Source organism: Mesorhizobium sp. WSM4847 (assembly GCF_055811335.1).
Genome location: NZ_JBVVPY010000004.1, coordinates 198,500 through 311,116, shown reverse-complemented (window position 1 = coordinate 311,116; position 112,617 = coordinate 198,500). Strand labels below are relative to the sequence as shown.

Here is a 112,617-nt window from a genome sequence, read left to right as displayed (position 1 = left end):
GACGAGGAGGCGAAAGACGATGGCATAAGGTTCCTCGCGCTCGACCCCGGCGATATGGACACCCCGCTGCACGCGCTGGCGCTTCCTGATGCCGATCCGGCCACCTTGAAGCACCCCGATCTGGCAGCTGCCGAGATCATTGAAAAGCTGCTTGACGCGTTGCCGGCTGGCGCAGCGCCCCGCGCCGTGGCACGTGGATGATTGCCGCCGACCATCCGGATCGGCGCTCCGCCAGGCTGTTGGTCGTCATGGCGGACGGCGCGATGACCGACCTGCCGCGCGCTGACCTCGCGAAGCTATTCGAGCCCGGCGACCTGGTCGTCGCCAATGACGCCGCGACCTTGCCTGCCAGCTTGCACGGCACGCATGTCCCCAGCAGTGAAGCGATCGAGATCCGCCTGGCGGGCTGGCTGTCACTTGCCGATCCAACGCGATTCGTGGCGATTGCCTTCGGTGCGGGCGATCACCGCACGCGCACCGAAGATCGGCTGCCTCCGCCTCCACTGTCACCGGGCAATCGCCTTCGGCTCGGCCCGCTTGAAGCCGTTGTGGAGCGCCTTCTCGACCATCCCCGCCTTCTCGAGCTGCGCTTCTTGGGCAACGACGCAGCTGTGCTTGCAGGACTGGCGCAGCACGGTCGGCCGATCCAATACGCGCATGTTCCAGAGCCGTTGGCACTTTGGGATGTTTGGACGAAGATTGCCGCCCGGCCGGTCGCGTTCGAGGCGCCATCGGCAGGCTTTGCGCTCGATTGGCGCACGCTTCAAAGCTGGCGGCGCCACGAAATCGGCTTCGCAACACTCACGCATGCCGCGGGCATTTCCTCCACCGGGGATCGCGCGCTCGACTCGCGCCTTCCCTTCGACGAGCCATACCGCATCCCCGAGCACACCGCGGCGCAGGTCGCGCGGGCGAAGCTGCGCGGCAGCCGCATCATCGCGGTCGGCACGAGCGTAGTGCGCGCGCTTGAGGCGGCCGCCAATCCCGATGGCAGCGTGCGTGCAAAAAATAGCATTGCGACGGGCCGCGTCGCGCGGGAGACGCCGCTTCGCGTCGTCGATGCAATTCTCACAGGCGTCCACCAGCCCGGCGAAAGCCATTTCGAGCTCCTGCGCGCCTTTGCCGACGATGCTCTGCTCGCCAACGCCTCCGCAGCCTTCGCCGCGCACCGATACCGCACGCATGAATTCGGCGATTCCATGCTGCTCAATCGGCAACTGCTGAATCGATCGCACGAACCGAACCGTGCGCGAGACGCAGTCTCTACTCTATAGGCGATCCGAGATCTTGGTTTTCCAAGGCTTCCGGAAAACAATGTTTTGACGAATCGGGGTCAGGAGTTCGAATCTCCTCGGGCGCGCCAATCGAATGTACATTCCAAAATCGTGTCGCAACGTTCAGTTCTGACCCAACGGCGACTTTTTTCTGGACCGCCGGTAGGTCTCGTCAGGGTGAAAACCGGAGTTCGACGCGAACCCAACAGAGAGCTGCTGCTCACGGCTGCTCTACGCGCTCAGTCCTCGGACAAGCCGGCCAGAGAACTGTCCTTCCAGAAGCGACGCGGGATCAAGGGACGTCGCCTGGCCGGACGTGACGCGCAGGAGAGGGCATCTTTGCAACCGCGACGATCACTCCGGCACGCCGGAGATGCCCAGCGCCTCGACGTAACTCTCGGCGAACACCTTGTCTCGCCACGGGTTGATCTGTCTCTGCAGGGTGAGCGTGTAGGTCGGGAACGCCTCCATCAGCCGCCGCGCCGCTGCCTGCGCCTCATCCAACCGGTTGAGTTTGACCAGCGCCATGATCACCACCCGGTGCGAGGAGCCGTAGTTCGGCATCTCGTGCAGCGCGCGCTCTCCCCATGCCAGCGCTTCTTCGTAGCGCTCGAGCATCAGGTAGCTCATCCCGATGCCGGAGAGCGCGATGCCCTTCTCGGGGTCGACCGGGCTCAGCCGCATTGCCCTGTGAAAGTGCTCGATCGCGACGAGCGGGCGGCTGGAATGTGCGTTCACCCAGCCGCTGCCCGTATGGCCTTGCGCCGAATTGGGGTTGAGTAGCAGGGATCGTTCGATCGTGCCCAGCGCCATCTCGTAGTCCTTCGCGCTGTAGGCGATCACCTGCGCGGCGAAGCGTAGGCTCGTGGGGTCGTCGCGCGCTTCAGCCAATACCTCGCGCGCCATGCGCGCGGCGACTCGGATATCGTCGGGCTCGTGCCAGCACTGGCTCACGGATAGGCTGCGGATATAGGCGCCGAGTGCCTTCGCCAAGTTGAAGCTGGGGTCGATGCTAAGCGCCTCGTTGGTGAGCCGGCGCACGTCGGCAAAGCCTTCGCGGGTCATGCTGTAGAAGCGCGGCAGCGCGCGAAGGTAGAGGTCGTAGGCGCTGATGTAGTCGGTCGGCTTCATGCGCGCCTGCTTGATCTCCTGCAGCCGGATGCTCGGCTCGACGGCGCCGACGACGCTCTCGGTCACCTTGTCCTGCAGGTCGAAGATGTCGCTCACGTCGCCCTCGAAGCGGTCGGCCCAGACATGGTGTCCGCTGATCGCGTCCACCAACTGCCCACTGATGCGCACCCGCGATCCTGCTCTTCGGATGCTGCCTTCGAGCACGTAGCGGACGCCCAGCTCGCGTCCGACCTGGCGCAGGTCCACCGCCCGGCCCTTGTAGGTGAAGGACGAATTGCGGGCGATCACGAAGAAGGAGTTCACCCGGCTCAATCCCGTGATGATGTCCTCTACCAGCCCGTCGGCGAAGTATTCCTGGTCGGGGTCGCCGCTCATGTTGGTGAAAGGCAGAACCGCGATCGAGGGTTTCTCGGGCAGGGGAGGCAGTGCAGCCACCGAGGCGCTGGCGTCGGTCTCGACGCGGTAGGCGCGCACAGGCCGCTCGATGTTCTTGAGGCGCAGGTCGCCGAGCGGCGTGAAGCCGCAGTCGAGCTTGCCCTGAAGGTGGTCGTAGGCGGTGCCCGAGACGACCACGGTGCCGGGATCGGCGATGCTTTCGAGGCGGGCGGCGATGTTGACCCCGTCGCCGTAGAGGTCGCCGTCCTCCTCGCAGACCACGTCGCCGAGATTGACGCCGATGCGGAAGCGAATCCGCTCTTCCTCGGGCGTCTCCGCCTCGTGTTCTGCCAGGGCCTGCTGGATCGCAATCGCCGAGGTCACCGCGTAAACGACGCTCGCGAACTCGCACAGCATGCCGTCGCCGGTGAGCTTGACGATCCGACCCTGGTGCTCGGAGACCAGCGGTTCGAGAAGGTCCTTGCGGTAGATCTTCAGCCGCTCGAGCGTGCCGCGCTCGTCGCGCTCCGTCAGCCGCGAATAGCCGACCACGTCGCAAGCCAGGATCGCTGCGAGGCGGCGCTGCGTGGTCATTGCACCGCTCAGCCAAGCGCCTGCACGCGGGCCGCCCCGCGTCCATGTCCTGCTAACTTCCGGACGCCCTGTGTGCATGGTATCCATCTCTCCCAGTCGCCGCCCGTCGCCGATACAGAACGGAGAACGCAGCTGATCTTGCCTTCACGAGACTTCGCTATCCCGCTTGCGAGGCGTGGAGCGTTCCAGTCGCCGCGCTAACAGCCAACCGACGACACGCCCACGCAGCCTCTGGGACGCTGACCACTCCCAGAAGGCCGGAGATATTTTCTGCTCTGTGTAACCGGTTGACGCCACCGTGGCGGTGCTTTGTCACCGCGATGTAACAGCGAGATGCCCTACGAACGCCCGCATCACACCAGACGTTCGCGCTTAGAGGTGCTGAGGTCGGCAAGTGGCGCAAAGCCGATCCTCCGCTCCGAGAAGTGATCTTAGATCAACGGGCGCAGCAATGACATAGCGGTGCCCAGTTTCATCCTCTCCGACGCGCCATTTGCAGCCGCGATAGTCGGTGACCGCAAACGGCAGCACATTTTTTTGTTTCTGGCAGATCAGCGGCGATCGGCGGATGGGAAAGCGCCAGCACATTTCCATGGCTGTCATAATCCTGCCGTCGCAACGCCTGGTGATGTCTGCTGGAATCCACCCTTTGCTCAACTCACCCGCAAGGCGAGCTTGCCGACGTAGTGGGTGGCAAGCGCTCGGTGCGCATCAACAACCCTGTCGAACGGGAATGTACGGGCGACATGGACGTCGAACGGGCCAGAGTCGATCAGGCGGTTAAGCTTGTCGGTCGCGTCCTGGCTGCGTGCGCCGTTGTAGCGAATGAGCTCCACGCCGGGCCGGACTTTTGGGTCGGGCATCGCGCCGTGCGGGCAGGCGACCCGACCGCCGTCGCGCACTGACGTCAGCGCGCGGTCGGCCGCCTCACTGCTTACGGTGACAAGGGCAGCGTCGAGGCCGCCGGCGGCGAATTCACGAGCGGCCGCCACCACGTCGTCCTTGCGCCCGTTGACGACGGCGTCGGCGCCCAGCCGCTGCGATAGCGCCACGCCGTCATCGCCCGAAGCCACCGCCAATACACGGGCGCCCAATCGTGTTGCGAGTTGGATGGCCATGTGCCCGATACCGCCGCTGGCGCGGAAGATCATTATTGTATCGCCCTGCTTTAGGCCGACCTCTTCCGCATCCCAGCCCATGACGCCGGCTTGCTCGATCGTGAGCTTGGCGGGGATGAGCGACACGTTGTCCGCATCCGTTACTGCGTAGGTGGCGTAGGTTCCACCCTTGGGAAGTGGCATGGATGCAGCGTACACCCGGTCGCCTTCCTTGAAGCGGCTAACCTGGCTGCCAACGGCGACGACTGCTCCCGCGCAGTCCCAGCCGAGCACATAGGGGAATGTCGACGGCATTCCGAAAGCCCCGTCGTAGAGACCCTCACGCTCGAGCGCGTCCCACGAGGCCACGCCCGCCACTTCGACCCGGATTAGGACATCGCTCGGCCCGACCTCGGGCACTGGCACGGCTCGCACAGTAACCAGCTCGGCTCCACCGAACCCGTCGATGGCGGCGGCCTGCATTGTATCCGGTTTTGCATTCGTCATGCTTTTTCTCCTGGGAACCTGTTGGTCATGAAACGGCCACCGCTTCCAGCGGTCGTCAATCGAGCCTCGCCGACGTGATTTGCTGTTTCGCGCCGGCGAAGCAGGAGTTCGCTTTTCGGAGGCGTTCCATGATTGGTTGATGATGAAGGCTTGGATCGCCTCCTGGCTCTTCTGCTGTCCTGTCCCGGATGGTCGTGCGATATCCCGCTCCAGGCAGCGCACGGGCGAGTTCCGATCCCATACGTCCAGTGTCCAGGGCACCGATTGCAGGCATCATTCCGACATCCATATTTTGATTGGCGCAACGCTCGGCTCGCTTGTCGTCCGAGGGAGAGCTATGATTTGGGAAGCGCGACACCAATACGCACGGATGCGTAAGTGGTTACCTGCCGGTAAGGAGGGCAAGGTGAACAAACCCACCGAGAATGGTTTTGCAACCGCGATAAAGATGGTCTCCGGCAAGTGGAAGCTGGACATCATCTGCGAACTCGGCGCGACACCACGCAGGTTCGGCCGGCTGCGGCAGTCAATTCCGGCGATCAGCGAAAAGATGCTGACGCAGCAGCTGCGAGAACTCGAGGCAGACGGGCTTGTGAACCGAAAAGTCCATCCCGGTTCTCCGGCGAAAGTCGTCTATTCGTTGACGGAAAACGGATCGACGCTCTGTGCTGGGGCAGAGGGCTTGTGCCGCTGGGGTGAACAGTTCCATTGCTCGGGTCAGCCGGAATGATTGCCGCGATGAAGCGACTGCGGTTCGCACTTTCACGTCGCTGACGATATACCCGACGAGACTTTCCAACGGCCGATGACGAGGATATCGTCGACGAACTGTCGAACCAGCGCCTTGTTGGCCGTCCTCCAGTTTGACAGTGGGGTGCCGGATGCGCGGGTTTTTGCTGTTCATTCTGTTGGTGCTTGCACCGATTGCATCGCATGCCGCCGCCATCCACGACGCCGCGAAAACGGGCGATGTCGCGGCGATTGCGGCAGCGCTCGACGCAGGCGCCGATGTCGATGAGAGCGATGGGCAAGCCACACCACTCTATCTGGCGGTCAGGGGCGGGCATTTTGTGGCGGCAAAACTGCTCATCGAACGCGGTGCCGACGTCAACGCCGCCCCGACGCCGGGTTTGGGTCCTGCCCTCATGCCGGCTCTGGCGAAACGCCGGATCGATTTGATCAATCTGTTGCTGGAGAGGGGCGCAAATCCAAATTCGCAGCGCAACCGCGAAAACGCCCTTCACATCGCCGCCAGATCCGGTTGCCTCGATTGCGTGAAGGCACTGGTCGAGGCCGGCGCGGATGTGAATGCGAAGACAAAGGACGGCAAGACACCGCTCCATCTGGCGAAATTCAAGGGGCAACGCGAAGTGGCTGATTATCTCATCGCGCACGGCGTCATCTTGCCAACGCCAGCCCCGATCTCGAAGAAGTTGGCTGCCGCCGACGTGGAGAAAGGCCGAGCCTCCTTCTCCCGCCTCTGTGCCTACTGCCACAATGCCGTGCCGGACGAAGGGGCCAATCAGGGACCGACTTTGTGGAACGTCGTCGGTCGCGACAAAGCATCTGTGGCCAAGAGGCGTTACTCCGACGCCTTGCTGGCATGGCAGGGTGTCTGGACATACGAGGACCTGAACAAATTTCTGCTTGAGCCCATGCTCACGACGCCGGGCGTTTACATGGAAGTGCCGGGTGCTCCGGACGAGACTGAAAGAACAAACATAATTGCCTATTTGCGCACACTCAGTGACAAGCCAATCCCGCTACCCTGAGCCCTCGCGCCCAGGAGTGGCGCGGCCGGGTTGCGCCGAAGCCAATGAGCACTCGAATTCTGCATGGAAGTCACTTCGCTTCCCCTTGACCAATGACCGGTCGGTCCGATCTTGGCTGGGGCGGCGAGGGCAGTTTATGGGGCGCAAGTCGGACCGCTCCGAGCGGTGATCTCAGAAAGGCGCAGCAACAATGTACGAGACCCCAGTTTCATCCTGTCCGGCGCGCCAAGCCACACTTTGGGCCAGACTGCAGTGCACACTCCGCATGCCCAGCCGTTGAGTTCACCTCGACTTGGCTTTGAGTTGCGCCATCTAGCCAAAAATGGAGGCAGCCATGCGTATGAAGTTCCTACTGGTGACATCAGCGACGATGATGGCGACAGTCGTTGCCCACGCGGACAGTCAGTCCTCGAACACAAGCTCGAATAGCTCGTCGAACAACGGCGTTGTGCGTGAGCGGATTGTCGAGACCTACTGTGAAGACGACTATTGTGAGACCTACGTCAAGCGCAGGGTTTACCAGGAGGACCGATCCTCCCGTCGTTACCAGGACTATGATCGTCGCCGCTATCGCGACCGCTACACGGATGATGACGACGACGACTAGGGGAAAATGGCCGCCCCGCTGACGCACGCGAACGCTCGATTTTGGGACCGGATCGGCGGCCCAGCTTCTCCCACCGTTCCGAAATGCTTTTGGCGCACCAGGGGCGAGGATGACGGTTATCAGCTTCGCGACCTTGCGGCGACGAGGATCATCGCCGCCAGAAGGGCTTGGCGATCTCTGCCTCGACCTGCCGTCTCGTCAGACCGATGTCGTCGATCAAATGGGGATTGTCCTTCGCCATTTGCTCAAGTTCCCAGCGAAAGCGTTTCCGCTCGTCCCACGCCGCGATAATGCTTCTCAGGGTCGCCAGGCTGTGTTGCCGACGCAATATTCCCGCCGGCTCCACCGGCGTTGCCCCTGCCTGATGCGGGGCCGATGCAAGAGTATCGTTCATAGCAACCTCCATAGGTTTGAGGTCCAGGGGATCCTCGACCTGAAAGAAGCTGAATTCTGCAGGATACGAACAGCGTCGTAATTAAGCTCTGCCAAATAGTTCTCAAAACTTCCAAACGGGCTATAGATATGCCGCATGCAGGGATCGCGCTTTGCCTTTGGTCCGTTCGTGCTTGATTCCGGTGCGGGAACGCTGCTTCGCAACGATGTCCCCGTTGCCTTAGGCTACCGCGGGCTAAAGCTGCTTGCGGCGCTCGTTGGACGAGCCGGCGAGATCCTCGAGAAGGCCGAGTTGATGGACGCGGCGTGGCCGGGCACGGCCGTCGAGGAAGGCAACCTCACCGTGCAGATCGCGCTGCTGCGAAAGCTGCTTGGCCCGGCTGCAGATGGCGGCGACTGGATCGCCACGGTTCCGCGCGTCGGCTACCGCTTCACGGGGGCCGTCGAACAGCTCGGCGCGAAGCGAAAACCTTTGCCGCTGCCCGGCAAGCCATCGATAGCGGTGCTGCCCTTTGTCAATGTCAGCAACGATCCCGAGCAGGAATCCTTCGCGGATGGCTTGACCGAAGACCTGATTACCGACCTGTCCAGGATCTCCGGGCTGTTCGTCATCGCACGCAACTCGGCCTTCGCCTACAAAGGAAAGGCGATGGACGTGCGCGATATCGCGCAGGATCTCGGCGTGCGCTACCTGCTGGAGGGGAGCGCACGGCGCGCTGCGGGGCGCGTGCGCATCAACGCCCAGCTGGTCGACGCAGTGAGTGGCGACCATTTGTGGGCAGAACGCTTCGATCGCAGCCTGGAAGACATTTTTGCCGTTCAGGACGAGGTCACCGGCAAGATCGTCGAGGCGTTGCTCGGCAGGCTGCGCGCACCGCCGCCGCGCAACCGGCCCAAAAGCCTTGAGGCTTACGATCTCTGCGTGCGGGCGCGCAAGCTGATGGATGACACGCCGCAGACGGCGCGCGAAGCGCATCTGATGCTTACCCGTGCGGTTTCGCTCGATCCGGAATATGCCGAGGCCTATCGCTGGCTTGCCATGAACCACTGGATGGGATGGGTGCATTCCGGCGGACCAACCGAAACGTCCCGTAGCGTTGCGTTGGAACTGGCGCGCAAAGCCGTGGCGATCGATCCGAACGATGCCGGCTGCCGCTGGGTTTTGGCTTACCTGCTTGCCTATGAGCGCAGCTTCGCCGAGGCGGATGCGGAATTCGCCAGGGCGATCGAGCTCGATCCGAACGAGGCCGATGCCTGGGCGGCATTGTCCGACATCGCGGTCCTGGCCGGACGGGTCAAGGAAGGCCTTGAGCACATTCGCAAGGCGTTCCGGCTGAACCCGTTTCCGGCAAGTTGGTACTATCTGACGCTTGGCCAGGCGCAATATGCGGTCGGCCAATACGAAGCCGCTGTCGAAACACTGCGCAGGGACGAGACTTATCGTACAAGCTCACGCCGCTTCCTGGCGGCAAGCCTTGCCCAACTGGGCCAGGTCGACGAGGCGCGCGCAGAGGCCGAACTGTTCCTCGTCGGCAACCCGCATTTCACCACCCGCCACTGGGCCGCAACGGAGCCATTCCGCGACGCTGTGACGCTCGAGCATTTCGTCGATGGCTTCCGCAAGGCCGGTCTTCCGGAGTGACGTGCCGGCCTCCCAAACGCTTTCGCACCGTTCGTGCGACTATTCCTCAAAGCGACTCGTGGCGTCACGATCGCGCTCGTACCGCCTCGTGAGCGGAAACGGCGGCAACCAGGCCTCGCGACGGATTATCCAGCTTTCGTAGGTTGGCATCAGTTGGTCAGGGGCATCCAGTGATCCCAGGTTCACTTCGATTTCGTCTGCGGTGCGTCCGAAAATTGTCGAGCCGCAGCGGGGGCAGAAAAACCGCCCGGCGTAGTCGCGCGTCTCGCCTTCGATCGTCACCGCATCCTGGGGGAACACCGCCGAAGCGTTAAAAAGGGCGCCATGGTGCTTGCGGCAGTCGAGACAATGACAGATGCCGACCCGGTATGGGAGCCCCGACGCCACAATCCGGACGCTGCCGCACAGGCAACTGCCAGTGAATCGGTCCATGCTGCGTCTCCTCCAAAATCAAGCGGTCGCAATGGCTACAACGAACGGCACCGTCATTGCAATTGCCCCGTGCGGGGCCGTCTGCGGGGCGCATCGACTTCCGCAGTGGGCGATAGCTGGCTCGCTTGCTGCAGCCGCAGCCAGCTGGAAAGTTCGGACGAAGCGGCCCTTTTGCTCTTGACAATTACACTCGTCAACGCGCATTGACAGGAATGATTGTCAATGTGAGGGCTGCATGCTCGATATCGAAGTCATAGATCGGCCGAGCGCGGCCGCCGCCGCGTTGGAGCCCGTTCGGAGTCAACTCCTTTCAGAACTGCGGGAGCCGGCCTCGGCCGCTACCCTCGCCACACGCCTCGGCCTCAAGCGGCAGAAGATCAATTACCACCTGCATGCTCTGGAGGAGCACGGGCTTGTCCAAGTTGCAGACACGCGCAAGTGGGGTGGCCTGACGGAGCGGCTCATGGTGGCGAGCGCCACAAGCTATGTCGTCTCGACGAGCGCACTGGGTCCGGTCGGCGCCGATCCGGACCGCACCCCGGACCACCTGTCGGCAAGCTACCTGATCGCGCTCGGCGCCCGGCTGGTGCGGGAGATCGGAGCTCTGCAGCGCGCCGCCACCGGTGCCGGCAAGCGCTTGGCGACCTTGGCGATCGACACCGAAATCCGCTTCCGCTCCGCCGCCGACCGCGCCTCGTTCACGCGTGAATTGACTGAGGCCATCACCACGCTGGCGGCACGCTATCACGACGAAACTGCGCCGCAGGGACGGTCGCATCGCCTTGTCGTGACGGCGCACCCCTCACCAGCCAATCCGCAAGAAAAGGAGGTTAAGTAGAAAGATGCTGCCGGCGATCGCTCGGTCGATGCAGCGAGCATCGCAAAACGGGAGGAGCCAAAATGGCGAACCTGGCTTGGAAAGCACTTCCCAACGCCCGCGGAGTAGCGCTGCAGGGGAAACGCAATTGTCAGTTTCATCCACGCTGGCGGCGCCGACGAAGCTTTCCGAGCTATGATTGCCGACTTCGTGCGGGCAAGCCGCTGGGGTGCTTCTGCGCAGTCTGCTCCGCAAGCAGATCGAAGAGCCATGCCACGCCCGCATTGGCTTCATCAAGATCAACATGCAATTCTGCCGGCTGAGCTGTACATCGCTCGGACGAACGCGAATGGCGGCTTGCGCATCGGCATGTAGACGCGCTCGTCCGGGGTGTCAGCCTGAAGCAGGGGGCCGCGCTGGCCCGCCGCTGACGCTTGTGCCGGCATTCACGACGAAATTGCCGCGCTCAGAGCCTCCCAAGGTTCAGCGCCGCCGCCGTCCTTGCCGGTCGCTAAGATGATAGACTGGCTGCACGGCAACGAGGCGATGCGAGAGACGGTCTAGCCAGTTGGCGCATGACCCCGAACATCGGAATCGATTTCGCAAGCGATCATGCGCCAGATCAAAAGCTACAGCGGACCCAAAGAGATGGCACCGCCCATTACAAGGCCTGTCGCGCCGGCGGTTCTTTCGCCACGGCGGCTTCCTCCTGGCTGAGGGCGCCCGGCCGGAGCTTGAACAGGATCAGCAGCGGCCCGGCGACGAAGATGGAGGAATAGGTCCCGGCGAGGATGCCGAAGATCATTGCGACCGTGAAGGACTGGATCACCTCGCCGCCCCAGATCGAAAGCGCCGCCAGCGCAAACAGCGTGGTCACGCCGGTCAGGACCGTTCGCGCCAGCGTCTGGTTCATCGACAGGTCCAGCAGCTCGGCAATCGGCATCCTTTTATAGCGGCGCAGATTCTCGCGGACCCGGTCATAGACGACAACCGTATCGTTGATGGAATAGCCGACAATAGTCAGGATCGCGGCAATCGAGGTCAAATTGAACTCTATGCCGGCGACGACGTAGAAGCCGACCATCAGGATCACGTCGTGGAACGTCGAAATGATGGCGCCGAGCCCGAACTGCCACTCGAACCTGATCCAGATGTAGACGAGCATCGCCAGCAGCGAGGCGAGCACGCCCATTGTGCCGTTGAACGCGAGTTCGGAGGACACTGTCGGACCGACGACCTCGATGCGGCGGAACTCGTAGTCGGTTTCGAGCGCGCTTCTTACCTTCTCGACGGCGGACTGTTCGGCAACGTCGCCGCCGCCCTGGGTGCCGATGCGGATTAGCACATCCCGGGCCGAGCCGAACTCCTGCACCTGCACCTCACCCAGTTCGAGACCCGTCAGCCGCTCACGGATGTCGCCGATGTCGGCCTGCTGGCCCTTTGCCTGCACCTCGATGCTCGAACCACCGCGAAAGTCGATGCCGTAGTTCATGCCGACAGTGAAGAACAGCACCGCCGAAGCGATCGACAACAGCACGGACAGCGTGAAGGCGTATCTTCTGAATGCCATGAACGGCACGCGCGTGTCGTCGGGCACCAGCCGCATGACACCGGCGGGCATGGTTTTCGGCCGCTGCCGGCGAAGCCAGAACGCGACCAGCCAGCGCGTCAGCGTGAACGCCGTGAACACGGTGGTGACGATACCGATGGCGAGGGTGACGGCAAACCCCTTGATCGGCCCCGAGCCGAGGAAGAACAGGATGACGGCGGCGATCAGCGTCGTCACATTGGCGTCGACGACAGTCGCCAGCGCCTGTTTGAACCCGGAATCCATCGACTGCACGATCGAGCGCCCTTGGCGGTTCTCTTCGCGGACGCGCTCGAAGATGATGACGTTGGAATCGACCGCCATGCCCATCGTCAGCACGATGCCGGCGATGCCAGGCAGCGTCAGCGTCGCCCCGAGCACGGACAGGACGGCGATGATCAGTGCGACGTTGGCCAGCAGCGCGATATTCGCGATCAGCCCCAGCCGCCCATAGGCGAACAGCATGAAGCCGACGACGAGGACCCCGGCGATGATTGCCGCGAACTGGCCCGCCTCGATCGAATCGCTGCCGAGGCTCGGACCGACGGTGCGCTCCTCGACGATGGTGAGGTCGGCAGGCAGTGCACCGGCGCGCAGCAGGACCGCAAGATCGTTCGCGCTCTCCACCGTGAAACTCCCGGATATCTGCCCGGTGCCGCCCAGGATCGGTTCGCGGATCTGAGGCGCGGAGATCACCTCGTTGTCGAGGATGATCGCGAACAGGCGCCCGACATTGGCCTGGGTAGCCTGACCGAAGCGGGTGGCGCCGCGGCTGTCGAAGCGAAACGAGACCACCGGCTCGTTGGTGCGCTGGTCGAAGGTTGCCTGCGCATCGACAAGGTTTTCGCCGGAAACGATGATCCGGTTCTCGATCAGATGCGGAACCCGCGGCTCTTCCGTCGAATACATAACCGTCGAGCCCGCCGGCGGGCGGCCGGAGATCGCCTCCTCGACCGGGATCGACTGGTCGACCATCTGGAAGGTCAGCTTAGCCGTCTGTCCGAGGATATCCTTCAGCCGCTGCGGATCCTGCAGGCCCGGCACCTGGACCATGATGCGGTCCGATCCCTGGCGCTGGATGATCGGCTCGGTCGTGCCGAGTTCGTTGACGCGCCGGCTCACCACCTCGATCGATTGGGTCAGCGCCGCAGCGATCCGGTAGTCGATCCCGGCTTCGGTCAGCGTGAAGCGCAGCAGGCCCGGTTCCGGCTCGGTCATCTCCATCTCGGTCACCGAGCCGCTCATGAACATGCCCGTCGAGATCGGCTGCGCCAATCTTTCGAGCGCGCTCTTCGCCGCTTCGATCTGGCCTTGGTCGCGAATGCGGACCTGGATGGAATTGGCGGTGCCGGCAAGCCCGGTATAGCCGATCTGGGCATCGCGCAGCGATGTGCGGACCTCGTCGCGTGCCGATTCGAGACGTTCGTTGGCAAGGTCCTGCCGATCGATCTGGAGCAGGATGTGCGAGCCGCCCTGCAGGTCGAGCCCCAGCGTCAGCTGCTGCTTTGGCAGCCAATTCGGCAGCGATGCCAGAGTGGAGGCGGGAACCAGATTGGGAGCTGCGTAAAGAATACCGGCCAGGACCGTCAGCCAGATGAGAATGGTCTTCCAGCGCGAAAAATGCAGCATGTTCTTGTCCGTTCAGCCCATATCGGGCGCAAACCGCCTCCGACAAGAGCTTTGGCGTTCCGATCGGCGAGCAACTCGACGAACGGAACGCGGTGTGAAAGTTTTGCGGGTCCAGGCCGCGGTCGCGGCCAGGTTCACGCCGTGAGAAGCGGAGGCGCGCGCGCATCAAAGGCGCGGATCGGCGACAGTTCCGGCCGGCCGTCAGACCATATGCCAAACGGCGCGGCCGACGCGGTTTCGAGCGGCAGCCGCAAATCCGCGATAATGCAAAACGGTTTGCCATCTCTCGCAATGACAGGTGTCTTGACACGGGAAGTCTCAGCACCGACGTGGCGCGCAATGCTGCGGGCAAGGGCAGTCGGGTGTGTGACCGGCTCGGTCGCGCCGATTTGGCCTTTGGCTAGGTCTTGCGCAACCTGGTCGGCTGTTGCCGCAGGAATGGTCCAGATCAGAAAGAGCAACGAAGCCAGCAGCCGCAGACCGGCACCCAGGCTGAGCACGACGCCGGGCCCGTCCCGTCCTCGGCCGCCTCGTCTCATCCCATCGCTACGGCTTTCATACACTGCGACCAATACGCTTTCGCTTTCGTTGCCTCGGTAAGCGGCGAGCCGCTTTCCTGGTCTAACTACAGCACTTGCGTTGCGAATTGAAGCGCAGCTTTCACGTACTCAAAGGGTAAGTCAGTTGGCCGATCGGTTGGCAGCCTACCGCTTCTCGATCAACCGGACATAGTTTTGCAGGATACCGCACCAGCCACGATCGGATTCGAAGATCTCACGCACCGCTTCACCGGCCGCGCCCATGTTCTCAAGCTGACGATGCTCGAGCTCGACGCGAGTCGCGTTCTCGCCGGCCTCGGAGAACTTGACCTCGACTTCGGTCAGCAGCGACGGATCATATTGCCAGTCGGCGCGAATCCGCCATGCCAGGACGATGCGGTTTGGCGGTTCCCAGGCCAGCACTTCGCCCCAGTCGCATTCCGTCCCATCCTCGCCACCGATATCAGCATGTATTCCAAGGCGATGGCGGCAAGCGGCGTCGCTATTGCGAGATTATCGATCGGCTGGTGGCGCACGGGCTGGCACGCGCTGGTCGATCAGCTTGACCGTGCCAACGGCCCAAAAAAGCCGATGATACGCGTTATTCGCTTATGACCAGGGTCGAGGAAGGCTATGTCCAAACCCTCAGGGAAGGACGATCGATCAGGCATCACAAACTTCCACGCAAAGCGTGCGATCCCATGATGAACATCCACGTCACTTGTCCGTAGGATGCGGGCACCGGGACGCTTGGCCAGAACTCTTGCGATGTGCGCGAGCAGTTCTTCCGCGCCAGTCGCATGGACTGTAGGGTCTGTGTATGTCGCGCCATCGCTCCAGATCGGTAACAGCAATGCCCGCCGCTGCTCGGCGTTCTGATCGGACCAAGCAGCACAATACGAATCGATGAGAAGCGTCAAAGGCATTCTATTCCCCCAAGTAGGTCACTGGTCTGACCGGCCCATGCTCGGACAACAAAGCCGGAACCCGCTGGCTGACGGCAAAGCGTGGTCCGCCTCAATAAGGCCGGAGACCAAATCCGCTCAGGGATCCGCCTCGCACTCCAGATCGGAGAGATCTCTTATCCGGAGTTCCCAGAAATTGCGACAACGCTGCGAAATCATCATGTAAGTGGCCAGCTGCAATCGCCCGTTGGAAGATCACGTCGTAACCGTCTGCCACAGAGCGGTCGATCTTGCGCGCCTCCATCAGCTCCAAAAGATGCTGGAATGCGCCGTAATGCGGGGAGATCGACGAGAGCGTCTCATCGTCGCTGGCAAAACGGCCAGCATCCGTTCGCTTGATCAGGTCGGCGACAAGCCCGTCAACAACAGGCGCTGTTGCGGTCCACTGCCGAGCCAACTCGCCGAGGTCGATCTCTTCGGCCTGACTAACGGCGATCGCATGCAGCGTGCCGAACAGCGCGCCCCACATGAGAGCAAGCAGCGCGCTATCAAGTGCGTTCGCACGTCCCGGCTCTTCCCCGATATGCTGGACATTCCCGCCCAAGGCACGAAACATCTCCTCGTTCGCGTCGAAAGCCTGCCTTGGCCCCGAGATCAGTATCGTCCCGGCATCTGTGCCGATGAAATCCGGCGTGGCCATGATTGCGCCATCGAGATAGCTGGCTCCGTGCTCGGCAAACCATTCAGCGGCTTCACGTGCGCCATGCGGCGTTCCCGAAGTGAGTTCCACGACCAGCTTGCCGCGAATAGCTGAAGCAACAGCATCGTCGTGCAGAACTGCAGCGGTTGCCTGGTAGTCGCTTACGTTCACAATGACAATTTCAGCCGCATTGACAGCTTCCAGGACGGACCCCGCGACAGTGGCGCCGAGCGTGGCCAGCGGTTCGGCCTTCTGTTTCGTCCTGTTCCAGACCGTCGTCCGATATCCCGACCGGAGCAGGGCGCGGGCGAGCGCCGATCCCATACGACCCGTCCCGACAACGCTGATTGAAAGCTTCATTGCAACACTCCATGCCAATAGACGCCAATAGGCGAGCGGCGCCATGGTTTTGCCGTCAAGGGCAGAGGTATGTCGGAGTGAATGGGGCGCACAATACGCACCTGGAGGTAAGTGGTTACCCAAGGGTAAGGAGAGCATCATGAATGAGCCGACGGGCGATTGCGGCTTCGCAACGGCGATCAAGGCGATCGAAGGGAAGTGGAAAGTGGATATTCTTTGTGAGCTTGGAACGGCGTCTCGCAGGGTCGGCCGATTGAGGCAGTCCATTCCGGCGATCAGTGAAAAGATGCTGACGCAGCAATTACGCGAACTGGAGGCTGACGGGCTTGTGAACCGAGAAGTCTATCCGGGATCGCCGACCAAGGTCGTCTATTCGTTGACAGAAAGCGGAGCGGCGCTCAATGCTGGAGCAGAGGCGTTATGCCGTTGGGGTGAGCAATTCCCTTCCCGCACCGATGCTTAAGGATGCCGTTCGCCATGCGAGTTGGAAGTTGGCTCATGGCGCTTCGCCCTCGGCCGGAAACAGCGACAGCCAATACCGGGCGATATCGTTGCGGCGCATGAAGACGGCGAAACTGTATGTCAATCCGCAGAACTCTGGACACAAGGATGCCGATCCACCACGCCAGGCGACAATTTCGGGGCCACCGCCCTTTGCGGGGCGCTTGTCTGGCTTGGAGCGGCATCAGTACGGCGTTGCATTGACGGAAGTCTGGAGGTGCTCAGCTGGCTGTCAGTCCGTGTGTGCGCCCAGGCGCCACGGCACTGACCGATTCCCGCTCGACCAGCGGGCATTCAAGCTTGGTAATGGGGTAGCGGCCGCGGCCGGGCGGTGCAGGGACTTCCAATTGCTCGATCGCCCATTGCCCCATCGCCATATGCGGCAGGATCGACGTCGTCAAAGGTGGGAACAGATGCCGGGCGATTTCCTCGTCGTCATAGCCGATCACGGAAATATCCCCAGGGATGTGCAGGCCGGCTTCCTTCAGCGCTTCGTAGCAGCCGATCGCGGTTCGGTCGTTCTGGCAGAAGATTGCGGTTGGGCGGTCCTTGAGCGCCAGAAGCTTGACGGTCGCGGCGTAGCCGGCGCTCGCTGACCAGTCGCCCTCGACGACCAGCTCCGCATCGAACGGGATGTCGGCCGTCGCCAGCGCCCGGCGGTAGCCCTTCAGCCGATCCTGCGCCGCCTGCATCCACGGCTCGCCGGTGATGGTGGCGATGCGGCGGTGGCCATGGCTGATCAGGTGGCGGGTGGAACTCTGCCCGCCGGCGATTTCGCTCGGCACCACGGCGGGGAAGGCGTAGTCGGCGGTATAGCAATTGAGCAGGATGACCGGGATATCGAGGTCGTAGAGATAGTCGGGCGCGGCGATCTCGCGCGTGAAGATGGTCATGTAGATCAGCGCCGAAATGCCTCGCTTGGTCAGTGCCGCAATCGCGCGCGGCTCCATGACGGAATCACCCAAAGTCTGAGCGACCAGCACGACGTTCCCGGCATTCCACGAGGCTTGGCGCGCTCCTTCTATGGCGACGACTGCCTCGGGACTGGTCGCCAGTTGATCGACTGCGAAGCCGATCACCCCGTCCAGCCCTTCGAACGAGGCGATAGGGCTGCGAAGAGCAGAGAAGGCTGGTGGCGCATAGCCGAGACCCCGCGCGGCCTCAATCACCCGATCGCGGGTCTGCTGCGAGAGCCTTATGCCCGGCGTGTTGTTGAGGACGAACGAAACCGTTGCCTGCGAGCAGCCGGCGGCCCTGGCGATATCGGTCATGGTGACGCGACTCTTGGGATTCTTGGCCGATGGCTTTCGGCGCCGGGAGGCTTCGAGGGCAGGATCGCGCAGATCCGTTGGTTCGCTCATGGCATTGTATTCCATATTCCCGGCTTGGCTAACCAGCGGTCGTCCTGGGACATCATTAAAGACGGCAGGACGGCCGACGGCGCTTCGCATTTATAAAACAGGCACTCGATTAATCATTATTATCATCCTGGCAGCCGAATGGCTAGCAGCGCGGAGACAGCGATACGCGGTTCTGGAAGATCGATTGCTGGGAACGTGATCCAATTTCAAGGTTCCCTTTCTCACCACACGGCAGGCAGCCATTCGCCAGCGACAACCAGGTTTCCAACCAGAGACTAATACTATTTACTAATAGCAGTAAGCGTTCTATTCTCAATTCGTCATGCCCGGCTCGGGACCGAACGGGCCAAGACGGGAAGCAGGGGTGTGGCGCGGCATCCGGGCTCTTGGGTCGGCAAAGCAACGCCACGCAATTCTGAAATGTCAGACAAATCCGACTATACGAGCTGCCAATGAGTCTCTAAAGTCCAAAATCGCGGCTGGGATGGCGCCGTTCTTTCGCTGCCAGCACCCTTGAGGAGGAGGGCGTCCAAGCCGCATTCGACAAAGTTCAGATCAGCGAAAATGACTGAATCAAATGGGAGGTTGAACATGAAATCTGCGATACGAAATGTGTCCGTCGCCGCAGCGGCCCTGGCTCTCGGTCTGTCCTTCACGGCGATCGCCGGTGCCCAGGACAAACCGACGCTGGCCTTCGTCGTCAACGGCGCTTCCGATTTCTGGAAAGCGGCCGAAGCCGGCGTCAAGAAGGCCCAGGCCGAATTGCCCAACTACAATCTCGAGCTCAAATATCCGGAACAGTCGTCGGTCGCCATCCAGCAGCGGCTGATGGATGATCTGGTGACGGCCGGCGTCAAGGCGATCATGGTTTCGGCCGTCGATCCCAAGACCTCGACCGACGGGCTCAACAAGATCGCCTCGGAGACGGCGCTGTTCACCACCGACAGCGACGCGCCGCAGACCAAGCGTATCGCCTATATCGGCTCGTCCAACATCGATGCCGGCAAGCAGGCGGCCGAGATCGCCAAGAAGGCGATGCCCGACGGCGGCAAATGCCTCGGCTTCGTCGGCCTGCTCGGCGCCGACAATGCCAAGGAGCGCATCGAAGGCATGAAGGAAGGGCTCGCCGGCACCAAGATCGAGCTGATCGACGTGCGTGGCGACGACATCGACCAGGCCCGCGCCAAGAAGAACGTCGAGGACGCGCTGGTCGCCAGCCCAGACGTCACCTGCATGGTCGGCTTCTATTCCTACAACACCCCGCGCATCTATGAAGCGCTGCGCGACGCCGGCAAGCTCGGCCAGATCACGGTCGTCGGCTTCGACGACGATCCGATCACGCTCGGCGGCGTCAAGGAAGGCACCGTTGCCGCCACCGTCGTGCAGCAGCCGTTCGAGTGGGCCTACCAGGGCATGAAGCTGATGGCTGCCTATCTCGAGGGCGACAAGTCGGGTATTCCGGAGAACGGCCTGATCATCATCCCGACCAAGATCATCGGCAAGGACGACGTCGACGCCTATGCCGCCAATCTGAAAGCGATGTCCGGAAACTGAGCGTCGTCGGCGCTGGCCCTCATCCCCTTCTTCCCGTGCAGAACGGGGAGAAGGGCAGTGGTTGCAACGCTGGCGAATCCTCCGTTTTTTACGGGGAGAGGGTTAGGGGTGAGGGGCAGCGCGACGCTGGCGTGACTGGCTCCGCTTGTTATTGACGGGCCTGATCAGGCTCGTCAATCTGCGGGGAGGCTGGCCCGCCAACTGCTGTCAGGCATGATGAACTATTCCGACGCATCCATCGGCGCATCTACGATTGCCCCGTTCCTCAGTCTCGAGGCCGTGCGCAAGACCTATCCCGGCGTGGTCGCGCTGGACGGGTTTTCGCTGGAGGTCAGGCCTGGCGAGGTTATCGGCCTCGTCGGCGAAAACGGTGCGGGCAAGTCGACGCTGATGAAGATCCTCGGCGGCGTGACCACACCCGACACCGGCACGATCACCGTCGACGGCGTCGCCCATGACGGGCTGACGGTCGAGGCCAGCATCGGTTCCGGCATCGCCTTCGTCCACCAGGAACTCAACCTGTTCGAAAACCTCGACGTTGCCGCCAACATCTTTTTCGGCCGCGAGCCGTTGCGCGCCGGTCCGCTCAGGCTTGTCGACCGCACCAGGCTGCGCATGCTGGCGGCGCCGCTGCTCAAACGTGTGGGCGCCAATTTCTCGGCCGACACCCCGGTATCGGCGCTGTCGCTTGCCCAGCAGCAGATGGTCGAAATCGCCAAGGCGCTGTCGATCGAGGCGCGGCTGGTCATCCTCGACGAGCCGACGTCGAGCCTGCCCCTTGCCGAAACCGACAAGCTGCTCGATGTCATCAAGGCGTTGAAGGCCGACGGCATCAGCGTCATCTTCATCTCGCATCGCCTTCACGAGGTCGAGCGGGTTGCCGACCGCGTCGTCGTGCTGAGGGACGGCATGCTTGCCGGCACGCTGCCGAAGAACGCCATCAACCACGACCAGATGGTCAAGCTGATGATCGGCCGCATGCTGAAGGAGCGGGAGAAGGCCGCAGAATCGGCCCGCCCGCCCGGCGCCGTCGCACTGTCGGCCAAGGCCGTTCGCACCAGCGCCTTTCCAGACCGACCGGTCGATCTCGGCGTCAGGCGCGGCGAAATCCTTGGCCTGGCGGGTCTTGTCGGCTCCGGCCGCACGGAACTGGCGCGCGTGCTTTTCGGCATCGAGAAGAGCCTTGGCGGCGCGCTCCAGCTTGATGGAAAAGATCTGGCTCTTGGTTCGGCGGCCGACGCTGTGGCCAACGGGATCTTCCTCGTCCCCGAGGATCGCAAGCTGACCGGCATCCTGCTCGACCTGTCGATTGCCCAGAACATTTCGCTTCCCAATCTGCCGGCCCATGCCCGGCGATCCCTGGTCTCTGCCCGTGCCGAAGCCGTCACCGCCGAGAAGCAGAAACGCAATCTCGGCATCAAGGCGCCCTCGGTGGCGACGCGCACCGGCACGCTGTCGGGCGGCAACCAGCAGAAGGTGGTGCTGGCCAAGTGGCTGGCCATGAGCCCCAAGGTGATGATCCTCGACGAGCCTACGCGCGGCATCGACATCGGCGCCAAGGCGGAGATCTACGGGCTGATGCGGGCGCTGGCCGATGCCGGCGTCGCCGTGCTGATGATATCGAGCGACATGGAGGAGGTGATCGGCGTCTCCGACCGCATCGCCGTCATGCATGAGGGCCAGATCTCAGGCATTCTCGACAAGGAACAGTTCAGCCAGGAAAACGTGCTGCTGCTGGCCGTCGGCAAGCAGCCGAAATAGCTTTTGTTTGGCGCAGGTTCCGGTCGCAAAACCGCGCAACACTTTTGCGGAACCTGCTTAGGCAGGCATTGGGGAGAAGACGATGAGCAAGAAAGATCTCGGCCTGCTGATCCTGATCCTTGTGGTCGGAGCGGTGGTGGCGATCATCAACCCGCGTTTCCTGCTGCCGATCAACCTCGCCAACACATCGAACCTGATCGGGCTGTTCGGCATCCTGGCGATCGGCCAGGCCTTCGTCATCATCACCGGCGGCATCGAATTGTCGGTCGGCTCGGTGGTTGCGCTACTCGGCGTCCTGTTCGTCGATTTCATCGCCACGCGCGGCATGGCATGGCCGGTGGCACTGCCGCTGATCCTGGTGCTTGGCGGCATCATCGGGCTGGCACATGGCTGGCTGATCACGCGGCTCAAATTGCAGCCTTTCGTGGTGACGCTGTGCGGCCTGTTGATCTATCGCGGCGTGGCGCGGTTCTACACAGCCGACGGCACGGCGGGCTTTGCCTTCGGACAGAACTTTCCGGAGCTCGAATTCCTGACCGCCGGGCGATCCTATGGCGTGCCGAACAGCTTTATCGCGCTGATCGTCATCGCCATCGTGATGTGGGTGGTGCTGCACCGTTCGGTGTTCGGCCGCTACCTCTACGCCATCGGCAAGAACGAGGAGGCGGCGAAATATTCGGGCATCCGCACCGGCCGCGTCGTCATGGCGGCCTATGTCATCTGCGGTGTGCTGACGGCGCTGTCGGCGATCTATTTCGCCATGTACACGCGCTCGATCTCGCCGGCCAGCCACGGCCAGTTCTACGAACTCTACGCCATTGCCGCAGCCGTGCTCGGCGGCTTCTCGCTGCGCGGCGGCGAAGGCTCGCTGATCGGCGTGATCCTAGGCACGGTTCTGCTGCAGGAACTGCAAAACCTCGTCAACCTGCTCGGCATCCCGTCCTCGCTCAATTTCGCGGTAATGGGCGGGGTGATCCTCATCGGCGTGCTGGTCGACCAGCAATGGGGCGTGTACCGGGAGCGGCGGTTGATGCTGGAGGCAACCCGCAAAGGCGTGGCCGGCGCGGCGGCGGAGTAGCGGCTCCGCCTCTCCCTTCTCCCACAGAGGGAGAAGGTGGCCGAGCGAAGCTCGGTCGGATGAGGGGTGTTCCAGGGAGCGCCGACGTCTCACTCCGTCCAACACCCCTCTTCCGTCTCGGCGCTGCGGGCCGATCCACCTTCTCCTACAAGGGGAGAAGGTAAGGTGCGGTCGGAGAACGCCATTGCCTTGCGCAGCACTTCGACAAAAAGCTCGCCGGCCGCCTCGCGTGGGCCGCTATTGTCGATCGAGGTGACGCCTGGCCCGGACAACGCCACATTGGCGCTGCGCGCCAGCCGCGCCAGCACTTCGCCGCGCGACTCGCGGCCGCGCATCGCCAGTCGTTCGGCCAGGATCTGCGGCGATGCGGTGATCTCGACGACAGCCAGATTGGCATAGCGATCACGCAGCGCCGGGATGATGGCGCGGGAGACATTGGCGATGGCGACGCGGCCATTGGCCACCGACCGGTCGACTTCAGCCGGGATGCCGTAGCGCAAGCCATGCGCCTCCCAGGAGATGGCGAAGGCGCCGTCCGCCTCAGCCTCGACGAAGGCCGCATCGGCCAGCGTGTCGTGATCCTCGCTTGCCGTGTCGCTCGGCCGGGTGATGACCCGGCGCACGAACTCCAGCCGGGTCTCGTCGGCAAACAGCGACCGGGCATAGCCGATCACCGTGTCCTTGCCGGCGCCGCTCGGCCCGACGACGGCGACGAACACCCCGTCGAGGATCGGAAACGCCGCGGCCGACAATTCACGATCGATCGACGCCGACACCATCACGCGACCCGACGTCCCTGCCGCCAGACCGTGCGGACAACCGGGACATGATCGTCAAGACGGACGCGAACCAGATCGGCGCGCCGGCCTTGCTCGATGACACCACGGTCGGCAAGGCCGACTGCCTCGGCCGGGTTCCTCGAAACCATCGCCACCGCCTGCGGCAGGGAGATGCCGTCGACAACGTCGCCGAGGAAAAACGCCGACTGGATCAGGCTGAAGGGGATGTAGTCGGACGACAATATGTCGAGCAGGCCTTCGCCGGCGAGTGTCCGGGCCGAAACATTGCCCGAATGCGAGGCGCCGCGCATGACGTTCGGGGCGCCCATCAGCACCCCGAGCCCGGCCGCCTTCGAAGCTTTTGCGGCCTCCTTGGTGGTCGGGAATTCGGCGACGCGGACGCCTTGTTCGATCGCCTCGTCGACATGGCCGGTCGTGGCGTCGTCATGGCTGGCCAGCACGATGCCGCGCTGATGGCAGGCGGCAGCGATGAAGGCGCGGTTCGGCCCCGAATTCGTCGCCGACTCCGCCATCCGCTTCTCGCAGAATTGCTGGAATTCGCGGTCCGTCAGCTTCAGCTTGCGCTGGTAGTAATAGGCATAGGTTTCCAAATCGACGAACTGGCGCTGTCCCGGCGCATGGTCCATCAGCGACGCCAGCTTGATCCTGTCATCGCCGTCAAAATGCGCGAAGGCTGCGAGGCAATCCGGCGCCGAAACCTCGCAGCGCAGATGGATGAAATGGTCGGCCCGCAGCCGGTCCTGCTGGACGCTGTCCTCGATCGCATCGGCCAGCTTGCGCATGTCGGCCGAATTCATGTCGGCATCGTCGTCCATGCCGACGCGCAAGGCATCGAGTACGGTGGTGATGCCGGCGGTCGCCACCTGCGCGTCGTGGGCGAGAACGGCGGCGATCGGGTTCCAGCGCACCTTCGGCCGCGGCGCGTAATGGCCTTCGAGGTGGTCGGTGTGAAGCTCGACCAGCCCGGGAATGATGAAATCGCCGCCCATGTCCTCGCCGCTTCGGCCGGCGCCGGCATCGATCCCGGCGATCAAGCCGTCGCGCAGCACGATCGAGCCTTCGACGATCTCGTCGGCAAGCACGATGCGGGCATTGTTGAGAACGGTCTCGACGGTCATTTCAGGCAGTCCTTGGAGCATTTTTTCAGCCAATTGAATCACCGATTGGGATGAGTTGGCGTCGCACAAAAGCGGTTGAATAAATTGTATTTCAGGCGGTTTTTCTCGCCGGGCGGCGCCCGAGCGCGTGATGGGAGAGCACCATGAACGGGGCGCCAGGTTCGGTTTCGACAAACAGGGTCAGTGCGTCCACCGGCACCGGCCGTTGCAGGACTCCCGCAAACAGGCTGTCGATTGCTGCGCGAAGACGAGGGCTTTCCTGTGACGAGGCCCGGCCGGACAGCGTCATATGAAAACGGAAGGTCTCGAAGACATAGGGGTAACCCCACTGGCAGAGATTGCGGAATTCAGCCGGCTTCAGCGAGTCAGGGCTGCGCCGTTCGATCTCAGCCTCGCTCAGCGGCGCGCGAAAACGGTCGAAGTCGCGCACGACGTCGTCGGCGAAGCGGTTGAGCGCCGGCAACGGACCTTCCGGCACCAGCGCGAAGAAGCCGTCGATCTGGCTGACGACCAGCCGTGGGATCGTCACCACCGGCGTCGTTTCGGCGAAGTCGTCCAGTGCCGCGCGAAGCGCGGCTTCCGTTTCGTTCGAAGCCAGCCGGAAGGGCGCCTTCAGCGTCGCATGAAAACCGTAGCGGCGCGCTGAAGCGGTATGGAAGGCGACTTCCGCCGCCGACAGTTCGCGCACGGCCTCGACCGGCCTCGTGGCGGCGCCGAACGGGTCACGGCCGAGCCAATTGGCAGCGATCCGCGCCAGCGGTTCGTCCTGCCGGGGGGTGAAATAGATAGCGTAGCGCATCGAAAGTCCTCGTCAACTCCCGCTGCCATAGGCGATTTGCATGACGAAATGACGAAGCTGATGATCGCTCCTGATAACAAACTTGTTCAGGCGGGTCATTAGCCGACGATTTTTTTCGCCTTGGGCCAGTTTGCCGACCCGGACGGGCAGCGCCTCAGGCCTTCATCAGCCATTCGTGCTCGGGCGCGTTGTGGAATTTCCACGTCCGCTTCGGCCCGGCCATGACGTTGAGGTAGTAGAGATCGTAGCCATGGCAGGCGGCGCAAGGGTGATAGCCCTTGGGCACCAGCACAACGTCGCCGTCCTCGATCGCCATCGCCTCGTCGAGCGAACGAGCGCCGTTCCGGTCGGCATCGGTGTAGACGCGCTGGAAGGCAAAGCCCTGCGGCGGATTGAGGCGGTGGTAATAGGTCTCCTCGAGATAGGATTCGGCCGGCAGATTATCCTGGTCATGCTTGTGCGGCGGATAGCTCGACGTGTGGCCGCCGGGCGTGATGACCTCGACCACCAGCAATGAATCGGCCGGCTCGCCTTCCGGCAGGATGTTGGTGACATAGCGCGTGTTGGTGCCCTTGCCGCGAACCTCCTGGCCGAGATCTTTTGGCGCAATGACGCGGACCGGCAGGCCGCCGCCAAGCCCCGGCGCCGAGCAGACCGCGAGTTCGAGACGGGTGTCGGCGGTCACCGACCAGTCAGAGCCCTGCGGCACATAGACCGACCACGGCTTGCCTTCGAAGGGCGACATGCGTTCGCCGAGCAGGCCGAGATCCTTGCCGCCGGCCTTGGCCTTGCCCTTGCCGGTGACGAACACCAGGCAGACTTCACGGCTCGCGGTTTGTCCGGAGACGGTCTCGCCGGGCCGCAATCGATGCAGATCGAAACCGACATAGGTCCAGCCGGCGTTTTGCGGCGTCACATGTGCGACGCGGCCATGGCCCTTATCGGCTTTGACGAGCAGTTTCGACATCGCACTTCACTCCTTTGGTTCGGCGTCGGCCGAACCCTTGCCGCTGTCGGCCGGCTTGTAGAGATAGAAGAACTGCCAGACGGCATAGCCGGCGAAGCCGAGCGCGATCGTGCCCCAGAACGGCGCGCCGGTGGCAAACTCGACCACGGCCCAGCCCAGGCAGACCGCGACGATGGCAACACGCCGCCACAGCGGCCGGAAGAACGGATGCTCTGAATCCTTCATCGGATCAGCCCCCGCATCGGATGACCCCGTCGACGGGAATAGACTCGCTCAAGCATTGGGGAAGCCCTGCGTTTCAACCGTGTAGCCGGCGGCCGTCATCACCCGCATCAATTCCTTGTAGCCGACTTGCGCCATCCTGAGCGGCGGATTCTTCTTGGGGTCCTGCTCGGCTTCGACCACGAACCAGCCTTCATAGCCGTAGCTCGCCAGCCTTTCCACAATGGCACCAAAATCCAGCGAGCCATCCCCCGGCACCGTGAAGGCGCCGAGCGCCACGGCATCGAGGAAGGATTGCTTCTGGCGATCGAGTTTTTCGATCACCTCCATGCGCACGTCCTTGACATGGACATGATTGATGCGTTGGTGATGGTTGTCGATGGCGCGCAGAACATCGCCGCCGGCAAAGGCCAGATGGCCGGCGTCGAGCAGCAGTGGAATGCCTTCTCCCGAATAGCGCATGAACGCATCGAGCTCCGGCTCGGTCTCGACGACCGCCGCCATATGATGGTGGTAGGAGAGCGGCATGCCCTGCTCGGCGCACCATTCGCCGAACTGCGTGAGACGCCTCGCATAGGCTTTCATCTCGTCGTCCGAAAGCCTCGGCTTGGTGGCGAGCGGCTTTGAGCGGTCACCCTGGATGGAGCGCCCGACCTCGCCATAGACGATGCAGGGCGCGTTCACCGCCTTGAACAGATCGATCATCGGCTGGATGCGATCCTTATTGCTGGCGATGTCTTCGTCGACCAGCGTACCGGAGAACCAGCCGCCGCAGAGCGTCACGTCGGCCTCCTTCAGGATCGGCAGCATGATTTTCGGATCACTGGGAAAACGGCGGCCCATTTCCATGCCGGTGAAGCCCGCCGAGCGCGACTGCGCCAAGCATTCCTCCAGCGACACGTCATCGCTGAGTTCCGCAAGATCGTCGTTCCACCATGCAATGGGGGACATGCCCAGTTTGGCTTTCAAGTCGTCACTCCAATGTTAGTTCGGGTCCACCCTCCCCCTTGTGGGGAGGGTGGCTGCGAAGCAGGGGGGTGGGGGTGCGGCGCCGGACCCCACCCGGACCTTCGGTCCGACCTCTCCACAAGAGGGAGGTAGGGGCTTGGCAGCGCCGAAATCAATCACCAACACTCTGCATCCGCCGCTTTTCTTCATAGGCTTTGCGTGCGGCGTTGACCTGCGGCCGCGAAGAAACTTCCGGTACGGCGACGTCCCACCAATGGCCGCCGACATCGGTCGACACCAGTGGATCGGTGTCGATGACCAGTACCGTCGTCTTGCTATTCCCTTTCGCCTTTGCCAGCGCCGTTTCCAGCCCGGCGATCGACGAAACCTTCTCGGCGATGGCGCCGAGGCTTGCCGCATGCGCGGCGAAGTCGATGTCGGGCAAAATCTCGTGGCGGGCGTCCTTCAGCAGATTGTTGAAATTGGCGCCGCCGGTTGCCATCTGCAGCCGGTTGATGCAGCCATAGCCGCTGTTGTCGAGCAGCACGATGGTCAGCTTGAGGCCGAGCATGACCGACGTTGCGATCTCGGAATTGAGCATCAGATAGGAGCCGTCGCCGATCATGACGACGACCTCCTCGTCGGGCTTGGCCATCTTGACGCCGAGCCCGCCTGCGATCTCGTAGCCCATGGTCGAGAAGCCGTATTCGGCGTGGTAGGAGCCGGGCGCGCCCGCCTGCCAGAGCTTGTGCAATTCGCCGGGCAGGCCGCCGGCGGCATGAAGCAATATCACGTCGGAGCCCATGGCGCGTTGCACGGCGCCGATCACCTGCGCGTCCGACGGGTAGGCGGCATTGGTCGAGGCCGTCACCTTGCCGGCTTCGGCCTGCCATTCTTTCTTGCCCGTGGCCGCATTATCGGTCCAGGCTGCCGGCGCCTGCCAGCCGTTCAGCGCCGCGCCGAGTTCGGCCAGCCCTTCGGCCGCATCGGCTACCAGCGGCAACGCCTGGTGCTTGCCCGCGTCGAAAGGCTGGACGTTCAGCCCGATGATGGTCTTGCCGGAATTCTTGAACAGCGCCCACGAGCCGGTGGTGAAATCCTGCAGCCTGGTGCCGACGGCAAGCACGACATCGGCTTCTTCAGCCAGCCGGTTGGCCGCCAAAGTGCCGGTGACGCCGACCGCCGCCATGTTGAGGAGATGATCGTCCGGCAGCGAGGATTTGCCGCCCTGCGTCTCGCAGACCGGGATGCCGGCGCCTTGCGCCAGCTGCGCCAGTTCGCCGGAAGCCTGCGAATAAAGCACGCCGCCGCCGGCAATCACCAAGGGCTTTGTTGCCGCCTTCAGCGCCGCCACCGCGGCCGCCAATTCCCCACGGTCCGGACGCGGCCGGCGCTGATGCCAGACCCGTTCGGCAAAGAAGCTCTCGGGGTAATCAAAGGCCTCGGCCTGCACGTCCTGGCAGAGCGCCAAGGTCACCGGTCCGCATTCGGCCGGATCGGTCAGCACCTGCATGGTACGGTTGAGCGCCGGGATGATCTGCTCGGGCCGGGTGATGCGGTCGAAATAGCGCGACACCGGCCGGAAGCAGTCGTTGACCGTCGCGGTACCGTCGGAGAAATCCTCTGCCTGCTGCAGCACGGGATCGGGGATACGATTGGCGAAGACGTCGCCGGGGAGAAACAGGACGGGCAACCTGTTTACATGCGCAAGTGCCGCCGCCGTCACCATGTTGAGCGCGCCGGGGCCGATCGAACTGGTTGCCGCCATGAACCGGCGACGGAAATTGGCCTTGGCGTAGGCGATCGCCGCATGCGCCATGGCCTGTTCGTTGTGGGCGCGAAAGGTCGGCAATTCGTCGCGCACCTGATAAAGCGCCTCGCCGATGCCGGCGACATTGCCGTGGCCGAAAATCGCCCAGACGCCGCCGAAGATCGGCATTTTCCTGCCGTCGATCTCGGTCATCTGGCAGCCGAGAAAGCGGGTCAGCGCCTGCGCCATCGTCAGGCGGATTGTCTTGGTCATGTTGTTTTCCTCCGCAGTCCTTATGCCGCGCCTTCTTATGCTGCTTTGCGGCCGCGCGCGGCAAGCCATGCCTCGGTCAGCCTCTCGAAGCGCGACGCCATGTCGGCCACCGCCTCCTCGTCCGACATCTTGCCGGCAAGCCATTGTTCGGCCGCGTTGATGAAGATGGTGCGACCGACGGCGAAGCCCTTGACGATGGGCGCCTTGGCGGTGGCGGCAAAGGCCGCTTCCAGTTCTTCCTGTGGCGCTTCGAGGCCGAGCAGCACAACCCCGCGACACCACGGATCGTTCTTCAGGATCACCGCTTCGATCTTCGCCCAGGCCCCGGCTGAGGCCTGCGGTTCAAGCTTCCACCAGTCGGGCTTGATATCAAGCGCATAGAGTTCCTCCAGCGCCCGCGGAATCGTCGTGTCGTCGAGCTCGCCGTGCTTGCCGGCGATGATCTCGATGAGAAGTTCTCTCCCCACTTTCCGCGCGGCTTCGAACAGGCTTTTGAGCTTCTGCTGCTGCTCGGTCTTCAGCGCCTCCGGGTCGTCGGGGTGATAGAAGCACAGGCACTTGATGCAATGGTCGACCGGCCACTCGATCAGTTGCGAGCCGATATCCTGCGAGAATTCGAAACGAAGCGGCCGCGATCCAGGCAATTCGACTGGCCGGCCAAGCCAGGCGAAAGGATGGCGGGCGAATTCGAACATCGCCTCGCGGCCGTATTTTTCGTCGAGCAGCATGCCGTAGCCGGCGCGGCCGGCGGCAACCTTTGCCGCCGCCTTGACCGTCAGCACCTTGAAATCATGGATGCGCGACGGGTCGGCGCCTGCCTTCGCGGCGACATCGTCAAGCTGGATACGGTGATCGCAGGCCAGCGCCATCAGCGAGGGAATGTCTCGCCGGCGCGTCGTCGCCCAATGGATATGGTTGATCGCCTCGTCCTTGCGCAGCGCCAGGTGCCTGCTGCCGTTCTTCAGGAAGAACTGCAATTCCTCGAAGGTCGGGTATTCCGGCGCGCAGAGCAGCCGCGACACGGCGAAAGCGCCGCAGGCATTGGCCCAGGTTGCCGCCGTCTCCAGGCTCTCGCCGCCGAGCCAGCCGCGCAAAAAACCCGACATGAAGGCATCGCCGGCGCCGAGCACATTGTAGACCTCGATCGGAAAACCCTTGCCAACGATCCCGTCCTCGAGGTCGTCGCTGATCGGCCCGTCATAGACGATGCAGCCCATGGCGCCGCGCTTCAAGACGATCGTGGCCTTGGATAGCGAGCGGATCGTCTTCAACGCGCTCAGGCAATCATCGGCACCGGAGGCGATCATGATCTCTTCTTCGGTGCCGACGATCAGGTCGCAGTCGGGCAGCACTGTCTTCAGCTGGGCGGAGACCCGGTCGGATTTCACATAGCGCTCGAAGCCTTCGGCATGGCCGGCAAGGCCCCACAGATTAGGGCGGTAGTCGATGTCGAACACCATTTTGCCGCCCGTGGCCTTGATGGCACGGATCGCCTTGCGCTGCGCGGCGTCGCTGTTGGGCCGCGAAAAATGCGTGCCGGTGACGACGATCGCGCGTGCCGAAGCGATGAACGTCTCATCGATGTCGTCTTCCGAAAGCGCCATGTCGGCGCAGTCGGTGCGATAGAAGATCATCGGCGACACGCCCTCGTCCTCGACCGACAGCAGCACCAGCGCGGTCAGCCGGTCCGGATCGGTCCTGAGGCCGTCAACCGAAACCCCTTCGCGCGTCAACTGCTCGCGGATGAAGCGGCCCATCTGCTCGTCGCCGACGCGGGTGAGCAGCGCCGAGCGCAGGCCGAGCCTCGCCGTGCCGACCGAAATGTTGGCCGGACAGCCACCGACCGACTTGGCAAAGGAGCTGATGTCCTCCAGGCGCGAGCCGATCTGCTGGCCATAAAGATCGACCGAGGCGCGGCCGATGGTGATGACGTCGAGCGGCGCATGTTTCGCGTCCACGGCTTCGCTCATTCGAACCTCCCATCAGCCTTGTTGTCTTGGTAACACATCGTTTGGGTAACACGCGCGAGCGGCAGCGTGGCGCCGGCAATATGAAATAATAATTCCAATCGATAGTCAATATGGAACGCGCGTTCCTTTGCCGAAAAGTAGCCTGTCAGGCCTTGCGCTTCCCGCCGGTGTCGCGCCGCTTTTCGCCGACCGCAACGGTCAGCGCCATGGCCAGCGCCATCGTCGCCGACAGCGAGCGGAAGCCGGCGAAATCGGCCTCGGCGACCTCGAACCAGACTCTGGCGAACTGGGCGAGCGGGGAAAAGGAACTGTCGGTGATCGCTACGATCGGAACGCCTTGCTCCGAGATGACGCGCGCCTCCTCAATGGTCGCCGGGGCATAAGGCGAGAAACTGATGGCGATGACGGCATCCCTGGGCGAGGCAAAGCTGATCATCTCGGCGTTGAGGCCGGCGGCTGATTCGATCAGCTGGTTGCGGATCTTGAGCTTGCCCAGCGCATAGGCGATGTAGGAGGCGACCGGATAGGAGCGGCGCTTGGCCAGCACATAAATCGTCTCCGCCTTCGCCAGCAAGGCGATGGCAGCTTCGAAATGGTCTTCGTTCAACCTGCCTGAAATATCGTTGAGCGAGGTGCTCGCCGCGGCGACGAAGCCGTCGAAAATCGCCCGGTGACCGGCGCCTTCCTCGGCCTTGGCGCGCAATGCCGCCAGCCTTTCATCATAAGACGAATTGCGCTCGCGCAGGCGCTCACGAAACACCAGTTGCAGGCTGGTGAAGCCGTCGAAGCCGAGCTGCTGGGCGAAGCGGATCAAGGTCGAAGGCTGGACGCCGGCGGAGGCGGCGATGCTGGCGGCGGTGCCGAAGGCAATATCGTCGGGATTGTCGAGCGCATAGGCGGCGATCTGCGCGATGCGCTTGGGCAGGCTCTGGCGCCGTTCCAGGATCGTCGTACGCAGCGTCTCGAAATCGCGGGGCACCCGTTCGTCCATAGTCGCTCCGCCCAGGTCCATCAGTCGATGCCGTGTGATGCCCCATCATAGCGAGCCTGTGCAAGAAGGACCATAAAAAATGAGCCATGCGTTCCATTTCTGGAAAAATGGACTAATTCATCCACACAACCTTTCTGGCAGCGGAGACAAGGAAATGGTCGGAGTCGGTCTTATCGGCACGGGGTTCATGGGCAAGTGCCATTCCATCGCCTGGAACGCGGTCGGCACCGTCTTTCCCGACGTGGCCAAGCCAAGGCTGGTCCATCTCGGCGAGGTCGATGACGACCTTGCCAAGCGCCGGGCGGCCGAGTTCGGCTTCGCCAAGGGCTCCGGCGACTGGCGCGCCGTCGTCGATGACCCGGACGTCGATATCGTCTCGCTGACCACGCCGAACCAGTTCCACCCGGAGATGGCCATCGCCATCCTCGAAGCCGGCAAGCATCTGTGGTGCGAAAAACCGATGGCGCCGAGTTTTTCCGAGGCGCAAGCCATGGCGGCCGCGGCCAAAAAGTCCGGCAAGGTGGCCGCGCTCGGCTACAACTACATCCAGAATCCGGTCATCCGCCATATCGGTGCGCTGCTCGACGAAAAGATCATCGGTGAAATCAATCATCTGCGCATCGAGATGGACGAGGATTTCATGGCCGACCCGGAGGCGCTGTTCTTCTGGAAGCACGAGGCGGCGTCCGGTTACGGCGCGCTCGACGATTTCGCCGTGCATCCGCTTTCGCTGGTCTCGGTGCTGTTCGGCCGCGTCGCCCGCGTCATGTGCGACATGGCAAAACCCTATGCCGATCGCCGCGTCGCATCAGGCGGGCGTCGCGCGGTCGAGACCTACGACATCGCCAGCGTGCTGATGCATCTCGAAAACGGCATTGCCGGCACACTGCTGGTCAACCGTTCGGCCTGGGGCCGCAAGGGCCGGATCGCCATTCAGATCTTCGGCTCGAGGGGCTCGATCCTGTACGACCAGGAGCAGATGAACGAGTTCCAGCTTTACCTGACAGCCGACCGCCCGACCGAGCAAGGCTATCGCACCATCCTGGTGGCGCCGCACCACAAGCCCTACGACGCCTTCCTGCCGGCGCCCGGCCACGGCCTCGGCTTCAACGACCTCAAGATCATCGAATGCCGCGAGCTTTTGACGCGGCTGGCCGGCAAGCCGGCGCGGATCATCGATTTTGACGAAGGCCTTGAGATCGAGCGCACGGTGCATGCCATGGCGTGCTCGTTCGAGGAACAGCGCTGGATCGCGGTGCGCTAGCGACCCGCAATCCGAGCCTCGACGCCACCCATGCCAGAGCAAGGGAGAGCTTGTGTTGGAGAGGGCCAATTGTCGATATTGACGCAGCCCCTCATTGCCCATGAGGGGCGGCGCCGGCCTTTCAAAGCCAAGCAGCACGGTAGCAACCGCCCGCAAAATTCCGTGCCAACCGCTTCAGGCGGCGCCTGGACGGCTGGCGATCAGGGCGCGTCGCGCTGACCGGCGCCGCTCGATGGCGTCGGCAAGGCCGTGCAGCACCGTCTCGGTGGTTGTCCAGTCGATGCAGCCATCGGTGATGCTCTGGCCATAGACGAGCGGCTTGCCGGGCATGACCTCCTGCCGTCCGGCGACGAGGTTGCTCTCGATCATGACGCCGATGATGCGTTCGTCGCCTGCCGCGACCTGGCCCGCGACGTCGGCCGCCACCGTCGGCTGGTTCTCCGGCTTCTTGTTGCTGTTGGCGTGGCTGACGTCGATCATCAGCCGTGGTGCTACGCCGATCCGGCCGAGTGCCGCGCAGGCTGCAGCTATGCTCGTTGCGTCATAGTTCGGCGCAATGCCGCCGCGCAGGATGACGTGGCAGTCCTCGTTGCCGGTGGTCGCAGCGATGGCGCTGCGTCCGCCCTTCGTCACCGCCATGAAATGATGCGGCTGGGCGGCGGACTTCACCGCCTCGGCGGCGATCCGCAAATTGCCGTCGGTGCCGTTCTTGAAGCCGACCGGGCAGGACAGGCCGGATGCGAGTTCGCGATGGATCTGGCTCTCTGTCGTGCGCGCGCCAATCGCGCCCCAGGCGACGAGGTCGGCAATGTATTGCGGGGTGGCCATGTCGAGGAATTCCGTCGCCGCCGGAAGGCCAAGATTGTTGACCGCAGAGAGCACGTTGCGGGCCATCCGCAGGCCCTTGTCGATGTTGAAGCTGCCGTCCAGGTCGGGATCGTTGATCAGGCCCTTCCAGCCAACCGTCGTGCGCGGCTTCTCGAAATACACGCGCATCACGATCTCCAGCCGGTCCGACAGGCTCTCGCGCAGCGCCACCAGCCGGCTGGCATAGTCGACGGCAGCGATCGGGTCGTGGATCGAACAGGGGCCGACGACGACGACCAGCCGATCGTCGGCTCCGGTCAGCACGGCGTGGATGGCGTTGCGTGACGCGGCAACGGTGCGCGTCGCCGTCAGCGTGCGCGGTATCTCCCGCATCACGTCGTCCGGCGTACTCAGCTCTCGGATTTCCTTGACCCGAAGATCATCTGTGGTGGTCAACACGGCTTTCTGCTCCTGGTTGGGAGACCTGCCGGCTGAAACAAAAAAGCCGCCAGGTCTGGCGGCTGTTCGGATATTGTTGCTGCAATCTTCAGATCGAGCGCAATCCTCCCGCCGCCAGCGAGCTACCGTAGCTAAAGTACCAGAACGAGGCGGTCAGGTGGATCATTCCAGCCCTATAGCCGAAGCCGGGGCGCTTGTCACGTTCAGATGACGCTACTCCGGCGAAGACCCTGCAATGGTTTGGTCGTAGTCGACCAGCGAGCCGGTCATGACGCCGGACTGCGGGCTGATCATATAGCTGATCAGCCGGGCAAGCTGCGCCGGCTTCACCAACTGGCCCATCGGCTGCGCTGCCTCGGCCTTTTCCAGCCAGTCGTCCGGCGCGTCGTGCCATTTCTTCTGCACGATCGCCTCGCCCTCGGTATCCATCCAGCCGGGCAGCACGGCGTTGCAGCGGATGCGATTGCTGCGATAGGCATTGGCGACATTCTTGGTCAGCGTCGCCAGTGCGCCCTTGCTCGACGAGTAGGGCGCCAGGAACGACTGGCCGCAATGCGCCGACATCGACAGCACATTGACGATCGAGCCGGGCGCCTTGCGGTCGAGCAGATGCGCCACCACACCCTGCATCAGGAAGAAGGGGCCGCGCACATTGGTCTGGAAGATCTGGTCAAAAAGATCCTCGGAGGTCTCGACCAGTGAGCCGCGGGCCGAGGTGGCGGCGGCGTTGACCAGCGCATTGACGGTGCCGAAATGAGCGATCGCCGTTTCCACGACCCGCTTGCAGTCGGCCACCACTGAGACGTCGGCGCCGATGAAGATGGCGTCGACGCCGTCTTTCGCAAGTGCGGCGACCGCCTTGTCGCCCTTCTCCCTGGAACGGCCGACCAACGCCAGGGCGCGGCAGCCCTCGTCGGCCAGCACCTCGGCGACGGCGAAGCCGATGCCTTGCGCGCCGCCGGTGACGATGGCGCGTGTTTGTGAATTGCGACCGGCGGAACCGTTCATCGCCTTGCTCCTGTGGTTGATGGTCAGACTGTCTTGTCGAGGCGGACGGTCTTGCCTTCCCTCGCCGATTTCAGCGCTGCGTCCGCCAGCCGCAGCGCGACCAGCCCGTCCGCACCGCTTGGCGCCGCCTTGTTGCCTGACGTCGCCGCCGCGATGAAGGCGGCGATCTCGTTGGCATAGGCGTCGAGGTAGCGGGTCATGAAGAAGTCGTGCAGCGGCGGGCGCGTATAGCCCTTTTCATTGGCCAGCTCGATCGACACCGGCCGCTGGTTCTCGGCCGCCACCATGCCTTTCGAGCCATGCACCTCGATGCGCTGGTCGTAGCCATAAGTGGCGCGTCGCGAATTGGAGATGATGCACTGCTTGCCGGAGGCGGTTTCGAGGATGATGCTGACGCTGTCGAAGTCGCCGGCCTCGCCGATCTTCTTGTCGACCAGCACCGAGGCATGGGCGCTGACCGCCACCGGCTCCTCGCCGAGCAGGAAGCGCGCCATATCGAAATCATGGATGGTCATGTCGCGGAAGATGCCGCCCGAGCGGCCGATATAGTCGAGCGGCGGCGGGCCGGGATCGCGCGACGTGATGGTCACCATCTCGACCGTGCCGATGGCGCCGTCGTCGATCGCCTTGCGCACGGCGGCGAAATGCGGATCGAAGCGGCGGTTGAACCCGACCATCAAAGTGGCGCCGGCCTTGTCGACCACGGCCAGGCATTCTTCCACTCGGCCGGCGTCAAGGTCGATCGGCTTCTCGCAGAAGATCGCCTTGCCGGCCTTGGCGAACCGCTCGATCAGATCGGCATGGGTGTCGGTCGGCGTGCAGATAATGACCGCATCGATATCCCCGGCTTTTTCGGTGGCGTCGATGCTGCGCACTTCCGCGCCATAGGCCGACGCCAGATCGGTCGCCGCCTTCTCGAATGCATCGGCAACTGCGACCAGCCTGGCCTGCGGATTGGAACCCACGGCGCGGGCGTGGACCTTGCCGATGCGGCCGGCGCCGAGAAGAGCGAAGCGGAGAGACATGGAAATTTCCTTTGGGATGGTTCGAAATGGAAGTGCGTCTTTACTGCACCGTTCAGGGCAAGGCGCAGTAGATTTTCTTATTTCGGCTGATTGGCGACGGGCCGATGACCCGCCGCGCCGGCATCCGCCCTAAGCCGCAAGTTCCGCCTCTCCGGTCTTGGCGCCGGTGATGTATGAGACGATGTCGTTGCCGTCGGTGTCCTGCTTGCGCAGGTTGGCGACGATGCGGCCGCGCCTGAACACGACGATGCGGTCGACGAGGTCGAACACCTGGCGCATGTTGTGGCTGATCAGGATCAGCGGCTCGCCATTGGCTTTCAGCGTGCGGATGATGTTTTCGACCTGCGTCGTCTCCTGCACACCAAGTGCAGCCGTCGGCTCATCCATGATGATGAGCTTGGATGCGAAAGTCGCGGTTCTGGCGATTGCCACGCACTGGCGCTGGCCGCCCGACATGTGGCGGATGGTGTTGGAAAGATTGGGAATCTTCACCGCCGTGCGGATCAGCGCTGCCTCGGTCGCCTTGCGCATGAACTTGCGATCGAGGATCGAGAAAGGCCCGAGATTGAACAGCACCTTTTCGCGGCCGAGAAACAGGTTCGACGGCACGTCGAGATCGTCGGCAAGCGCCAGGTTCTGGAACACGGTCTCGATGCCCGCCTCGCGCGCCGCGATCGGGCCGGCGAAGTTGACTTCCTTGCCGTCGAACCAGATCTTGCCGCTGGTGCGCTGCTCGACGGCGGTGATCTGGCGCACGAAGGTCGATTTTCCGGCGCCATTGTCACCCATGATGGCGACATGCTCGCCCTTGCGCAGTTCGAAATTCGCGCTTTCGAGCGCATGCACGCCGCCATAGTATTTGGTCAGGTTTTCGGTCTTCAGGACGATGTCTGACATGGTCAAGCCCTCATTGCCCGCAGGCGCTGGCGCCACTGGTCGAGAACGACTGCGCCGATGATGATCACGCCCTTGACCATCTCCTGGTAGTAGGCGTCGAGGCGCAGGAAGGTGAAGCCGGAGATGATGACGCCGAAGATCAGCGCACCGATCACCGTGCCGATGATCGAACCGCGGCCGCCCGACAGCGAGACGCCGCCGATGACCGCCATGGCGATCGCGTCCAGTTCGTACATCACGCCCATGCCAGCCTGAGCAGTGAGGTTCTTGGAGCTCAGCACCACGGCGGCTAGCGCGGCGAGGATACCGGCAATGACGAAGACGAGGATCTTGTGGTTCTTGACATTTATGCCGGACATGCGCGCGGCGTCCTCGTTGGAGCCGATGGCATAACAGTGCTTGCCGTATCTGGTGTATGACAGGATCAGCTGGAACAAAATCGCCAGCGATATGAAGATGATGACCGGCATCAGCCCCTTGCCGATGGCGGCGAAACTCTCGGTGGGAAACGAGATCGGCTGCCCCTTGGACCACCATTTGGCGACACCGCGCGCGGTGACCATCATGCCGAGCGTGGCGATGAACGGCGGAATGCGGGTATAGGCGACCAGCGTGCCGTTGATCAGGCCAGCCAGCAGGCCGCAGCCGATCGCGACAAGCACCGGCACGATCACCGGCAGGTCGGTCCAGCCCTGCTCGATGAACATCGCCTTGGGGTTCGGGTTGCCGTTGACCGTCGCCACCTGGGCGAAGCTCATGGCGATCATCGCCGTGGCGCCGACGATCGAACCAGAGGAGAGGTCGATGCCGCCGGAAATGATCACCTGCGTCACGCCGATGGCGATGATGCCGACGATCGACACCTGCAGGATGATGATCTGCAGGCGCGCCTCGTTGAAGATCGTATCGACGTTGGCGCGGGTGTTGAACAGGAAGCTGTCGCCAAGAAAGACGCGGCCTATCAGCTCGAAGGCGCCGACCAGGATGATGAGCGCCAGGAAAACGTTGAATTCGGCAGGCCATGTCCGCTTTTTCGCATCATAGCTCAGTCCACCGACGCCATGGGTTGTCTGTGTCAACTTTTGCTTCCTCCATCAGCTGCAGTCGCCCTCCCGCCGCTTGTTTCGGCGATGAGGGAAAAGAGGGAGCGGCGCTGCTTTTTGTTCTTAAAGCGTCGGATTTCCAAAAACCGGTCCGATCCTCTGCCGCGCCGCTCCTATCGAGAACGCTCCTCTGCTCAATTCTTCTGCAGGAACTTGTCGATGTTTGCCGGCGTGACCAGCTGGAAGGGGATGTAGACCTTCTGCTCAACCGCCTCGCCCTTGGAAAGCTTGAGCGCCGCGTCCAGCGCCCCGGCGCCTTGGCCGGCCGCGTCCTGGAACACGGTGACGTCGAGATCGCCCGCCTGCATCGCGGCAAGCGCGTCCTGGGTGGCGTCCACGCCGCCGACAACAACCGACTTCATGTCGATGTTGGCAGCTTTCATGGCCTGGATGGCGCCGATGGCGCTCTCGTCATTGTTGGCGATCACGCCATCGAACGGCGCGCCGGTCGACAGCCAGTTGGTCATCAGGTTCTGTGCTTCCTCGCGTTTCCAGTTCGACGTCTGCTTGTCGATGATCTTGATGAAGCTGCATTCGGGAGTGGCGATCACATCGTCAATGTCCTTGGTGCGCTGCACCGCGGCCTGGTTCGACAGTTCGCCCATGATCACATAGACATTGGCCTCGGTCTTGCCGGCTTCCTTGAACAGCCGGCAGACTTCCTGGGTCTCGAGAGTGCCTGACTCAACCTCGTTCGAGGCAACGAAAGCCTGGTTGTCCGGCAGCGTGTCGACATTGACCGGCTCGCGGTTGACATAGACCAGCGGAACGTTGGCCGCAGCGGCGGCATCCGACATTGCCTGGGTGGCCGAGGTGTCGACTGGATTGACGACAATCGCGTCGACGCCCGAGGCGACGAAGTTCTTGATCTGGTCGAGTTGCTTGGCGACGTCGTTCTGCGCGTCCTCGACCTGCAGTTCGACGCCTTCCATGCCTTTGGCCTGCTCAATCATGCCGTTGCGCAGCACGGTGAGAAAATTGTCGTCGAACAGCGCCATCGACACGCCGATTTTGGCAGCGAGGGCGGACGAGCTCATCAGCGCCAGGAATGCGGCGCCCAACAGCAGCTTTTTCATTCTATCTCTCCTCCACAGAATTGGTGTCCGGCTGCACCGATCTACCCGGAATCCCCGATCTCCCAGGGAATCTCTCCCGATTGCTTCTCCGTTTCCGATGGCGATTTCCGCGTTGGCTGGAACGCCAAGCCCTCCGTTGAAACAGATGTTCCGGAACGAAAGAACCAAAATACCTAGTTGGTGAAATATTTATTCCATTCTACTGGCGTGCGTCAAGGAGATTCCGAAAGCGGCTGCCGGTTTTTTCGGACAACGCGGCTGAGGGCCGGCAAACCTTCTGCAAGAATCCATCAGGCTGATGGTTCACATCACTGCCGACGCCCCGATCTAAACAGGATGTCTTGGCTGAGCCCAGATGTTCTGCCCGAGCCTAGATGTTTTCCGGCAGATAGATGTCGAAGGGCAGGAAGGTCTGGCCCGGCGCATTGGCGGCGCCTGCCTCGATGGCATGCACCATCAGTCCGACAAGCTCGCGGCATAGTGCTGCCAGCGGCGTCGAAATCACCATGGTCAGGATGTTGTCGGCGAGCGCCGCGCGCGATTCGGCGTTGATCTCGTTGCAGACGACCACTGGCATGTTTGCCGGCCTGGCCGCCCGTAGCGCGGAAACCGCGCCTTCCATGCCGCCGCCAGCGACATAGCAGCCGGCCAGATCCGGGTACCGCGCCAGAAGATCGATCATTGCATCATGGGTCACCTGGTTGGCTTCCAGGTTGACCAGCGTCTCCATCACCGTAAATTCCGGCGCATGCTCGCGGAAAAACGATCTGAAGCCGATCTCGCGCAGCTCATGGCCATGGAAGCGATGGCTGCCGACGAAAAGGGCGACCTTGCCGGGCTTTCTCGCCGCTCTGGCGATCATCCAGGCCGCGGTACGACCGACCTTGCGGTTGTCGAGGCCGACATAGCCCTCGCGGATGCCGGCTGCAAAGTCGGATAGCAGGGAGAAGACGGGTTGCCCCCTCGCCTTCAGGGTCTCGACGGCTGCCGTCAGCGTCGGATGGTCCGGACCGACAAGGGCGACTGCCCTGGATTTCGCCGCCAGCTTGCGCATCTGCGCGGCGATCTCGTCGGGGGCCAGCGAACTGGCGAAATCGATGGTTGCGACGCCGCGGAAGCGCTGCGATTGCGAAACTGCCAGTTCGATCTCGCGGGCGAAATCGCTGTAGAAAACATCATTGCCCCTCAGCAGCAGAAAGCCGAGCCGGTATTCCGGCAGTTCCTGGCGCATCCGCTGCTTGATCAGCCCGGCGGCGTGGTAGCCGATGCTGGTGGCGGCCTCATAGACGCGGCGCGCGGTTTCCTCGCGCACCGGCAGGCGATTGTTCAGCACCCGATCGACGGTGGCGACGCTGACCCCCGAAATACGCGCCAGATCGGTGATGGTCGGCCGTTTTGCCATACGCTTCCTGCCTGATTGCCTGGCATAGGTTATACATCATTCTGATGGGAAATGATAGAAACTATCTTCATGATGTTGAGCCTATCACGGCTTGGCGTTATTTTAGGGCATAAGCACCTGTGGCAGAGGCACCCGTTCCGACGGATGCCGACGGAGGCAGCCTCAATGGAAGCGACACTATCCGCAATGCCGTCCCGGCGAGACTACAGCCTGCTCGGCCGCGACGCGAAACGCGCCGTCGAGACCGGCCTGGCGGCGGCCGAATGGTATCATACCGACGTGCCCCGCAAGCAGATGAAGGAGCTGATGCAGCGCTCCGATGGGCCGGCGATCCGCGACACCATCATCTGGCTCTCCGCCCTGGTCGTGAGCGGCGCCGGCGGCGCCTGGTTCTGGGGCACATTGTGGTGCGTGCCGTTTTTCTTCGTCTATGGCGTGCTCTACGGCTCTTCCACTGATTCACGCTGGCACGAATGCGGCCACGGCACCGCCTTCAGGACGCAGTGGATGAATGATGCGGTCTATCAGATCGCCTGCTTCATGATCATGCGCAACCCGGTGACCTGGCGCTGGAGCCATACACGGCATCACACTGACACGGTCATCGTTGGCCGCGATCCGGAGATCGCGGTGATGCGCCCGCCGGACCTGTTGCGCGTCGTGCTCAATTTCTTCGGCATTGTCGATGCCTGGCATGCCATGGCCGACATGGTGCGCAACGCGGCCGGTATCATCAGCCCGGCGGAAAAGACCTTCATTCCCGAGCAGGAGCAGCCAAAGGCGATCCGCATTGCCCGCATCTGGACCGCGATCTATGCCGCGACAATCGCGCTGGCGCTTTATGGCGGCTCGTTCCTGCCCTTGATGCTGGTCGGTCTGCCCAGGCTTTACGGCGCCTGGCATCATGTCATGACCGGCCTGCTGCAGCACGGCGGCCTCGCCGAAAATGTCATCGACCATCGCCTCAACAGCCGCACGGTCCACATGAACCCGATCAGCCGCTTCATCTACTGGAACATGAACTACCACGTCGAGCACCACATGTTCCCGATGGTGCCCTACCACGCGCTGCCGAGGCTGCATGAGCTGATCAAGCACGACCTGCCGGCGCCGACGCCATCGATCCTGGCCGGCTATCGCGAGATGGTGCCTGCCTTCCTGCGCCAGCTGCGCAATGAAGACTATTTCCTCAAGCGCGAACTGCCGCCGACCGCCAAGCCTTATCGCGAGGAATTCCACAACGATAACGACGCCGTCGCGGCAGCAGCCGAATGATTTGCGCGCCTGTGCCGGGGCATGTTGACCAAGAAAAATTCTGCCGGGAGGACCAATGAGCGACTGGGTCGAGGCCTGTGGTGCCGATGACATCGACGAAGAGGACGTGATGCGGTTCGACCATGACGGCCGCACCTTCGCCATCTATCGCAGTCCCGACGACGAATATTTCGCGACGGACGGCCTTTGCACGCATGAGAAGGTGCATCTGGCCGACGGGCTGGTGATGGACGACATCATCGAATGCCCGAAGCACAATGGCCGCTTCAACTACAAGACTGGTGCAGCCAGGGGCGCGCCGGTCTGCGTCAATCTCAGGACCTATCCGGTCAAGCTCGACGCCGGCAAAATCCTCATTCAGATCGGGTGACGGTGATGGCGAAAGGAATGCTCATCATCGGCGCCGGCGAATGCGGCGGGCGGGCTGCCCTGGCGCTGCGCGATCTCGGCTATGATGGCCCGGTGACGCTGGTAGGCGACGAGCCGCATCTGCCCTATGAGCGGCCGCCGCTGTCGAAGGACGCGATGGCCGGCGATGCGCCGGTGATCAAGGCGATCGCCAGCGATGAGATCCTGGCCGAGAGATCGATAAGGCATATCCATTCGGTTCAGGCGGTGGCGATCGACCGCGCTGCTCATGTCGTGCGCCTGTCGGACGGCTCGGCGCTGCCATACGACAAATTGCTGCTGGCGACCGGTTCCCTGCCGCGCAGACTGCCAATGCCGGGCCTCGGGCCGCGTTGTGCCTATCTCCGGACCTTCAACGACGCGCTGGCAATTCGAGCCCATCTCCGCGCCGGAAACCGCATCGCCATCGTTGGCGGCGGCTTCATCGGTCTTGAGCTCGCCGCCGCAGCACGCAGACTGGGCGCAGTTGTCACCGTCATCGAGGCGCAGCCGCGCATCCTGATGCGCGGCGTGCCGGCCGAGATCGCCAAGATCGTCCACGAGGCGCATGAAGCCGAAGGCGTCAAAATCCTGTGCGGCGACGCAATCGCCGCGATTGCCGATGACGGCGCCGAGGTGAGCATCGCGCTTGCCGGCGGGCAGGACATCGTCGCCGACCTGGCGGTGATCGGCATCGGCGCTGTGCCGGTGACCGGACTTGCCGCAGAAGCGGGCCTGACGATCGACAACGGCATAGCCGTCGATGCCGAGCTTCGCACCAGCGATCCGGATATCTTTGCCGCCGGCGATTGCTGCTCGTTTCCGCTTGCCGTCTATGGCGGCCGGCGCGTGCGGCTGGAGGCCTGGCGCAACGCGCAGGAGCAGGGCGCGATTGCGGCCAGCAACATGCTTGGCGCCGGTGAGGCCCACTCGGCTGTGCCATGGTTCTGGTCGGATCAGTACGGCCTGACCTTGCAGATATCTGGGCTGTCGGACGAGGGCAGCAAGGTCGTGCGCCGCGACCTCGACGACGGCGCCTTCATCCTGTTTCACCTGGCGCAAGACGGCACGCTGGTCGCGGCGAGCGGAATCGGTCCGGGCAATTCTGTCGCCCGCGACATCAGGCTGGCCGAGATGCTGATCGCAAAAAGGGCAAAGCCGGCGCCTGAGGCGCTCGGTTCGCAAACGATCAAGCTGAAGTCGCTGCTGGCGGCGTGAGCCCGGTGCGTGCCGATTGTCGAAAGCAGGCGCCGCCCCTCATTGCCCTGCCGGGCATTTCTCCCCGTAAACGGGGAGAAAGAAGCTGGCCGCGACCCTGGCGTTCTTTCTGCAACCCTGGGCGATTGGCGAAATCCTTTGCGAAGGCGTCCTTCTCCCCGTCGCTATACGGGGAGACGTGCCCGGCAGGGCGATGAGGGGCAGCGCAAACGCCGAAGAGGCGACTTCGATTTCAGCTCGAAGGCCAGATCTCAACACCCACTAAAACAGCGCGTTGAGCTCCGGCAGTTTGTCGTTGACCAGCCAGCCATAGTAATTTTCCTCAGGCAGCTTCTCCGGTTCGCCCGCGGCGCGGCGCCTGTCGTTTTCGGCCTTCAGCGCATGGGCGCGCTGCTCAGGATTGCCGACATTGTAGAGCGTCGATGTGATGCCGGGATTGCCCGATATGTCGAAGCCGGCAATGCTCTGATAGGCATCGATCGATTTCCGGATCGTCGCCGCGACATAGTCCAAGGTCAGGTCCGGATCCATGATGGTCTTGTAGACCGCGTTCGGATCGCCGACGTCGAGCTTCGGCAGGCCGGACACCTGGTGCACGAGATCGCTCATCTGCAAGGCGGTCAGCGGATTGAGCTGGCCCAGGCCAAAAGTCTGGCCGGCATAATAGGGCTGGAAGAAAGTCGCGCCGAAGCGGTCGTCGGGGAAGCTCTCACCGCCGACAGTCTTGCCGCGAAAGGAAAGGTTCCACACCTGCTCGCGGCATTCCCAGAGCTCGTAACTATCCGATTTGCCGACGCATTCCTGGAATTGCGGCCGTTGCACGAAATCGGTGATGTCCTCGCCTTCGTAGGCGAAGGACAGCTTGCTCGACAGATAGGAGATCGCCTTGACGTAGTAGGTCTGCAGCCGGTCGTAGGCGTCGACATTGTAGGTGTGCTCGCCGACGATGGCGCCGACGATATGCATAGGATCGATGCCATAGGTCGCTGCTGCCTGCTCGATCTTGCCGCGAAGACCGGCGTCGTGCTGCAGCAGCGCATAGACCTTGCGGTATTTCGACTGGAAGGTGGTGTTGGTGGCCTGGGTGCGCCGGCTTGAGGCGCCCGGTATGTTGGGCTGCTCGACATGACTGTTGCCCGGCGGCACCATGGTCGCCGCTTCGGCGGCGAACATGGCTGTCGCCAGCGTCAGCCCGAGAGTGACGAGGATCGTTTTTTTCATGCGCCGCCGCCTGCAACAACGCATGACCCTCGGAACCGATTTTCGGGGGTCATGCGCAGAACCAACTGTACAGCGTCCTTTGCGCATCCAAAAAGCTGCGCGGCGCTGGTGTTGCCGGCAAACTAGGTAAAGCTGCAACGGGAGTCGAGAGCCCCGTCGCCCGGCAAGACAAAAGCTGGCCAGATGCTTCCATTTGGCCACACGTGCCGGCTCCGCCGGTCCGACTCTTGCGGATGGATCGCCTGCTACAGGATGAATCGCGACAGATCCGTGTTTCTCGACAGATCGCCGACATGCTTCTCCACATAGGCGGCGTCGACTGTCACCGACGTGCCGTGGCGGTCCGGCGCGTCATAGGAGATCTCGTCCAGCACCCGCTCCATCACCGTCTGCAGCCGCCTGGCGCCGATGTTCTCGACGCTGGCGTTGAGATCGACGGCGATGCCGGCCAGTGAATCGATGGCGTCGTCGGTGAAGACGAGATCGACGCCCTCGGTCTTCATCAGCGCGATGTACTGCTTGATCAGGCTGGCCTCGGTCTCGGTCAGGATGCGCACGAAATCGTCCTTCTCCAGCGCACGCAGCTCGACGCGGATCGGCAGACGGCCCTGCAGTTCGGGCAGCAGGTCGGATGGCTTGGCAACGTGGAACGCGCCCGATGCGATGAACAGGATGTGATCCGTCTTCACCGGTCCGTATTTGGTCGCGACCGTGGTGCCTTCGACAAGCGGCAGCAGGTCGCGCTGCACGCCTTCGCGGGAAACACCGGCGCCCATGCCGCCTTCGCGCGAGGCGATCTTGTCGATCTCGTCGAGGAAGACGATGCCGTCGTTTTCGGTCGATTCGAGCGCCCTGCGCACCACCTCGTCCTGGTCGAGCAGCTTGTCGGACTCGTCGCCGACCAGCACCGCGTAGGATTCCTTCACTGTCGTCTTGCGGGTCTTGGTCTTCTGGCCGCCCATCGCTTTCGACAGCATGTCGTTGATGTTCAACACGCCGATATTGGCGCCCGGCATGCCGGGTATCTCGAAGCCGGGCATGCCGCCAGTGCCGGTATCGCTCACTTCGATCTCGATCTCCTTGTCGTCGAGCTCGCCGTCGCGCAGCTTTTTGCGGAAACTGTCGCGCGTCGCCGGGCTCGCCGTCTTGCCGACGAGCGCTTCGAGCACGCGTTCCTCGGCATTGATATGGGCGCGCGCCTTGACGTCCTCGCGCATCTTCTCGCGCACCAGGCCGATGGCGATCTCGACCAGGTCGCGGATGATCTGCTCGACGTCGCGGCCGACATAGCCGACCTCGGTGAACTTGGTCGCCTCGACCTTGACGAACGGCGCACCGGCAAGGCGCGCCAGGCGGCGCGATATCTCGGTCTTGCCGACGCCGGTTGGGCCGATCATCAGGATGTTCTTCGGCATCACCTCTTCACGCATCTGGCCTTCGAGCTGCTGGCGGCGCCAGCGGTTGCGCAAGGCGATGGCCACGGCGCGCTTGGCGTCCTTCTGGCCGATGATGAAGCGATCGAGTTCCGAAACGATTTCGCGGGGCGAGAATGTGGTCATATCGCTAAATTCCACTTTGCCACTGCCGGATGGACTCGAACGGATGCAGCAGCATGATCACGTTGAGTGTCAGATTGTCCCTGATGATGTAGCCGACACCGAATTCGAAGATGAGAGCGAGGGTCACGATCACCCATATAGGAAGCCTGCGCGCCATCACAAATCCCAGCACCATCGCCAGCGTGTCCGCCACCGAATTGATGATGCTGTCGCCGTAATAGTCGAGCGAGATCGTGCCGGCGCGGTAGCGCTCGATGATCAACGGGCTGTTCTCGAGAAGCTCCCAGCCGCCCTCGATGACGACCGCAAATGCCAGCCTGAGCCCGATCGGCGAGCGCGGGAACAGAGCCCACGCCAGCGCGTAGAACAGGAAGCCGTGGATGAGGTGCGAGAATGTGTACCAGTCGGAAATATGCTGGGAATTCTCCGAACTCTGCACGATGCCGTGCCACAGCTTGACATAGCCGCATTCACAGATCGGCGTTCGGCCCATGCCGTAAAGGGCTCCAGCCTGGAATATAATCAGGCCGAGGACGAGCAGAAGTCCCATCCGCCAGCTGTCTTCATAGGCCGAGACGGTCTTGTCGGCGCCGCTTGTACTCATGCTGTTACTGCCCCTCTTCGGCGCCTTATTCGGCGTCACCCTATTCGATATTGCCCTCTTGGGCGTCGCCCTCTTCCGCGTCGCCCGCTTCGGCGTCAATTGCCATCAGCACGGCGTCGCCAAATTCCGATTGCCTGCGATCGATAGCTCTGAACCCGGCCTTTTGATAGGCACGGATCGCTCGTCCGTTGGATGGATCCGGGTCGATGATGACACGCGGTGCCCCTTCCTCGAACAGCTGTTCCACGAACTGCCGGACAATTGCCGAGCCGTGGCCGCGTCCGACAAGCTCGGGCCTGCCGATCGACAGATCGATGCCGAGCGTGCCGAAAGGCTGGTCGCTGTAGGGGTGGCCGTCCTCCAGATGCGGATCGTAGCTCTGCATGTAGCCGATCGGCTCGCCGTCGAGCTCGATGATCAGCGGCTCGACGGAAATGCTGTCGATGTGCTCACGGATCTGGGCGATCTCCGTCTCGGGATCGTCCCACCACTCGGCGACATGCGGCTCGGCCAGCCATGCCGCGATCATCGGCAGGTCCGCCTCGGTCACCGGTCGAAAATCATATCTATTTTCTCGTTTGGCCATGATCTCCTGCGAACCGAAGGTCAGCGAAGCAAAAACCGGTTTCCACTTTTCGGGATCATGGCCAGCGGCCGGCTCAGCCGGCATCGAGGATTTCGATGACAAAATTGTTGTTGGTGTAGACGCAAATGTCGGATGCGATCTGCATCGCCTTGCGGGCGATTTCTTCGGCATCCTTGTCGGTGTCCATCAGCGCGCGCGCCGCGGCCAGCGCATAATTGCCGCCCGAGCCGATCGCCATGACGCCATGTTCGGGTTCGAGCACGTCGCCGGTGCCGGTCAGCGCCAGAGAGACCGACTTGTCGGCAACCAGCATCATCGCTTCCAGCCGGCGCAGATAGCGGTCGGTGCGCCAGTCCTTGGCGAGTTCGACGCAGGCCCGCGTCAATTGCTCAGGATATTGTTCGAGCTTGGCCTCCAGCCGCTCCAGAAGCGTGAAGGCGTCAGCGGTGGCGCCGGCGAAACCGGCAATGACATTGCCGCTTTTGCCGATTCGGCGCACCTTCTTGGCGTTGCCTTTCATGATCGTCTGGCCAAGGCTGACCTGGCCATCACCGGCGATCACCACCTTGCCGCCCCTGCGCACGGTCAGGATCGTCGTGGCGTGCATGGTCAGTTCGTTCGACATCTCTGCTCCGATCAGCACCGGTCCCGACAAGGCGATTGGCGCATTACGAGTGACTTGATCGACCCTATGTATGCATAGGTCCGACGATTGCCAACCGGTCATCGGCCTGGCTCGATACTGCTTGGCACGGCAACTGGCAATCACCGGATCATGCTGCTAGAAGGCTCTCGTTTTCAAGCATGTGGACGCTTTCAAGCATGTGGACGCTTGGAACGCCTGAACTCTGGACAAGGATGAACATGCCGCCCCGTTCCGCCAACGCAAGCCGCAAGACCAGGGAAACCGACATCTCCGTATCGGTCCAGGTCGACGGCTCGGGAAAATCCGATATTTCGACGGGCGTCGGCTTCTTCGATCACATGCTGGACCAGCTGTCGCGCCATTCGCTGATCGACATGACGGTCAAGGCCAAGGGCGACCTCCACATAGACGATCACCACACGGTCGAGGACACCGGCATCGCGCTCGGTCAGGCGCTGGCCAAGGCACTAGGCGAGCGGCGCGGCATCATGCGCTATGCCTCGATCGATCTCGCCATGGACGAGACGCTGACGCGCGCGGCGATCGACGTTTCCGGCCGTCCTTTCCTTGTCTGGAACGTTGTGTTCTCGTCGCCGAAGATCGGCACGTTCGACACCGAACTGGTGCGCGAATTCTTCCAGGCCCTGGCGCAAAATGCCGGCATCACGCTGCATGTCACCAACCACTACGGCGCCAACAATCACCACATCGCCGAGACCTGTTTCAAGGCGGTGGCGCGTGCGCTGCGTTTCGCGCTTGAAAGCGACCCGCGCCAGCCTGACGCGGTTCCTTCCACCAAGGGATCTCTGAAGGGATAGGCCATGGCCGTCTATGTCGTGATGGAACCGCCGGGCCGCGGCGAAAAGCCTGACACAACGGCCTTTGTCCGTGATGGGTTTTCCTGGCTTGGCTTCCTCGTGCCGCCGCTATGGCTGCTCTGGCACCGGTTGTGGATCGAGGCAGCACTGGCGTTTGTCGCCATGGCTCTGCTTTCGATGCTTGCCGAAGGGCTGAGCCTTGGGCTGGCCGGCCCGCTGCTGTCGCTGCTGGTATCGCTCTATGTCGGGCTGGAAGGGCAGGCCTTGCGGATCGCCGCACTGCGCCGTCGTGGCTGGCACGAATGGGGCGTCGTCGAGGCCGACAGGCTCGACGATGCCGATACGCGCTATGTGCTGGAAGCCGAAGCGCATGCGGATGAGCCAGCGCCAGTGCCGCGCATCGTTCCGGACGCTGCCCATGCCCGGCCGGCACAGACGGGAATGGTGCTCGGACTGACGCACACGCCGGGAAGACCCTGACATGCGGGTCGCGATCATCGATTACGGCTCGGGCAACCTGCGCTCGGCCACCAAGGCCTTCGAGCGCGCCGCGCATGAGGCCGGCATCGCCGCCGCCATCGACCTGACCGCCGATGCCGAGCGTGTCAGAACCGCCGACCGCATCGTCCTGCCCGGCGTCGGCGCCTATGCCGATTGCGCGGCCGGGCTGCGCGCTGTGGCCGGCATGTGGGAAGCGGTCGAGGAGGTCGCGGTCGTCAAGGCGCGGCCGTTCCTCGGCATCTGCGTCGGCATGCAGCTGATGTCGGAGCGGGGCCTGGAAAAGACTGTCACGACAGGCTTTGGCTGGATCGCCGGCGACGTCAAGGAGATCACTCCGGCCGATCCTGCGCTAAAAATCCCGCAGATCGGCTGGAACACGATCGAGCTCACGCGCAAGCATCCGCTGTTTTCCGGCATTCCGACAGGCAGCAAGGGGCTGCACGCCTATTTCGTTCATTCCTACCATCTCGACGCGCAGAAGCCGGACGAGGTGCTGGCGATTGCCGACTATGGTGGTCCGGTTACAGCTGCTGTTATCAGCGACAATCTCGCCGGCACGCAGTTTCATCCCGAAAAGAGCCAGGCGCTTGGCCTGGCGCTGATCACCAATTTCCTGCGCTGGAGGCCCTAAGAAAATGAGCAAGAAAGGCTACTGGATGGCGATGGTCGATGTCCGCGATCCCGAGGGCTACAAGCAGTATATCGAGGCGAACGCGGCGGCTTTTGCGAAATATGGCGCGAAGTTTCCCGTGCGGGCGGGGCGTTATGCGAACCCGGAAGGGCCGACAGGCAACCGCCACGTCCTGGTCGAGTTCGAGTCCTACGACAAGGCGATAGAATGCTACGAATCGCCTGAATACCGGGAGGCATTGAAGTACAGGCTTGCCGCCTCGACCGGTCACTTCGTCATTGTTGAAGGCGCCTGAACGGTGATCCTGTTCCCGGCCATCGACCTCAAGGACGGCAAGTGCGTGCGCCTGAAGCACGGCGATATGGCGACCGCGACGATTTACAATGACGACCCGGCCGCGCAGGCCAGGGCTTTCGAGCAACAGGGCTTTGAATGGCTGCATGTCGTCGACCTCAACGGCGCCTTCAAGGGCCAGAGCGTCAACGGCGCGGCGGTCGGCGCCATTCTCAAGGCATCGAAAAACCCGGTGCAGCTCGGCGGCGGCATCCGCACCCTGGCGCAGGTCGAGGACTGGCTCGATCGCGGCCTGGCCCGCATCATTCTCGGCACGGTGGCGGTGCGCGATCCGGATCTGGTCAGGCAGGCCTGCAAGGCATTCCCCGGCAAGATCGCCGTCGGCATCGACGCCAAGGGCGGCAAGGTGGCGGTCGAGGGCTGGGCCGAGGCCTCTAGTCTCGGCGTCATCGAACTGGCGAAGAAGTTCGAGGGCGCCGGCGTTGCCGCCATCATCTACACCGACATCGACCGCGACGGTGTGCTGACCGGCATCAACTGGGACGCCACCATCGATCTTGCCGACGCCGTGTCCATCCCGGTCATCGCCTCCGGCGGGCTCGCCTCGATCGCCGACATCGTGCGCATGACGATGCCCGATGCGCAAAAGCTCGAAGGCGCCATCTCAGGGCGTGCACTTTATGACGGACGTATCGATCCGGCCGAGGCATTGGCGATCCTGGCGGCCGGACCGGAGAAGGCGAGGGCGCGATGAAACTCTCGATCATCCTCGCACCCTATGACAGCGGCCTTTACCATGCCGGCTTTGGCCAGGGCCCCGACGCCATCATTGCCGGCGGCCTTGTCGATGAACTTGCCTTGCGCGGCCATGATGTCATCGTCGAGGACATCGGCGAGGTCGGCGATGCCCAGAGACGCGAAATCGCGACAGGTTTCGCGGTTTGTCGGGCAGTCGCCACCAAGGTCGACATGGCGCGCGACGATGAGCGTTTTCCCATCGTGCTCGCCGGAAATTGCCTGACCGCCGCCGGTGCGGTGGCTGGCGACGCCGCTGATTCGATCATCTGGATCGATCAGCATGGCGATCTCAACACGCCCGAGACGTCGGCCTACGGCTTTCTCGACGGCATGGCACTGGCGACGACGCTGGGGCTCTGCTGGCGGCCGATGACGTCAGCGATTCCCGGCTTCCAGGCGATCGACCCGTCGCGCTGCATGCTGGTCGACGCGCGCGACCTCGATCCAGATGAAAGGCGGCTTCTCGAGACATTGCCGATCATTCGCGCCCAGTGGACCGATGCACTCGACAATGTCGGAAAGCTCAAGGCGGCCGGCGCGGCCCAAGCGCATTTGCATCTTGATCTGGATGTTCACGATCCGGATGTGCTGCAAGTGAACCGCTATGCGCTGCCGGGAGGTCCAAATCCGGAGCAGCTGCGGCAACTGGTTTGCGGGCTGGCCAAGTCGATCCCGATCGTCGGCATCACCCTGTCCGCCTACGATCCTGCCTTTGACGCCAAAGGCGAGGTTCCGCCTGTCGTTGGGCAATTGCTTGGCGATTTTCTTGCCGCGCATGCGAGGATCTGATGCTGAAAGCCCGCGTCATCCCCTGTCTCGACGTCAAGAACGGCCGCGTCGTCAAAGGCGTCAATTTCGTCGACCTGATCGATGCCGGCGATCCGGTCGAAGCGGCCAAGGCCTATGATGCCGCCGGCGCCGACGAGCTCTGCTTCCTCGACATCACCGCCTCGTCCGAAAATCGCGAGACCATCTTCGACATCGTCGCCCGCACCGCCGAGCAATGCTTCATGCCGCTGACCGTCGGCGGCGGCGTGCGCCAGGTCGCCGACATAAGAAAGCTGCTTTTGGCCGGCGCCGACAAAGTGTCGATCAACACGGCGGCGGTGAGGGATCCCGATTTCATCGCCGAGGCGGCCGACAAGTTCGGCAACCAGTGCATCGTCGTCGCCATCGATGCCAAGATAGTGTCAGGCGAAGGCGAGGCCGACCGCTGGGAGATTTTCACCCATGGCGGCCGCGAGAAGACCGGCATCGACGCGGTCGAATTCGCTCGGCAGATGGTCGATCGCGGCGCCGGCGAGATTCTGCTGACGTCGATGGACCGCGACGGCACCAAGGCCGGCTACGACATCGCGCTCACCCTCGCGGTCGCCGACGCGGTGCGTGCGCCGGTCATCGCCTCCGGCGGCGTCGGCACGCTCGATCACCTGGTCGAGGGCATTCGCGACGGCCATGCCGGCGCGGTGCTGGCGGCATCGATTTTCCATTTCGGCACGTACAGCATTGCTGAAGCCAAGTCGCACATGGCCCGAGCCGGCCTCCCGATGCGACTGGACTCGTCAGGGGATCGGCTCTAAAGCATGATCCCGAACCGAAGGTCCGTGCGCCAGCCAAAAGGGGGAACCGGTTTCGGAAAAGATCATGCTTAAACAAGCAGATAGATGGCGCCATGGCTGAGTTTTCGCTCTCCGATCTGGAGACAATCATCAGGGAACGCGCGCATTCCGGCGATCCGGATTCGTGGACGGCAAAGCTGTTCGCGCGCGGCATCGACAAGGCGGCGCAGAAGCTCGGCGAAGAGGCGGTCGAAACGGTGATCGCGGCCGTTGGCGGTGACAGACAAGCCCTCGTTTCGGAAAGCGCCGATCTCATCTATCATTGGCTCGTTGTTCTGGGCGTCGCCGGCGTTCCGCTTGCCGATGTCCTGACCGAACTCGAGCGCCGCACCGGTCGTTCGGGCATCGCCGAAAAAGCGTCTCGGCAGGACCGGGGCTGATCGCTGCGGAGGGCAGGAAACTCGATGGACCAGCTCGCCCCCACCGAGAAATATTCGCCCTTCCGTTTTTTCTCGGCGGAAGAATGGTCGCAGTTCCGCGCCGATACGCCGATGACGCTCGGCGAGGACGAGATCCGTCGCCTGCGTTCGCTAAACGATCCGGTCGACCTCGAAGAGGTCAAGCGCATCTATCTTTCGCTATCTCGGCTGTTGTCGGCCCATGTCGAGGCCAGCCAGCTGCTGTTCAGGCAGCGCCAGGCCTTCTTCAACGCGGTGGATGTCGTCAAGACGCCCTTCATCATCGGCATTGCCGGCTCCGTCGCGGTCGGCAAATCGACCACGGCGCGCGTCCTCAAGGAATTGCTGGCGCGCTGGCCGTCGAGCCCCAAGGTCGATCTGATCACCACCGACGGCTTCCTGCTTCCCAACGAAATCCTGCGCCGCAACAATTTGATGGAGCGCAAGGGCTTTCCCGACAGCTACGATGTCGGCGCCCTGCTGCGTTTCCTGTCGGGCATCAAATCGGGGCAGCGCAATGTCCGCGCGCCAGTCTATTCGCACCTGACCTATGACGTCGTTCCCGGCGAGTTCCAGACCATTGACCGGCCGGACATATTGATCTTCGAAGGCATCAACGTCCTGCAGCCGGGCAAGCTGCCAAAGGACGGCAAGATCGTGCCTTTCCTGTCGGATTTCTTCGACTTCGCCATCTATATCGATGCCGAAGAGGAGCTGATCCATCAATGGTACATCGCCCGCTTCATGCGGCTGCGCGAGACCGCCTTCCGCGATCCGGACTCGTTCTTTCACCGCTATTCGCAACTTTCGCAAGCAGCGGCCCGCGCCATCGCCGAAGGCCTGTGGGCCAACATCAACCTGAAAAATCTGCGTGAGAACATCCTGCCGACGCGAGCCCGCGCCGATCTCATCCTGCGCAAGGGCGCCAATCATCTGGTCGAGGAAGTGGCGCTCAGGAAGCTGTAACGAAGCGGTTAACGGCGCCTTAATGCATGTCGCGCAAAAGTGTGCAGCGGTTTTGCGATAACGACATGCATAAAACAATAACCTGAAGCGCGTCGCATGAGGCCGGTCACTGCATAGCGCCGGCCTGACATTTCCACCTGGCGCGGAACGCTCGCTCCGCGCCGGCTTCTCAAATTCGCCTCGGTCGGACTTGCGGCCACAGTGCTCTATGCGCTTTGTGCCTGCCCCTTCACCAGTGCCGCGTCAACATACCTGTCACCGGCCACAGCCTCCGTCGCCGCCTATGCGGTCGCGGCAATCTTTTCCGGTCGCTCAGTCGCGGGCCTCGGCCGTGACACGAAGCGGGTGCCGGTTTTGGGAAAATCCGATGCCTGAAAAAAGTGATGAACGGCGATACGGCTCGACTTGAAAGTCCGCGCTTTTGCGCGACAGCATTAGCCAGGATAGGTCACCCGCCGCAGCGTCAGATTGATCCGCCCGCCGTTCCTGAGCAGTGCCGAGGTCGATGGATAGATACGGTCGACGCCGTGGAAACACAGGCGGCCTTCGCCGCCAAGCACGACGACGTCGCCGCTTTTCAGCCTGAACGATTTGGTGCCGCCTTCGCGCGTGCTCTGGCCGACCCTGAACAGGCAATCGTCGCCCAGTGAAACGGAGACGACCGGGGCGGAGAAATCGATCTCGTCGCGGTCCTGATGAAGGCCCATCTTCGCGTCGGGCGAATAGAAATTGACCAGGCAGGCCTCCGGCGGATGGGGATAGGCAGACACCTCGCGCCACAGCTCCAGCAGCACGTCCGGGATCGGCGGCCAGGGCGTCCCGGTCACCGGGTGCGTCGGCTGGTAGCGATAGCCGTGCTGCTTGTCGGTGACCCAGCCAAGCGAACCGCAATTGGTCATGCGCACGCTCATCTCCTTGCGGGTGCGCGGCATCGCCGGCACGAACAGCGGCGCTTCCTGCACGACCTGCCTCACATCCTCGACCAGCGCTTCCTGCACCGCGCGGGATAGGTAGCCGGGCATGTGGCGGACGCCTCTGGGCAGAACGAGCATCAGCTTGGTCGCTTCATCGGGTTCATCTGGCGGACAATGCCACCAACAAACAAGAACGGCGACCCGAAAGCCGCCGTTCTTGTCCTTGGATGGCAATCGCCAGCTTAAGGTGTGGTGAGATTCAGGTCAGGCCGAGCCGAAAATGGTGGTTTCAGAGAACCGGAGCGGAGCGTACTTAAGTACGTGAGCCCGCGCATGACCCCGAAATCGAGATCGATTTCGGAAAGGTCATGCACAAAATCAAGGTTCTACAGCGTCCTTTGCGCGCCCAACAAGGCGCGCGGCGCTGTAGTAAGCGCAGGAAACCGCCGTTTGCAGGCCGGCATCACCTGAATATCAACATACCTTAGTCGAGATCCGGGATGCGCAGAACCTGCCCCGGATAGATCCTGTCCGGGTCGGTCAGCATCGGCTTGTTGGCCTCGAAAATGATCGTGTTCTTCGCACCCTTGCCCTTGCCATAGCTCTTTTCCGCGATCTTCCAGAGATTGTCGCCTTTCTTGACCGTGTAGAAGGTCGGTTGCTTGGCCGGGGCTGCGGGCGTGCCGGCCTCGGGTGCGGCGACCTGCAATTCATCCGCCTGCACCTTGGACACGCCGAGCGTGTTGCCGACGGCGATGATGGCTTTTTCGAAGATCGACTGATCCTTGACCACGCCTTTCAGCACAGCCGTATCACCCTTGACGTCGACTTCCACATTGTCGGTGCCGAGCGCGTGCGAATCGAGTTCCTTCTTCAGCGTATCGGCGGTCGGCTCCGGCTCATCGTCGCCGAAGCCGAGCTTCTTGCCGACGTCCTTGACGAAATCAAACATGCCCATCTGGGGTCTCCTTGCTGTGACGAATACCGAACTTGCCACCTGCAACCTCGAATTGGAAGCGGTCTCGACCGCGATCGATGTCGCGCCCGCCGCATCGGCCCAAAACTCGGAATCGATTTTTGGAAAAGCACGATGCGTGGCTGCCAGAGCGCGCACCCTTTGCGTCCGGGTGGACGCGTGTCAATCGTCGTCCACGCGACCGCGCAGCTTCTTGATCGTGCCGCGCCCAGCCTTGGTCTTCAGCCGCCTTTCGACCGCGCCTTTCGAAGGCCTCGTCTTCTTGCGCGGCGGCGGCGGCGGTTCGGCGGCCTTGGCGACCAGTTCCGCAAGCCGCGCCCGGGCGTCCGCCCGGTTCTGCTCTTGCGTGCGGAAGCGACCGGCCTCGATGACGATGACGCCGTCCTTGGTGGCGCGCTGGCCGGCCAGCCTTATGGTTCGCTCGCGGACGCGCTCCGACAGGCCCGGCGCATTCGCTGCATCGAAGCGCAATTGCACCGCCGTCGCCACCTTGTTGACGTTCTGGCCGCCGGGGCCGGACGAGCGGATGAAGTCCTCGTGCAGGTCATCCGGATGGATCACCGCATCGTCGGCAATGATGATCTTGTCGTCGGCGTTCATGCCGCAGTCATGGCGCGGCGAACGAAAAAAGAAAAGGCCCGATCCCCGGATCGGACCTTCCCCCGGGTCGGGCCTTCCCGATCCCGGTCCCGGGTCGGGCGTTCCCGACCCCGGTCCGGCGCCTCGAGATGCAGCGGCGACTATTCCGCGGCTTCGCGCATGCGCGGCGCGGCGCCGAGCACGATGGCGTCGACATGCGGTTCGAATTTTTCGAAATTGACGGCGAACATGCCGACCAGCCTCGCCGCCTGCAGGTCATAGGCTGAGGTATCGGCCCATGTCGATCTTGGATCGAGAATGGCACGGTCGACGCCCGCGACCGCCACCGGCACCTCGAAACCAAAATTGGCGTCGGTCCGGTAATCGGCCCCTTTCAGCGAGCCGTCGAGCGCCGCGGCGAGCAGCGCCCGCGTTGCCTTGATCGGCATCCGCTTGCCGGTGCCGTAGGCACCGCCGGTCCAGCCGGTGTTTACCAGCCAGCAATCGACACTGTGATGGGCGATCAGCTCGCGCAGCAGATTGCCGTATTCCGACGGATGGCGCGGCATGAACGGTGCGCCGAAACAGGTCGAAAACGTCGCTTCGGGTTCGGTGACGCCCTTTTCGGTCCCTGCCACCTTGGCGGTGTAGCCGGAGAGGAAATGATACATCGCCTGCGCCGGGGTCAGCCGGGCGATCGGCGGCATCACGCCGAATGCGTCGGCGGTCAGCATGATGATGTTTTTCGGGTGACCGGCGCGGCCCGTCTTGCTGGCGTTGGGGATGAAGTGGAGCGGATAGGCGCAGCGCGTGTTTTCAGTGAGATTGCCGTCGTTGAAATCCGGCACGCGGCCGGCGTCGAGCACCACATTCTCCAGCACCGTGCCGAAGCGTTGGGTGGTGGCGAAGATCTCCGGCTCGGCTGCGGCCGAGAGCTTTATCGTCTTGGCATAGCAGCCGCCTTCGAAGTTGAAGATACCATGCGGACCCCAGCCGTGCTCGTCGTCGCCGACCAGCGTGCGCGACGGATCGGCCGACAGCGTCGTCTTGCCGGTTCCCGAGAGGCCGAAGAAGATCGCCGCGTCTCCGCCGGCGCCTTCATTGGCCGAGCAATGCATCGGCATCACGCCCTTCGCCGGCAACAGATAGTTGAGCACGGTGAACACCGATTTTTTCATTTCGCCGGCATAGGAGGTGCCGCCGATCAGCACGATCATGCGCGTCAGATCGACGGCGATCACCGTTCCGGTTCGGGTGCCGTGGCGGACGGGATCGGCACGGAACGACGGCAGGTCGATGATCGTCAACTCGGGCACGAAATTCTCGAGCTCGGCGGCTTCCGGGCGAATGAGCAGATTGCGGATGAACAAGGAGTGCCAGGCAAGCTCCGTGACGACCCGGGTCGTCAGCTTCAAGTCCTCATCGGCGCCGCCGACCAGGTCCTGCACATAAAGATCCTTGTCCGCCGCGTGGGCGCGAAAATCGGCGAGCAGCGTGTCGAACTGGACCGGCGAAATCGACTTGTTGTTGTCCCACCAGACATGCGGCCCGGTGGTCTCGTCGCGGACGACGAATTTGTCCTTGGGCGAGCGGCCGGTGTGCTGCCCGGTCTCGGCGACCAGTGCGCCATGCGCGGTAAGCCGGGCCTCGCCGCGGCGGATCGCCTCCTCGTAAAGGACCGCCTCGCCGAAATTATAGCGCACCGCGCCGGTGGTTTTCAGGCCGATCCGGTCGATCGCCCATGCGGGATTGCGTTTGCCGGCTTCCGACATGAGGGGTTCCTTCTTCGATTGCAGCATCCTGGCCGGCGAACTTCCGGAGCCCCCAACGATGGAGACTGTAACGGTCAGAACCAGAAAAGCCAAATGATATCAAATATTTAATCGATTTAAATATTTTGAAAGTTGTTTAAATCGTTTATATGTGCGAAAAATCAGGCGGGTGCCCAAAGGATTGGCGGTCTGTATCGGTCCAATCCATGTTGAGGTGAGATTGTGGCCGCCGGCATGCCGCTCGTGACAGCGGACGAAGCCTGTGCCACATTTTGTACCTAATTTGTCCTGCAAAAGCCCCTTCTCGACCAAAGAAGGGACAGCTCATGAGGGAGCCACTTGAAATGGCAACAATCGCGCTTGTCGACGACGACCGCAACATTCTGACGTCGGTGTCGATCGCCCTCGAATCGGAGGGGTATCGCGTCGAAACCTATACGGATGGGGCGTCGGCGCTGGAAGGTCTGGCGGCGCGCCCGCCGAATCTCGCCATCCTCGACATCAAGATGCCGCGCATGGACGGCATGGAGCTTCTGCGCCGGATGCGCCAGAAATCCGACCTGCCGGTGATCTTCCTGACCTCCAAGGACGACGAGATCGATGAGCTTTTCGGCCTCAAGATGGGCGCCGACGACTTTATCCGCAAACCCTTCTCGCAGCGTCTTCTGGTCGAGCGGGTTCGCGCCGTGCTGCGCCGTGCCAGCGCCCGCGAGGCGTCGGCCAAGACGCCCAACCAGCAGGCCCGTTCGCTTGAGCGCGGCCAGCTTGTCATGGACCAGGAGCGCCACACCTGCACCTGGAAAGGCGAGCCGGTGACGCTTACCGTCACCGAATTCCTGATCCTGCATTCTCTGGCCCAACGCCCCGGTGTGGTAAAAAGCCGTGATGCGCTGATGGATTCGGCCTATGATGAGCAGGTCTATGTCGATGACCGCACCATCGACAGTCACATCAAGCGCCTTCGCAAGAAGTTCAAGGCCGTCGATGATGACTTCGAGATGATCGAAACCCTTTACGGAGTCGGATATCGGTTTCGCGAAGCGTAAATAGGCAATAGGCAGTAGGGAATAGTCGGTAGTCAGTTTTGAATGGTTGCGAACGGCCACTCAGCATCGCCGCGACCTCAGCCAACCATTTCTCTATTCCCTACTGCCTACTCACTAATTACTAAGCGGGGGCTGCTATTCGATGGCAGTGGACGTAGAGCGAGTGAGACGGACGGGCGCCCGGCGCCCGTCGCGGATTCTGCCCGCATTCCTGTCGAGGATCACGGTGCCGATGCGCCGCTTCCTCGGCCACCATATCTTTTCCAGCCTGACGCGGCGCATTCTCTTCCTCAACCTCGCCGGCCTGGCCGTCCTGGTCACCGGCATTCTCTACCTCAACACGTTTCGCGACGGGCTCATCGATGCCCGCGTCGAGAGCCTGATGACCCAGGGCGAGATCATCGCCGGCGCGATCGCCGCATCGGCGACGGTCGAGACCGATTCGATCAGCATCGATCCGGAAAAGCTGCTTGAACTGCAGGCCGGCGAAAGCCTGGGCCCCGGCTCCGATCAGCTCGACAATCTGGACTTTCCGATCAATCCTGAGCGCGTCGCGCCGGTGCTCAGGCGCTTGATTTCGCCAACGCGGACGCGCGCCCGGATCTATGACCGCGACGCCAATCTGCTGCTCGATTCGCGCCACCTCTATTCGCGCGGCCAGATCCTTCGCTACGATCTGCCGCCGACCGACAAGGAAGAGCCCGATCTTCTCGAGCGAATCCAGAAATTCGTCTTCGACTTTTTCCGCAACACCGCGCTGCCGGTCTACCATGAGCAGCCGGGCGGCAACGGCGCTGCATTTCCGGAGGTGGTCAAGGCGCTTACCGGCAGCCCGTCGACCATCGTCCGGATCTCCGAACAGGGCGAGCAGATTGTTTCGGTCGCCGTGCCGATCCAGCGCTTCCGCGCCGTCCTCGGCGTGCTGATGCTGTCGACGGAAGGCGGCGACATCGACAAGATCGTCGCGGCCGAGCGAAAGGCGATCCTGCGCGTCTTCGGCATCGCCGCCCTTGTCACCGCCATCCTGTCGATGCTGCTTGCTTCGACCATCGCCAACCCGCTGCGCCGGCTGTCGGCGGCGGCGGTCAGGGTGCGGCGCGGCGTCAAGAATCGCGAGGAAATCCCGGACTTCTCCGATCGGCAGGACGAGATCGGCAATCTGTCGATCGCCGTGCGCGACATGACCAATGCGCTCTACGCCCGCATCGAGGCGATCGAAAGTTTCGCGGCCGACGTCTCGCACGAATTGAAAAACCCGCTGACCTCGCTGCGCAGCGCCGTAGAGACCCTGCCTCTGGCCAAGAACGAGGCGTCGCGCGCCCGGCTGATGGAGATCATCCAGCACGACGTCCGGCGGCTGGACCGTCTCATCACCGACATTTCCGATGCCTCCCGCCTTGACGCCGAGCTCGCGCGCGAAGACGCAGGAACCGTGGATCTCAAGAAATTCATCACCGATCTGGTCGACGTTTCGCGCACGGCCACGCGCAACAAGAAGACGGTCGATATCGAGTTCAAGGTCGCCAAACTGCCGCAGGGCGTCAAAGGCTATTTCGTCGCCGGCCATGATCTGAGGATCGGCCAGGTCATCACCAACCTGATCGAGAATGCCCGCTCCTTCGTTCCTGAGGAGCGCGGCCACATCGCCATATCGCTGGCGCGTGCCGGCAAGGTCAACATCATCACCGTCGACGACAATGGTCCCGGTATAAGGGCCGACAACATCGACCGCATCTTCGAGCGCTTCTACACCGACCGGCCGGCCGGCGAGGCGTTCGGCCAGAACTCGGGTCTTGGCCTGTCGATCAGCAGGCAGATCGTCGAAGCCCATGGCGGCACGCTGACCGCCGAGAACATCCCGGGCACCAAACCCGGCGAGATCAAGGGCGCGCGTTTCGTCGTGACACTGCCGGCGGAAGGCTGACGCATGATCCCGAAAAGTGGGAACCGGTTTTCGGACAAGATCATGCGTGAACCAAAAAGCATGATCCCGAAAAGTGGCGACCGGTTTCCGGACAGGAATCATGCCTGAGCCGACTGTGAAGGCTGAAAACATTCACGGCACGGCGATCCTGATCGGCGAGCGTGGTGTCCTCATCACGGGACCGTCCGGGTCGGGCAAGACGACGCTGGCGTTCGCCCTCATCGATCATTGCCGCCAACGTGGATTGTTTTCGCGGCTGATCGGTGACGACAGGCTTCTCGCGGCCGATCACGCGGGGCGGCTGGTCTGCCGGGTGCCCGCTCCCATCGCCGGCCTCGCCGAGGTGCCCGGATTCGGCCCGCGGCCATTGTCGTTCGAGCCCGGCGGCGTCATCGACCTTTGCGTCCGGCTGGTCCCGGCAAGCGAAATGGACCGCTTCCAGGAAGATGCCAGCGAGTTCATCGCGGGCTGCCCGCTGCCGCGTATTGATCTTGCCGAACGCAATGTTCCGGCGGCCCTGCCGGCCGTGATGGCGCGGCTGCCAATTGCGCCTTTCGTATGATGCGATTTCGAATTGTTGCTGCAATGCGTCAAAATGGCCTGCGCCTGTGCAATTTTGGGCTTGTCAACGCGCCTCGCGTCGACAAGATAGCGCTCCCGCCGCCTGAAAAGGCCGGCGAGCATGAAACGCCTGTGAAGCGGCGATGACGGGAGCCACCAAAGAATGATCGGACTCGTGCTTGTAACGCACGGTCAACTGGCCGCCGAATTCCGCCATGCCGTGGAACATGTCGTCGGGCCACAAGACAGTTTCGAGACCGTCGCGATCGGCGCCGATGACGATATGGAGCAGCGCCGCAGCGACATCATCGATGCCGTTGCCCGTGTCGACACGGGAGCGGGCGTCATCGTTTTGACAGACATGTTCGGCGGCACGCCTTCCAATCTTGCAATTTCGGTGATGGAATCCGGTCGTACCGAGGTCATTGCCGGCATGAACCTGCCGATGCTGATCAAGCTGTCCAGCATTCGCAAGGGCGACAATATGAGCGCAGCGCTGGACGAGGCGCAGGCGGCCGGCCGCAAATACATCAATGTCGCCAGCCAGCTTCTGAGCAGCAAATGAGCGCGCTGTCGGCCAACAAGGGTGACATCGTCCGGGAATTTCCAATCGTCAACCAGCGTGGCCTGCATGCCCGCGCCTCGGCAAAGTTCGTTCAGGTCGCCAGCGGCTTCAACGCCTCCGTCCAGGTCGAGAAGGACGGCGTCACGGTTGGTGGCACCTCGATCATGGGCCTCATGATGCTGGCGGCAAGCCCCGGCTATTCGATCCGCGTCACCGCCAGCGGCCCGGAGGCCGAGCAGGTGATCGACGCGCTGGAGCAGCTGGTCGCCTCCCGCTTCGGCGAAGAGTCCTGACGCCTGGAGCGCGTCGCGGCTGAACCCGATTTCGCGCCGGCGCGCCTCTGAGGACATGCACGGATAAAGATTTCTTTATATCCCATTGTCGTCCGACCGACGATCTGCTAGTCAGGCCGGCAACTCGCGCCCTTCGACACGCCTTCCGGCGCGGGCGCATCCCGAAGACAATTCTTGATCGGAGCACTGCCATGACGGGTAGCAATGACTATGTGGTCGCCGACATCTCGCTTGCCGGCTGGGGCCGCAAGGAGATCGAGATCGCCGAAACCGAAATGCCGGGCCTGATGGCCTGCCGCGAAGAATTTGGCAAGGCGCAGCCGCTCAAGGGCGCGCGCATCACCGGCTCGCTGCACATGACCATCCAGACGGCGGTGCTGATCGAAACGCTGAAGGCGCTCGGCGCCGAGATCCGCTGGGCCTCCTGCAACATCTTCTCGACCCAGGACCATGCGGCCGCGGCCATCGCCGAGGCCGGCATTCCGGTCTTCGCCGTCAAGGGCGAGTCGCTCGAGGACTACTGGGTCTACACCGACAAGATATTCCAGTGGGCCGATGGCGGCACCTCCAACATGATCCTCGACGATGGCGGCGATGCCACCATGTACATCCTGATCGGCGCGCGCGCCGAAGCCGGCGAGGATGTGCTCTCCAATCCAGGCAGCGAGGAGGAAGAAATCCTGTTTGCCCAGATCAAGAAGCGGATGGCGGCATCGCCCGGCTTCTTCGCCAAGCAGAAGGAGGCGATCCGCGGCGTCACCGAAGAGACGACGACCGGCGTCAACCGGCTCTATCAGTTGCAGAAGAAGGGCCTGCTGCCGTTCCCGGCGATCAACGTCAACGACAGCGTGACCAAGTCGAAATTCGACAATAAATATGGCTGCAAGGAATCGCTGGTCGACGGCATTCGCCGCGGCACCGACACGATGATGGCCGGCAAGGTTGCGGTCGTCTGCGGCTATGGCGACGTCGGCAAGGGCTCTTCGGCGTCGCTCAAGGGCGCCGGCGCCCGCGTCAAGGTCACCGAGGTCGATCCGATCTGCGCATTGCAGGCGGCAATGGACGGCTTCGAAGTCGTCACCCTCGAAGATGCCGCCCCGACCGCCGACATCATCATCACCACCACCGGCAACAAGGATGTCGTCACCATCGACCATATGCGGGCGATGAAGGACATGGTGATCGTCGGCAATATCGGCCACTTCGACAACGAGATCCAGGTGGCGTCGCTGCGCAATCTGAAGTGGACCAACATCAAGCCGCAGGTCGACATGATCACCTTCCCGGACGGCAAGCGGATGATCCTTTTGTCGGAAGGCCGCCTGCTCAATCTCGGCAACGCCACCGGCCACCCGAGCTTCGTTATGTCGGCGTCCTTCACCAACCAGGTGCTGGCCCAGATCGAGCTGTACAGCAAGCCCGGCCAGTATCAGAACCAGGTCTATGTCCTGCCGAAGCATCTCGATGAAAAGGTCGCGCGCCTGCATCTCGACAAGCTCGGCGCCCGGCTTACCGAACTGTCCGGCGAACAGGCCGCCTATATCGGCGTGACCCCGCAGGGACCGTTCAAGCCGGAACACTACCGCTATTAACCACAGCGGAAATTACCACTAGATATTGAGGCCGGGCGATTGACTTTCGCCCGGCTTTATTTTTGCGCTGATTGATTCTTCACGCCGATTCGCGCAAGCGCTATGGTGCTGATTCGCGGGCCCGGGGACGAGGGCCGAGGCCCGCATCAGGGCGGTCTTGCATTCAGGCGGCGAAGAGGACCAGGACATGCCGGGGGATTACCCGCCTTGCGCGGGACAGGCCGTTTCCGGCGGCCACAACGATATGGCGACCACGGGTTCCGCTGCCAGAGGCGGAAGCCTCTTATGGCGCGCTGGCGCCCGCGTCGGAAAATTGTTTGCTTCTTCCGCGCTCGCCGGCCCGCTGCTTGGCCTTTCGGCACACGCTGGACCGGCTGCTGCATCCCACGCGGCTGCGCCCAAAGCCGGGCTGTCGGTCAGCACGGTCGAGGTCATGCAACTCGCCATGTTTGTCGGCGTCATGGGCGCGGCACTTGTCTCGGCCATTTTCCTGATCCGCGAACGGGCGCGCACCTCGGCCCAGAATGGCGAACTCAGAGCCCGCTTGGCCGACGTCAACGCTGCGCTGCAGCGCTCCGAGGCGCTGCTCAACCTGCGCGGCCAGCGTGTCGTCGTGTGGGCATCGGAAAACAAAAAGCCCGAGCTCGTCGGGACATTGCCGGTTGAAAGCGGGGCTCCGGAAGACCGTGCCGCCTTCCTCGCCTTTGGCCGTTGGCTGATGCCGCGCTCGGCGGCGGCGCTCGAGAATGCCGTGGCGGGACTGCGGGAAAAAGCGAAGCCGTTCGATCTCGTCATCGAATCGCAGGCCGGGGCGCCGCTCGAAGTGCACGGCCGCAAGAGCGCAGCACACGTGCTCGTCCGCTTCGTCTCGCTTTCTGAAACGCAGCGAAGCGAGGCCAGGCTAAGAATTGAGAACCAGCGCCTTGCCGCCGACTATGACACCATGCTCGGTCTTTTCAACGCACTCAGCATGCCAGCCTGGCTGCGCTCGGCGGACGGGCGGCTGAAATGGGTCAACCGCGCCTATGCCAGGGCGGTCGAGGCGGAAAACGCCGAAGCTGCGGTTCGCGACGCGAAGGAGTTCCTGGGCGGCCAGGCGCGCGATGCAATCGCTGCGCAGCACAAGTCGCATCCCGTCTTCGAGCAGGCGCTTTCCACCGTGATCGAAGGCGACCGCCGCATGTTCGCCGTGACCGACTTCGCCGGCGCGGACGGCTCGGCGGGTCTCGCCTGCGACACCAGCGCCATCGAAACGATCCGTAGCGAATATGAGCGGACCGTGCGCAGTCATGCCGACACGCTCGACCAGCTCAACACCGCCGTGGCGATTTTCGATACCGACGAAAAACTGCGGTTTTTCAACCAGGCGTTTCAGAAACTATGGGGTCTCGACAGCGGCTTCCTGCACAGCGCTCCGGACAACGCCTTGTTGCTCGACCGGCTGCGCAGCGAAGGCAAGATCGCCGAGCAGCCCGAATGGCGGCGCTGGAAGGAAAGCCTGCTTGGCGCCTATCGCGCGGTCGAGTCGCAGGAACATTGGTGGCATTTGCCGGACGGCAAGACCATCCGCGTCGTCGCCAATCCGCAGCCCAAAGGTGGCGTCACCTGGGTGTTCGAGAACCTGACCGAGAAGATGGACCTTGAAAGCCGCTACCAGACCGCGGTGCGGGTCCAGGGCGAAACGCTCGACAATCTTGCCGAAGGCGTGGCCGTGTTCGGCCCCGACGGCAGGCTCAGATTGTCGAACCCGGCATTCGCAGCACTTTGGGGGCTCGACGCCGACGCCGCCAAGCCCAACGTTCACGTCTCCACGATCCGCGATCTGTGCGACCGGCGCGCCGCCGACAGCCCCTGGCGCGGGTTCGTTGCCGCCGTCACCGGTTTCGACGACGAGCGCCGCGACCGCCACGGCCAGACCGAGCTGAACAACGGCACCGTGCTGCGCTACGCGATGATCCCGCTGCCCAACGGGCAGGTGATGATGACCTTCGTCGACGTCACCGACAGCGTCAATGTCGAGCGGGCGCTGAAGGACAAGAATGAGGCGCTGGAAAAATCCGACCAGCTCAAGAACGAGTTTGTGCAGCACGTCTCCTACGAGCTGCGCTCGCCGCTGACCAACATCATCGGCTTCACCGAGCTGCTTTCGCTGCCCTCGACCGGGCCATTGAACCAGAAGCAGAGCGAATATGTCGAGCATGTCAGCTCGTCTTCCTCGGTCCTGCTCACCATCGTCAACGACATCCTCGACCTGGCGACCGTGGATGCCGGCATCATGGAACTCGATATCTCCGAAGTTCACGTCGACCGGACCATCGCTGCCGCTGCCGAGCTTGTTGCCGACCGGCTGGCGGAGCATGCGATCAGGCTCAAGATCGATGCGGCCACTGCGCCAAAGACGTTCCACGGCGACGAAATCCGCATCCGCCAGATCCTCTACAACCTGCTGAGCAATGCCGCGAACTACGCACCGGAGGCGAGCACCATCACGCTCGCCTGCCGCTCGCTTGCCGAAGGCGTGGAATTCTCCGTTCACGACGATGGTCCCGGCATGCCGCCGGACCTGCTCGATTCCGTGTTCCGCCGTTTCGAACCGCGCACCAATGGCGGCCGCCGGCGCGGCCCCGGCCTCGGCCTGTCGATCGTCAAGAGCTTTGTCGAGCTGCATGGCGGCAGTGTCCGCATCGAAACCGGCAAGGACATGGGCACCACCGTCATTTGTGCCTTTCCCGACACGCCGTCCGGCATCCGCGCGGCGGCCGAGTAGCGCGTTCGATGGCAGGCATGGTGCTGGAGCGTTTTCTCGCCGACGAGGCTGCGACCGCAAGGCTGGGCGAGGATCTGGCCATGTCGCTGCGCCCCGGCGACGTGCTGGCTCTCAGAGGCGATCTCGGCGCCGGCAAGTCGAGTTTGGCGCGGGCGCTGATCAGGGCAATGACCGACGATGCCGGTCTCGACGTGCCGAGCCCGACCTTCACGCTCGTCCAGAGCTATGAGGTGCGCGTCCCCGTCCATCATTTCGACCTCTATCGCCTGTCCGCGGCGTCCGAACTGGACGAACTGGGTTTCGACGAGGCGCTGGCGCAAGGCGCTGCCCTGGTCGAATGGCCGGAGCGGGCAGAGGCCTATTTGCCAAAGACTTCGGTGCTTATCGAACTCGTCCATCAGGACGACGGACGCCTGGCGAGATTGTCGGGACAAGGCGTTGCCTTCGAGCGCGCGGCGCGCTCGCTGGCCATGCGCAATTTTCTGGAAAGAGCCGGCTGGGGTGAAGCGCAGAGACGCTATTTTATCGGCGACGCCTCGGCCCGCTCCTATGAGGTCGTCTCGCTGGCCGGCCTGCCGCCGCGCGTGTTGATGAACTCGCCGCGGCTGGTGCTCGGGCCGCCGGTCCGCGACGGCAAGCCCTATGCGGTGATCGCCCACACCGCACAATCCGTCGCGGCCTTCGTCGCCATCGATCGGGCATTGCGGGCCGGCGGCGTCTGCGTCCCGGAAATCCACGCGCAGGACCTGGACCAGGGCTTTCTTCTCATGGAGCATCTCGGCTCGGAGGGATTTCTCGGCCAGCACGGTCAGCCGCTGGCGGAGCGCTACGCGGCGGCGGCCGAACTGCTTGCGATGATGCACGGCAAGACGTGGCCCGATCGCATCGAGGCCGCGCCCGGCGTCTTTCACGACGTGCCGCCTTTCGACCGCGACGCCATGATGATCGAAGCCGAATTGCTGCTCGACTGGTATGTGCCGGCAATCACAGGCGGCCCGGCAAGCGATGCCTTGCGCGCCGGCTATACCAAGCAATGGAACGCGGCTCTCGACCGGCTGGAGGGGCGCGAATACACGCTCATGCTGCGCGACTTTCATTCGCCCAACATCATCTGGCGCGGCAATCGTTCCGGTCACGATCGCCTTGGCATCGTCGATGTCCAGGACGCGCTGATCGGCCCCTCGGCCTATGATCTCGCCTCGCTCGCCATGGATGCCCGGGTTACAATCTCGCCTGAGATCGAGCGACGGACGCTCGATGCCTATATCGCCGCGCGCCATAAGGCCGGTGCTTTCAAAGAGGACGAATTCGTCGAGAACTATGCGATCATGGCGGCGCAGCGCAATTCGAAGATCCTCGGCATTTTCGTCAGGCTCGAAAAGCGGGACGGCAAGCCCTATTATCTGAAACACCTGCCGCGCATTCGCGATTATCTCCGGCGGGCTCTGGCGCATCCGGCACTGGCCGGCCTGCGGGATTTCTATACCGCCCACGGGCTGCTGGAGGAGCGGCCGCTGTGACGACACGCCCCAAAACCGCAATGGTGCTTGCCGCCGGGCTGGGAAAGCGCATGCGGCCAATCACCGACACAATGCCGAAACCGCTGGTCAGAATATCAGGCAAGACGTTGCTCGACTGGAGCCTGGACAGCCTGGCCCGCGCCGGCGTCGACAAGGCCATCGTCAACGTCCATTATTTTCCCGAGCAGATCGTCGCCCACGTCGCCGCGCGCCGCGCGCCGCGTGTCGTTATTTCCGACGAAAGCCAAAGACTGCTCGATTCCGCCGGCGGTATCGTCCATGCTTTGCCGGAACTGGGAGGGGCTCCCTTTTACATCGTCAACGCCGACACCTTCTGGATCGACAGCGGCGTGCCCAACCTTGCCCGCCTCGCCCTTGCATGGGACGCGGCGAAAATGGATGTTCTGCTGATGCTCGCGGATTCCCAGTCAGCAACCGGACACAGCGGCGGCACCGATTTCCTGATGGCGCCGGACGGCGCCTTGCGGCGTTCGAAAGGCGACCCGACAGGCCTGATCTATGCCGGCGCGGCGATCGTCCATCCCAGGCTTTTCAAGGATGCGCCGGCCGGGCCACACTCGCTCAACGCCTATTTCAATGCGGCCATCGCAGCCGGCCGCCTGTACGGCATGGTGATGCACGGCCATTGGATCACCGTTGGCACGCCCGACGCCATTCCGCTTGCCGAAGCGGTCGTTGCCGCCGCTCTTGCTGAGTCGCCCGGCACTCTTACCGAGTTGACCAGCGCTCTCACCGAGTTGAAATGAGCGGCTCCCGCCGCGTTTTCTCGATCCCGCCCGGAGCGCCGTTTCTGCCGACGCTGGCCGAGGCCCTGCTGTCAGGGCGCCTCGTTTCCGGTTTCCGCTTCGACGGCGACCCGCTGGCGCTGGCCGACGCCACCATCTACGTGCCGACGCGCCGCGCCGCGCGGGCGCTGCGCGGCGTCTTCGTCGACTGTCTGGGTGGCCGCTCGGCGATACTGCCGGTCATCCGCCCGCTCGGCGAGTTCGACGAGGACGAGGCCGCGTTCGAGGCCGACGCATCGGCCGCCATCGACCTCGCGCCGCCGATCGCCGCGATCGAGCGCCTGCTGCTGCTGGCGCCGCTGGTGCGCGCCTGGAAACGCCGCCTGCCGGCGCATGTCGCGGCACTTTTCGACGAGGAGATCGTTGTGCCGGCGTCGGCCGCCGATGCCATCTGGCTGGCGCGCGACCTGGCCCGGCTGATTGACGAGATCGAGACGGAAGGCACGGACTGGACCAGGCTCGCCGATCTGGTGACCGGCAACCTCGCCGGCTGGTGGCAAGTGACGCTCGACTTCCTGAGCATCGTCACCGAAAACTGGCCGAATCTCCTCGAAGAACGCAATCGCTCCAACCCGGCTGCGCATCGCAATGCGCTGATAAGGCTGGAAGCAGCGCGGCTGAAGCGCAATCCGCCGACCGGGCCGGTGATCGCCGCCGGCTCCACCGGGTCCATTCCCGCCACCGCTGAATTGCTTGCGGTGATCGCCGGCCTGCCCAGCGGCGCGGTCGTGCTGCCCGGCCTCGACCGGATGCTGGATGAGCCGTCATTCCAGGCAATTGCGGTGCCCGGCGCGCGGCCGGCCTTGCTTGGCCACCCGCAATACGGCCTGGCAAAACTGATCGGCAAGATCGGCGTGCTGCGCGGCGATGTCGAGGAGATCGCCGTTGCCGAAAGGCCGCTCGCGCTGCGCGCCGCACTTGTCGGCGAGGCGCTGCGGCCGGCGGAGACCACCGAGCTGTGGGTCGAGACGCGCGCCCGCTTTACGGCCGGCGATATCACCGAGGCCTTCGCCGACGTGACGCTGCTCGAAGCCGCCGGCGAGCGCGACGAAGCGGTGGCGATCGCCGTCGCGCTGAAACGCGCCGTCGAACAGCCCGGCCAGCGCGCCGCGCTCGTCACCGGCGACCGCGCCCTGGCGCGGCGCGTCTCGGTCGAGCTGTTGCGCTTTGGTGTCGTCGCCGACGATTCGGGCGGCACACTGCTCATCAACACGCCAGCCGCCGGCCTGCTCAGACTGGCGCTTCAGGCGGCGTTCCGCCCCGGCGATCCCGTGGCCCTGCTGTCGCTGCTCAAGCACCCGCTGCTTGGCCTCGGTCTGGAACGCACAAGCGTCCGTCGCGCGGTGGAGATCGTCGAACTGGTGGCGCTGCGCGGCGGCACCGGCCGCCCCGACGTCGCCTCGCTGCCGGAGCTCTTCGATGCCCGGCTCCTCGAATTCGACGATCGCGGCAATCGCCGCCCGCCCTTCTGGCGATCGCGGCTTTCGGTCAGGCGCATCGAAGAAGCCCGAGACCTGCTGATCCGGTTAACCGCCGCGCTTGCGCCGCTGGTTGCCTATCGCGACGAGGAGAATGCCGATCTTGCCACGCTTGTGCGGGCCAGCGTCGTCGCGCTCGAAGGTCTCGGCCGCTCCGCGGGTGGCTGTCTGAGCGAACTTTATGCCGACGACGCCGGCGAAAAGCTCACCGAGCTCTTGCGCGGGCTGGTCGCTGCCTCGGCGTCGTTCTCCTTCGGAGCCGACGAATGGCCCGATGTGATGGAGGCGCTGATCGCACCGGAGACAGTCAAGCCGGCACAAGGCACCGACAGGAACATCGCCATCTGGGGTGCGCTGGAAGCCCGGTTGCAGAACGTCGACACGCTGGTCGTCGGCGGGCTCAACGAAGGCGTGTGGCCGCGCAAACCGGAAAGCGACCGCTTCATGTCCCGGCTGATGAAGACCGGCATCGACCTCGAGCCGCCCGAACGGCGCATCGGCCTGGCCGCCCATGATTTCCAGATGGCGATGGGGGCGAGGAAAGTGGTGCTGGCGCGCTCCGCCCGCTCCGGCGACGCACCGGCGGTGCCGTCGCGCTGGCTGCAGCGCCTGCTGACCTTCATAGGCAAGGACCATGCGGCGGTGCTTCGCCGGCGTGGTGATGAATTCCTGTCCTGGGCCCGTGCGCTCGATGCCGGCGAACGAAGAGACTTCGCGCCGCGGCCGCAGCCGAAGCCACCGCTGGATGTGCGGCCGCAACATTTCTCGGTCACCGAGATCGAAACGCTGCGCCGCGACCCTTACGCGATCTATGCCAGGAGGATCCTCCGCCTGATGCCGCTCGACCCGGTCATCCGCGACCCGGGTGCTGCCGAACGCGGCACGCTGTTTCACGCCATCCTGCATCTCTTTTCGCGGACCGTGGCCGATCCGCTTGTGCCGGAGGCGCTGGACGGTCTCATTGCCGCCGGCCGCGAATGCTTTGCCGAGGCGGCCCTTCCTCCCGATGTCGAGGCGGTGTGGTGGCCGCGCTTCGAAAAGCTCGCCGCCGGCATCATCGAATGGGAGCGCGGCCGCGCCTTCGCCGTGACAATGCGGCATGCCGAGGAGCACGCCGAGAAAACAGGCGTCGGCCAGTCCGGCGTGACGCTGTCCGGCTATGCCGATCGTGTCGATCTCCTGGCCGGCGGCATGGCCGACATCCTGGATTACAAGACCGGCTCTTCGCCGTCGAAGGCGCAGGCCCATACGCTGCTTTCGCCGCAACTGGCGCTCGAGGGCGCGCTGCTCAGGCGCGGCGCCTTCAAGGGGCTAGGCGCGCGCGAGCCGTCGCAGCTGGCCTTCATCAGGCTGAAGCCGAATGGCGAGGTGTTCGAGGAATCCATCCTCGAATACAACCGCAAGCCGCGAACCGCCGCAGACCTCGCCGAGGAAGCCTGGGCGCGGCTCGAAAAACTGCTGATCCACTATGCCAACCCGGCGACCGGATACCTGTCGCGGGCGTTGCCGTTCCGCGAGGGCGAGACCGACGGCGACTACGACCATCTCGCCCGCGTGCTCGAATGGTCTGCCGGCGGCGACGCCGACGACGACGAGGGAGGGGAGGCATGAAGAAGGCCTATCCCATCCCGACCGATACCGCCGTCAGCCAGGCAAGCGCCTCAGATCCGCAAAATTCCGCCTGGGTGTCGGCCAACGCCGGATCGGGCAAGACCCATGTGCTGGCCCAGCGTGTCATCCGTCTTCTGCTGCGTGGCACCGATCCGTCGAAGATCCTGTGCCTGACCTACACCCGCGCCGCCGCCGCCAACATGTCGAACAGGGTGTTTTCGACATTGTCGGAATGGACGGCGCTTGGCGACGCAGAACTGGCGACAAGGATAGAGGCGCTGGACGGTCGCCAGCCCAATCGCGAAGCCATGCGCCGCGCCCGCCGCCTGTTCGCCGAGGCGCTGGAGACGCCCGGCGGGCTGAAGATCCAGACCATCCACGCCTTCTGCGAATCGGTGCTGCACCAGTTCCCGCTGGAAGCCAACATACCGGCCCATTTCGAAATGCTCGATCCGCAGATGGAGGCGTCGCTCTTCGCCGCCGCCCGCCGCGACATGATCTCGGGCACGGCGGCCGGCGATGCGGAGCTGGCCGAGGCTTTCGCCACCATTCTGGAACGCGGCGGCGAACACGGGCTTGACGCCTTGCTGGCCGAGATCGTGCGCAAGCGCGAAGGTCTGCGCGCCTTCATCAGCGCGGCTGGCGGCGATGGTTTTCAGGCGCTGTTCGACGAGTTCAGGTTTCCCGCCGGCCAGACCGCCGATGGCCTGGCGGCGTCCGTCTGGCCGCTGCCGGGCTTCCTGCCGGACTATTTCATCACCTTCGCCCGTGCTGCAGAAGCCGCCGATGCCCGCACCGTACTCAACAACCTTCTGCCCTATGCGCGCCTTGCCTTCGCCGAGGATGATCCGGTTCGCCGGCTGCATCTGCTGGCAAAAGCCTTCCTGCGAGGCGATGGCGAGCCTTATGAGCCGGCAATGTTCAAGAAGGCGTTGCTCGACCGGCTGCCGGATCTTGCCGAGCGCTATCTGTCAGCGGTCGATGCCATTCTCGAAATCTCCGACCGATTGGCCTTGTTCAGGATGCTGGAGGGCACACGTGCGGCGCTGACCATCGCCGACTGGCTGATCGCCCGCTACGAGCACTTGAAGCGCGCCCGCGGCTTCCTCGATTTCAACGACCTCATCACCCGAACGGTCAATCTCCTGGCGCGGCCCGACGCCGGCCCCTGGGTGCAATACAAGCTCGACCAGGGCATCGACCATATCCTGCTCGACGAGGCGCAGGACACCAGTCCCGACCAGTGGGAGGTGGTGAAGCGACTGGCCGAGGAATTCTTTGCCGGGCTCGGCGCACGCGACAATGTTCACCGCACGGTGTTCGCCGTCGGCGACGAAAAACAGTCGATCTATTCCTTTCAAGGAGCGGCGCCCGACTCCTTCGCCGACTCAAGGCTGCTGTTTTCCGCAAAAGTGCGCGACGCCAAAGCCGCCTTCGCCGATCTCAAGCTGACCTGGTCGTTCCGCTCGACCGAAGACGTGCTTGCGGCGGTGGACCGTGTCTTTGCCGACCCGCTCGTGCGGCGCGGCATCAGCCACGATCCCGACCCGCTGACCCACAAGGCGATCCGCAGCGATGCGCCGGGCTATGTCGAGGTCTGGCCGTCGATCGGCGCCGACGTCGTCGACGAACCCGACGACTGGACGCAAGCCGTCGACCACGCCCATGCACCGGCGGTGCGTGTTGCCGAAAACGTCGCGGCAACCATTGCCGGCTGGATCGGCGCTGGCGAGATCATCGAGGGCCGCGGCAAGACGCTTCGGCCTGGCGACGTGCTGGTGCTGGTGCGCAAGCGCGATCGTTTTGTCCATGCGCTGACGCGCGCACTGAAGCGCCGCGGCATCCCGGTCGCCGGCGCCGACCGGCTCAGCCTGCCCGGCCATATCGCGGTCAAGGATCTGGTCGCGCTCGGTCACTTTCTCGTCCAGCCCGAGGACGATCTGTCGCTCGCCGCCGTGCTGCGCAGCCCGATTTTCGATGTTTCGGAAGAGATGCTTTTCGCGCTCGCCGGCGTCCGGCCGTCCGGCCTCTCGTTGATCGCTTCGCTCAGGCAGCAAGCCGGCGAAAGCGCCGCCTTGGCCGCAATCGCTGCCCAGCTCGACACATGGTCCGATGAAGCCGCATTCAGGCCGGTGTTCGAATTCTATGCCGGGGCTCTCGCCCGCGACGGCTTGCGCAAGAAAATGATCGCGCGGCTCGGGCCGGAAGCCGGCGACATCCTCGACGAATTCCTGAGCTTCTGCCTGGCCGAGGAGCGGACCGGCCTGCCGGGGCTGGAATCCTTCCTGGCGACGCTGGAGAATGCCGGCCCCGAGATCAAGCGCGAAATGGACCAGACCCGCGACGAGGTTCGGGTCATGACCGTGCATGCCGCCAAGGGCCTCGAGGCGCCTGTCGTGTTCCTGGTCGATGGTGGCTCGGCGCCGTTCAGCGATCAGCATCTGCCGCGACTGATGCCGTTCGATGGCTCGGGCCAACACTGGGACGGCAAGGGCTATCTCTGGCGTTCGGCCACGGATGTCGCCAATGGCTTTTCGCGGGCCGCTTCGGTCCGCGCGCGCGAACTGGCCGACGACGAATACCGCCGGCTGCTCTATGTCGGCATGACCCGCGCCGAGGACCGGCTGATCGTCTGCGGCTATCACGGCAAGCGGGTGCCGAATGCCGGCACCTGGCACTCGATCGTCAGCCGCGCGCTGGTCGGCGCGCCCGAAAGCATCGAGCGGCAGCATCCCGCCACCGGCGAGACCGTGCATCGCTTTCACGTGACAAAATTGCCGCCGGTCGCACAGGCGGCCGCCGAAGCGGCGCGGCAGGCGCAACAGTTCGAGCCGTTGCCGAAGAGCCTGTTCCAGCCCTTGCCGCCCTTCGAGGATCTGCCGCGGCCGCTGTCGCCGTCCGGCGCCTCGGCGCTGATCGACGAGGCCAGGCAAGCCGTAATCGACACCGGCTCGCCGGTGCTGGGCACCGACGCGGAGCCTGGCTTTGCGGTCATGCGGGGGCTGGCGCTGCACAAATTGCTGCAGATGCTGCCCGGTATTGCCGACACCGAACGCCGCGATGCTGCGGAGCGCTACCTCAAGCGCGCTGGCGCGCAATGGCCTGAAAGCGAGCGCGACAAGGCCTTGGCTTCGGTGGCGACGATCCTTGCCGACAGCCGCTTCGATCAGCTGTTTGCGCCGAATTCACGCGCTGAGGTCGCGGTCATGGGCAGCCTGGAGGTCAAGGGCAAGCTGCGCTCGATCTCCGGCAAGATCGACCGGCTGGCGGTCACATCAGGCAGGGTGTCGATCGTCGACTACAAGACCAACCGGCCGGCGCCTGCAGCGCTGGCGGACGTTCCACCGGCCTATGTCCTGCAGCTCGCGCTCTATCGCTCGCTGCTCCAGCCGCTTTATCCCGGGCATGAGGTCTCGGCGGCGCTGCTGTTCACTGAAGCGCCGCGATTGATCGAGCTGCCGCCGACGGCGATGGACGACGCCCTTGCCCGACTCACGGGAGCGTGACACAACAGCTGCTTGAAGAAGGGCGCGATCACCACCACATTTGGTGCGACAATAACTCTCGAAAGGATTTTCGCATGGCCACCGTCAAGGTCGACAAGAGCAATTTCCAGACCGATGTGCTTGACGCCAAGGAGCCGGTCGTCGTCGATTTCTGGGCGGAATGGTGCGGCCCGTGCAAGATGATCGCGCCGGCGCTGGAAGACATCGCCATCGAACTCGGCGGCAAGGTCAAGATCGCCAAGCTCAACATCGACGAGAATCCCGAGTTGGCCGCGCAGTTCGGCGTGCGCTCGATCCCGACGCTGATGATCTTCAAGGGCGGCGAAATGGCCGACATGAAGGTCGGCGCCGCGCCGAAGACGGCGCTGTCGCACTGGATCAACGGCAATCTCGCCTGATCCGGCGGAAATCCGCAGACAAGCCCGGCCCTCGCGCCGGGCTTTTTGCTGCGTCATCTAATGTACCGCGCTTCCCCCTGGACGCGCGAAGGACGCTGCAGCACTTGATCTGACCGAAGATCGGCTCGGATTTTCTGGGTCATGCGGCTGGTCCGCCGTGGCACTCGCCACTTGCCGGCCCATGTTCTTGTCTCGCTTAAAGCAGGAGAACGACATGACCGGATCCGCCAAGGCCACCGTCTTCATCGACAATGAGCGCGTCATCGTCACCGAATACCGCTTCGCGCCGGGCGACAATACCGGCTGGCACCGCCATGGCCATGATTATGTCGTCGTGCCGCTGATGGACGGCAAGCTCAAGCTCCTGACCAAGGACGGCGAATCCTTCGCCGAAATGAAGAAGGGAGCGCCCTATTTCCGCAAGGAGGGCGTGGAGCATGACGTCATCAATGCCAATGAGGGCGAGTATGCCTTCATCGAGATTGAGCTGAAGTAGTCCCCACCGAGGCCATCTCCGCCATAGGCGTGAGGCGATCACCAATCCGCGATGCGATCGCCTCCGACGAACTGCGCACTTTTCTCTGTGTATTCAAACAGTTCTATCTTCACGTTGTTAGGATCGCGAATCCACGCCTGGTAGGTATCATCGCATGCGTGTTTCTTTGACGTGACTTCAACGCCTTTCGCTCTTGCGTGGGCGATCGCGGCGTCAAGGTTTTCCACTTCAAGGCAGAAGTGGTTGATCTGGTTCAAGTCGCTATAGCTGGCCCCGTCTTTCTGGAACACCTCGACGTGGCTGCGGCTGCCGCAATTGAGGTAAAAACCGAAAATCTTGCCGTCGCGCAGGAAGTTGAACTGGGTGTCCATGCCGAGGACGTCCCGATAGAAGCTTCGCGTCACTTCGAGATCATCCGCGAAGATGCAAACGTGAGCGAGCTGCTTTACCTTGATCATGACTGGCTCCTCGTGGTGATTTGACGAAGTCCGTCATCATGGCCTGGTGAACCAGCGCCTCAAACCGGCGGCGTGCCGTTTTCGGCCAGCACCGCGCCGGCCAGATAGAGCGAGCCGCTGATCAGGATGCGTGGCGGCGGTCCCTCCCACGTGTCGCGCAGCAGCATCAGCGCATTGGCGACGGAGCTCACCGGTTCGGCCGACAGGCCGGCCTCGACGGCGCGGATCGCCAGTTCGTCATTCGGCACACTGGCCTCGCTGAGGCTCACCGGCACCGTGTAGACATGCCGCACCAGGCCCTTAAAGGCGCGGAAATAGCCGCTCTGGTCCTTGGTGTTGATCATGCCGCAAATCAAGAACAGCGGCCGCGGGTTTTTTTCCTCCTGCTCGGCCAATGCCTCGGCGACGACCACGCCGGCGCCGGGATTGTGGCCGCCGTCGAGCCAGATGTCGGCGCCCTTTGGCGCCAGTTCCGTCAGCCTGCCTTGCGGCAATTTCTGCATCCGCCCCGGCCAGGTGACATTGGCCATCGCCTTGTCGGCGACGCGATGGCTGATCTCGAAACCTGCCGACTTGACCGCCGCAATCGCCGCCGCGGCATTGGCGAACTGGTGGCGCCCTGGCAGGCGCGGTGGGGACAGGTCCATCAGCCCGTCTTCGTCCTGATAGACCATCCGGCCGTTTTCCTCGAAGGCGAGGAAATCCTGGCCATAGACGAAGGCGGGACAGTCGAGCCGCTCGGCGGTTTCGATAAGCACCTGAAGCGCCGTTTCGCTTTCCTGCGCGCCGATGACCACCGGGCAACCGCTCTTGATGATGCCGGCCTTTTCCTCTGCGATCAGTTCGACACGGTCGCCGAGAAAGGATTCGTGGTCGAGCGAGACCGGCATGATCACCGACACCGCCGGCTCGGTGATGACATTGGTGGCATCAAAGCGGCCGCCAAGGCCGACCTCGATGATGACGGCATCTGCCGGATGTTCGGAAAACAGCAGGAAGGTGACGGCGGTGAGGATCTCGAAGACGGTGATCTTCTGGCCTTCATTGGCCTTGGCGACGCGGGCAATGGCATCGGCGAAGACCTCGTCCTCGACCAGCCTGCCGCCGCCATCGGCGGCCAGCCGATAGCGCTCATGCCAGTTCACCAGATGTGGCGATGTGTGGACATGGACGCGGTGGCCGGCCGCTTCGAGTAGCGCCCGCGAAAACGCGGCGCAGGAGCCCTTGCCGTTGGTGCCGGCGATGTGGATGACCGGCGGCAGATGGTCCTGCGGATTGCCAAGCCGCTCCAGCAGCCGCGAAATGCGGTCGAGCGAAAGATCGAAGCCCTTCGGATGAAGCGACATCAGGCTTTCGATTTCGCGGTCGGCGGCAAGCGTGCTCATGGGAGAATCCTAGCGCATGACCCCGAAAAATCGAAATCGATTTTCGGAAAGGAATCATGCGTGAAATCAAGATGCTACAGCGCCACAGATGGCGCGCAATCGCGGTTCGCGACGACGGATGTCGCGTCAGGCTTGCGGGCGTGCTTCCGCCGGGACCGCCACCGGCGGCAGGATTTCCGGTTCCAGCGGCTTTTCTTCTTCCGGCAGCTTGAGCAGCATTTTCAGGAGCCGTGCGATCGTCTGGCGCATCTCCAGCCGCGACACCACCATGTCGACCATGCCGTGCTCCATCAGATACTCGGAGCGCTGGAAGCCGTCGGGCAGCTTTTCCCTGATCGTCTGCTCGATGACGCGCGGCCCGGCAAAGCCGATCAGCGCGCCGGGCTCGGCGATGTGCACGTCGCCCAGCATGGCGTAGGAGGCAGTGACGCCGCCGGTAGTCGGATTGGTCAGAACGACGATATAGGGAAGACCGGCTTCCTTCAGCCGATCGACGCCGATCGTGGTTCTCGGCAATTGCATGAGCGACAGGATGCCCTCCTGCATGCGGGCGCCGCCGGAGGCCGCGAACAGGATCAGCGGCCGCTTGCGTTGCACTGCGACCTCGAAGCCACGAACGATGGCGTCGCCGGCGGCCATGCCGAGCGAGCCGCCCATGAAGGCGAAGTCCTGCACGGTCACCACCACCGGCAGGCCTTCAACGGTGCCCAGCGCATTGATGATCGCGTCCTCCAGCCCGGTCTTGGCCTTGGCGTCCTTCAGCCGGTCGGTGTAGCGCTTCTCGTCGCGGAATTTCAGCGGATCCTGCACCACCTTGGGGTTTTCGAGCATCTCGTACTTGCCGTCGTCCATGAAGAATCTCAGCCGCTCCCTTGCCGAGATCTTCATGTGATGGCCGGAGGACGGGATGACGAACTGGTTCTGCTCCAGATCCTTGTGGAAGACCATCTCGCCGGTCTCCGGATCCTTGATCCAGAGGTTTTCAGGCATGTCGGTGCGCCGGCCGAGCATCGAATTGATCTTCGGTCGAACGTAGTTGGTGATCCAGTTCATCGCTTCGGCTCCTGTCCTGACGAAGAGTTAGACCATGATCCCGAAAAGTGGAAACCGGTTTTCGGTGGAGATCATGGTCAACCAGAAGATCAAGACTATTCGGCGGCAGCAAGGCGGGCCGCGCGCACGCCTTGCGAAAGCCCGCTGACCAGCGTGGCGACCGCCTCGGCCGGGTCGGCGGTCTTTTCGCCCTTCGGCCCCAGAACATTGGCGACCGCATTGACGATCGCAGTGCCGACGACGACGCCGTCGGCCGACGCTCCGATGATGCGCGCCTGCTCGGCGGTCTTGACGCCGAAGCCGACGCAGACCGGCAGGTCGGTATGGCCCTTGATGCGCCCGACCGCCGCCGCCACCTTGCCGGTGTCGGCAAGCGCCGAGCCGGTGATGCCGGTCATCGACACGTAATAGACGAAGCCAGAGGTGTTCTGCAGCACCTTGGGCAGGCGCTTGTCGTCGGTGGTCGGCGTCGCCAGCCGGATGAAATTGATGCCGGCCTTCAGCGCCGGAATGCACAGCTCCTCATCCATTTCCGGCGGCAGGTCGACGACGATCAGCCCGTCTATGCCGCTGGCCAGCGCATCCCCGAGGAAGCGGTCGACGCCGTGGATGTAGATCGGATTGTAGTAGCCCATCAAAACGATCGGCGTTTCATTGTCGGTGGCACGGAATTCCGAAGCCATCTTCAGCGTCTTGACCAGCGTCTGCCCGCCTTTCAGCGCGCGCAGGCCGGCCGCCTGGATCGCCGGGCCGTCGGCCATCGGATCGGAAAACGGCATGCCGAGTTCGATGATGTCGCTGCCGGCGCCGGGCAATGCCTTCATGATCGACAGCGAGGTGTCGTAGTCGGGGTCGCCGCCCATGAAATAGGTGACGAGTGCCGGGCGCCCTTCGGCCTTCAGTTTGGCCATGCGGCGGTCGATGCGGGTGGTCATGATCAGATCTCCATGCCCAGCATATTGGCCACCGTATGCACGTCCTTGTCGCCGCGGCCGGACAGGTTGACGATGACGATCTGGTCCTTGTCCATGGCGGGCACGATCTTCACCGCATGCGCGATGGCATGGGCGGATTCGAGCGCCGGAATGATGCCTTCGACGCGTGTCGTCAACTGAAACGCCTCCAGCGCCTCGTCGTCGAGAACAGGCACATAGTCGACGCGGCCACTGTCGCGCAGCCAGGAATGCTCCGGCCCGACGCCGGGATAGTCGAGGCCGGCCGAAATCGAATGCCCGTCCATGATCTGCCCGTCGGCGTTCTGCAGGAGATAGGTGCGGTTGCCGTGCAGCACGCCGGGCGCGCCGGCGTTCATTGAGGCGCAATGCTCGATGCCGTCGAGGCCGCGGCCACCGGCCTCGATGCCGATGATCTTTACGCTGCGGTCGTCGAGGAACGGGTGAAAAAGGCCGATGGCGTTGGAGCCGCCGCCGACGGCGGCGATGATGGTGTCCGGCAGCCGGCCTTCCTGCTCGAGGATCTGGGCGCGCGCCTCGATGCCGATCACCGACTGGAAGTCGCGCACCAGCTCCGGATAGGGGTGCGGGCCGGCGGCGGTGCCGATCAGGTAGTAGGTGTCCTCGACATTGGTCACCCAATCCCGAAGAGCTTCGTTCATGGCGTCCTTCAACGTGCCGTGGCCGGCAGTCACCGGCCGCACCTCGGCGCCGAGCAGCTTCATGCGGAAGACGTTCGGGCTTTGCCGGGCGACGTCGGTGGCGCCCATATAGACGACGCACGGAAAGCCGAAACGCGCCGCCACGGTGGCCGACGCCACGCCGTGCTGGCCGGCGCCGGTCTCGGCGATGATGCGCTTCTTGCCCATGCGCTTGGCCAGCAGGATCTGGCCGAGGCAGTTGTTGATCTTGTGCGAGCCGGTGTGGTTCAGATCCTCGCGCTTGAAATAGACCTTTGCGCCGCCCCCAACGCCTTTCGCCGCGGAAGCCTCGCGAAGATGCCTGGTCAGACCTTCGGCGAAATAAAGCTTCGACGGCCGCCCGGCATAGTGGGTCGAAAGGTCAGTCAGTTCGGCCTTGAAATCCGCATCGTCCTTGACCTCGTTCCAGTGCCGTTCAAGGTCGAGGATCAGCGGCATCAACGTTTCGGCAACGAAACGACCGCCGAAGATGCCGAACATGCCCTGCTCATCGGGTCCGGTGCGGAAGGAATTGGGTATCGCCGGCTTGTTCATCGCCGATCTCCTAGCTTGTGGTTTGAAGCACGGTCAGGCGGCGCGGTTGGCGTGTGCTGCCCTGACGGCCCGGAAAAACTGTTCGATCAGCGCCGGATCCTTGACGCCCGGCGCGCTTTCCACGCCCGAGGAAATGTCTAGTCCGGGCGGGTTGGCAAGCCGAAAGGCATCGCCGATGTTGGCGGCGTTGAGCCCACCGGAAAGCATGTAATCGACGCCTGCGTCAAGGCCGGCCAGAACGCGCCAGTCGAAGGCAACGCCGTTGCCGCCCGGCAGTTGCGAACCCTTCGGCGGCTTGGCGTCGAACAGGAAACGGTCGGCAATGCCGACGAACGGTCTTGTCCGCTCCAGGTCGGCAGCCTCGCTGACCGGCAGCGCCTTCATCACCGGCAGGCCATAGCGGGCCTTGATCTCGGCCACCCGCTCCGGCGTTTCCGAGCCATGCAGCTGCAGCATGTTGGGCTGCATTTTTTCGACGATTTCATCCAGAAACGCATCGCCGGCGTCGACTGTCACGGCAACCGCCCTGGCCTTGCCGATTGCCGCTTCGCGCAAGCGGCCGGCTTCCGCCGGCTCGACATAGCGCGGGCTTTTGGCAAAGAAAATAAAGCCGACATGACTGGCGCCGCCGGCCAATGCCGCGGCCAATGCCTTGTCGGTCTTCAGTCCGCATATCTTGATGTCGAGCGCCATGACGCGGGGATTGGCACGAAACGGCAAAAGAGTCGAGAAAAAGCGCATGTTTGCCACCGGCGCGGAACGCGCTACCTTCCTAAGACAAGAGAGCGGAACGGGCTACTTACTAAAGATAATACCGACGGGAGCAAACAAGAATGGCAGACGATACCGTCGCCCAACTCAGGCAAAAAGTCGCGCAGGCTCGCGAGGTCATCGCCCATCTGATGGACAAGGCCGCCTTCAACGGCGCCGAGGCACACCGCGCGCTCGACTATTTCGGCAGCAACGCCTTCAAGAAGGACTTCCTGCCATGGCCGCGCCATACCGACGAGGGGCTGCGCCCAGAGGAGTTGAACGCGGCGAATGATGATTGACCGGGCGATCTATTCGAACATGATCGCTTGTAGCGCGCCGCCATTGCGCTTGAGCCAGTCCTTGCAGCGCTCGGTGTCGGGGCAGAGCTGCTCGCACAGCTTCCAGAATTTCGGGCCGTGGTTCATCTCCTTGAGATGCGCCACCTCATGCGCGACGAGATAGTTTATGACCGGTCGCGGCGCCATCATGATGCGCCAGGAGAACGACAGGTTGCCGTCCGACGTGCATGACCCCCAGCGGCTCGACGTGTCCTTGAAGCGGATTGCCTTGGCGCGCTTGCCGATCGTCCCAGTGTGCCTGACCACCAACCGCTCGATCTCGCGCTTGGCCTCGCGCTTGAGGAAATCGGCGATGCGGCGCGGCAGGTGCACGCGCTCGCCATGCACGATCATCAGCGGACCGCGTTCGTCGCACGACAGCGTGACGGTACCGCGTTTCGAGGGCTCATGAACGATGCGATGCGGCACGCCGCGCACCGGAATTTTGATACCGGGCCGCACCTGCGGCCGGTTGGGCACTTTGGCCAGCCGCTGCTCCAGCCAGTCCTGATGGCGGTCAAGGAATTTTTCCACCTCGCCTCGCCGCAGGCCCGGTGGCACGGTGATGCGTAGGCCCCGGCCACCGGAATCGATGCGCAGCGTCAATCGCCGCGCCCGGTCGCTCTCGACGATCTTGAGCGGCAGCGTGCGGCCGGCAACACAATGCTCCCGCTCCACGACGGGGGCGGGCCTGGGTTTGGTCAGGTTGCGGAAGAAGCCGAATGACATGGCCAGGACGATACGTGATTCGAGGAAAACGAATAGAACAAAAAAGAAACGGCGCCGCTGACGCGACGCCGTTTTTGATTATTATTTATGTCGAGGCAAGTGCCTTACTCGTCAAGCAGGCCTGGCGTGGATTTGCCACCGCCGGTTGTGGGCCCGCCGGTTGTGGGCGACGTCGACTTGTTGCGGTTCGCCATGAAGCGGTCGAACTCTTCCTGGTCCTTGGCGCGACGCAATTCCCTGGCGTATTCGTCGAACTCGCTCAGCATCTCGTCGAGCTTGCGGCGCTCTTCATTGAGCCGCTCGAGTTCTTTTTCGCGCCAGTCGTCGAAAGCGACGTTGCCGGTGCGGGCAGAGCCGTGGCCCCAGCGCGCCGCTTTGTCGGAACCGCGGCGGCAGCCGGCGAAGATGCCGTCGGTCGCGCGGTTGACGTCGCGCTTGAAGCCGTCAAGCCGGTCGCCCCAAATGATGTAGGCGAGCATGGCGAGGCCGAGCGGCCAGAACACCATAAAACCGATCACCATCAGAGCGATGGTCGCCGGCGTCCAGGCCGGACGGATCAATGCAGATGTGTTCATTTTCTCCCAATCCTTCAGTTGGAGACAGCCAATCCCGGCTGCGTGGAATCGAAATGGGATGAGAAAAACGGCGATTCAAGACAGTGTCGGCCAAAACCGGACAAGCGTTTGAAATGATTATCGCTTTTTGAGCGTTTCAAGGAAAAGGACGACCAGGCCCGCAATCAGGCCCCAGAACGCCGCACCGACGCCGAATAGCGTCAGCCCCGAGGCGGTGACGGCAAAGGTGACGGTAGCGGCCATGTGTTCGCCGTCTTCCTTCAAGGCGATCGACAGCGCGTTGGCGAGCGGCGCCATCAGCGCCAGTCCGGCGACAAGCACGATCAGGCTCTGCGGCAGCACGGCAAAGATCGCCACCAGCGAGGCGCCGAAAATGGCGAAGACGAGGTAGGCAAGCGCGTAGAAGGGACCGGTCTTCCAGCGCTCGCCCGGATCGGGATGCACGTCGGGGCCGGTGCAGATCGCCGCCGAGATCGCCGCCAGGTTGGTGGTCGAGGCCCCGAATGGCGCCGACAGCAACGAAAGCAGGCCGGTGACGCCGATCAGCGGGCCGGGTTCCGGGTGGTAGCCCGCCGCCCTCAGCACGGCGAGGCCGGACAGGTTCTGCGAGGCCATGGTGACGAGATAAAGCGGCAGCGCCAGGCCGATGATCGCTGTGACGGTGAACTGCGGCGCAATCAGCGTCAATGTCGAAAGTTCCGGGGTCGGCAGACCACCGACCCGGCCGGTGAGGAACGCGGCAGCGCCGCCGCCGATCAGCACCGCCAGCACCGAGAGCGCCGGATTGAACAGGCGGATGACAAAGAAGGCGGCGATCAGCGGCAGGATCAGCCACGGGTCGACGGGAATCGCCTTCACCGCATTGACGGCGAAGGTGACGACGATGCCGGCGAGCATCCCCGACGCGACCGAGGCCGGTATCCTGGCGATCAGCTTGGTCAAGGGCCTGAACAGGCCGGTGGCAATCAGCAAAATCCCGGTGACGATGAAGGCGCCGACGGCCTCGTTGATCGAAAAGCCACTCGATGCCGCGATCAGCGCCACCCCCGGCGTCGACCATGCGGCGATGACCGGCATCCTGGTGCGCCACGACAGCCACAGGCTCTCGATCGCCATCGCGAGGCAGATCGCCGTCACCCAGCTCGCGGTTTCGACTTGCGTCGCGCCGACTGCCTTGGCGGCGGCGATGACGATGGCCAACGTGCCGCCGAAGCCGACAATCGCTGCAACGAAGGCGGATACCGGAATGGAAATGCGCATGTCCTAGCCTGCCTGCCGCACGATGGCATTGACCGCCCGCACCAGCATGTCGAGATCCTGAGGCCGCGACAGGCGATGGTCGCCGTCGGGGATCAGCGACAGCGTGACGTCGTCGGCCGGCAGCAGGCCGACCAGTTTCAGCGCATGGCTCGGCGGCACGTCGGCATCGGCCAGCCCTTGCAATATGTGGACGGGGCAGTGGGTGTCGATCGGCCCGGTCAGCACCCGGTTGTTGCGGCCGTCCTCGATCAGCGCTCGGGTGTAGATGTAAGGCTCGGCCGAATAGTCCGACGGCTCCTCGAAAAAACCTTTCTTGGCAAGATCGCGCTTCTGCGCTTTGGTCAGCGCCGGCTCGACCAACTCGGCGGTGAAATCCGGCGCCGGCGCTAGAAGCACCAGACCGGCGATGCGGTTCTCGCCTGGCGTGTGCAATTCCTGGCGCAATTCCTGGACCATGCGCAGCGCGATCCATGCGCCCATCGAGGAGCCGACCAGGATTTGCCTGCCTTGCGTGAAATGATTGAAGACGGCGAGACTTTGCGAAAGCCAGTTCGAGACGGTGCCGTCCGCAAAGGCGCCGCCCGATTCGCCGTGACCGGAATAGTCGTGGCGTAGGAAAGCCCGGCCTTGCCCGCTCGCCCATTCCGCCAGCTTCTCGGCCTTGGTGCCCAGCATGTCCGACTTGTAGCCGCCGAGCCAGACAATGCCTGGCTCGGCACCCGCAGCGCGCCTGACAGCGATGCTGGTTCCGTCGACGTCGAGAAAAACCGGTGCGGTCATTGCTCACTCCTCACGCAGGTCTTTTGACACAGCGGACGGTTCAACGAAAAGTGCTCGGCAACTTTCTTCGTTTGGTGCAGGCAGAAGTCAGGGAACAGGTGATTTCCTGTGAGCGCTGTGCTATTGACTCCGGCCGCGCGCTCACCACATTGGCGCGTTCGCAATTCTGAATTGAAAACCCCGAACGAAACGGCTCAAGGAGACCACGACCATTCGCAGACCTTTCAAAGCAACGGCGCCCACCAAGGAGGGCCCGCGCTCCAACCGTGACATCCGGGTTCCCCGGGTCCAGCTTATCGACGCCGAAGGCCACAACCATGGCGATGTCTCCATCAACGACGCATTGCTGCTCGCCGAAGAGGCTGGGCTCGATCTGGTCGAGATATCGCCCAACGCAGTGCCGCCCGTCGTAAAAATTCTCGATCTCGGCAAGCTGAAATACGCCAACCAGAAGAAGGCGGCCGAGGCGCGCAAGAACCAGAAGGTCATCGAGATCAAAGAGATCAAGATGCGCCCGAACATCGACAGCCATGACTACGAGACCAAGATGAAAGCGGTCCGGCGGTTTTTCGAGGAAGGTGACAAGGTCAAGCTGACATTGCGCTTTCGCGGCCGCGAGATGGCGCATATGGAACTCGGCATGCAGCTTTTGAACAAGGTTCGCGAGGAAGTTGCACCGATCGCCAAGGTCGAAGCCGAACCGAAGCTCGAAGGCCGCCAGATGATGATGGTGCTGGCGCCCCGCTAGGCGATTCCGCTAAAGCGGTCCCGTCAAAGCAAAGGCCGCTTCGGCGGCCTTTTGTTTGTTTTTGTCTTCGCCATGATTTCTCCGCAAGTTGCATCGACAAGGATTCCGGTTGCCGGTCCTCGCGGCGAAAGGATTGTCCATGGCCGCTGCGGCACGTTCCCCGATTGAAAGATCGTTCGACGAAATGGGCCGCTATCAGCGGCGCCGGCGCGTCCTGCTGGCGCTGCTGATCGGTGCTTTTTGCGCTTTGCTGATCTTCGGCGGCTCCACGCACGATGAACTAGGCCACGAACGCATAGAGGGGCAGTACGGCATCGCCCTGATACTGATCGGGATCGGCGGCCGGCTCTGGTCGATCCTCTATATCGGCGGCCGCAAGTCGGCCGAACTGGTTGCTACCGGCCCATATTCGGTGATGCGCAACCCGCTGTATTTTTTCTCCACCATTGGGGCCGCCGGCATCGGCGCCCAGACCGGCAGCGTGATCGTCTCGGTGGCGTCGGCGGTTTTGTGCGCGGCCGCGTTCTACATCGTCACGCTGCGCGAGGAACGGCATTTGACGACCGTGCTCGGGGCGCCGTACAAGGACTACATCGCACGGGTGCCACGGTTTTTTCCCAATCCCCGGCTTTATCGCGATCAGGCCGAGGTCACCTTCACACCGCGCATTTTTAATCACACGCTGCGCGACGGCTTGATGTTCGTGGCTTCCGTACCGTTTTTCGAACTCATCGAGTCCGGACAGGAAAGCGGTGTAATTCCCGTCCTCTTCTGGCTGTATTGAACTGCGGATGCCGCGATCGCCGGCAAGTTCCTCGACGATTGGATTCCCGACATGCTCAATGAAGTTAAATCGGCGCAGGCCGAACAAGCGCAGGCCAGGCGTGCGCTGGGCAGGTATCAGCACGCGCGCAGGATGGTGCTTGCCGCCCTCGTGGTCGTCATGTTCGCAGCGCTGCTGTTTGGCCAGTCTGCTTTTCCTCCCGAAAGCGTGCCGCACGAAACGATCGAAATGGTCGGCGTCCTGCTGATCTTTCTTGGCATTGTCGGGCGCTTGTGGTCGACGCTCTATATCGGCGGACGCAAATCCTCCGAGGTGGTTACCGGCGGACCCTATTCGATCACCCGCAATCCGCTCTATGTCTTCTCCTCGATAGCTGCCGCTGGCGTCGGCGCGCAGATGGGCTCGATCACTGCGGCGATCGGCTTCGCGGTGATTTGCGCCGCCGCCTTTCATGTCGTCATCCTGCGCGAAGAGACGTTCCTGAAGGAGGCCTTCGGAACGCCATTCCAGGCCTATATGGCGCGAGTGCCGCGCTTTTTCCCGAAGCTTTCGCTGTATCAGGAAGGCAACACCGGCAGCTTCAAGCCGCGTTTGCTGCGGACGACGCTGCTCGACGGGCTGGTGTTCCTCGTTGCCATGCCGTTTTTCGAATCGATCGACGCCGCCCAGCAATCGGGCATACTGCCGGTGCTGTTCCGTTTCCCATAGGCCCATTGTGTGTCGGCACAGGGTGTTGCACGCCGGCCCGCTTTGACGTATAGCACCGCCGTTCCCAAAAACCGCCCGGCAGGGCATGCCGTGGCGGTTTCATTTGCTTTTCGGGCTTTGGTCGGTCTGAAGCGAACAAAAAGCGCGATGATGCGCACATAAACGGAGTAGCAAAATGCCCAAGATGAAGACCAAGTCAGCCGCCAAGAAGCGGTTCAAGATCACAGGTACGGGTAAAGTCCTGTCGGCTGCGGCCGGCAAGCGTCACGGCATGATCAAGCGTTCCAACAAGTTCATTCGAAATGCCCGCGGCACGATGGTTCTGGCTGAACCGGATGGCAAGAAGGTCATCAAGAATTTTCTGCCGAACGGCCTCTAAGGCATTCGGTCTGGACAAGTTTTAAGGAGATCATGACATGGCACGCGTAAAAAGAGGCGTCACCTCGCACGCCAAGCACAAAAAGGTCCTGAAAGCCGCCAAGGGTTTCTACGGCCGCCGCAAGAACACCATTCGCATCGCCAAGCAGGCGGTGGAAAAGTCGCTGCAGTATGCCTACCGCGACCGCAAGAACCGTAAGCGTTCGTTCCGCGCTCTGTGGATCCAGCGCATCAATGCCGCGACCCACGAGCATGGCCTGACCTATGGCCGGTTCATCGACGGTCTCAACAAGGCCGGCATCGAGATCGATCGCAAGGTCCTGTCGGACATGGCCATCCACGAGCCGCAGGCATTTGCCGCCCTTGTGGCCAAGGCCAAGGTCGCGCTCGAGTACCTCAAGAACACCACGCCGAACGCTTTTGAAAGCGCTGTAGCCTAACCAGCGCCTTCCCAAGCACATCGACACTTGATTTGGGAAACCCGCGCTGGCAGGGCTGGCGCGGGTTTTTCTTTGCCTTCAATCGAGTCTGAAACATGAGTGACATGGAAACTCTCGAAAATTCCCTGATGAGCGACATTTCGTCGGCCGCCGACGAGCAGGCGATCGAAGCCGTGCGTGTTTCAGCGCTCGGCAAGAAGGGCTCGGTCTCCGAAATGCTGAAGACGCTCGGCTCGATGAGCGCAGAAGAGCGCCAGATAAAAGGCCCGGCGATCAACGGTCTCAAGAACCGCATCACCGAGGCGCTTACCGTGCGCCGCGCCGAACTCAAGGACGCAGCGATCGCGGCACGGCTCGCGGCGGAAAAGGTCGACGTCACACTGCCGGTGCGGCAATCGCCGGCCGAGCGCGGCCGCATCCATCCGATCAGCCAGGTCAGCGACGAGATTGCCGCGATCTTCGGCGACCTCGGCTTTGCCATCGCCGAAGGTCCCGATATCGAGACCGATTACTACAATTTCACCGCGCTGAACTTCCCGGAAGGCCATCCGGCGCGCGAGATGCATGACACCTTCTTTTTCCAGCCGGACGAGAAGGGCGAGCGCAAGCTTTTGCGCACCCACACCTCGCCGGTGCAGATCCGCACCATGGAGGTGCAGAAGCCGCCGATCCGAATCGTCATTCCCGGAAAAACCTACCGCCAGGATTCCGATGCCACGCACTCGCCGATGTTCCATCAGGTCGAAGGGCTGGTGATCGACAGATCAGCCAACGTCGCCAACATGAAATGGGTGCTGGAGGAGTTCTGCAAGGCCTTCTTTGAGGTACGCCAGGTCAAGATGCGCTTCCGGCCGAGCTTCTTCCCGTTCACCGAACCCAGCATGGAGGTCGACATCCAGTGCGACCGTTCGCGGCCGGGCGAGGTGCGCTTTGGCGAAGGCTCCGACTGGATGGAGATCCTCGGCTGCGGCATGGTCCACCCCAATGTGCTGAGATATGGCGGGCTCGATCCCGACGAATATCAGGGCTTTGCCTGGGGCATGGGCATCGATCGCATCGCCATGCTGAAATACGGCATGCCGGACCTGCGGGCCTTCTTCGACGCCGATGTGCGCTGGCTGTCGCATTACGGCTTCCGGCCGCTCGACATGCCGACGCTGTTCGCAGGCTTGAGTACATGACAGCGGCCCACACCGGCGGCTGCCGCTGCGGCGCCGTGCGGTTCGAGGCTTCGGCCGAACCGCACCATGTCAGCTATTGCCATTGCGGCGATTGCCGGCGGGCCAGCGGCGCGCCGGTATCGGCCTTCGTCGGCTTCATCACCGAGCAGGTCGCCTTCACGGGTAAGGCGCTGAAGATGTTCGAGAACGGGCCGGTGACGCGCTCCTTTTGCGGCATCTGCGGCTCGCCGATCGCCTATGTCGATGAGCGGCTGGCCGACCACATCTACTTCATGCTCGGCGCCATGGACATGCCGGCCTATTTCAAGCCGACGCACCACGCCCATGTGCGCGAGCAGCTTCCCTTCGTGCACATGCCAGATGACTTGCCGAGACATCTGAAGACCAGCGTGCCCAGACCAGACGGAACACAGTCATGAAATTCACCCTCTCCTGGCTCAAGGACCACCTCGAGACCGACGCCTCGCTCGACGAGATCGTCGAGCGGCTGACCTCGATCGGCCTCGAAGTCGAGCATGTCGACGACAGATCGAGCCTAAAACCCTTCGTCATCGCCAAGGTGCTGGCGGCGGTGCAGCACCCCGATGCCGATCGGTTGCGCGTGCTGACGGTCGATACCGGCGACGGCAAGGCACCCGTGCAGGTTGTGTGCGGAGCGCCGAACGCCCGCGCGGGCCTGATAGGCGCCTTTGCAGCACCCGGCACCTATATTCCGGGCATCGACGTGACGCTGACGGTCGGCAAGATCAGGGGCGTCGAAAGCCACGGCATGATGTGCTCCGAGCGCGAGCTTGAGCTTTCCGAAGAGCATGACGGCATCATCGATCTGCCGGCCGATGCGCCGGTCGGCACCATCTTCGCCGCCTATGCGCATCTCGACGATCCGGTCATAGAGATCAATTTGACGCCGAACCGTCCGGACGCGACCAGCGTCTACGGCATTGCCCGCGATCTGGCGGCGAGCGGGCTCGGCCGCCTCGTCGGCGGCGCGATCATGCCGCATGCCGGCAGCGGCATGTGCCCGGTGAAGGTGACGATCGAAGCCCCGGAGCTCTGCCCCGGCTTCGCCCTGAGATTGGTGAAAGGCGTGAACAACGGTCCGTCGCCGAAATGGCTGCAGCAGCGGCTGATCGCCATTGGGCTTCGGCCGATCAGCGCGCTGGTCGATATCACCAATTTCGTCACCTTCGATCGCGGCCGGCCGCTGCATGTGTTCGACGCGAACAAGGTCGCCGGCAACCTTACCGTGCGCCGGGCGCGCGACGGCGAAAAGGTGCTGGCGCTCGACGGCCGCGAATACATGCTGACGCCTGACATGTGCGTGATAGCAGACCAGGACGGCGTCGAATCGATCGCCGGCATCATGGGCGGCGAGCATTCCGGCTGCGACGAGAACACCACCGACGTGCTGATCGAATCGGCGCTGTGGGATCCGATCACCACGGCCCGCACCGGCCGCACGCTCGGCATCATCAGCGATGCGCGCTACCGGTTCGAGCGCGGCGTCGATCCTGAATTCATGGTGCCCGGCGTGGAACTGGCGACCAAGCTGGTGCTGGATTTCTGCGGCGGCACGCCGACCGAAACCGAAGTCGTTGGCTATGCCGGTCACGCGCCGAAGATCGTTTCCTTCCCGCTGTCGGAAGTGAGGCGGCTGACCGGCACAGAGGTGCCCATGGAGGAGAGCCTCGCCATTCTTTCGCGCCTTGGCTTCAAGCCGGAAGGCGCGGGCGATGTCGTCAATGTGGCGGTGCCGTCCTGGCGGCCGGATGTCGACGGCAAGGCCGATCTGGTCGAGGAGGTCATGCGCATCCATGGCGTCGACAACATCGCGCCGCAGCCGCTCGGCGCGCATGATGCCGTCAACGCCAAGATCCTGACTGTCCTGCAGGTCCGCACCCGCGCCGCCAAGCGGGCGCTGGCGGTGCGCGGCATGATGGAGGCGGTCACCTGGTCGTTCATTCCGGCAAAACATGCCGAACTGTTCGGCGGCGGCCAGAGCGCACTGAAGCTCGCCAACCCGATCGCTGCCGACATGTCCGACATGCGGCCGTCGCTGCTGCCGGGCCTGATCGCCGCCGCGCAGCGCAATGCCGACAAGGGCATCGGCGATGTCGCGCTGTTCGAAGTGTCCGGCACCTACGAGGGTGACGCGGCCGACCAGCAGCGGCGCGTCGCCGCCGGCGTGCGGCGCGGCACGGCCAAGCTCGAAGGCTCCAGCCGCCACTGGGCCGGCAATGCCGATCCGGTCGGCGTGTTCGACGCCAAGGCCGACGCGATCGCAGCACTTGAAGCCTGCGGTGCGCCGGTCGAGCGGCTGCAGATCGAGGCCGGCGGCCCGGCCTGGTATCATCCCGGCCGCTCCGGCACGATCAAGCTCGGGCCGAAGGTCATTTTGGGCACGTTCGGCGAGTTCCACCCGAAGACGCTGGAGGAACTCGACGTCTCCGGGCCGCTCTGCGGCTTCGAGGTTTTCATCGATGCCGTGCCCGAGCCGAAGGCCAAGCCGACGCGGACAAAACCGAGACTGGAACTGTCCGCCTTCCAGGCGGTCAAGCGCGATTTCGCCTTCGTTGTCGACAAGGCGGTCGAAGCCGGCACGCTGACCCGCGCAGCCCTTGCCGCCGACAGGAAGCTGATCACCAACGTCTCGGTCTTCGATGTTTTCGAAGGGGCGTCACTCGGCGCAGCCAAGAAATCGATCGCCATTGAAGTGTCGATCCAGCCGGTCGAAAGGACGCTGACCGACGAGGATTTCGAGGCGCTGGCCAAGCGCATCGTCGAGAATGTGCATAAGCAGACCGGTGGCGTGCTCAGAGCCTGACGCTGCGAGCACATGGCGATCACTGTCGTGCCGTGGTGAGCCGAGTATTCTCCGCAGAAGTTGGCGGGACAGCGCCCTCTCTGTCCTGTCGGACATCTCCTCCGACAGGGGTGAGAATGGCTGTTTCGCCGTCCCGCCATCTTACGGCGTTGGCAGTTGGCGAAAGTGGGAGAGATCCAATCTCCCCACTTGAGGGGGAGATGTCCGGCAGGACAGAGGGGGGTGTCTCGCGCCCACGTCTCGCAATTGTTGCGCGGGGCTCGAAAAAGGCGCATCGAAACGCCCCGTTTCGATTACTCCGTAGATCACCGTTCATCCATTGACCAGCGCCAGCATTTCTTCGGTGTAGCGCTTGCCGACGACCTTCTCCGGCGACAGGGCGTCGCCAATGGCCGCCACCTCCGCCTGGCTCAGCGCAATCTGTGCTGCTGCCGCATTCTGCTCGAGATGGCGGATTTTTCGCGCACCGGGGATCGGCACGATGAAATCGCCCTGATGCAGCACCCAGGCGAGCGCCAGCTGCGCCGGCGTCACGCCCTTGTCCGCCGCCATTGTCTCCAGCGTGGCGACAACGGCCGCATTGGCGGCCATGGCGTCGGCCTGGAAGCGCGGTAGTCCACGCCGCCAGTCATCGGCACCGAGCACCTCTGGCTTGGCGATCGTCCCGGTCAGCAGGCCGCGGCCGAGCGGGCTGTAGGGGACAAAGCCGATGCCGAGTTCGCGGCAGACGGCGAACACCTCTTCCTCCGGATCGCGGCTCCACAGCGAATATTCGCTCTGCACGGCTGATATCGGATGCACCGCATGCGCCCGGCGAATGGTCACCGCGCTCGCCTCCGACAGGCCGAGCGCGCGCACCTTGCCCTCGCGCACCAGCTCGGCCATGGCGCCGACCGTATCCTCGATCGGCACATTGGGATCGACGCGATGCTGGTAGTACAGGTCGATCACCTCGGTGCCCAGCCGCTTCAATGACGCTTCGGCCACCGCCTTGACGTGTTCGGGGCGGCTGTCGACACCCGCCATGCGCTCGACGCCGTTGCCTTCTTCAAGGATTTTGAAACCGAATTTCGTCGCGATCGTCACTTGGTCACGCACCGGCTTCAGCGCCTTGCCGAGCAGGATCTCATTCTCGTACGGGCCATAGACCTCGGCCGTGTCGAAGAAATTGACGCCGATATCGACGGCGCGGCGCAGTGTGGCGATCGCGTCCACCTCCGGCTGGCCGCCATAGCCGAAGCTCATCCCCATGCAGCCGAGGCCGACCGGATAGACGTCAAGTTCATTTCCAAGCTTGCGGGTTTGCATCACGCGTCTCCTTGTTGTGATGCGACAGAGATAGCGCCTTGCACCGCGTTCTATAATCGGCTCTTACTCGCACGGGCTGTTCTAAAAGATAGATCAATGAACCGAACGCATCTCTCCCAACTTGCGGTGCTGGCAACCGTCGCCCAGTGCGGCAGCTTTCGCGGTGCGGCCAAGGAGCTTGGCATAGCGCCCTCCGCAGTCAGCCATGCGGTTTCCAGCCTGGAGGCGCGTCTTGGCGTGCGGCTCCTGGCGCGCAGCACGCGCAGCGTCGCCCCGACCGAGGAAGGCGCGCAGCTGCTCGAGCGGCTGAGGCCGGCGCTGTCGGAAATCGATCTGGCGCTGGAATCGGCGGTCGAGGCGCGCGACCGGCCGGCTGGCAATCTCCGGCTGACCGTGCCGCGCACCGCCGCCCACCTGGCGCTGACGCCGCGGCTCGGTGCCTTTGCATCGGCCTATCCCGACATCGTGCTGGAGATCGTCATCGAAGACCGCTTCACCGATGTGGTCGAAGGCGGCTTCGACGCCGGCGTCCGGCTCGGCGAGAGCCTGCAACGCGACATGATCGCTGTGCGCATCGGTCCAAACCTTCGCGGCGCCGTCGTCGGCGCGCCATCCTATTTCGCGACCATGCCCAGGCCGCGCCATCCACACGATCTCGTCGGTCACCGTTGCATCCGCTTCCGTTTCTCCAGCGGCATCCTCTACCGCTGGGAATTCGAGAAGGACGGCGAGGAGATCGAACTGGCGGTGCAAGGGCCGCTGATCCTCGACGAGGACCATCTGATCGCCAATGCGGCGGCCGACGGCGCTGGGCTTGCCTTCCTGTTCGAGGACTATGTCCGCGAGGCGTTGGCCACCGGCCGGCTCATTCGCGTGCTGGAAGACTGGTGCCCGCCCTTCGACGGTTTCTTCGCCTACTACCCGAGCCGCCGCCAGATGCGGCCGGCGCTGCGAGCCTTTGTCGATTTCTTCAAGATAGAAAGCCGGCTTATAGGAGCGTCGTCGGCTTCGACATGACACATACAGGTAGAAGGGGATAGCCTTTGCAGGACCTGGTTTCCTCCCCCTTTGCGGAGACGAGGAACCCAAGCTCTGCGGAGGGCAGCGCCGGCATCCGAACAAGCCGCAGACGATCGGCTTGCTCGCTGCCATGCTTCGCATTGGCTTTTTTGCCGATTTCAGGCAAACCTCCACGCCTGCAATTTGAAGAGGGAGAAGCCTGATGTTCCGATGGGGTGTTTTGTCGACGGCCAAGATCGGCCGCGAGCATCTTTTGCCTGCAATGGTCGAGGCGGAGAACGGCGTGCTGTCGGCGATCGCCAGCCGCGACCTGTCGAAAGCCCGTGCCCTGGCCGATCGGTTCGGCGCCCCCCATGCTTTCGGCTCCTATGACGAGCTGCTCGCATCCAGGGATGTCGACGGCGTCTACATCCCGCTGCCGACCGCCCAGCATGTCGAATGGACCGCCAAGGCGATCGAGGCCGGCAAGCATGTTCTGGTCGAAAAGCCGCTGGCGCTCGACGCCAGGGACATTCCGCCGCTGATCAAGCTGCGCGACGCCAAAAACGTGCTGGTCTGCGAAGCCTTCATGGTCGTCTACCACCCGCAATGGGTCAAGGTGCGCGAGCTGATCGCCAATGGCGCCATCGGCCGGCTGCGCCATGTCCAGGGCGCGTTCTCCTACTACAATGTCGATCCCAAGAACATGCGCAACCAGCTCGACCTCGGTGGCGGCGCGCTGCCCGACATCGGCGTCTACCCGACGGTGTCGACGCGCTTTTCGACGGGCAAGGAGCCGCTGCGCGTCCAGGCCACGATCGAGCGCGACAAGACATTCGGCACCGACATCTACTCCTCGATCCGCGCCGATTTCGGCGACTTCGAATTGTCGTTCTATCTGTCGACGCAGATGGCGGCACGGCAGGTGATGGTGTTCCACGGCGAGAAGGGCTTCATCGAGGTGCTTTCGCCGTTCAACGCCGGCATCTACGACCACCATCGCATCGAGCTGCACAACCAGAACCACAGCGAGGCGCAAGTGTTCCGCTTCCCCGGCATGCAGCAATACCGGCTGGAGGTCGAGGCCTTCGCGCGGGCGGCACAGGGCGGCACCGACCGCGTCTTCACGCTGGAAGAGTCCGTGCTCAACCAGAAGGTCATCGACGCCATCTTCCGCGCCGGCGAGAAGGAAGGCTGGGAGACGGTCTGACAATCGTCAGCCGGGGAGGAGAGCCGGGGGGAGAAAGTGGCTGACGATGCGGATGTGATCATTGTCGGCGCCGGCCTTGCCGGGCTCGTCGCGGCGGCCGAGCTGGCCGAGGCCGGCAAGAAGACCATCGTTGTCGACCAGGAGCCTGAACAGTCGCTCGGCGGCCAGGCGTTCTGGTCGCTTGGCGGCATCTTCCTCGTCGATTCGCCCGAGCAGCGGCGCATGCGCATCCGCGATTCGCATGATCTGGCGCTCGAGGACTGGCTTGGCACCGCCGCCTTCGACCGTGCGGAAGATTTTTGGCCGCGCCGCTGGGCCGAGGCCTATGTCGGCTTCGCCGCCGGCGAGAAGCGCTCCTGGCTGACGCAGCGCGGCATGAAGTTCTTCCCAATCGTCGGCTGGGCCGAGCGCGGCGGCGGCAACGCCGTCGGCCACGGCAATTCGGTGCCGCGCTTTCACGTCACCTGGGGCACCGGGCCGGGCGTGCTCGACCCGTTCGTACGGCGCGTGCGCGAGGCCGAGAATAGCGGGCTGATCCGATTCAAATTCCGCCACCGGGTCAACGAACTGACGCAGACAGGCGCCGCCGTGAATGGCGTGCGCGGCGACATGCTTGAGCCGAGCGATGTCGAGCGCGGCCGCAGGAGTTCGCGCGATATCGCCGGCGATTTCGAGCTCAAGGCGCAAGCGGTCATCGTCGCCTCCGGCGGCATCGGCGGCAATCCCGAGCTTGTCCGCAAAAACTGGCCGCAGCGGCTCGGCACGCCGCCCAAGTGCATGATCTCTGGCGTTCCCGACCATGTCGACGGCCGCATGCTGGCGATCACCGAACAGGCCGGCGGCAGCATCATCAACCGCGACCGCATGTGGCACTATGTCGAAGGCATCAGGAACTGGGCGCCGCTCTGGACCGACCATGCAATCCGCATCCTGCCCGGCCCGTCGTCGCTATGGCTCGACGCCCGCGGCAAGCGCCTGCCGGTGCCGCTCTATCCCGGCTTCGACACGCTGGGCACGCTCAGCCACATCATGAGCACCGGCTTCGATTATTCCTGGTTCATCCTGACCAAAAAGATCATCCAGAAGGAGTTCGCGCTGTCGGGCTCCGAGCAGAACCCCGACCTCACCGGAAAAAGCTGGCGCCAAGTGCTTGGCCGCGCCACATCGGGCGTTCCCGGTCCGGTAAAGGCGTTCATGGAGAAGGGCGAGGATTTCATCGTCGAGCCTGGTTTGCCGGCGTTGGTCGCCCGCATGAACGCGCTTGTCGGCGGCGAGCCGCTGCTCGAACTGGCACAGGTCGAGCACGAAATCCGCGCCCGTGACAGGCAGCTCGACAATCCGTTCTCCAAGGATATGCAGATCACCGCCTTGCGCGGCGCCCGAGCCTATCTCGGCGACCGGCTGATCCGCACGGCCAAGCCGCACAAGATGCTCGACCCTGCCAATGGGCCGCTGATCGCGGTCAGGCTCAACATCCTGACCCGCAAGACGCTGGGCGGTTTGCAGACCGATCTCGACAGCCGCGTCCTGGGTACCGATGGCCAACCGGTCGAAGGATTGTACGCGGTTGGCGAAGCCGCCGGTTTCGGCGGCGGCGGCATGCATGGCTATGCGGCGCTGGAAGGGACGTTTCTTGGCGGCTGCATTTTTTCAGGCCGCAGCGCCGGCCGGGCGGCGTCGCGGGCAGTGGGGTAGGATCCTCACCAGATCCATTCGCCGCGTCCCAGAGCCGACACCGCGTCGATGATCCGGGAAAAGCTCGAGCGCGCACGACCGACCGTGTGCCGGCCTCTGAGATAGCCATGCACCAGCCCCGGCTCTTCGAACCAGTAGGCGTGACCCTCCTCCGCGACGAGGCGGTCGCGATAAGCCTCGCCGTCTGACGACAGCGGGTCGCATTGGGCGGTGATCAGCACAGTCGGCGGCAGATTGGCAAAATCGGCATCGGCCAGCGGCGACAGCGTGAGATCGCCGGTGCGGTCTTCGCCGCCGATCCTGATATTCGTGTAGAAATCGAGGTCGCGGACCGTCAGCATCGGCGCCTCGGCATGGGTCACGTAAGAGCTTTGCGAGCGGTCGCCGCCAAGGCCGGGATAGATCAGCACCTGGCCGATCGGTCTTCGTGCATGGCCGCGCGTCGCATGGCTGACCGCGGCGGCAAGATTGCCGCCGGCGCTGTCGCCGCAAAGCAGGATCGGGCGCTTGTAGGTCGTCGCCGCCCATTCGAAGGCGCTGATGGCATCGTCGAAGCCGGCCGGATGCAGATGTTCCGGCGCCAGCCGGTAATCGACCGAAACCAGCTCATAGCCGGTACGGCTGCAAAGCTCGGCGCAGAGGTCGTCATGGCTGTCGAGCCCGCCGAGGATATAACCGCCGCCATGGAAATAAAGCACCATCGCCGCCGCTTCCGGCGCGGGTGTGCGGTAGATGCGGATCGGGATGGGATGCGAAGGCGTGGCAATGGCGGTGGTCTCCGCCGTAACGTTGTCTGGGTGGCCGGCAGAGAATTCACGGCACATGCGGTCGTAGATGTCGCGCTGCTGATCGATCGTGTAGTCGATCGCATCAGGCGGATAGTAGGAATTGGTCCGCTCGATGAAGGCCCAGGTCTCGGCGTCGATCATTTTTTTGTAGTCGGTCATGGACGCTCACCGGATTGCAACGAATTCGCCTGGACACCCCCCTCTGGCCTGCCCTGTTTGACAGAATTTGGCATCTCCCCCTCAGAGGGGGGAGATTGGCAGCTTCGGCCTTGCAGCCCATCTTGCAACGTTGGAGATTGGCGAAAATCGAAGCGACATCCGATCTCCCCCCTTGAGGGGGAGATGGCCGGCAGGCCAGAGGGGGGTGTGACGGAGTGCCGTCATTTCAACAATACCTTCACTTCCCCTTCCACACTGGGTCGCGCTTTTCGGCAAAGGCGCGAAAACCCTCGAGATTGTCCTCCGAGCCGTACAGTGCGTCAACCGTCGGCAATTGGCGGCGCGTCACCCGGTTCATCGCGTCCTGGAAGGTGAGTGCTTCGGCGACCCGCGCCGTCTCCTTGATCGCGGCAAAGACCAGCGGCGGACCGCCGGCGAGCAATCGTGCGATCTCCCAGACGCGATCCTCGAGCTTCTCCTTGGGCAGAACCTCGTTGACCAGACCCCAGCGATGCGCTTCGGCGACATCCATCCAGCGGCCGGTGAACAAAAGGTCCATGGCGACATGATAAGGAATGCGCTTCGGCAGCTTGATCGTCGCTGCATCGGCCAGCGTGCCGGCGCGAATTTCCGGCAGCGCAAAGGAGGAGTGATCCGACGCGTAGATGAGGTCGCAGGACAGCGCCAGCTCGAAGCCGCCGCCGACCGCCATGCCGTTGACGCAGGCGATGACCGGCTTGTTGAGATCGCGCAGCTCCTGCAGCCCGCCGAACCCGCCGACGCCATAGTCGCCGTCGACAGCATCGCCGCCGGCCGCGGCTTTCAGGTCCCAGCCGGCGCAGAAGAACTTGTCGCCGGCGGTCTTGACGATGGCGACCCGCAGATCCGGATCGTCGCGGAACGCCTTGAAGATCTCGCCCATCAGCCGCGAGGTGTTGAGGTCGATAGCGTTGGCCTTGGGCCGATCGAGCGTGACTTCGAGGATCGTGCCCTCGCGGCGGGTGGTGATGACGTCAGACATTCTAGTTTTCTCCAAGCACCAGCAGCGCGTCGGCGATCCAGGCGCCTTTGCCTTGCGCGCAGACGATCAGCGGGTTGATGTCGAGCTCCTCGATCTCGCCGGCATTTTTCTGCACGAAGGCGGCGATGCCTGATATCGCCTCGATGGCCGCCGCGAGATCGGCCTTGGGCCGGCCGCGATAGCCTTCGAGCAGCGGGAACAATTTGAGCCGGCGCAATGCCGCCTCGATGTCGTCGCGGGTCGCCGGCAGCATCAGCGTGACGCTGTCGCGCAGCAGCTCGACCAGCACACCACCGGTGCCCAGCGTCATCACCGCGCCGAACATCGGGTCACGGGTGAAGCCGACGAGCAGTTCGGCGACGCCGTCGCGCACCATGCGCTCGACATAGAGGCCGGTGCCGAGCGCATCGAGATCATGGGCGGCCGTGCTGACGGATTCGGCGTCCCTGAGGTTGAGCCGAACCGCGTCAAGCTCGGATTTGTGGGTGACGCCCAAAGCCTTCAGCGCAACCGGAAAACCGAGCGCCATCGAGGAGATGACCGCCTCGACCGCATTGCCGGCGCGTTCACCGCTCGGCACGGGGAGCCCGGCCTCGATCAGCCGCGCTTTCGCCTCGGCCTCATCAGGCGTGACATGGTCGCCGGCCGGCGCCCCGGAAGCGGAGGTGTCGATCGGCTGCGCCTGCGGCTCGCGCCAGGCCCAGCCGATGAAGGCGGCCGCCTGGGCGGCGTCCATGGCTTCGGAAATGCCGAACAACGGCACCATGCCGCGTCCCATCAGCCCGGCGGTGTATTCCTCGGGCAGGTTTTCCGGCAGCGAGGAGACGATCGCGCCCTGCGCCTTGTTGGTCTTCAGCGCCGATTCGAAGGCGCGCAGCGTCGTCCACCAGTCGGTGTCGGAGCAGCGGTCGGGGCGCGGGAAATCGAGCACCAGCATGTTGAGGTCGAAGCCGCCCGACACCATGGCGGTGAAGGTGGCGGTCATCGCCGGCTCGTTGTTCCAGATGAAGGTGTGGTAGTCGAGCGGGTTGGCCACCGCAACCAGCGGCCCGAGCGTCGATTTGACGTGGGCGCGGTGGGTGTCGGTCAGCGCCGGGAAATTTACCCAGCGGCCTTCGGCGCTGTCGGCCATGACAGACGCTTCGCCGCCCGAACAGCTCATCGACGACAGCCGGTAGCCGGGCAGGGGGCCGGTGACGTGCAGCAGCTTGAGCGCCTCGATGAAGGCAGGGATGGAATCGACGCGGGCGATGCCGAGCCGCTTCAGGAAGGCGCCCGAGGCAGCGTCCGAGCCGGCCAGCGACGCGGTATGCGACACCGTTGCTTGCCGCGCCTGCTCGGAGCGGCCAACTTTCATGGCGATGATCGGTTTCTTCAGCTCTCGCGCCCGCGCGGCCAGCCTTTCGAAGCCGGCTACCGAATCGAACGCCTCGATATGCAGGCCGAGCGAAGTGACCCGATCGTCCTCGATCAGGCCGAGCGCCATTTCCGAAAGGCCGGTCTGTGCCTGGTTGCCGGCGGTCATCAGAAAGGCGATCGGCAGGCCGCGCTTCTGCATCGTCATGTTGATGGCGATGTTCGACGACTGGGTGATGATGGCGACCCCGCGGCCACCCTCGGCCAGCCTGATGCCGCCATGCTGGTCGGGCCATAAAAGCGCACCGTCGGCATAATTGATCAGGCCGTAGCAGTTCGGCCCGATGATCGGCATCTGGCCCGCCGCAGCGACCAGTTCCGCCTGCAATCGCTCGCCATGCTCGTCATAAGCCTCGGTCTCGAGAAAGCCGGCGGCAAAGCAGACGGCGCCGCCTGCGCCGCGTTCGGCCAGCGCCTTGACCACCTCGATGGTCAAATGCCGGTTGACGCCGACAAACGCGGCGTCGGGCGCGCCGGGCAGGTCGGCCACCGAGCGGTAGGCCTTGCGGCCGGCGACTTCATCCTTGGTTGGGTGCATCGGCCAGATCGCGCCGGCAAAGCCCATCTTGATCGACTGCGCGACGACTGCGGCGGCCTGCGCGCCGCCGAACACGGCGATCGTTCGCGGGCGCAAGAGGCGCTCAAGTTTGTGCATTTATCAGCCCCCGAACGGGCGCAGCAGCGCCCGTGAAATGATGTGGCGCTGGATTTCCGACGTGCCTTCCCAGATGCGCTCGACACGGGCGTCGCGCCAGATGCGCTCCAGCGGCAGATCATCCATCAGCCCCATGCCGCCATGGATCTGGATCGCCTCGTCGGCGACGAAGGCAAGCATTTCGGTGGCCTTCAGCTTGGCCATGGCCATGTCCTGATCGGTGACGGTGCCCTGATCGTACTTCCAGCCGGCTTCGAACACCATCAGGTCGGCCGCTTTCAGTTCGGTCGCCATATCGGCAAGCTTGAATGAAACGCCCTGGAACTTGCCGATCTGCTGGCCGAACTGCTGGCGCTGCGCGGCGTATTCGATCGCATGGCCAAGCGCCCGCTCGGCCCGGCCGAGACAGGTGGCGCCGACCTGCAGGCGGGTTGCACCAAGCCATGAATTGGCGACGTCAAAACCCTTGTGGACCTCGCCCAGAACCTGGGCTCCGGGCAGCCGGCAATCGTCGAATTCGAGGATGGCGTTGGTGTAACCGCGATGCGAGACGTTGCGGTAGCCGTCACGCACCGTAAAACCCTTGGTGCCCTTGTCGACGAAGAAGGCGGTGATCTTCTTGCGTTTTCCACGCGGCGTCTCCTCTTCGCCCGAAGCCATGAAGACGATGGCGAAATCGGCAAGATCGGCATGGCTGATGAAGTGTTTGGTGCCGTTCAGCACCCAGTCGTCGCCATCCTGCACGGCGGTCGCCTTCATGCCGCGCAGATCGGAGCCGGCACCCGGCTCGGTCATCGCCAGGCAATCCCATTTCTCGCCGCGAATGCAGGGATAGAGATACTTTTCGCGCTGCTCCGGCGTGCCGGCCAAGAGGATGTTGGACGGCCGCGCCACGCAGGTCCAGTGCAGTGCGTAATTGGCGCGGCCGAGCTCCTTCTCGTAAAGCAGCCAGGTCACCGTATCGAGGCCGGCGCCACCGACCTCCGCAGGCATGTTGGCTGCATAGAGCCCGGCTTCGATCGCCTTGGCCTTGATCTCCTCGATCAGCTCGCGGCGCAGCACGCCGGTGCGCTCGACCTCGCGCTCATGCGGGTAAAGCTCGTTCTCGACGAAGGTGCGCGTCGTCTCGACGATCAGTTTCTGTTCCTCGGAGAGGCCAAAATCCATGGTCTCAGCCTTTCTTCTTTTTCTTCGGCTTTTCGGCCTTGGCCTTCTCGGCCGCCTTGGAGGCGGTGGGCTTCTTCGCCGCAAGCTTGGCGAGCTGCTTGGTATAGTCCTTGTGCAAGGCGCCGGCGCCCCAGCCCCTGCCTTTGTTCTGCTTCGACAGCGCATCCATGATGGCGACCAGATTGTCGTCGCGGATCTTTTCGAGCTCGCGGATCGACAGGCCATCCGCCTGATCGTCCGACTGCGTGGCGATCAGGTCGACCAGTTCGTCGTTGAACTCCGGCACATCCATCAGCTTGGTCCACGGCCATTTCAGGCACGGCCCGAACTGCGCCATGAAATGGCGCATGCCGGCCTCGCCGCCGGCGACGCGGTAGACCTGGAACATGCCCATCTGCGCCCAGCGCAGGCCGAAGCCATAGCGCATGATGTCGTCGAGTTCCTCGACCGTGCAGATGCCGTCCTTGATCAGCCACAGCGCCTCGCGCCATGCCGCCTCCAGCAGGCGGTCGCCGACGAACGCCTCGATCTCCTTGCGGATCACCACCGGTTTCATGCCGATCGAGGCGTACATCTCCTTGGCGACCTCGATCGCCTCGGGAAAGGTCTGCTCGCCGCCGACGATCTCGACCAGCGGTAGCAAATAGACCGGGTTGAATGGATGGCCGACGACCAGCCGTTCCGGATGCTTCTTCATCGCCACCTGCATGTCGGTCGGCTTGATGCCGGAGGTCGAGGAGCCGACGATCGCATTGGCCGGCGCATAGAGGTCGATCTCGGCCAGCACGCGGTGTTTCAGGTCGAGCCGTTCCGGCACGCTTTCCTGGATGAAATCGGCATCGGCGACGGCGTCGGCAATGGTCTTGGCAAAGGTCAATTTGCCTTCTTTTGGCAGGCCGTCGGGCAGCATCTGCTTGTAGGCGCGGCGCGCGCCTTTCATCACTTCGCCGACCTTGCGCGCGGCTTCGGGGTCGGGATCGAAAATCGACACGTCGATACCGTTCAAGAGCAGCCGCGCCACCCAGCCGGCGCCGATGACGCCGCCGCCGATTGCAGCTGCCTTGGTGATGATGCTCATGCGGAGGCTCCGGTTCTTGTCCTGGCTTTTTCCAGGTCGATGAGAGGCACGCGCTCGCCGGCGCGGATCACGGTGGGGTCATAGGCCCTGCGCGCAAACACCTCGAGCACGAAGGGCCGGAAGAAGTCGATCGGCAACGTCTCGTAGTCGGGGTCGAAGCTCGACTGGTCCCAGCGCTCACAGAACTGGTCGCAATCGTCGAAATAGAGGTGGCCGGCGAAACGGTCGCGCGCATGCGGATTGCCGCCGAGATGGTGGGCGTAATAGAGGCGCTGGAAGTCGCCGTGCTTTTCCACAACCCAGGTGCACTGCTCGCGCACGAAAGGTTTTAGGACCGAAGCTGCATATTCGTCGTGATTGTACGGTGCGTAGACGTCGCCGATGTCGTGCAGCAGGGCGCAGACGATCCAGTCGGTGTCGGCGCCGTCGCGCCATGCGCGCGTCGCCGCCTGCAGCGAATGGCCGAGCCGGGTGATCTTGTAGCCGGACAGGCCTTCGTCGAGTTGGACAAGCGCGTCAAGCAGCCGTTCGCCGGTCTTCGCCGCATAGTCGATCTCGTGCTCGGTGAGGAACGCGTAATCGTCGCGGTCGCCATCCTTCATTGCGGTGAATTTCACGGTCTTCATCGGCGGCTCCTCCCTACCGATTGCTTGTTCAAAGCGGCGCGCGCTTTGTCAAATTGAGCTTCTTGCGCACTTCATCGGGGCCGATGACCCTTGCGCCCATGTTCGACACGATGCTGACCGCCCGCTCGACCAGCTGCGCATTGGTTGCCAGCACGCCCTTGTCGAGCCAGAGATTGTCCTCGAGCCCGACGCGGACATTGCCGCCGGCCAGCACCGCGGCGGCGGCATAGGCCATCTGGTTGCGGCCGATGGAGAACGCCGACCAGGTCCAACCCGACGGCACATTGTTGACCATCGCCATAAAAGTGTTGAGATCGTCCGGCGCGCCCCATGGCACGCCCATGCACAATTGCACGAGAGCATCCGGGTCCAGCACCTTTTCCTCGACCAGTTGCTTGGCAAACCACAGATGGCCGGTGTCGAAGGCCTCGATCTCCGGCTTGACGCCAAGCGCCGTCATCATGCCGCCCATGGCGCGCAGCATGCCTGGCGTGTTGGTCATGACATAGTCGGCCTCGGCGAAATTCATGGTGCCGCAGTCGAGCGTGCATATCTCCGGCAGGCACTGGCGCACATGTTCTACGCGGTTGGTGGCGCCGCCCATATCGGTGGCTTTCTCGTTCAGCGGCAGCGGGTTTTCCGGCGAGCCGAACACCATGTCGCCGCCCATGCCGGCGGTCAGGTTCAGCACCACGTCGACGTCTGCCGCACGGATGCGCTCGGTCACTTCGCGATAAAGCTGCACGTCACGGCGCGGCCTGCCGGTTTCGGGGTCGCGCACATGGCAGTGGACGATCGCCGCACCCGCCTTTGCCGCGTCGATGGCCGAATCGGCGATCTGCTTGGGCGAGCGCGGCACATGCGGGCTGCGGTCTTGCGAGCTGCCGGACCCGGTTATGGCACAGGTAATGAAGACCTCACGGTTCATCGCAAGCGGCATCGACTTTTCTCCCAATCAGCACAGATGGTCCCGATCAAACATGGGCCCAATCGAACAGATGGCAACAATGCCTGACTTGCCGGAAACTGTTTTGCATTTTACGAAGTGCGTATGATGAAAAACGAAAAGTCGTCGATCTTTCGCGCCGAACGGTTGCCGCTCAAGGTGACGGTGCTGGTGTTTTCCGGGTCGTCGATCATGTGCGTGGCCTCGGCCGTCGATCCGCTGCGCGCCGCCAACCGTATTGCCGGCGAGACGCTGTTCGATTTCAGGCTGGTTTCGGTGACCGGCGAAGCGCCGGTCACCACATGCGGCCTGCCGGTTGCGGTCAGCGGCCGCTTCGATGCGGCGGATACGACGGATGTGCTTGTCGTCGTCGCCGGTTTCGGCACGCAGAACTATGCCACGTCGGCCCTGCTTGCCGGCCTGCGCCGAGCGGGGCGCGCCGCACGCGCCTGCGGCGGCGTCGAAGCCGGTACTTGGCTGGTCGCCCGCGCCGGCCTGCTGGAAGGGCGCAGCGCCACCACCCATTGGGAGGACATGGAGGATTTTTCCTCGGCCTTTCCCGATGTCGACGTCCGCCCCGACCGCTACGTCATCGACGGGCCGGTCTTCACCTCCGGTGGCGCTTCGCCGACCTTCGACCTGATGCTGCATCTGATCCGCACGCGGCTCGGCATGGCCGTTGCGCTCGATGTGGCAAGTGTTTTCATCTACGACCAGGCACGCGCCGCGACCGACGCGCAGCCTTTGGTCTCGCTCGGCCGCCTCGACGGCTACGATCCGCGGCTTGCGCAAGCCATCCGGCTGATGGAAACCCATGTCGACCAGCCCCTGACCATTGCCGCGGTGGCAAAGCGCGCCGGGGTGACGGCACGAACGCTGGAGAGCATCTTTCGCAAGTCGATCGGCGAGACGCCGGGCGCCTATTATCTCAGGCTGCGGCTGGGTGCAGCGCGCCGGCTGGTGGTCGACACGCGCGTGGCCATGGCCGATATTGCCGGGCGAACGGGGTTCTCGTCCGCCGCGGCATTTTCCAGAGCGTTTTCAAGAGCTTTCGGCGAAGCGCCGGTCAGGCTGCGCAGGAGATAGTCGGGATCAGGCAGCGTCCTGGCGGTCGCTTTTGCCGTCGATATGCGAGCGCATCTGTCTCGCAAGGTGGGTCTCGAAGCGGCTGGCGACCGCGCGATCCCATTCGTTTGCACCGCGCGCGCCATCCTTCGGATGCGGCAGTGCCATCAGCCGGTCGATGATCGATCCGGCCTCGCCAGATGAGAGCAGGGCGTCGATTTCGCGTTCGTGCTGCATATCGTTTCGCCTCCTTCTTTCTGTTCCCGCCACGAACCACATATACTAGATTCGTGACGGCTGTTTGAAGGCAAGAGCGAGGCGATTGAGGGGCGGTGCGAGGCAAAACCTTGTCGTCGGTTCCGCCCTCGCGGCAAAGCTGTTCCGGGCCGGCGGGTCGGTCAACAGACCCGCCGGTGCGGCACCTCAGACGTACCGGTTGACGATATTCTCAAGCAGTTCCTGGCGGCCGGATCTCGGCTGCGGCTCGATCTTCTTCTTGACGACGCGCTCGGTGATCTCCTCCAGCGTCCGCTTGCCGGCAAGCATCGCCTTGGCCTCGGCCGAGTTCCAGCCGGCATAGCGCTCGGCCAACGGTCCCGACAGCGCCTTGTCCCCGACCATACGAGCGGCGGCCTTGAGGCCGCGTGCACAGCAATCCATGCCGCCGATATGGCCAATCAGCAGATCCTGCGGATCGAGCGACTGTCGCCTAAGCTTGGCGTCGAAATTGGTGCCGCCGGACTTGAAGCCACCGGCCTGCAGAACCTGGTAATAGGCCAATGCCATCTCCGGCACATTGTTGGGGAACTGGTCGGTGTCCCAGCCCGACTGGTAGTCGTTGCGGTTCATGTCGATCGAGCCGAAGATGCCGAGCGCATTGGCCAGCGCCAGTTCATGCTCGAAGGAATGGCCGGCCAGGATCGCATGGCCCTGCTCGATGTTGAGTTTGACCTCCTTCTCCAGCCCGAAGCGCTTCAGGAAGCCGTAGACCGTGGCGACATCATAGTCGTACTGGTGCTTTGTCGGCTCCTGCGGCTTCGGCTCGATCAGGATGGTGCCCTTGAAGCCGATCCGGTGCTTGTAGTCGACGACCAGGTTGAGGAAGCGGCCGGCCTGTTCCTGTTCGCGGGAAAGGTCGGTGTTGAGCAGCGTCTCATAGCCCTCGCGGCCGCCCCACAGCACATAATTCTCGCCCTTCAGCCGCTTGGTGACGTCGATGCAGTGTTTGACCGTCGCTGCCGCATAGGCAAAGACGTCCGGGTCGGGATTGGTGGCGGCTCCCGCCATGAAGCGGCGATTGGAGAACAGGTTGGCCGTGCCCCAAAGCAGCTTGACCCCGGTCTTCTTCATCTTCGCCGCAAAATAGTCTGATATCTCGTCGAGCCGCGCGGCACTTTCAGAAAAGTCTTTTCCCTCCGGCCGCACATCGGCATCGTGGAAGCAGAAATAGGGAACACCCAGCAGCGAAAACATGTCGAAGGCGACATCGGCCTTGAGCTTGGCCAGTTCCATCGTGTCGGTGCCACCGGCCTCGGCGAACCACGGCCGCTCAAAGGTCTGGCCGCCGAACGGATCGCCGCCCGGCCAGGCGAAGGAATGCCAATAGGCGACGGCAAAGCGCAAATGGTCTTCCAGCCGCTTGCCGGCGACAATTTCATCGGGATTGTAGAACCGGTAGGCCAGCGGATTGGTCGAATCCGGCCCCTCGTATTTGATCTTCTGGATGTCGCCGAAAAAGCCGCTGGTCATGTCTGTCTGTCCTCTCGCAGGGTTCGGTCCTGATTACCTCAGGCGTAATTGGTTTCGCGCTGGCGCTGGATGAAAAGGGTCATGTCAAAGCCAATCAACAACGGAGACAAACCATGACCGACCTCAACACGATCGCCGAAAACTACATCGCCGCCTGGAACGAAAGCGATGCCGCGCGCCGGCAAGCCTTGCTCAAGGCGGCTTTCACCGATGACGTCAGCTACCGCGATCCGATCATGCAGGGAGACGGCCACAATGGCCTCGCCGCACTGATCGATGGTGTCCAAAAACGTTTTGCCGGCTTCCGGTTCTCGCTGAAGGGCAAGCCGGACGGGTTTGGCGACACGATCCGCTTCTCGTGGAATCTCGGGCCGGAAGGCACTGATTCCGTCATCGAAGGCACCGACATTGGCGTCGTCGAGAATGGCCGCCTGAAAAACGTCACCGGATTTCTCGACAAGGTCCCGGCACAGTGAGGAAACCTCGGGCCGCGGCGGGGGTGGGAAACCACTCACGCCGTGGCCGCCTTGATAGCCGGGTAAAGCAAGCGGTAACGCTGATAGGCATCTGCATAAGCGTTGCTTAGCGCGGCGACCGGCTCGATTGTGGCATCGGTGGCCGGCGCCGTGCACACTCTGAGCGGATCGGCGCCCGTCGCCGCGATCAGGCCAAGCCTCGCTGCACCGAAGGCGGCGCCGAAATCGCCGTCGGCGGGAATGTCGACGGGCAGGCCGAGCGCGGTGGCGATTGCCTTTAGCCAGTAGTGCGAGCGCGAGCCGCCGCCGATCGCCGTCACCCGCGTCAGCGTCGTGCCGGCCTTGGCCAGGGCTTCGAGACTGTCGCGGAAGGCGAAAGCCACGCCCTCCAGCACGGCCTGGGTCAACACGGCGCGGCTCGATTCATGCGCAAGCCCGGTAAATGAGCCGCGAATGGCCGAATCATTGTGCGGCGTGCGCTCGCCCGAGAGATAGGGCAGGAAGGACACGCCAGTCGGCGCCTTCAGCGTATCGCCGAGCTCGGCGGTCAGCTCGCCGGCGCCTTTGCCTGAAATCTCGGACAGCCAGTTGAGCGAATCGGTTGCCGACAGGATGACGCCCATCTGGTGCCAGGTGTCAGGCAGCGCGTGGCAGAATGTGTGCACCGCGCTTTCCGGGTTGGGCAGATAGGACGCATTGGCGGCAAACAGCACGCCTGACGTGCCAAGCGAGACAAAGGCCTGGCCGGCGGCGACCGTGCCCATGCCGCAAGCCGACGCCGCATTGTCGCCGGCGCCACCAGCGATCGGGATGCCCGCCTGCATCCCCCATTTCGAGGCCAGTTCGCTGCGCAACGCGCCGGCCTTCTCAGTGCCTTCGACCAGTGACGGCATCTGCTTCTCGTCAAGCGACGTGGCGGAAAGCAGGTCGGATGACCAGTCTCGCTTGCCGACATCGAGCCAAGAGGTGCCGGCCGAGTCCGACATCTCCGAAATATGCTCGCCGGTGAGCCAGAGCCGCAGGAAATCCTTCGGCAGCAAGACCTTTGCCAGTTTGGCGAAAATATCCGGCTCATTGTTTCTCACCCAGACCAGCTTTGGCGCGGTGAAACCGGGAAAGACGATGTTGCCGGTCAGCTTGCGAAATCGCGGGTCGGCGTCGAGCTTGGCGGCCTCGGCATGGCTGCGCGTGTCGTTCCACAGGATGCAGGGGCGCAGCACCTGGTCGCCGGCATCGAGCAATGTAGCGCCATGCATCTGGCCGGAGAGGCCGATGCCCTTCACGGCGGCGAGCTGTTCTGGATGAGAAACCTTGAGCTCGGCGATCGCTTCCTCGCAGGCGCGGATCCACTCGGCGGGGTTCTGCTCCGACCAGCCGGGGTGCGGCCGCGACACGTCGAGCGACGCGTGGCCGGAGCCGATGATGCTCTGCCCGGCATCGATCAACAGCGCCTTGACGCCCGACGTGCCCAGATCGAGGCCGAGATACATGGTGTCCTCCCATTGCCATTAATTTTTTCGGATCTCGAAAAAATCTGACTTGGCAGTTTTTTAAGACAAGATCCGCCTCCGGTCAATTCTCCGACAAATCGGCAGCCCGCCGCGAAAGCAGCGCCGACAGCGGGCTGTCGGGCCGCGCCAGCGCGCGTTCCGCGGCAAGTGCCCTTGCCAATGCACGGTCGCCCGACCGCAGCGCAGCCTCGATCAGGGTCAGGTCGATGACGTCGCGCTGCGCGTGGCTGCCGCCGAAGCGGTGGGCGATCGCCCGGATGGGCCGGATCAGGCGGACCGTCTCGGCATAATTGCCGTCGCCGAACGCCTTGATGGCGAGCGTCAGGGGATGGCCGACATCCCGGG

At 63.4% G+C, this 112,617-nt stretch carries 108 protein-coding genes (2 of these 108 only partly in view); 52 read left to right on the top strand and 56 right to left on the bottom strand.

What is annotated here, in order from left to right; genetic code table 11:
- Positions 1 to 201, top strand: the 3' end of a protein-coding gene (locus tag AC0L28_RS07860) for an SDR family NAD(P)-dependent oxidoreductase (RefSeq protein WP_027152086.1). The gene continues 522 nt to the left of window position 1, outside the view; only the last 201 of its 723 coding nucleotides appear in the window; the start codon falls outside the window, past its left edge; it ends in the stop codon at positions 199 to 201.
- Positions 198 to 1,274 (top strand): S-adenosylmethionine:tRNA ribosyltransferase-isomerase, encoded by a 1,077-nt coding sequence (locus AC0L28_RS07855; protein ID WP_473476597.1) that lies wholly within the window; start codon positions 198 to 200, stop codon positions 1,272 to 1,274. The genes AC0L28_RS07860 and AC0L28_RS07855 overlap by 4 nt, the downstream gene beginning before the upstream one ends.
- Positions 1,275 to 1,628: 354 nt before the next feature.
- Here AC0L28_RS07855 and AC0L28_RS07850 read toward each other — a convergent pair whose 3' ends face one another.
- Positions 1,629 to 3,374 carry an adenylate/guanylate cyclase domain-containing protein gene (locus AC0L28_RS07850; RefSeq protein ID WP_473476595.1) on the bottom strand — a complete coding sequence of 582 codons (1,746 nt, stop codon included), beginning with the start codon at positions 3,372 to 3,374 and terminating at the stop codon, positions 1,629 to 1,631.
- Between the two features lie 653 nt (positions 3,375 to 4,027).
- Positions 4,028 to 4,978: a quinone oxidoreductase family protein gene (locus AC0L28_RS07845; RefSeq protein ID WP_473476593.1), complete on the bottom strand. Its 951-nt coding sequence runs from the start codon at positions 4,976 to 4,978 to the stop codon at positions 4,028 to 4,030.
- Between the two features lie 79 nt (positions 4,979 to 5,057).
- Between AC0L28_RS07845 and AC0L28_RS07840 the strand changes: the two genes are divergently transcribed.
- The 3 genes from AC0L28_RS07840 (at position 5,058) to AC0L28_RS07830 (ending at position 7,357) form a co-directional block, all read left to right on the top strand.
- Complete coding sequence (locus AC0L28_RS07840) at positions 5,058 to 5,708, top strand: winged helix-turn-helix transcriptional regulator (protein ID WP_473476590.1); 651 nt, start codon at positions 5,058 to 5,060, stop codon at positions 5,706 to 5,708.
- A gap of 163 nt (positions 5,709 to 5,871) precedes the next feature.
- Complete coding sequence (locus AC0L28_RS07835) at positions 5,872 to 6,750, top strand: ankyrin repeat domain-containing protein (protein ID WP_473476588.1); 879 nt, start codon at positions 5,872 to 5,874, stop codon at positions 6,748 to 6,750.
- A 334-nt stretch (positions 6,751 to 7,084) separates the two neighbouring features.
- Entirely contained in the window at positions 7,085 to 7,357 is a 273-nt protein-coding gene (locus tag AC0L28_RS07830) for a hypothetical protein (RefSeq protein WP_023796961.1), read from the top strand.
- A gap of 148 nt (positions 7,358 to 7,505) precedes the next feature.
- Here the strand turns inward: AC0L28_RS07830 and AC0L28_RS07825 are convergent, their stop codons facing one another.
- The gene (locus AC0L28_RS07825; RefSeq protein WP_236393301.1) at positions 7,506 to 7,751 is read right to left on the bottom strand and encodes a DUF1127 domain-containing protein; all 246 of its coding nucleotides are present in this window, start codon (positions 7,749 to 7,751) and stop codon (positions 7,506 to 7,508) included.
- A 135-nt stretch (positions 7,752 to 7,886) separates the two neighbouring features.
- Between AC0L28_RS07825 and AC0L28_RS07820 the strand changes: the two genes are divergently transcribed.
- The gene (locus tag AC0L28_RS07820; protein ID WP_473476586.1) at positions 7,887 to 9,392 is read left to right on the top strand and encodes a winged helix-turn-helix domain-containing tetratricopeptide repeat protein; all 1,506 of its coding nucleotides are present in this window, start codon (positions 7,887 to 7,889) and stop codon (positions 9,390 to 9,392) included.
- Positions 9,393 to 9,431: 39 nt separating this feature from the next.
- Here the strand turns inward: AC0L28_RS07820 and AC0L28_RS07815 are convergent, their stop codons facing one another.
- The gene (locus tag AC0L28_RS07815) at positions 9,432 to 9,824 is read right to left on the bottom strand and encodes a GFA family protein (RefSeq protein WP_473476584.1); all 393 of its coding nucleotides are present in this window, start codon (positions 9,822 to 9,824) and stop codon (positions 9,432 to 9,434) included.
- Positions 9,825 to 10,059: 235 nt separating this feature from the next.
- On the opposite strand from AC0L28_RS07815, the gene AC0L28_RS07810 reads away from it, so the two are divergent.
- On the top strand, positions 10,060 to 10,662 hold the full coding sequence (locus tag AC0L28_RS07810) for an ArsR/SmtB family transcription factor (RefSeq protein WP_473476582.1): 603 nt from the start codon (positions 10,060 to 10,062) through the stop codon (positions 10,660 to 10,662).
- Between the two features lie 640 nt (positions 10,663 to 11,302).
- Here the strand turns inward: AC0L28_RS07810 and secDF are convergent.
- From secDF to AC0L28_RS07795, 3 genes are all read right to left on the bottom strand, one after another.
- A complete protein-coding gene (secDF, locus tag AC0L28_RS07805) occupies positions 11,303 to 13,858 on the bottom strand; it encodes a protein translocase subunit SecDF (RefSeq protein WP_287171477.1) in 2,556 nt (851 codons plus the stop codon).
- Between the two features lie 134 nt (positions 13,859 to 13,992).
- Entirely contained in the window at positions 13,993 to 14,358 is a 366-nt protein-coding gene (locus tag AC0L28_RS07800) for a hypothetical protein (RefSeq protein WP_473476580.1), read from the bottom strand.
- Between the two features lie 204 nt (positions 14,359 to 14,562).
- Positions 14,563 to 14,820, bottom strand: coding sequence for an SRPBCC domain-containing protein (locus AC0L28_RS07795; protein WP_236393308.1), 258 nt, complete (start codon positions 14,818 to 14,820; stop codon positions 14,563 to 14,565).
- 45 nt (positions 14,821 to 14,865) lie between these two features.
- Here AC0L28_RS07795 and AC0L28_RS07790 point away from each other — a divergent pair, with 45 nt between their 5' ends.
- Entirely contained in the window at positions 14,866 to 15,012 is a 147-nt protein-coding gene (locus AC0L28_RS07790) for a hypothetical protein (RefSeq protein WP_236393309.1), read from the top strand.
- Between the two features lie 402 nt (positions 15,013 to 15,414).
- On the opposite strand, the gene AC0L28_RS07785 is transcribed toward AC0L28_RS07790, so the two are convergent.
- Positions 15,415 to 16,362 (bottom strand): NAD(P)-dependent oxidoreductase, encoded by a 948-nt coding sequence (locus AC0L28_RS07785; protein WP_473476577.1) that lies wholly within the window; start codon positions 16,360 to 16,362, stop codon positions 15,415 to 15,417.
- Positions 16,363 to 16,501: 139 nt separating this feature from the next.
- On the opposite strand from AC0L28_RS07785, the gene AC0L28_RS07780 reads away from it, so the two are divergent.
- Positions 16,502 to 16,825 carry a winged helix-turn-helix transcriptional regulator gene (locus AC0L28_RS07780; RefSeq protein WP_473476575.1) on the top strand — a complete coding sequence of 108 codons (324 nt, stop codon included), beginning with the start codon at positions 16,502 to 16,504 and terminating at the stop codon, positions 16,823 to 16,825.
- A gap of 259 nt (positions 16,826 to 17,084) precedes the next feature.
- On the opposite strand, the gene AC0L28_RS07775 is transcribed toward AC0L28_RS07780, so the two are convergent.
- Complete coding sequence (locus tag AC0L28_RS07775; protein ID WP_023796950.1) at positions 17,085 to 18,224, bottom strand: LacI family DNA-binding transcriptional regulator; 1,140 nt, start codon at positions 18,222 to 18,224, stop codon at positions 17,085 to 17,087.
- A 591-nt stretch (positions 18,225 to 18,815) separates the two neighbouring features.
- On the opposite strand from AC0L28_RS07775, the gene AC0L28_RS07770 reads away from it, so the two are divergent.
- The 3 genes from AC0L28_RS07770 to AC0L28_RS07760 all read left to right on the top strand — a co-directional run bounded on the left by AC0L28_RS07770 (position 18,816) and on the right by AC0L28_RS07760 (position 22,617).
- On the top strand, positions 18,816 to 19,778 hold the full coding sequence (locus AC0L28_RS07770; RefSeq protein WP_023796948.1) for a sugar-binding protein: 963 nt from the start codon (positions 18,816 to 18,818) through the stop codon (positions 19,776 to 19,778).
- Positions 19,779 to 19,994: 216 nt separating this feature from the next.
- A complete protein-coding gene (locus tag AC0L28_RS07765) occupies positions 19,995 to 21,539 on the top strand; it encodes a sugar ABC transporter ATP-binding protein (protein WP_473476695.1) in 1,545 nt (514 codons plus the stop codon).
- Positions 21,540 to 21,621: 82 nt separating this feature from the next.
- Positions 21,622 to 22,617 (top strand): ABC transporter permease, encoded by a 996-nt coding sequence (locus AC0L28_RS07760; RefSeq protein WP_027152073.1) that lies wholly within the window; start codon positions 21,622 to 21,624, stop codon positions 22,615 to 22,617.
- Positions 22,618 to 22,706: 89 nt separating this feature from the next.
- On the opposite strand, the gene phnN is transcribed toward AC0L28_RS07760, so the two are convergent.
- From phnN to AC0L28_RS07715, 9 genes are all read right to left on the bottom strand, one after another.
- A complete protein-coding gene (gene phnN, locus AC0L28_RS07755) occupies positions 22,707 to 23,399 on the bottom strand; it encodes a phosphonate metabolism protein/1,5-bisphosphokinase (PRPP-forming) PhnN (RefSeq protein ID WP_473476572.1) in 693 nt (230 codons plus the stop codon).
- Positions 23,396 to 24,535: an alpha-D-ribose 1-methylphosphonate 5-triphosphate diphosphatase gene (locus AC0L28_RS07750; protein WP_473476570.1), complete on the bottom strand. Its 1,140-nt coding sequence runs from the start codon at positions 24,533 to 24,535 to the stop codon at positions 23,396 to 23,398. Before AC0L28_RS07750 ends, phnN begins: the two co-directional genes overlap by 4 nt.
- Positions 24,536 to 24,626: 91 nt before the next feature.
- Complete coding sequence (locus tag AC0L28_RS07745) at positions 24,627 to 25,334, bottom strand: DUF1045 domain-containing protein (protein ID WP_128168841.1); 708 nt, start codon at positions 25,332 to 25,334, stop codon at positions 24,627 to 24,629.
- 154 nt (positions 25,335 to 25,488) lie between these two features.
- Complete coding sequence (gene iolB / locus AC0L28_RS07740) at positions 25,489 to 26,301, bottom strand: 5-deoxy-glucuronate isomerase (RefSeq protein WP_128168842.1); 813 nt, start codon at positions 26,299 to 26,301, stop codon at positions 25,489 to 25,491.
- Positions 26,302 to 26,307: 6 nt separating this feature from the next.
- On the bottom strand, positions 26,308 to 26,526 hold the full coding sequence (locus tag AC0L28_RS07735) for a DUF3329 domain-containing protein (RefSeq protein ID WP_027152068.1): 219 nt from the start codon (positions 26,524 to 26,526) through the stop codon (positions 26,308 to 26,310).
- A 48-nt stretch (positions 26,527 to 26,574) separates the two neighbouring features.
- Complete coding sequence (gene iolE, locus AC0L28_RS07730) at positions 26,575 to 27,492, bottom strand: myo-inosose-2 dehydratase (RefSeq protein WP_473476568.1); 918 nt, start codon at positions 27,490 to 27,492, stop codon at positions 26,575 to 26,577.
- Positions 27,493 to 27,643: 151 nt separating this feature from the next.
- Positions 27,644 to 29,494, bottom strand: a complete 1,851-nt coding sequence (gene iolD, locus AC0L28_RS07725) for a 3D-(3,5/4)-trihydroxycyclohexane-1,2-dione acylhydrolase (decyclizing) (RefSeq protein ID WP_473476567.1) — start codon at positions 29,492 to 29,494, stop codon at positions 27,644 to 27,646.
- A 35-nt stretch (positions 29,495 to 29,529) separates the two neighbouring features.
- Positions 29,530 to 31,464, bottom strand: coding sequence for a bifunctional 5-dehydro-2-deoxygluconokinase/5-dehydro-2-deoxyphosphogluconate aldolase (locus AC0L28_RS07720; protein ID WP_473476565.1), 1,935 nt, complete (start codon positions 31,462 to 31,464; stop codon positions 29,530 to 29,532).
- 145 nt (positions 31,465 to 31,609) lie between these two features.
- Positions 31,610 to 32,455 carry a MurR/RpiR family transcriptional regulator gene (locus AC0L28_RS07715; RefSeq protein WP_287171464.1) on the bottom strand — a complete coding sequence of 282 codons (846 nt, stop codon included), beginning with the start codon at positions 32,453 to 32,455 and terminating at the stop codon, positions 31,610 to 31,612.
- 154 nt (positions 32,456 to 32,609) lie between these two features.
- On the opposite strand from AC0L28_RS07715, the gene AC0L28_RS07710 reads away from it, so the two are divergent.
- Positions 32,610 to 33,719 (top strand): Gfo/Idh/MocA family protein, encoded by a 1,110-nt coding sequence (locus AC0L28_RS07710; RefSeq protein ID WP_473476563.1) that lies wholly within the window; start codon positions 32,610 to 32,612, stop codon positions 33,717 to 33,719.
- A gap of 174 nt (positions 33,720 to 33,893) precedes the next feature.
- On the opposite strand, the gene AC0L28_RS07705 is transcribed toward AC0L28_RS07710, so the two are convergent.
- The 7 genes from AC0L28_RS07705 to AC0L28_RS07675 all read right to left on the bottom strand — a co-directional run bounded on the left by AC0L28_RS07705 (position 33,894) and on the right by AC0L28_RS07675 (position 41,496).
- A complete protein-coding gene (locus AC0L28_RS07705; RefSeq protein ID WP_473476561.1) occupies positions 33,894 to 34,985 on the bottom strand; it encodes a 3-deoxy-7-phosphoheptulonate synthase in 1,092 nt (363 codons plus the stop codon).
- 213 nt (positions 34,986 to 35,198) lie between these two features.
- Positions 35,199 to 35,993 carry an SDR family oxidoreductase gene (locus AC0L28_RS07700; protein WP_128172833.1) on the bottom strand — a complete coding sequence of 265 codons (795 nt, stop codon included), beginning with the start codon at positions 35,991 to 35,993 and terminating at the stop codon, positions 35,199 to 35,201.
- 23 nt (positions 35,994 to 36,016) lie between these two features.
- Positions 36,017 to 37,018, bottom strand: a complete 1,002-nt coding sequence (gene iolG, locus AC0L28_RS07695) for an inositol 2-dehydrogenase (protein ID WP_473476559.1) — start codon at positions 37,016 to 37,018, stop codon at positions 36,017 to 36,019.
- 129 nt (positions 37,019 to 37,147) lie between these two features.
- Positions 37,148 to 37,915: an ATP-binding cassette domain-containing protein gene (locus AC0L28_RS07690; RefSeq protein WP_128168851.1), complete on the bottom strand. Its 768-nt coding sequence runs from the start codon at positions 37,913 to 37,915 to the stop codon at positions 37,148 to 37,150.
- A gap of 2 nt (positions 37,916 to 37,917) precedes the next feature.
- Positions 37,918 to 38,994, bottom strand: a complete 1,077-nt coding sequence (locus tag AC0L28_RS07685; protein WP_128168852.1) for an ABC transporter permease — start codon at positions 38,992 to 38,994, stop codon at positions 37,918 to 37,920.
- A gap of 158 nt (positions 38,995 to 39,152) precedes the next feature.
- Positions 39,153 to 40,094: a sugar ABC transporter substrate-binding protein gene (locus AC0L28_RS07680; RefSeq protein ID WP_077374705.1), complete on the bottom strand. Its 942-nt coding sequence runs from the start codon at positions 40,092 to 40,094 to the stop codon at positions 39,153 to 39,155.
- 370 nt (positions 40,095 to 40,464) lie between these two features.
- A complete protein-coding gene (locus AC0L28_RS07675) occupies positions 40,465 to 41,496 on the bottom strand; it encodes a LacI family DNA-binding transcriptional regulator (RefSeq protein ID WP_023796930.1) in 1,032 nt (343 codons plus the stop codon).
- Positions 41,497 to 41,661: 165 nt separating this feature from the next.
- Here AC0L28_RS07675 and AC0L28_RS07670 point away from each other — a divergent pair, with 165 nt between their 5' ends.
- The 3 genes from AC0L28_RS07670 to AC0L28_RS07660 are packed head-to-tail and all read left to right on the top strand — an operon-like array spanning position 41,662 to position 44,376.
- Complete coding sequence (locus AC0L28_RS07670; protein ID WP_128172837.1) at positions 41,662 to 42,771, top strand: fatty acid desaturase family protein; 1,110 nt, start codon at positions 41,662 to 41,664, stop codon at positions 42,769 to 42,771.
- 55 nt (positions 42,772 to 42,826) lie between these two features.
- Entirely contained in the window at positions 42,827 to 43,141 is a 315-nt protein-coding gene (locus AC0L28_RS07665; protein ID WP_023796929.1) for a MocE family 2Fe-2S type ferredoxin, read from the top strand.
- Between the two features lie 5 nt (positions 43,142 to 43,146).
- Positions 43,147 to 44,376: an NAD(P)/FAD-dependent oxidoreductase gene (locus AC0L28_RS07660; RefSeq protein WP_473476554.1), complete on the top strand. Its 1,230-nt coding sequence runs from the start codon at positions 43,147 to 43,149 to the stop codon at positions 44,374 to 44,376.
- A 261-nt stretch (positions 44,377 to 44,637) separates the two neighbouring features.
- Here AC0L28_RS07660 and AC0L28_RS07655 read toward each other — a convergent pair whose 3' ends face one another.
- The 5 genes from AC0L28_RS07655 to hslV form a co-directional block, all read right to left on the bottom strand.
- The gene (locus tag AC0L28_RS07655; protein ID WP_023796927.1) at positions 44,638 to 45,597 is read right to left on the bottom strand and encodes a DUF1402 family protein; all 960 of its coding nucleotides are present in this window, start codon (positions 45,595 to 45,597) and stop codon (positions 44,638 to 44,640) included.
- A 245-nt stretch (positions 45,598 to 45,842) separates the two neighbouring features.
- Positions 45,843 to 47,156, bottom strand: a complete 1,314-nt coding sequence (hslU, locus tag AC0L28_RS07650; RefSeq protein ID WP_023796926.1) for an ATP-dependent protease ATPase subunit HslU — start codon at positions 47,154 to 47,156, stop codon at positions 45,843 to 45,845.
- A gap of 4 nt (positions 47,157 to 47,160) precedes the next feature.
- Positions 47,161 to 47,760 carry a DUF2585 domain-containing protein gene (locus tag AC0L28_RS07645; RefSeq protein ID WP_023796925.1) on the bottom strand — a complete coding sequence of 200 codons (600 nt, stop codon included), beginning with the start codon at positions 47,758 to 47,760 and terminating at the stop codon, positions 47,161 to 47,163.
- 40 nt (positions 47,761 to 47,800) lie between these two features.
- Complete coding sequence (locus AC0L28_RS07640) at positions 47,801 to 48,346, bottom strand: GNAT family N-acetyltransferase (protein WP_473476693.1); 546 nt, start codon at positions 48,344 to 48,346, stop codon at positions 47,801 to 47,803.
- 73 nt (positions 48,347 to 48,419) lie between these two features.
- Complete coding sequence (gene hslV / locus AC0L28_RS07635; RefSeq protein ID WP_023796923.1) at positions 48,420 to 48,971, bottom strand: ATP-dependent protease subunit HslV; 552 nt, start codon at positions 48,969 to 48,971, stop codon at positions 48,420 to 48,422.
- A gap of 239 nt (positions 48,972 to 49,210) precedes the next feature.
- Here hslV and hisB point away from each other — a divergent pair, with 239 nt between their 5' ends.
- From hisB to coaA, 9 genes are all read left to right on the top strand, one after another.
- Positions 49,211 to 49,810 carry an imidazoleglycerol-phosphate dehydratase HisB gene (hisB, locus tag AC0L28_RS07630; RefSeq protein ID WP_091592962.1) on the top strand — a complete coding sequence of 200 codons (600 nt, stop codon included), beginning with the start codon at positions 49,211 to 49,213 and terminating at the stop codon, positions 49,808 to 49,810.
- A 3-nt stretch (positions 49,811 to 49,813) separates the two neighbouring features.
- Positions 49,814 to 50,290 carry a DUF2628 domain-containing protein gene (locus AC0L28_RS07625; protein WP_287213982.1) on the top strand — a complete coding sequence of 159 codons (477 nt, stop codon included), beginning with the start codon at positions 49,814 to 49,816 and terminating at the stop codon, positions 50,288 to 50,290.
- 1 nt (position 50,291) lies between these two features.
- A complete protein-coding gene (gene hisH / locus AC0L28_RS07620; RefSeq protein WP_473476550.1) occupies positions 50,292 to 50,942 on the top strand; it encodes an imidazole glycerol phosphate synthase subunit HisH in 651 nt (216 codons plus the stop codon).
- Between the two features lie 4 nt (positions 50,943 to 50,946).
- Complete coding sequence (locus AC0L28_RS07615; RefSeq protein ID WP_023796919.1) at positions 50,947 to 51,237, top strand: DUF1330 domain-containing protein; 291 nt, start codon at positions 50,947 to 50,949, stop codon at positions 51,235 to 51,237.
- A 3-nt stretch (positions 51,238 to 51,240) separates the two neighbouring features.
- A complete protein-coding gene (gene hisA, locus AC0L28_RS07610) occupies positions 51,241 to 51,990 on the top strand; it encodes a 1-(5-phosphoribosyl)-5-[(5-phosphoribosylamino)methylideneamino]imidazole-4-carboxamide isomerase (protein ID WP_128168856.1) in 750 nt (249 codons plus the stop codon).
- Positions 51,987 to 52,823: an arginase family protein gene (locus AC0L28_RS07605; protein WP_287071002.1), complete on the top strand. Its 837-nt coding sequence runs from the start codon at positions 51,987 to 51,989 to the stop codon at positions 52,821 to 52,823. Before hisA ends, AC0L28_RS07605 begins: the two co-directional genes overlap by 4 nt.
- Entirely contained in the window at positions 52,823 to 53,614 is a 792-nt protein-coding gene (gene hisF / locus AC0L28_RS07600; protein ID WP_473476545.1) for an imidazole glycerol phosphate synthase subunit HisF, read from the top strand. Before AC0L28_RS07605 ends, hisF begins: the two co-directional genes overlap by 1 nt.
- 92 nt (positions 53,615 to 53,706) lie before the next feature.
- Positions 53,707 to 54,033, top strand: a complete 327-nt coding sequence (locus AC0L28_RS07595) for a phosphoribosyl-ATP diphosphatase (RefSeq protein ID WP_023796915.1) — start codon at positions 53,707 to 53,709, stop codon at positions 54,031 to 54,033.
- Between the two features lie 24 nt (positions 54,034 to 54,057).
- Positions 54,058 to 55,017 (top strand): type I pantothenate kinase, encoded by a 960-nt coding sequence (gene coaA, locus AC0L28_RS07590; protein WP_287051301.1) that lies wholly within the window; start codon positions 54,058 to 54,060, stop codon positions 55,015 to 55,017.
- Positions 55,018 to 55,451: 434 nt separating this feature from the next.
- On the opposite strand, the gene AC0L28_RS07585 is transcribed toward coaA, so the two are convergent.
- The 4 genes from AC0L28_RS07585 to AC0L28_RS07570 form a co-directional block, all read right to left on the bottom strand.
- Positions 55,452 to 56,069 carry an alpha-ketoglutarate-dependent dioxygenase AlkB gene (locus AC0L28_RS07585; protein WP_473476541.1) on the bottom strand — a complete coding sequence of 206 codons (618 nt, stop codon included), beginning with the start codon at positions 56,067 to 56,069 and terminating at the stop codon, positions 55,452 to 55,454.
- A gap of 346 nt (positions 56,070 to 56,415) precedes the next feature.
- Complete coding sequence (lysM, locus tag AC0L28_RS07580) at positions 56,416 to 56,889, bottom strand: peptidoglycan-binding protein LysM (RefSeq protein WP_023796912.1); 474 nt, start codon at positions 56,887 to 56,889, stop codon at positions 56,416 to 56,418.
- A gap of 180 nt (positions 56,890 to 57,069) precedes the next feature.
- Positions 57,070 to 57,507 (bottom strand): alternative ribosome rescue aminoacyl-tRNA hydrolase ArfB, encoded by a 438-nt coding sequence (arfB, locus tag AC0L28_RS07575; RefSeq protein ID WP_023796911.1) that lies wholly within the window; start codon positions 57,505 to 57,507, stop codon positions 57,070 to 57,072.
- A gap of 140 nt (positions 57,508 to 57,647) precedes the next feature.
- On the bottom strand, positions 57,648 to 59,258 hold the full coding sequence (locus AC0L28_RS07570; protein ID WP_023796910.1) for a phosphoenolpyruvate carboxykinase: 1,611 nt from the start codon (positions 59,256 to 59,258) through the stop codon (positions 57,648 to 57,650).
- A 344-nt stretch (positions 59,259 to 59,602) separates the two neighbouring features.
- Between AC0L28_RS07570 and AC0L28_RS07565 the strand changes: the two genes are divergently transcribed.
- From AC0L28_RS07565 to AC0L28_RS07505, 13 genes are all read left to right on the top strand, one after another.
- On the top strand, positions 59,603 to 60,304 hold the full coding sequence (locus AC0L28_RS07565) for a response regulator transcription factor (RefSeq protein ID WP_023796909.1): 702 nt from the start codon (positions 59,603 to 59,605) through the stop codon (positions 60,302 to 60,304).
- Between the two features lie 142 nt (positions 60,305 to 60,446).
- The gene (locus tag AC0L28_RS07560; protein WP_023796908.1) at positions 60,447 to 62,228 is read left to right on the top strand and encodes a sensor histidine kinase; all 1,782 of its coding nucleotides are present in this window, start codon (positions 60,447 to 60,449) and stop codon (positions 62,226 to 62,228) included.
- 100 nt (positions 62,229 to 62,328) lie between these two features.
- Positions 62,329 to 62,790, top strand: coding sequence for an HPr kinase/phosphorylase (locus AC0L28_RS07555; protein WP_473476536.1), 462 nt, complete (start codon positions 62,329 to 62,331; stop codon positions 62,788 to 62,790).
- A 162-nt stretch (positions 62,791 to 62,952) separates the two neighbouring features.
- On the top strand, positions 62,953 to 63,354 hold the full coding sequence (locus AC0L28_RS07550) for a PTS sugar transporter subunit IIA (protein WP_027152037.1): 402 nt from the start codon (positions 62,953 to 62,955) through the stop codon (positions 63,352 to 63,354).
- The gene (locus AC0L28_RS07545; protein WP_128244583.1) at positions 63,351 to 63,647 is read left to right on the top strand and encodes an HPr family phosphocarrier protein; all 297 of its coding nucleotides are present in this window, start codon (positions 63,351 to 63,353) and stop codon (positions 63,645 to 63,647) included. The genes AC0L28_RS07550 and AC0L28_RS07545 overlap by 4 nt, the downstream gene beginning before the upstream one ends.
- A 191-nt stretch (positions 63,648 to 63,838) precedes the next feature.
- Positions 63,839 to 65,239, top strand: a complete 1,401-nt coding sequence (ahcY, locus tag AC0L28_RS07540) for an adenosylhomocysteinase (RefSeq protein WP_128168861.1) — start codon at positions 63,839 to 63,841, stop codon at positions 65,237 to 65,239.
- 187 nt (positions 65,240 to 65,426) lie between these two features.
- A complete protein-coding gene (locus AC0L28_RS07535) occupies positions 65,427 to 68,006 on the top strand; it encodes a sensor histidine kinase (RefSeq protein ID WP_473476531.1) in 2,580 nt (859 codons plus the stop codon).
- Between the two features lie 8 nt (positions 68,007 to 68,014).
- Positions 68,015 to 69,526, top strand: coding sequence for a tRNA (adenosine(37)-N6)-threonylcarbamoyltransferase complex ATPase subunit type 1 TsaE (gene tsaE, locus AC0L28_RS07530; RefSeq protein ID WP_473476528.1), 1,512 nt, complete (start codon positions 68,015 to 68,017; stop codon positions 69,524 to 69,526).
- On the top strand, positions 69,523 to 70,293 hold the full coding sequence (locus AC0L28_RS07525) for a nucleotidyltransferase family protein (RefSeq protein WP_473476525.1): 771 nt from the start codon (positions 69,523 to 69,525) through the stop codon (positions 70,291 to 70,293). Before tsaE ends, AC0L28_RS07525 begins: the two co-directional genes overlap by 4 nt.
- A complete protein-coding gene (addB, locus tag AC0L28_RS07520) occupies positions 70,290 to 73,421 on the top strand; it encodes a double-strand break repair protein AddB (protein WP_473476522.1) in 3,132 nt (1,043 codons plus the stop codon). Before AC0L28_RS07525 ends, addB begins: the two co-directional genes overlap by 4 nt.
- Positions 73,418 to 76,927, top strand: coding sequence for a double-strand break repair helicase AddA (gene addA, locus AC0L28_RS07515; protein ID WP_473476519.1), 3,510 nt, complete (start codon positions 73,418 to 73,420; stop codon positions 76,925 to 76,927). The genes addB and addA overlap by 4 nt, the downstream gene beginning before the upstream one ends.
- Before the next feature lie 74 nt (positions 76,928 to 77,001).
- The gene (trxA, locus tag AC0L28_RS07510) at positions 77,002 to 77,325 is read left to right on the top strand and encodes a thioredoxin (protein WP_091592579.1); all 324 of its coding nucleotides are present in this window, start codon (positions 77,002 to 77,004) and stop codon (positions 77,323 to 77,325) included.
- A gap of 214 nt (positions 77,326 to 77,539) precedes the next feature.
- Positions 77,540 to 77,821 carry a cupin domain-containing protein gene (locus AC0L28_RS07505; RefSeq protein ID WP_023796896.1) on the top strand — a complete coding sequence of 94 codons (282 nt, stop codon included), beginning with the start codon at positions 77,540 to 77,542 and terminating at the stop codon, positions 77,819 to 77,821.
- Positions 77,822 to 77,859: 38 nt separating this feature from the next.
- On the opposite strand, the gene AC0L28_RS07500 is transcribed toward AC0L28_RS07505, so the two are convergent.
- The 6 genes from AC0L28_RS07500 to AC0L28_RS07475 all read right to left on the bottom strand — a co-directional run bounded on the left by AC0L28_RS07500 (position 77,860) and on the right by AC0L28_RS07475 (position 83,598).
- Positions 77,860 to 78,279 carry a VOC family protein gene (locus AC0L28_RS07500; protein ID WP_128172849.1) on the bottom strand — a complete coding sequence of 140 codons (420 nt, stop codon included), beginning with the start codon at positions 78,277 to 78,279 and terminating at the stop codon, positions 77,860 to 77,862.
- Between the two features lie 59 nt (positions 78,280 to 78,338).
- Entirely contained in the window at positions 78,339 to 79,664 is a 1,326-nt protein-coding gene (locus tag AC0L28_RS07495) for a bifunctional folylpolyglutamate synthase/dihydrofolate synthase (protein WP_473476515.1), read from the bottom strand.
- Positions 79,665 to 79,790: 126 nt separating this feature from the next.
- Positions 79,791 to 80,717 (bottom strand): acetyl-CoA carboxylase, carboxyltransferase subunit beta, encoded by a 927-nt coding sequence (gene accD, locus AC0L28_RS07490; RefSeq protein ID WP_023796893.1) that lies wholly within the window; start codon positions 80,715 to 80,717, stop codon positions 79,791 to 79,793.
- A 95-nt stretch (positions 80,718 to 80,812) separates the two neighbouring features.
- Positions 80,813 to 81,652 carry a tryptophan synthase subunit alpha gene (gene trpA / locus AC0L28_RS07485; RefSeq protein WP_287220514.1) on the bottom strand — a complete coding sequence of 280 codons (840 nt, stop codon included), beginning with the start codon at positions 81,650 to 81,652 and terminating at the stop codon, positions 80,813 to 80,815.
- 2 nt (positions 81,653 to 81,654) lie between these two features.
- The gene (trpB, locus tag AC0L28_RS07480; RefSeq protein ID WP_128168868.1) at positions 81,655 to 82,905 is read right to left on the bottom strand and encodes a tryptophan synthase subunit beta; all 1,251 of its coding nucleotides are present in this window, start codon (positions 82,903 to 82,905) and stop codon (positions 81,655 to 81,657) included.
- Between the two features lie 33 nt (positions 82,906 to 82,938).
- Positions 82,939 to 83,598 (bottom strand): phosphoribosylanthranilate isomerase, encoded by a 660-nt coding sequence (locus tag AC0L28_RS07475; RefSeq protein WP_128168877.1) that lies wholly within the window; start codon positions 83,596 to 83,598, stop codon positions 82,939 to 82,941.
- A 140-nt stretch (positions 83,599 to 83,738) separates the two neighbouring features.
- Here AC0L28_RS07475 and AC0L28_RS07470 point away from each other — a divergent pair, with 140 nt between their 5' ends.
- Complete coding sequence (locus AC0L28_RS07470) at positions 83,739 to 83,957, top strand: hypothetical protein (protein ID WP_023796889.1); 219 nt, start codon at positions 83,739 to 83,741, stop codon at positions 83,955 to 83,957.
- Between the two features lie 9 nt (positions 83,958 to 83,966).
- On the opposite strand, the gene AC0L28_RS07465 is transcribed toward AC0L28_RS07470, so the two are convergent.
- The 4 genes from AC0L28_RS07465 to AC0L28_RS07450 all read right to left on the bottom strand — a co-directional run bounded on the left by AC0L28_RS07465 (position 83,967) and on the right by AC0L28_RS07450 (position 87,340).
- A complete protein-coding gene (locus AC0L28_RS07465; protein WP_027152023.1) occupies positions 83,967 to 84,725 on the bottom strand; it encodes a M48 family metallopeptidase in 759 nt (252 codons plus the stop codon).
- A 104-nt stretch (positions 84,726 to 84,829) separates the two neighbouring features.
- Positions 84,830 to 85,300, bottom strand: coding sequence for a DUF2852 domain-containing protein (locus AC0L28_RS07460; protein ID WP_023796888.1), 471 nt, complete (start codon positions 85,298 to 85,300; stop codon positions 84,830 to 84,832).
- Between the two features lie 117 nt (positions 85,301 to 85,417).
- Positions 85,418 to 86,560 carry a benzoate/H(+) symporter BenE family transporter gene (locus AC0L28_RS07455; protein ID WP_473476510.1) on the bottom strand — a complete coding sequence of 381 codons (1,143 nt, stop codon included), beginning with the start codon at positions 86,558 to 86,560 and terminating at the stop codon, positions 85,418 to 85,420.
- 3 nt (positions 86,561 to 86,563) lie between these two features.
- Positions 86,564 to 87,340: an alpha/beta hydrolase gene (locus AC0L28_RS07450; RefSeq protein ID WP_128170369.1), complete on the bottom strand. Its 777-nt coding sequence runs from the start codon at positions 87,338 to 87,340 to the stop codon at positions 86,564 to 86,566.
- Between the two features lie 211 nt (positions 87,341 to 87,551).
- Here AC0L28_RS07450 and infC point away from each other — a divergent pair, with 211 nt between their 5' ends.
- The 8 genes from infC to pheT all read left to right on the top strand — a co-directional run bounded on the left by infC (position 87,552) and on the right by pheT (position 94,403).
- Positions 87,552 to 88,088 carry a translation initiation factor IF-3 gene (infC, locus tag AC0L28_RS07445; protein ID WP_077374810.1) on the top strand — a complete coding sequence of 179 codons (537 nt, stop codon included), beginning with the start codon at positions 87,552 to 87,554 and terminating at the stop codon, positions 88,086 to 88,088.
- Positions 88,089 to 88,227: 139 nt separating this feature from the next.
- Positions 88,228 to 88,872: a methyltransferase family protein gene (locus AC0L28_RS07440; RefSeq protein WP_023796884.1), complete on the top strand. Its 645-nt coding sequence runs from the start codon at positions 88,228 to 88,230 to the stop codon at positions 88,870 to 88,872.
- 51 nt (positions 88,873 to 88,923) lie between these two features.
- Entirely contained in the window at positions 88,924 to 89,580 is a 657-nt protein-coding gene (locus AC0L28_RS07435) for a methyltransferase family protein (protein ID WP_287171451.1), read from the top strand.
- A 175-nt stretch (positions 89,581 to 89,755) separates the two neighbouring features.
- A complete protein-coding gene (gene rpmI / locus AC0L28_RS07430; RefSeq protein ID WP_006201248.1) occupies positions 89,756 to 89,959 on the top strand; it encodes a 50S ribosomal protein L35 in 204 nt (67 codons plus the stop codon).
- Between the two features lie 37 nt (positions 89,960 to 89,996).
- Entirely contained in the window at positions 89,997 to 90,398 is a 402-nt protein-coding gene (gene rplT / locus AC0L28_RS07425) for a 50S ribosomal protein L20 (protein ID WP_023796882.1), read from the top strand.
- Between the two features lie 95 nt (positions 90,399 to 90,493).
- Complete coding sequence (pheS, locus tag AC0L28_RS07420; protein WP_287226637.1) at positions 90,494 to 91,579, top strand: phenylalanine--tRNA ligase subunit alpha; 1,086 nt, start codon at positions 90,494 to 90,496, stop codon at positions 91,577 to 91,579.
- Positions 91,576 to 91,998 (top strand): GFA family protein, encoded by a 423-nt coding sequence (locus tag AC0L28_RS07415; RefSeq protein WP_027152017.1) that lies wholly within the window; start codon positions 91,576 to 91,578, stop codon positions 91,996 to 91,998. Before pheS ends, AC0L28_RS07415 begins: the two co-directional genes overlap by 4 nt.
- On the top strand, positions 91,995 to 94,403 hold the full coding sequence (gene pheT, locus AC0L28_RS07410) for a phenylalanine--tRNA ligase subunit beta (protein ID WP_473476505.1): 2,409 nt from the start codon (positions 91,995 to 91,997) through the stop codon (positions 94,401 to 94,403). The genes AC0L28_RS07415 and pheT overlap by 4 nt, the downstream gene beginning before the upstream one ends.
- A gap of 312 nt (positions 94,404 to 94,715) precedes the next feature.
- Here pheT and AC0L28_RS07405 read toward each other — a convergent pair whose 3' ends face one another.
- Complete coding sequence (locus AC0L28_RS07405; protein ID WP_128170371.1) at positions 94,716 to 95,711, bottom strand: aldo/keto reductase; 996 nt, start codon at positions 95,709 to 95,711, stop codon at positions 94,716 to 94,718.
- A gap of 96 nt (positions 95,712 to 95,807) precedes the next feature.
- Here AC0L28_RS07405 and AC0L28_RS07400 point away from each other — a divergent pair, with 96 nt between their 5' ends.
- From AC0L28_RS07400 to AC0L28_RS07390, 3 genes are all read left to right on the top strand, one after another.
- Positions 95,808 to 96,728 (top strand): LysR family transcriptional regulator, encoded by a 921-nt coding sequence (locus AC0L28_RS07400; RefSeq protein ID WP_287226643.1) that lies wholly within the window; start codon positions 95,808 to 95,810, stop codon positions 96,726 to 96,728.
- A gap of 205 nt (positions 96,729 to 96,933) precedes the next feature.
- Positions 96,934 to 97,920, top strand: coding sequence for a Gfo/Idh/MocA family protein (locus AC0L28_RS07395; protein WP_091592606.1), 987 nt, complete (start codon positions 96,934 to 96,936; stop codon positions 97,918 to 97,920).
- 36 nt (positions 97,921 to 97,956) lie between these two features.
- Positions 97,957 to 99,615 carry an FAD-binding dehydrogenase gene (locus AC0L28_RS07390; protein ID WP_287226646.1) on the top strand — a complete coding sequence of 553 codons (1,659 nt, stop codon included), beginning with the start codon at positions 97,957 to 97,959 and terminating at the stop codon, positions 99,613 to 99,615.
- A 5-nt stretch (positions 99,616 to 99,620) separates the two neighbouring features.
- Here the strand turns inward: AC0L28_RS07390 and AC0L28_RS07385 are convergent, their stop codons facing one another.
- The 7 genes from AC0L28_RS07385 to bcoG all read right to left on the bottom strand — a co-directional run bounded on the left by AC0L28_RS07385 (position 99,621) and on the right by bcoG (position 107,465).
- The gene (locus tag AC0L28_RS07385; protein WP_287226648.1) at positions 99,621 to 100,562 is read right to left on the bottom strand and encodes an alpha/beta hydrolase; all 942 of its coding nucleotides are present in this window, start codon (positions 100,560 to 100,562) and stop codon (positions 99,621 to 99,623) included.
- Between the two features lie 238 nt (positions 100,563 to 100,800).
- Complete coding sequence (locus tag AC0L28_RS07380; protein WP_473476501.1) at positions 100,801 to 101,583, bottom strand: carnitinyl-CoA dehydratase; 783 nt, start codon at positions 101,581 to 101,583, stop codon at positions 100,801 to 100,803.
- A 1-nt stretch (position 101,584) separates the two neighbouring features.
- The gene (locus tag AC0L28_RS07375) at positions 101,585 to 103,654 is read right to left on the bottom strand and encodes an acetate--CoA ligase family protein (RefSeq protein ID WP_287226653.1); all 2,070 of its coding nucleotides are present in this window, start codon (positions 103,652 to 103,654) and stop codon (positions 101,585 to 101,587) included.
- Between the two features lie 3 nt (positions 103,655 to 103,657).
- A complete protein-coding gene (locus tag AC0L28_RS07370; RefSeq protein ID WP_287226656.1) occupies positions 103,658 to 104,821 on the bottom strand; it encodes an acyl-CoA dehydrogenase family protein in 1,164 nt (387 codons plus the stop codon).
- A 4-nt stretch (positions 104,822 to 104,825) separates the two neighbouring features.
- Entirely contained in the window at positions 104,826 to 105,899 is a 1,074-nt protein-coding gene (locus AC0L28_RS07365) for a 3-hydroxyacyl-CoA dehydrogenase NAD-binding domain-containing protein (protein WP_128182507.1), read from the bottom strand.
- Positions 105,896 to 106,525, bottom strand: a complete 630-nt coding sequence (locus AC0L28_RS07360; protein ID WP_287226659.1) for an HD domain-containing protein — start codon at positions 106,523 to 106,525, stop codon at positions 105,896 to 105,898. Before AC0L28_RS07360 ends, AC0L28_RS07365 begins: the two co-directional genes overlap by 4 nt.
- 28 nt (positions 106,526 to 106,553) lie before the next feature.
- On the bottom strand, positions 106,554 to 107,465 hold the full coding sequence (gene bcoG / locus AC0L28_RS07355) for a 3-dehydrocarnitine:acetyl-CoA trimethylamine transferase BcoG (protein ID WP_023796869.1): 912 nt from the start codon (positions 107,463 to 107,465) through the stop codon (positions 106,554 to 106,556).
- 111 nt (positions 107,466 to 107,576) lie between these two features.
- On the opposite strand from bcoG, the gene AC0L28_RS07350 reads away from it, so the two are divergent.
- Positions 107,577 to 108,557 (top strand): GlxA family transcriptional regulator, encoded by a 981-nt coding sequence (locus tag AC0L28_RS07350; protein WP_287226662.1) that lies wholly within the window; start codon positions 107,577 to 107,579, stop codon positions 108,555 to 108,557.
- Between the two features lie 6 nt (positions 108,558 to 108,563).
- On the opposite strand, the gene AC0L28_RS07345 is transcribed toward AC0L28_RS07350, so the two are convergent.
- Both AC0L28_RS07345 and xylA read right to left on the bottom strand, forming a co-directional pair.
- On the bottom strand, positions 108,564 to 108,773 hold the full coding sequence (locus AC0L28_RS07345; protein ID WP_027152003.1) for a hypothetical protein: 210 nt from the start codon (positions 108,771 to 108,773) through the stop codon (positions 108,564 to 108,566).
- Positions 108,774 to 108,959: 186 nt separating this feature from the next.
- A complete protein-coding gene (gene xylA, locus AC0L28_RS07340) occupies positions 108,960 to 110,285 on the bottom strand; it encodes a xylose isomerase (RefSeq protein ID WP_287063975.1) in 1,326 nt (441 codons plus the stop codon).
- A gap of 113 nt (positions 110,286 to 110,398) precedes the next feature.
- Between xylA and AC0L28_RS07335 the strand changes: the two genes are divergently transcribed.
- Positions 110,399 to 110,761: a nuclear transport factor 2 family protein gene (locus AC0L28_RS07335; RefSeq protein ID WP_027152001.1), complete on the top strand. Its 363-nt coding sequence runs from the start codon at positions 110,399 to 110,401 to the stop codon at positions 110,759 to 110,761.
- 35 nt (positions 110,762 to 110,796) lie between these two features.
- Here AC0L28_RS07335 and xylB read toward each other — a convergent pair whose 3' ends face one another.
- Both xylB and AC0L28_RS07325 read right to left on the bottom strand, forming a co-directional pair.
- A complete protein-coding gene (gene xylB / locus AC0L28_RS07330) occupies positions 110,797 to 112,251 on the bottom strand; it encodes a xylulokinase (RefSeq protein WP_287226666.1) in 1,455 nt (484 codons plus the stop codon).
- Between the two features lie 82 nt (positions 112,252 to 112,333).
- Positions 112,334 to 112,617, bottom strand: partial view of a tetratricopeptide repeat protein gene (locus tag AC0L28_RS07325; RefSeq protein WP_287063969.1) — the end only. It continues 1,039 nt past the right edge of the window; 284 of the gene's 1,323 nt are visible here — the last part of the coding sequence; its start codon lies off the right edge, out of view — the gene reads right to left on this strand; it ends in the stop codon at positions 112,334 to 112,336.

Coding starts and splice junctions, on each gene's coding strand:
- AC0L28_RS07855 (WP_473476597.1), top strand. CDS start 198: ATGATTGCCGCCGACCATCCGGATCGGCGCTCCGCCAGGCTGTTGGTC.
- AC0L28_RS07850 (WP_473476595.1), bottom strand. CDS start 3,374: ATGACCACGCAGCGCCGCCTCGCAGCGATCCTGGCTTGCGACGTGGTC.
- AC0L28_RS07845 (WP_473476593.1), bottom strand. CDS start 4,978: ATGACGAATGCAAAACCGGATACAATGCAGGCCGCCGCCATCGACGGG.
- AC0L28_RS07830 (WP_023796961.1), top strand. CDS start 7,085: ATGCGTATGAAGTTCCTACTGGTGACATCAGCGACGATGATGGCGACA.
- AC0L28_RS07825 (WP_236393301.1), bottom strand. CDS start 7,751: ATGAACGATACTCTTGCATCGGCCCCGCATCAGGCAGGGGCAACGCCG.
- AC0L28_RS07820 (WP_473476586.1), top strand. CDS start 7,887: ATGCAGGGATCGCGCTTTGCCTTTGGTCCGTTCGTGCTTGATTCCGGT.
- AC0L28_RS07815 (WP_473476584.1), bottom strand. CDS start 9,824: ATGGACCGATTCACTGGCAGTTGCCTGTGCGGCAGCGTCCGGATTGTG.
- AC0L28_RS07810 (WP_473476582.1), top strand. CDS start 10,060: ATGCTCGATATCGAAGTCATAGATCGGCCGAGCGCGGCCGCCGCCGCG.
- secDF (WP_287171477.1), bottom strand. CDS start 13,858: ATGCTGCATTTTTCGCGCTGGAAGACCATTCTCATCTGGCTGACGGTC.
- AC0L28_RS07790 (WP_236393309.1), top strand. CDS start 14,866: ATGTATTCCAAGGCGATGGCGGCAAGCGGCGTCGCTATTGCGAGATTA.
- AC0L28_RS07785 (WP_473476577.1), bottom strand. CDS start 16,362: ATGAAGCTTTCAATCAGCGTTGTCGGGACGGGTCGTATGGGATCGGCG.
- AC0L28_RS07780 (WP_473476575.1), top strand. CDS start 16,502: ATGAATGAGCCGACGGGCGATTGCGGCTTCGCAACGGCGATCAAGGCG.
- AC0L28_RS07775 (WP_023796950.1), bottom strand. CDS start 18,224: ATGAGCGAACCAACGGATCTGCGCGATCCTGCCCTCGAAGCCTCCCGG.
- AC0L28_RS07770 (WP_023796948.1), top strand. CDS start 18,816: ATGAAATCTGCGATACGAAATGTGTCCGTCGCCGCAGCGGCCCTGGCT.
- AC0L28_RS07765 (WP_473476695.1), top strand. CDS start 19,995: ATGAACTATTCCGACGCATCCATCGGCGCATCTACGATTGCCCCGTTC.
- AC0L28_RS07760 (WP_027152073.1), top strand. CDS start 21,622: ATGAGCAAGAAAGATCTCGGCCTGCTGATCCTGATCCTTGTGGTCGGA.
- AC0L28_RS07750 (WP_473476570.1), bottom strand. CDS start 24,535: ATGACCGTCGAGACCGTTCTCAACAATGCCCGCATCGTGCTTGCCGAC.
- AC0L28_RS07745 (WP_128168841.1), bottom strand. CDS start 25,334: ATGCGCTACGCTATCTATTTCACCCCCCGGCAGGACGAACCGCTGGCG.
- iolB (WP_128168842.1), bottom strand. CDS start 26,301: ATGTCGAAACTGCTCGTCAAAGCCGATAAGGGCCATGGCCGCGTCGCA.
- AC0L28_RS07735 (WP_027152068.1), bottom strand. CDS start 26,526: ATGAAGGATTCAGAGCATCCGTTCTTCCGGCCGCTGTGGCGGCGTGTT.
- iolD (WP_473476567.1), bottom strand. CDS start 29,494: ATGACCAAGACAATCCGCCTGACGATGGCGCAGGCGCTGACCCGCTTT.
- AC0L28_RS07720 (WP_473476565.1), bottom strand. CDS start 31,464: ATGAGCGAAGCCGTGGACGCGAAACATGCGCCGCTCGACGTCATCACC.
- AC0L28_RS07715 (WP_287171464.1), bottom strand. CDS start 32,455: ATGGACGAACGGGTGCCCCGCGATTTCGAGACGCTGCGTACGACGATC.
- AC0L28_RS07710 (WP_473476563.1), top strand. CDS start 32,610: ATGGTCGGAGTCGGTCTTATCGGCACGGGGTTCATGGGCAAGTGCCAT.
- AC0L28_RS07700 (WP_128172833.1), bottom strand. CDS start 35,993: ATGAACGGTTCCGCCGGTCGCAATTCACAAACACGCGCCATCGTCACC.
- iolG (WP_473476559.1), bottom strand. CDS start 37,018: ATGTCTCTCCGCTTCGCTCTTCTCGGCGCCGGCCGCATCGGCAAGGTC.
- AC0L28_RS07690 (WP_128168851.1), bottom strand. CDS start 37,915: ATGTCAGACATCGTCCTGAAGACCGAAAACCTGACCAAATACTATGGC.
- AC0L28_RS07680 (WP_077374705.1), bottom strand. CDS start 40,094: ATGAAAAAGCTGCTGTTGGGCGCCGCATTCCTGGCGCTGATGAGCTCG.
- AC0L28_RS07675 (WP_023796930.1), bottom strand. CDS start 41,496: ATGGCAAAACGGCCGACCATCACCGATCTGGCGCGTATTTCGGGGGTC.
- AC0L28_RS07670 (WP_128172837.1), top strand. CDS start 41,662: ATGGAAGCGACACTATCCGCAATGCCGTCCCGGCGAGACTACAGCCTG.
- AC0L28_RS07665 (WP_023796929.1), top strand. CDS start 42,827: ATGAGCGACTGGGTCGAGGCCTGTGGTGCCGATGACATCGACGAAGAG.
- AC0L28_RS07660 (WP_473476554.1), top strand. CDS start 43,147: ATGGCGAAAGGAATGCTCATCATCGGCGCCGGCGAATGCGGCGGGCGG.
- AC0L28_RS07655 (WP_023796927.1), bottom strand. CDS start 45,597: ATGAAAAAAACGATCCTCGTCACTCTCGGGCTGACGCTGGCGACAGCC.
- hslU (WP_023796926.1), bottom strand. CDS start 47,156: ATGACCACATTCTCGCCCCGCGAAATCGTTTCGGAACTCGATCGCTTC.
- AC0L28_RS07645 (WP_023796925.1), bottom strand. CDS start 47,760: ATGAGTACAAGCGGCGCCGACAAGACCGTCTCGGCCTATGAAGACAGC.
- AC0L28_RS07640 (WP_473476693.1), bottom strand. CDS start 48,346: ATGGCCAAACGAGAAAATAGATATGATTTTCGACCGGTGACCGAGGCG.
- hslV (WP_023796923.1), bottom strand. CDS start 48,971: ATGTCGAACGAACTGACCATGCACGCCACGACGATCCTGACCGTGCGC.
- hisB (WP_091592962.1), top strand. CDS start 49,211: ATGCCGCCCCGTTCCGCCAACGCAAGCCGCAAGACCAGGGAAACCGAC.
- AC0L28_RS07625 (WP_287213982.1), top strand. CDS start 49,814: ATGGCCGTCTATGTCGTGATGGAACCGCCGGGCCGCGGCGAAAAGCCT.
- hisH (WP_473476550.1), top strand. CDS start 50,292: ATGCGGGTCGCGATCATCGATTACGGCTCGGGCAACCTGCGCTCGGCC.
- AC0L28_RS07615 (WP_023796919.1), top strand. CDS start 50,947: ATGAGCAAGAAAGGCTACTGGATGGCGATGGTCGATGTCCGCGATCCC.
- AC0L28_RS07605 (WP_287071002.1), top strand. CDS start 51,987: ATGAAACTCTCGATCATCCTCGCACCCTATGACAGCGGCCTTTACCAT.
- hisF (WP_473476545.1), top strand. CDS start 52,823: ATGCTGAAAGCCCGCGTCATCCCCTGTCTCGACGTCAAGAACGGCCGC.
- AC0L28_RS07595 (WP_023796915.1), top strand. CDS start 53,707: ATGGCTGAGTTTTCGCTCTCCGATCTGGAGACAATCATCAGGGAACGC.
- coaA (WP_287051301.1), top strand. CDS start 54,058: ATGGACCAGCTCGCCCCCACCGAGAAATATTCGCCCTTCCGTTTTTTC.
- AC0L28_RS07585 (WP_473476541.1), bottom strand. CDS start 56,069: ATGCTCGTTCTGCCCAGAGGCGTCCGCCACATGCCCGGCTACCTATCC.
- lysM (WP_023796912.1), bottom strand. CDS start 56,889: ATGGGCATGTTTGATTTCGTCAAGGACGTCGGCAAGAAGCTCGGCTTC.
- arfB (WP_023796911.1), bottom strand. CDS start 57,507: ATGAACGCCGACGACAAGATCATCATTGCCGACGATGCGGTGATCCAT.
- AC0L28_RS07570 (WP_023796910.1), bottom strand. CDS start 59,258: ATGTCGGAAGCCGGCAAACGCAATCCCGCATGGGCGATCGACCGGATC.
- AC0L28_RS07565 (WP_023796909.1), top strand. CDS start 59,603: ATGGCAACAATCGCGCTTGTCGACGACGACCGCAACATTCTGACGTCG.
- AC0L28_RS07560 (WP_023796908.1), top strand. CDS start 60,447: ATGGCAGTGGACGTAGAGCGAGTGAGACGGACGGGCGCCCGGCGCCCG.
- AC0L28_RS07555 (WP_473476536.1), top strand. CDS start 62,329: ATGCCTGAGCCGACTGTGAAGGCTGAAAACATTCACGGCACGGCGATC.
- AC0L28_RS07550 (WP_027152037.1), top strand. CDS start 62,953: ATGATCGGACTCGTGCTTGTAACGCACGGTCAACTGGCCGCCGAATTC.
- AC0L28_RS07545 (WP_128244583.1), top strand. CDS start 63,351: ATGAGCGCGCTGTCGGCCAACAAGGGTGACATCGTCCGGGAATTTCCA.
- ahcY (WP_128168861.1), top strand. CDS start 63,839: ATGACGGGTAGCAATGACTATGTGGTCGCCGACATCTCGCTTGCCGGC.
- AC0L28_RS07535 (WP_473476531.1), top strand. CDS start 65,427: ATGCCGGGGGATTACCCGCCTTGCGCGGGACAGGCCGTTTCCGGCGGC.
- tsaE (WP_473476528.1), top strand. CDS start 68,015: ATGGCAGGCATGGTGCTGGAGCGTTTTCTCGCCGACGAGGCTGCGACC.
- addB (WP_473476522.1), top strand. CDS start 70,290: ATGAGCGGCTCCCGCCGCGTTTTCTCGATCCCGCCCGGAGCGCCGTTT.
- addA (WP_473476519.1), top strand. CDS start 73,418: ATGAAGAAGGCCTATCCCATCCCGACCGATACCGCCGTCAGCCAGGCA.
- trxA (WP_091592579.1), top strand. CDS start 77,002: ATGGCCACCGTCAAGGTCGACAAGAGCAATTTCCAGACCGATGTGCTT.
- AC0L28_RS07505 (WP_023796896.1), top strand. CDS start 77,540: ATGACCGGATCCGCCAAGGCCACCGTCTTCATCGACAATGAGCGCGTC.
- AC0L28_RS07500 (WP_128172849.1), bottom strand. CDS start 78,279: ATGATCAAGGTAAAGCAGCTCGCTCACGTTTGCATCTTCGCGGATGAT.
- AC0L28_RS07495 (WP_473476515.1), bottom strand. CDS start 79,664: ATGAGCACGCTTGCCGCCGACCGCGAAATCGAAAGCCTGATGTCGCTT.
- accD (WP_023796893.1), bottom strand. CDS start 80,717: ATGAACTGGATCACCAACTACGTTCGACCGAAGATCAATTCGATGCTC.
- trpA (WP_287220514.1), bottom strand. CDS start 81,652: ATGACCACCCGCATCGACCGCCGCATGGCCAAACTGAAGGCCGAAGGG.
- trpB (WP_128168868.1), bottom strand. CDS start 82,905: ATGAACAAGCCGGCGATACCCAATTCCTTCCGCACCGGACCCGATGAG.
- AC0L28_RS07475 (WP_128168877.1), bottom strand. CDS start 83,598: ATGGCGCTCGACATCAAGATATGCGGACTGAAGACCGACAAGGCATTG.
- AC0L28_RS07470 (WP_023796889.1), top strand. CDS start 83,739: ATGGCAGACGATACCGTCGCCCAACTCAGGCAAAAAGTCGCGCAGGCT.
- AC0L28_RS07465 (WP_027152023.1), bottom strand. CDS start 84,725: ATGTCATTCGGCTTCTTCCGCAACCTGACCAAACCCAGGCCCGCCCCC.
- AC0L28_RS07460 (WP_023796888.1), bottom strand. CDS start 85,300: ATGAACACATCTGCATTGATCCGTCCGGCCTGGACGCCGGCGACCATC.
- AC0L28_RS07455 (WP_473476510.1), bottom strand. CDS start 86,560: ATGCGCATTTCCATTCCGGTATCCGCCTTCGTTGCAGCGATTGTCGGC.
- AC0L28_RS07450 (WP_128170369.1), bottom strand. CDS start 87,340: ATGACCGCACCGGTTTTTCTCGACGTCGACGGAACCAGCATCGCTGTC.
- AC0L28_RS07440 (WP_023796884.1), top strand. CDS start 88,228: ATGGCCGCTGCGGCACGTTCCCCGATTGAAAGATCGTTCGACGAAATG.
- AC0L28_RS07435 (WP_287171451.1), top strand. CDS start 88,924: ATGCTCAATGAAGTTAAATCGGCGCAGGCCGAACAAGCGCAGGCCAGG.
- rpmI (WP_006201248.1), top strand. CDS start 89,756: ATGCCCAAGATGAAGACCAAGTCAGCCGCCAAGAAGCGGTTCAAGATC.
- rplT (WP_023796882.1), top strand. CDS start 89,997: ATGGCACGCGTAAAAAGAGGCGTCACCTCGCACGCCAAGCACAAAAAG.
- pheS (WP_287226637.1), top strand. CDS start 90,494: ATGAGTGACATGGAAACTCTCGAAAATTCCCTGATGAGCGACATTTCG.
- AC0L28_RS07415 (WP_027152017.1), top strand. CDS start 91,576: ATGACAGCGGCCCACACCGGCGGCTGCCGCTGCGGCGCCGTGCGGTTC.
- pheT (WP_473476505.1), top strand. CDS start 91,995: ATGAAATTCACCCTCTCCTGGCTCAAGGACCACCTCGAGACCGACGCC.
- AC0L28_RS07405 (WP_128170371.1), bottom strand. CDS start 95,711: ATGCAAACCCGCAAGCTTGGAAATGAACTTGACGTCTATCCGGTCGGC.
- AC0L28_RS07400 (WP_287226643.1), top strand. CDS start 95,808: ATGAACCGAACGCATCTCTCCCAACTTGCGGTGCTGGCAACCGTCGCC.
- AC0L28_RS07395 (WP_091592606.1), top strand. CDS start 96,934: ATGTTCCGATGGGGTGTTTTGTCGACGGCCAAGATCGGCCGCGAGCAT.
- AC0L28_RS07385 (WP_287226648.1), bottom strand. CDS start 100,562: ATGACCGACTACAAAAAAATGATCGACGCCGAGACCTGGGCCTTCATC.
- AC0L28_RS07380 (WP_473476501.1), bottom strand. CDS start 101,583: ATGTCTGACGTCATCACCACCCGCCGCGAGGGCACGATCCTCGAAGTC.
- AC0L28_RS07375 (WP_287226653.1), bottom strand. CDS start 103,654: ATGCACAAACTTGAGCGCCTCTTGCGCCCGCGAACGATCGCCGTGTTC.
- AC0L28_RS07370 (WP_287226656.1), bottom strand. CDS start 104,821: ATGGATTTTGGCCTCTCCGAGGAACAGAAACTGATCGTCGAGACGACG.
- AC0L28_RS07365 (WP_128182507.1), bottom strand. CDS start 105,899: ATGAGCATCATCACCAAGGCAGCTGCAATCGGCGGCGGCGTCATCGGC.
- AC0L28_RS07360 (WP_287226659.1), bottom strand. CDS start 106,525: ATGAAGACCGTGAAATTCACCGCAATGAAGGATGGCGACCGCGACGAT.
- bcoG (WP_023796869.1), bottom strand. CDS start 107,465: ATGCCGCTTGCGATGAACCGTGAGGTCTTCATTACCTGTGCCATAACC.
- AC0L28_RS07350 (WP_287226662.1), top strand. CDS start 107,577: ATGATGAAAAACGAAAAGTCGTCGATCTTTCGCGCCGAACGGTTGCCG.
- AC0L28_RS07345 (WP_027152003.1), bottom strand. CDS start 108,773: ATGCAGCACGAACGCGAAATCGACGCCCTGCTCTCATCTGGCGAGGCC.
- xylA (WP_287063975.1), bottom strand. CDS start 110,285: ATGACCAGCGGCTTTTTCGGCGACATCCAGAAGATCAAATACGAGGGG.
- AC0L28_RS07335 (WP_027152001.1), top strand. CDS start 110,399: ATGACCGACCTCAACACGATCGCCGAAAACTACATCGCCGCCTGGAAC.
- xylB (WP_287226666.1), bottom strand. CDS start 112,251: ATGTATCTCGGCCTCGATCTGGGCACGTCGGGCGTCAAGGCGCTGTTG.